102 protein-coding genes and 3 pseudogenes (1 of these 105 running past the window's edge) are annotated in these 115,343 nt (G+C 70.6%); 41 read left to right on the top strand and 64 right to left on the bottom strand.

Features of this window, described 5'->3' with window-relative positions; genetic code table 11:
• On the top strand, positions 1-17 hold the 3' portion of the coding sequence (locus ON30_RS41115; protein ID WP_245554082.1) for a PDZ domain-containing protein. The gene continues 118 nt to the left of window position 1, outside the view; 17 of the gene's 135 nt are visible here — the last part of the coding sequence; the start codon falls outside the window, past its left edge; the stop codon is at positions 15-17.
• Here ON30_RS41115 and ON30_RS36925 read toward each other — a convergent pair.
• Positions 11-157, bottom strand: a complete 147-nt coding sequence (locus ON30_RS36925) for a hypothetical protein (RefSeq protein ID WP_063719892.1) — start codon at positions 155-157, stop codon at positions 11-13. The genes ON30_RS41115 and ON30_RS36925 overlap by 7 nt on opposite strands.
• Before the next feature lie 168 nt (positions 158-325).
• The gene (locus ON30_RS16460) at positions 326-874 is read right to left on the bottom strand and encodes a DUF8020 domain-containing protein (RefSeq protein ID WP_040708132.1); all 549 of its coding nucleotides are present in this window, start codon (positions 872-874) and stop codon (positions 326-328) included.
• Positions 875-1,142: 268 nt separating this feature from the next.
• Here ON30_RS16460 and ON30_RS16455 point away from each other — a divergent pair, with 268 nt between their 5' ends.
• Positions 1,143-1,664, top strand: coding sequence for a hypothetical protein (locus tag ON30_RS16455; protein ID WP_040708130.1), 522 nt, complete (start codon positions 1,143-1,145; stop codon positions 1,662-1,664).
• A gap of 57 nt (positions 1,665-1,721) precedes the next feature.
• On the opposite strand, the pseudogene ON30_RS16450 reads toward ON30_RS16455, so the two are convergent.
• A pseudogene (locus tag ON30_RS16450) lies at positions 1,722-3,556 on the bottom strand (TerD family protein).
• A 330-nt stretch (positions 3,557-3,886) separates the two neighbouring features.
• Positions 3,887-4,576 (bottom strand): TVP38/TMEM64 family protein, encoded by a 690-nt coding sequence (locus ON30_RS16445; RefSeq protein ID WP_063719891.1) that lies wholly within the window; start codon positions 4,574-4,576, stop codon positions 3,887-3,889.
• Positions 4,577-4,753: 177 nt separating this feature from the next.
• On the opposite strand from ON30_RS16445, the gene ON30_RS16440 reads away from it, so the two are divergent.
• The 3 genes from ON30_RS16440 to meaB are packed head-to-tail and all read left to right on the top strand — an operon-like array spanning position 4,754 to position 9,902.
• Positions 4,754-6,613: a methylmalonyl-CoA mutase family protein gene (locus tag ON30_RS16440; RefSeq protein WP_083911441.1), complete on the top strand. Its 1,860-nt coding sequence runs from the start codon at positions 4,754-4,756 to the stop codon at positions 6,611-6,613.
• Positions 6,613-8,865: a methylmalonyl-CoA mutase gene (gene scpA, locus ON30_RS16435; RefSeq protein WP_040708126.1), complete on the top strand. Its 2,253-nt coding sequence runs from the start codon at positions 6,613-6,615 to the stop codon at positions 8,863-8,865. The genes ON30_RS16440 and scpA overlap by 1 nt, the downstream gene beginning before the upstream one ends.
• The gene (meaB, locus tag ON30_RS16430) at positions 8,862-9,902 is read left to right on the top strand and encodes a methylmalonyl Co-A mutase-associated GTPase MeaB (RefSeq protein WP_040708124.1); all 1,041 of its coding nucleotides are present in this window, start codon (positions 8,862-8,864) and stop codon (positions 9,900-9,902) included. The genes scpA and meaB overlap by 4 nt, the downstream gene beginning before the upstream one ends.
• Positions 9,903-9,916: 14 nt before the next feature.
• Here the strand turns inward: meaB and ON30_RS16425 are convergent, their stop codons facing one another.
• The 3 genes from ON30_RS16425 to ON30_RS16415 form a co-directional block, all read right to left on the bottom strand.
• On the bottom strand, positions 9,917-10,861 hold the full coding sequence (locus ON30_RS16425; RefSeq protein ID WP_051029434.1) for an MBL fold metallo-hydrolase: 945 nt from the start codon (positions 10,859-10,861) through the stop codon (positions 9,917-9,919).
• Between the two features lie 69 nt (positions 10,862-10,930).
• Complete coding sequence (locus tag ON30_RS16420; protein ID WP_083911440.1) at positions 10,931-11,536, bottom strand: DUF3558 domain-containing protein; 606 nt, start codon at positions 11,534-11,536, stop codon at positions 10,931-10,933.
• Complete coding sequence (locus ON30_RS16415) at positions 11,533-11,922, bottom strand: hypothetical protein (RefSeq protein WP_040708121.1); 390 nt, start codon at positions 11,920-11,922, stop codon at positions 11,533-11,535. The genes ON30_RS16420 and ON30_RS16415 overlap by 4 nt, the downstream gene beginning before the upstream one ends.
• A 352-nt stretch (positions 11,923-12,274) precedes the next feature.
• Here ON30_RS16415 and ON30_RS16410 point away from each other — a divergent pair, with 352 nt between their 5' ends.
• Together ON30_RS16410 and ON30_RS16405 are read left to right on the top strand one after the other, a co-directional pair.
• A complete protein-coding gene (locus ON30_RS16410; protein ID WP_040708120.1) occupies positions 12,275-12,868 on the top strand; it encodes a hypothetical protein in 594 nt (197 codons plus the stop codon).
• A gap of 81 nt (positions 12,869-12,949) precedes the next feature.
• A complete protein-coding gene (locus ON30_RS16405; protein ID WP_040708118.1) occupies positions 12,950-13,555 on the top strand; it encodes a dihydrofolate reductase family protein in 606 nt (201 codons plus the stop codon).
• A 151-nt stretch (positions 13,556-13,706) separates the two neighbouring features.
• Here the strand turns inward: ON30_RS16405 and ON30_RS37550 are convergent, their stop codons facing one another.
• From ON30_RS37550 to ON30_RS16360, 9 genes are all read right to left on the bottom strand, one after another.
• Positions 13,707-14,531, bottom strand: coding sequence for an Rcat domain-containing protein (locus tag ON30_RS37550; RefSeq protein WP_051029433.1), 825 nt, complete (start codon positions 14,529-14,531; stop codon positions 13,707-13,709).
• A 57-nt stretch (positions 14,532-14,588) separates the two neighbouring features.
• On the bottom strand, positions 14,589-16,691 hold the full coding sequence (locus tag ON30_RS16395; RefSeq protein WP_040708116.1) for an MMPL family transporter: 2,103 nt from the start codon (positions 16,689-16,691) through the stop codon (positions 14,589-14,591).
• Positions 16,688-17,878, bottom strand: coding sequence for a hypothetical protein (locus ON30_RS16390; protein ID WP_040708114.1), 1,191 nt, complete (start codon positions 17,876-17,878; stop codon positions 16,688-16,690). Before ON30_RS16390 ends, ON30_RS16395 begins: the two co-directional genes overlap by 4 nt.
• Positions 17,875-18,915 carry an NAD-dependent epimerase/dehydratase family protein gene (locus ON30_RS16385; protein ID WP_051029432.1) on the bottom strand — a complete coding sequence of 347 codons (1,041 nt, stop codon included), beginning with the start codon at positions 18,913-18,915 and terminating at the stop codon, positions 17,875-17,877. Before ON30_RS16385 ends, ON30_RS16390 begins: the two co-directional genes overlap by 4 nt.
• Complete coding sequence (locus ON30_RS16380) at positions 18,912-19,166, bottom strand: hypothetical protein (RefSeq protein ID WP_040708179.1); 255 nt, start codon at positions 19,164-19,166, stop codon at positions 18,912-18,914. The genes ON30_RS16385 and ON30_RS16380 overlap by 4 nt, the downstream gene beginning before the upstream one ends.
• Positions 19,163-20,839 (bottom strand): fatty acid CoA ligase family protein, encoded by a 1,677-nt coding sequence (locus tag ON30_RS16375; protein WP_051029430.1) that lies wholly within the window; start codon positions 20,837-20,839, stop codon positions 19,163-19,165. Before ON30_RS16375 ends, ON30_RS16380 begins: the two co-directional genes overlap by 4 nt.
• Positions 20,836-21,738 carry a hypothetical protein gene (locus ON30_RS16370; protein WP_040708113.1) on the bottom strand — a complete coding sequence of 301 codons (903 nt, stop codon included), beginning with the start codon at positions 21,736-21,738 and terminating at the stop codon, positions 20,836-20,838. Before ON30_RS16370 ends, ON30_RS16375 begins: the two co-directional genes overlap by 4 nt.
• An 11-nt stretch (positions 21,739-21,749) precedes the next feature.
• A complete protein-coding gene (locus ON30_RS16365) occupies positions 21,750-22,799 on the bottom strand; it encodes a 3-oxoacyl-ACP synthase III family protein (RefSeq protein WP_040708112.1) in 1,050 nt (349 codons plus the stop codon).
• Positions 22,800-23,230: 431 nt separating this feature from the next.
• On the bottom strand, positions 23,231-23,902 hold the full coding sequence (locus tag ON30_RS16360; protein WP_040708111.1) for a TetR/AcrR family transcriptional regulator: 672 nt from the start codon (positions 23,900-23,902) through the stop codon (positions 23,231-23,233).
• A gap of 111 nt (positions 23,903-24,013) precedes the next feature.
• Here ON30_RS16360 and ON30_RS16355 point away from each other — a divergent pair, with 111 nt between their 5' ends.
• The 4 genes from ON30_RS16355 to ON30_RS16340 are packed head-to-tail and all read left to right on the top strand — an operon-like array spanning position 24,014 to position 28,367.
• Positions 24,014-24,889, top strand: a complete 876-nt coding sequence (locus tag ON30_RS16355) for a metal-dependent hydrolase (RefSeq protein ID WP_040708110.1) — start codon at positions 24,014-24,016, stop codon at positions 24,887-24,889.
• 47 nt (positions 24,890-24,936) lie between these two features.
• Positions 24,937-25,947: a PDR/VanB family oxidoreductase gene (locus ON30_RS16350; RefSeq protein WP_083911444.1), complete on the top strand. Its 1,011-nt coding sequence runs from the start codon at positions 24,937-24,939 to the stop codon at positions 25,945-25,947.
• A 15-nt stretch (positions 25,948-25,962) separates the two neighbouring features.
• The gene (locus ON30_RS16345; protein ID WP_040708106.1) at positions 25,963-27,447 is read left to right on the top strand and encodes a flavin-containing monooxygenase; all 1,485 of its coding nucleotides are present in this window, start codon (positions 25,963-25,965) and stop codon (positions 27,445-27,447) included.
• Positions 27,444-28,367 (top strand): short-chain dehydrogenase/reductase, encoded by a 924-nt coding sequence (locus ON30_RS16340; RefSeq protein WP_083911439.1) that lies wholly within the window; start codon positions 27,444-27,446, stop codon positions 28,365-28,367. Before ON30_RS16345 ends, ON30_RS16340 begins: the two co-directional genes overlap by 4 nt.
• Before the next feature lie 9 nt (positions 28,368-28,376).
• Here the strand turns inward: ON30_RS16340 and ON30_RS16335 are convergent, their stop codons facing one another.
• Positions 28,377-29,075, bottom strand: a complete 699-nt coding sequence (locus tag ON30_RS16335; protein ID WP_040708104.1) for a TetR/AcrR family transcriptional regulator — start codon at positions 29,073-29,075, stop codon at positions 28,377-28,379.
• Between the two features lie 147 nt (positions 29,076-29,222).
• Here ON30_RS16335 and ON30_RS16330 point away from each other — a divergent pair, with 147 nt between their 5' ends.
• From ON30_RS16330 to ON30_RS16320, 4 genes are all read left to right on the top strand, one after another.
• The gene (locus ON30_RS16330; RefSeq protein WP_040708103.1) at positions 29,223-30,797 is read left to right on the top strand and encodes a succinic semialdehyde dehydrogenase; all 1,575 of its coding nucleotides are present in this window, start codon (positions 29,223-29,225) and stop codon (positions 30,795-30,797) included.
• Positions 30,798-30,810: 13 nt separating this feature from the next.
• Positions 30,811-31,641, top strand: coding sequence for an SDR family NAD(P)-dependent oxidoreductase (locus ON30_RS16325; protein ID WP_040708101.1), 831 nt, complete (start codon positions 30,811-30,813; stop codon positions 31,639-31,641).
• 113 nt (positions 31,642-31,754) lie between these two features.
• Positions 31,755-32,021 carry a hypothetical protein gene (locus tag ON30_RS39215; protein WP_169334921.1) on the top strand — a complete coding sequence of 89 codons (267 nt, stop codon included), beginning with the start codon at positions 31,755-31,757 and terminating at the stop codon, positions 32,019-32,021.
• Positions 31,963-32,274, top strand: a complete 312-nt coding sequence (locus tag ON30_RS16320; protein ID WP_040708099.1) for a hypothetical protein — start codon at positions 31,963-31,965, stop codon at positions 32,272-32,274. Before ON30_RS39215 ends, ON30_RS16320 begins: the two co-directional genes overlap by 59 nt.
• Before the next feature lie 17 nt (positions 32,275-32,291).
• Here the strand turns inward: ON30_RS16320 and ON30_RS16315 are convergent, their stop codons facing one another.
• Together ON30_RS16315 and ON30_RS16310 are read right to left on the bottom strand one after the other, a co-directional pair.
• Entirely contained in the window at positions 32,292-33,125 is an 834-nt protein-coding gene (locus ON30_RS16315; protein ID WP_245554081.1) for a putative protein N(5)-glutamine methyltransferase, read from the bottom strand.
• Between the two features lie 189 nt (positions 33,126-33,314).
• Positions 33,315-34,187, bottom strand: a complete 873-nt coding sequence (locus ON30_RS16310) for a YdcF family protein (protein WP_040708094.1) — start codon at positions 34,185-34,187, stop codon at positions 33,315-33,317.
• 172 nt (positions 34,188-34,359) lie between these two features.
• Between ON30_RS16310 and ON30_RS16305 the strand changes: the two genes are divergently transcribed.
• Positions 34,360-35,211, top strand: a complete 852-nt coding sequence (locus ON30_RS16305) for a bifunctional 5,10-methylenetetrahydrofolate dehydrogenase/5,10-methenyltetrahydrofolate cyclohydrolase (RefSeq protein WP_040708092.1) — start codon at positions 34,360-34,362, stop codon at positions 35,209-35,211.
• A gap of 4 nt (positions 35,212-35,215) precedes the next feature.
• Here ON30_RS16305 and ON30_RS36175 read toward each other — a convergent pair whose 3' ends face one another.
• Positions 35,216-35,953: a DUF8176 domain-containing protein gene (locus ON30_RS36175; protein ID WP_051029429.1), complete on the bottom strand. Its 738-nt coding sequence runs from the start codon at positions 35,951-35,953 to the stop codon at positions 35,216-35,218.
• A gap of 259 nt (positions 35,954-36,212) precedes the next feature.
• Here ON30_RS36175 and ON30_RS16295 point away from each other — a divergent pair, with 259 nt between their 5' ends.
• Positions 36,213-37,967, top strand: coding sequence for an ABC transporter ATP-binding protein (locus ON30_RS16295; RefSeq protein WP_040708090.1), 1,755 nt, complete (start codon positions 36,213-36,215; stop codon positions 37,965-37,967).
• A gap of 64 nt (positions 37,968-38,031) precedes the next feature.
• On the opposite strand, the gene ON30_RS16290 is transcribed toward ON30_RS16295, so the two are convergent.
• Positions 38,032-38,793, bottom strand: coding sequence for a L,D-transpeptidase (locus ON30_RS16290; protein WP_040708089.1), 762 nt, complete (start codon positions 38,791-38,793; stop codon positions 38,032-38,034).
• Between the two features lie 189 nt (positions 38,794-38,982).
• Positions 38,983-39,654, bottom strand: a complete 672-nt coding sequence (locus tag ON30_RS16285; protein ID WP_051029428.1) for a cyclodeaminase/cyclohydrolase family protein — start codon at positions 39,652-39,654, stop codon at positions 38,983-38,985.
• A 141-nt stretch (positions 39,655-39,795) separates the two neighbouring features.
• Here ON30_RS16285 and ON30_RS16280 point away from each other — a divergent pair, with 141 nt between their 5' ends.
• On the top strand, positions 39,796-40,833 hold the full coding sequence (locus tag ON30_RS16280) for an LLM class F420-dependent oxidoreductase (protein WP_040708088.1): 1,038 nt from the start codon (positions 39,796-39,798) through the stop codon (positions 40,831-40,833).
• Positions 40,834-40,899: 66 nt separating this feature from the next.
• Here ON30_RS16280 and ON30_RS16275 read toward each other — a convergent pair whose 3' ends face one another.
• From ON30_RS16275 to ON30_RS16265, 3 genes are all read right to left on the bottom strand, one after another.
• Positions 40,900-41,235 carry an STAS domain-containing protein gene (locus ON30_RS16275; RefSeq protein WP_051029427.1) on the bottom strand — a complete coding sequence of 112 codons (336 nt, stop codon included), beginning with the start codon at positions 41,233-41,235 and terminating at the stop codon, positions 40,900-40,902.
• Between the two features lie 222 nt (positions 41,236-41,457).
• A complete protein-coding gene (bfr, locus tag ON30_RS16270) occupies positions 41,458-41,937 on the bottom strand; it encodes a bacterioferritin (RefSeq protein ID WP_040708085.1) in 480 nt (159 codons plus the stop codon).
• Positions 41,938-42,019: 82 nt separating this feature from the next.
• Entirely contained in the window at positions 42,020-42,211 is a 192-nt protein-coding gene (locus ON30_RS16265; protein ID WP_040708084.1) for a (2Fe-2S)-binding protein, read from the bottom strand.
• A 296-nt stretch (positions 42,212-42,507) separates the two neighbouring features.
• On the opposite strand from ON30_RS16265, the gene ON30_RS16260 reads away from it, so the two are divergent.
• A complete protein-coding gene (locus ON30_RS16260) occupies positions 42,508-43,431 on the top strand; it encodes a DUF1206 domain-containing protein (RefSeq protein ID WP_083911443.1) in 924 nt (307 codons plus the stop codon).
• Here the strand turns inward: ON30_RS16260 and ON30_RS16255 are convergent.
• The 17 genes from ON30_RS16255 to ON30_RS16175 form a co-directional block, all read right to left on the bottom strand.
• Entirely contained in the window at positions 43,428-44,084 is a 657-nt protein-coding gene (locus ON30_RS16255; RefSeq protein ID WP_040708083.1) for a class I SAM-dependent methyltransferase, read from the bottom strand. The genes ON30_RS16260 and ON30_RS16255 overlap by 4 nt on opposite strands.
• A 33-nt stretch (positions 44,085-44,117) precedes the next feature.
• Positions 44,118-45,257 (bottom strand): glycosyltransferase, encoded by a 1,140-nt coding sequence (locus tag ON30_RS16250; RefSeq protein ID WP_040708082.1) that lies wholly within the window; start codon positions 45,255-45,257, stop codon positions 44,118-44,120.
• On the bottom strand, positions 45,254-46,597 hold the full coding sequence (locus tag ON30_RS16245) for a glutamate-1-semialdehyde 2,1-aminomutase (RefSeq protein WP_040708081.1): 1,344 nt from the start codon (positions 46,595-46,597) through the stop codon (positions 45,254-45,256). The genes ON30_RS16250 and ON30_RS16245 overlap by 4 nt, the downstream gene beginning before the upstream one ends.
• A gap of 16 nt (positions 46,598-46,613) precedes the next feature.
• Positions 46,614-47,192: a YdcF family protein gene (locus ON30_RS16240; protein WP_169334920.1), complete on the bottom strand. Its 579-nt coding sequence runs from the start codon at positions 47,190-47,192 to the stop codon at positions 46,614-46,616.
• Positions 47,189-48,547, bottom strand: a complete 1,359-nt coding sequence (locus tag ON30_RS16235) for a glycosyl hydrolase family 28-related protein (RefSeq protein ID WP_040708079.1) — start codon at positions 48,545-48,547, stop codon at positions 47,189-47,191. The genes ON30_RS16240 and ON30_RS16235 overlap by 4 nt, the downstream gene beginning before the upstream one ends.
• A 25-nt stretch (positions 48,548-48,572) precedes the next feature.
• Positions 48,573-50,090 (bottom strand): hypothetical protein, encoded by a 1,518-nt coding sequence (locus tag ON30_RS36170; RefSeq protein ID WP_051029426.1) that lies wholly within the window; start codon positions 50,088-50,090, stop codon positions 48,573-48,575.
• Complete coding sequence (locus ON30_RS16225) at positions 50,090-51,466, bottom strand: hypothetical protein (protein ID WP_040708077.1); 1,377 nt, start codon at positions 51,464-51,466, stop codon at positions 50,090-50,092. Before ON30_RS16225 ends, ON30_RS36170 begins: the two co-directional genes overlap by 1 nt.
• A 15-nt stretch (positions 51,467-51,481) precedes the next feature.
• Entirely contained in the window at positions 51,482-52,486 is a 1,005-nt protein-coding gene (locus tag ON30_RS16220) for a CgeB family protein (RefSeq protein ID WP_040708074.1), read from the bottom strand.
• Complete coding sequence (locus tag ON30_RS16215; protein WP_083911442.1) at positions 52,483-53,781, bottom strand: lipopolysaccharide biosynthesis protein; 1,299 nt, start codon at positions 53,779-53,781, stop codon at positions 52,483-52,485. Before ON30_RS16215 ends, ON30_RS16220 begins: the two co-directional genes overlap by 4 nt.
• 167 nt (positions 53,782-53,948) lie before the next feature.
• Positions 53,949-55,106 (bottom strand): glycosyltransferase family 4 protein, encoded by a 1,158-nt coding sequence (locus tag ON30_RS16210; protein WP_040708072.1) that lies wholly within the window; start codon positions 55,104-55,106, stop codon positions 53,949-53,951.
• A complete protein-coding gene (locus tag ON30_RS16205; protein ID WP_040708166.1) occupies positions 55,103-56,152 on the bottom strand; it encodes a glycosyltransferase family 4 protein in 1,050 nt (349 codons plus the stop codon). The genes ON30_RS16210 and ON30_RS16205 overlap by 4 nt, the downstream gene beginning before the upstream one ends.
• A 29-nt stretch (positions 56,153-56,181) precedes the next feature.
• Positions 56,182-57,012 (bottom strand): glycosyltransferase family 2 protein, encoded by an 831-nt coding sequence (locus ON30_RS16200; protein WP_040708070.1) that lies wholly within the window; start codon positions 57,010-57,012, stop codon positions 56,182-56,184.
• Between the two features lie 368 nt (positions 57,013-57,380).
• Positions 57,381-58,514 (bottom strand): class I SAM-dependent methyltransferase, encoded by a 1,134-nt coding sequence (locus ON30_RS16195; RefSeq protein WP_040708164.1) that lies wholly within the window; start codon positions 58,512-58,514, stop codon positions 57,381-57,383.
• 1 nt (position 58,515) lies between these two features.
• Positions 58,516-59,553 (bottom strand): NAD-dependent epimerase/dehydratase family protein, encoded by a 1,038-nt coding sequence (locus tag ON30_RS16190; protein ID WP_040708068.1) that lies wholly within the window; start codon positions 59,551-59,553, stop codon positions 58,516-58,518.
• A 3-nt stretch (positions 59,554-59,556) separates the two neighbouring features.
• Entirely contained in the window at positions 59,557-60,216 is a 660-nt protein-coding gene (locus ON30_RS16185) for a PIG-L deacetylase family protein (RefSeq protein WP_040708163.1), read from the bottom strand.
• Positions 60,213-60,995: a glycosyltransferase family protein gene (locus ON30_RS16180; RefSeq protein ID WP_040708066.1), complete on the bottom strand. Its 783-nt coding sequence runs from the start codon at positions 60,993-60,995 to the stop codon at positions 60,213-60,215. Before ON30_RS16180 ends, ON30_RS16185 begins: the two co-directional genes overlap by 4 nt.
• Entirely contained in the window at positions 60,992-62,254 is a 1,263-nt protein-coding gene (locus ON30_RS16175) for a class I SAM-dependent methyltransferase (protein WP_040708064.1), read from the bottom strand. Before ON30_RS16175 ends, ON30_RS16180 begins: the two co-directional genes overlap by 4 nt.
• Positions 62,255-62,684: 430 nt before the next feature.
• Here ON30_RS16175 and ON30_RS16170 point away from each other — a divergent pair, with 430 nt between their 5' ends.
• Entirely contained in the window at positions 62,685-64,190 is a 1,506-nt protein-coding gene (locus ON30_RS16170; RefSeq protein ID WP_040708063.1) for a sugar transferase, read from the top strand.
• Positions 64,191-64,268: 78 nt separating this feature from the next.
• Here the strand turns inward: ON30_RS16170 and ON30_RS16165 are convergent, their stop codons facing one another.
• The gene (locus ON30_RS16165; RefSeq protein WP_051029439.1) at positions 64,269-65,603 is read right to left on the bottom strand and encodes a lipase family protein; all 1,335 of its coding nucleotides are present in this window, start codon (positions 65,601-65,603) and stop codon (positions 64,269-64,271) included.
• 205 nt (positions 65,604-65,808) lie between these two features.
• Between ON30_RS16165 and ON30_RS40630 the strand changes: the two genes are divergently transcribed.
• A complete protein-coding gene (locus ON30_RS40630) occupies positions 65,809-67,836 on the top strand; it encodes a serine/threonine-protein kinase (RefSeq protein ID WP_245554079.1) in 2,028 nt (675 codons plus the stop codon).
• 16 nt (positions 67,837-67,852) lie between these two features.
• Entirely contained in the window at positions 67,853-69,517 is a 1,665-nt protein-coding gene (locus ON30_RS16155; protein WP_040708062.1) for a serine/threonine-protein kinase, read from the top strand.
• Positions 69,518-69,707: 190 nt separating this feature from the next.
• Here the strand turns inward: ON30_RS16155 and ON30_RS16150 are convergent, their stop codons facing one another.
• Both ON30_RS16150 and ON30_RS16145 read right to left on the bottom strand, forming a co-directional pair.
• Positions 69,708-71,603 (bottom strand): hypothetical protein, encoded by a 1,896-nt coding sequence (locus ON30_RS16150; protein ID WP_051029425.1) that lies wholly within the window; start codon positions 71,601-71,603, stop codon positions 69,708-69,710.
• Between the two features lie 151 nt (positions 71,604-71,754).
• Positions 71,755-72,147: a DUF4870 domain-containing protein gene (locus ON30_RS16145; RefSeq protein WP_040708060.1), complete on the bottom strand. Its 393-nt coding sequence runs from the start codon at positions 72,145-72,147 to the stop codon at positions 71,755-71,757.
• Positions 72,148-72,315: 168 nt separating this feature from the next.
• On the opposite strand from ON30_RS16145, the pseudogene ON30_RS38490 reads away from it, so the two are divergent.
• Both ON30_RS38490 and ON30_RS16135 read left to right on the top strand, forming a co-directional pair.
• Positions 72,316-73,008 (top strand): annotated as a pseudogene (locus tag ON30_RS38490) (DUF6884 domain-containing protein); the annotation flags it as partial.
• A 114-nt stretch (positions 73,009-73,122) separates the two neighbouring features.
• Positions 73,123-73,557, top strand: a complete 435-nt coding sequence (locus ON30_RS16135; RefSeq protein ID WP_373282558.1) for a GIY-YIG nuclease family protein — start codon at positions 73,123-73,125, stop codon at positions 73,555-73,557.
• A gap of 22 nt (positions 73,558-73,579) precedes the next feature.
• Here the strand turns inward: ON30_RS16135 and ON30_RS16130 are convergent, their stop codons facing one another.
• On the bottom strand, positions 73,580-74,212 hold the full coding sequence (locus ON30_RS16130; RefSeq protein WP_040708056.1) for a helix-turn-helix domain-containing protein: 633 nt from the start codon (positions 74,210-74,212) through the stop codon (positions 73,580-73,582).
• 95 nt (positions 74,213-74,307) lie between these two features.
• Between ON30_RS16130 and ON30_RS16125 the strand changes: the two genes are divergently transcribed.
• Positions 74,308-75,150, top strand: a complete 843-nt coding sequence (locus ON30_RS16125; protein ID WP_051029423.1) for an oxidoreductase — start codon at positions 74,308-74,310, stop codon at positions 75,148-75,150.
• Between the two features lie 38 nt (positions 75,151-75,188).
• Here the strand turns inward: ON30_RS16125 and ON30_RS16120 are convergent, their stop codons facing one another.
• Entirely contained in the window at positions 75,189-75,698 is a 510-nt protein-coding gene (locus tag ON30_RS16120) for a TetR/AcrR family transcriptional regulator (RefSeq protein WP_051029422.1), read from the bottom strand.
• Between ON30_RS16120 and ON30_RS16115 the strand changes: the two genes are divergently transcribed.
• Entirely contained in the window at positions 75,697-76,038 is a 342-nt protein-coding gene (locus ON30_RS16115; protein WP_040708153.1) for a cupin domain-containing protein, read from the top strand. The two genes, ON30_RS16120 and ON30_RS16115, sit on opposite strands and share 2 nt — an antisense overlap.
• A gap of 90 nt (positions 76,039-76,128) precedes the next feature.
• On the opposite strand, the gene ON30_RS16110 is transcribed toward ON30_RS16115, so the two are convergent.
• The 7 genes from ON30_RS16110 to mftR form a co-directional block, all read right to left on the bottom strand.
• Entirely contained in the window at positions 76,129-77,127 is a 999-nt protein-coding gene (locus tag ON30_RS16110) for an SGNH/GDSL hydrolase family protein (protein ID WP_051029421.1), read from the bottom strand.
• A gap of 146 nt (positions 77,128-77,273) precedes the next feature.
• Positions 77,274-79,535 (bottom strand): SpoIIE family protein phosphatase, encoded by a 2,262-nt coding sequence (locus ON30_RS16105; RefSeq protein ID WP_040708054.1) that lies wholly within the window; start codon positions 79,533-79,535, stop codon positions 77,274-77,276.
• Entirely contained in the window at positions 79,532-80,167 is a 636-nt protein-coding gene (locus ON30_RS16100; protein ID WP_040708053.1) for a SpoIIE family protein phosphatase, read from the bottom strand. Before ON30_RS16100 ends, ON30_RS16105 begins: the two co-directional genes overlap by 4 nt.
• The gene (locus ON30_RS16095; protein ID WP_040708151.1) at positions 80,160-80,558 is read right to left on the bottom strand and encodes an ATP-binding protein; all 399 of its coding nucleotides are present in this window, start codon (positions 80,556-80,558) and stop codon (positions 80,160-80,162) included. The genes ON30_RS16100 and ON30_RS16095 overlap by 8 nt, the downstream gene beginning before the upstream one ends.
• A 4-nt stretch (positions 80,559-80,562) precedes the next feature.
• Positions 80,563-80,952, bottom strand: a complete 390-nt coding sequence (locus tag ON30_RS16090) for an STAS domain-containing protein (RefSeq protein ID WP_040708051.1) — start codon at positions 80,950-80,952, stop codon at positions 80,563-80,565.
• Between the two features lie 11 nt (positions 80,953-80,963).
• Positions 80,964-81,869 carry an STAS domain-containing protein gene (locus ON30_RS16085; protein ID WP_040708050.1) on the bottom strand — a complete coding sequence of 302 codons (906 nt, stop codon included), beginning with the start codon at positions 81,867-81,869 and terminating at the stop codon, positions 80,964-80,966.
• 128 nt (positions 81,870-81,997) lie between these two features.
• Positions 81,998-82,591: a mycofactocin system transcriptional regulator MftR gene (mftR, locus tag ON30_RS16080; protein WP_040708049.1), complete on the bottom strand. Its 594-nt coding sequence runs from the start codon at positions 82,589-82,591 to the stop codon at positions 81,998-82,000.
• 63 nt (positions 82,592-82,654) lie between these two features.
• Here mftR and mftE point away from each other — a divergent pair, with 63 nt between their 5' ends.
• Positions 82,655-83,359: a mycofactocin biosynthesis peptidyl-dipeptidase MftE gene (gene mftE, locus ON30_RS16075; protein WP_040708048.1), complete on the top strand. Its 705-nt coding sequence runs from the start codon at positions 82,655-82,657 to the stop codon at positions 83,357-83,359.
• Positions 83,356-84,555 (top strand): pre-mycofactocin synthase MftD, encoded by a 1,200-nt coding sequence (gene mftD, locus ON30_RS16070; RefSeq protein WP_040708150.1) that lies wholly within the window; start codon positions 83,356-83,358, stop codon positions 84,553-84,555. The genes mftE and mftD overlap by 4 nt, the downstream gene beginning before the upstream one ends.
• Before the next feature lie 10 nt (positions 84,556-84,565).
• Here mftD and ON30_RS16065 read toward each other — a convergent pair whose 3' ends face one another.
• Positions 84,566-85,036 carry a MarR family winged helix-turn-helix transcriptional regulator gene (locus ON30_RS16065; RefSeq protein WP_040708047.1) on the bottom strand — a complete coding sequence of 157 codons (471 nt, stop codon included), beginning with the start codon at positions 85,034-85,036 and terminating at the stop codon, positions 84,566-84,568.
• Positions 85,037-85,290: 254 nt separating this feature from the next.
• On the opposite strand from ON30_RS16065, the gene ON30_RS16060 reads away from it, so the two are divergent.
• The gene (locus tag ON30_RS16060; protein ID WP_040708045.1) at positions 85,291-86,967 is read left to right on the top strand and encodes a fumarate hydratase; all 1,677 of its coding nucleotides are present in this window, start codon (positions 85,291-85,293) and stop codon (positions 86,965-86,967) included.
• Positions 86,968-87,003: 36 nt separating this feature from the next.
• Complete coding sequence (locus ON30_RS16055) at positions 87,004-87,516, top strand: M15 family metallopeptidase (RefSeq protein ID WP_083911438.1); 513 nt, start codon at positions 87,004-87,006, stop codon at positions 87,514-87,516.
• 40 nt (positions 87,517-87,556) lie between these two features.
• Here the strand turns inward: ON30_RS16055 and ON30_RS16050 are convergent, their stop codons facing one another.
• From ON30_RS16050 to ON30_RS16020, 7 genes are all read right to left on the bottom strand, one after another.
• Positions 87,557-89,302 carry an ABC-three component system protein gene (locus ON30_RS16050; protein ID WP_040708043.1) on the bottom strand — a complete coding sequence of 582 codons (1,746 nt, stop codon included), beginning with the start codon at positions 89,300-89,302 and terminating at the stop codon, positions 87,557-87,559.
• Positions 89,289-89,543 (bottom strand): ABC-three component system middle component 6, encoded by a 255-nt coding sequence (locus ON30_RS16045; RefSeq protein WP_051029420.1) that lies wholly within the window; start codon positions 89,541-89,543, stop codon positions 89,289-89,291. The genes ON30_RS16050 and ON30_RS16045 overlap by 14 nt, the downstream gene beginning before the upstream one ends.
• Positions 89,527-90,489, bottom strand: a complete 963-nt coding sequence (locus tag ON30_RS16040) for an ABC-three component system protein (RefSeq protein WP_157183753.1) — start codon at positions 90,487-90,489, stop codon at positions 89,527-89,529. The genes ON30_RS16045 and ON30_RS16040 overlap by 17 nt, the downstream gene beginning before the upstream one ends.
• A 396-nt stretch (positions 90,490-90,885) precedes the next feature.
• Positions 90,886-95,088, bottom strand: a complete 4,203-nt coding sequence (locus ON30_RS16035) for a TIGR02680 family protein (RefSeq protein ID WP_040708039.1) — start codon at positions 95,086-95,088, stop codon at positions 90,886-90,888.
• Entirely contained in the window at positions 95,085-96,440 is a 1,356-nt protein-coding gene (locus ON30_RS16030; RefSeq protein ID WP_040708146.1) for a TIGR02678 family protein, read from the bottom strand. Before ON30_RS16030 ends, ON30_RS16035 begins: the two co-directional genes overlap by 4 nt.
• Positions 96,440-98,050 (bottom strand): TIGR02677 family protein, encoded by a 1,611-nt coding sequence (locus ON30_RS16025; RefSeq protein ID WP_051029437.1) that lies wholly within the window; start codon positions 98,048-98,050, stop codon positions 96,440-96,442. The genes ON30_RS16030 and ON30_RS16025 overlap by 1 nt, the downstream gene beginning before the upstream one ends.
• Positions 98,051-98,259: 209 nt before the next feature.
• Positions 98,260-99,399 (bottom strand): NsdA family TPR-like regulatory protein, encoded by a 1,140-nt coding sequence (locus tag ON30_RS16020; RefSeq protein ID WP_040708143.1) that lies wholly within the window; start codon positions 99,397-99,399, stop codon positions 98,260-98,262.
• A gap of 268 nt (positions 99,400-99,667) precedes the next feature.
• On the opposite strand from ON30_RS16020, the gene ON30_RS16015 reads away from it, so the two are divergent.
• Complete coding sequence (locus ON30_RS16015) at positions 99,668-100,012, top strand: hypothetical protein (protein WP_245554078.1); 345 nt, start codon at positions 99,668-99,670, stop codon at positions 100,010-100,012.
• Between the two features lie 47 nt (positions 100,013-100,059).
• Here the strand turns inward: ON30_RS16015 and ON30_RS16010 are convergent, their stop codons facing one another.
• A complete protein-coding gene (locus ON30_RS16010; protein ID WP_040708033.1) occupies positions 100,060-100,944 on the bottom strand; it encodes a PAC2 family protein in 885 nt (294 codons plus the stop codon).
• A gap of 193 nt (positions 100,945-101,137) precedes the next feature.
• On the opposite strand from ON30_RS16010, the gene metH reads away from it, so the two are divergent.
• The 9 genes and pseudogenes from metH to ON30_RS15965 form a co-directional block, all read left to right on the top strand.
• The gene (metH, locus tag ON30_RS16005) at positions 101,138-104,734 is read left to right on the top strand and encodes a methionine synthase (RefSeq protein WP_040708031.1); all 3,597 of its coding nucleotides are present in this window, start codon (positions 101,138-101,140) and stop codon (positions 104,732-104,734) included.
• Between the two features lie 452 nt (positions 104,735-105,186).
• Positions 105,187-106,857: a serine/threonine-protein kinase gene (locus ON30_RS16000; RefSeq protein WP_040708029.1), complete on the top strand. Its 1,671-nt coding sequence runs from the start codon at positions 105,187-105,189 to the stop codon at positions 106,855-106,857.
• 264 nt (positions 106,858-107,121) lie between these two features.
• On the top strand, positions 107,122-107,793 hold the full coding sequence (locus ON30_RS15995; RefSeq protein WP_040708027.1) for an HAD family hydrolase: 672 nt from the start codon (positions 107,122-107,124) through the stop codon (positions 107,791-107,793).
• A 236-nt stretch (positions 107,794-108,029) separates the two neighbouring features.
• Positions 108,030-108,890: a HalD/BesD family halogenase gene (locus ON30_RS15990; RefSeq protein WP_040708025.1), complete on the top strand. Its 861-nt coding sequence runs from the start codon at positions 108,030-108,032 to the stop codon at positions 108,888-108,890.
• A gap of 34 nt (positions 108,891-108,924) precedes the next feature.
• On the top strand, positions 108,925-109,731 hold the full coding sequence (locus tag ON30_RS15985) for a class I SAM-dependent methyltransferase (protein ID WP_063719890.1): 807 nt from the start codon (positions 108,925-108,927) through the stop codon (positions 109,729-109,731).
• 134 nt (positions 109,732-109,865) lie between these two features.
• Positions 109,866-111,680: a choline/carnitine O-acyltransferase gene (locus tag ON30_RS15980; protein ID WP_040708022.1), complete on the top strand. Its 1,815-nt coding sequence runs from the start codon at positions 109,866-109,868 to the stop codon at positions 111,678-111,680.
• Between the two features lie 100 nt (positions 111,681-111,780).
• Positions 111,781-112,044: a phosphoribosyl-ATP diphosphatase gene (locus ON30_RS15975; protein ID WP_040708141.1), complete on the top strand. Its 264-nt coding sequence runs from the start codon at positions 111,781-111,783 to the stop codon at positions 112,042-112,044.
• Positions 112,045-112,101: 57 nt separating this feature from the next.
• Positions 112,102-112,953, top strand: coding sequence for an ATP phosphoribosyltransferase (hisG, locus tag ON30_RS15970; protein ID WP_040708020.1), 852 nt, complete (start codon positions 112,102-112,104; stop codon positions 112,951-112,953).
• 121 nt (positions 112,954-113,074) lie between these two features.
• A pseudogene (locus ON30_RS15965) lies at positions 113,075-113,533 on the top strand (putative sulfate exporter family transporter); the annotation flags it as partial.
• A gap of 1 nt (position 113,534) precedes the next feature.
• Here the strand turns inward: ON30_RS15965 and ON30_RS15960 are convergent.
• Positions 113,535-114,434, bottom strand: coding sequence for a RecB family exonuclease (locus ON30_RS15960; protein WP_040708019.1), 900 nt, complete (start codon positions 114,432-114,434; stop codon positions 113,535-113,537).
• A gap of 110 nt (positions 114,435-114,544) precedes the next feature.
• Between ON30_RS15960 and ON30_RS15955 the strand changes: the two genes are divergently transcribed.
• Positions 114,545-115,343: tRNA (adenine-N1)-methyltransferase (locus ON30_RS15955; protein WP_040708139.1), on the top strand; the 799-nt coding region annotated here is incomplete at its 3' end.

Below are 115,343 nucleotides of genomic sequence, written 5' to 3'. Positions count from 1 at the left end.
GCGATGAAGCTCAGTAGGCGATGAAGAGGATCTCTTCGCGGCTGTAGTCGTGGCCGGGGTGCTTCTCGGCGAGGTGGGCCTGGGTCTTGGCGACCAGGTCGTCCTCGTCCACGCCGACGATGGATTCGCCGCAGGGGCAGTTGAGGTTGCGCTTCACGTGCTGTCCTTCCTCCGGATTCGACGGCCCGCGCGTGCGGATGCCCGCGGCGACGCGGGCTGGGCTGACACGAGCGAGCGCTTGGTCATCGTAGCCGGCCGGGGCGAGCGGACGGAAGGGCCGCCCGGGGTCGCCGGTGCGCGGCGGGCGCGCACCGGCGACGCGCGGTCACGGCGTGGAGTAGCCGATCAGCGCTCCGATGCCCGCCCCGATCGGGACGGTGACCAGCGCGCCGACGCCGCCGAGGAAGAACCCGATGACCGCGCCGATGCCCGCGCCGATCACCGCGCCCACGCCCGCGTTGTACTGCTTGCGGGCCAAGGTGTCGGCGGCCTCGTCGATCGCCTGCGCGGTCTGGGCGGCCTCGGCGTGCGGACGCAGCGTCAGCGTGCGGCCGTCCGCGTCGATGCCGGGGGTGAGCGCGATCGTCGTGCCCGCGGCCTGCAGGCCCAGCGGCACGGTGGCGACCACGGCGCCCGCGGCGTCGGTGAGGGTCACCGACCGACTGTCGGCGGCCGGCAGGAACCGTCCCGACTCGACGGTGGCGGTGATTCCCCGGCCGTCGGCGGTGGGCGCGGCGACGTAGCTGACGCCGCGATCGACCCCGCGCACGGCGAATTCCGACGATGGAACAGGTTGTGCCGCGGCCACGCCCGCGGTGACGCCGGTCGCGGCGACCGCGAGTAGAGCAGTGGCGGCGAACTTCTTCACTGTCATTGTCTTTCCCCACTTTTCCGTCGGCGCCGACGCGCCGACACATCCCCTCGATGCCGGATCTCGGCACGACCATTCTCGCCCAGTCCCGCTCGGGCGCGTGAGTTTTCGCGTCAGCGGAGATGTTTTCGAGAGGAAACACACAATCCGGGTTCACGGGCAACCCGCCGGGAATGGCACGCCGAGGTTGGGGCGCAGTCGGATTCGCGGGCGCGTACCGTGCAGGTGAACCGGCACCGGTTCGGCTCAACACCAGGAAGGGAACACGGGGATGTCGGACGCATCGGTCGAGGTGCTGCTGGACGACTTCGAGAGCAAGAACAACTGGGATCTCGCCGGTCCGGGCGCGGACCGCACGCATATCACCACTTTCGTGGAGGGGGCTCCCAGCAAGAATCCGGGCAAGTACGCCGACGGTGCGGCGGGCGCCGACCACCGCGCCGTGGCCCTGCTGGTCCGCGCGGCCGCCGAGGGCCTCGACATCGAGCTCACGCCCAAGCCCGGTAAGAGTTTCGAGATCCCGGGCCTGCTGGGCGGGCTGAACCTGTGGATCCGCTCGCCGCACGCCGCGCTGCACGTCTACGCCCGCGTCGGCACCGCCGAGGACCCGGCCGAAGTGCTGCTGGGCCGGGTGTCCGCGGGCGCGGAATGGCAGCGCGCCGAGCACGTGCTCACCGCGCCGCTCACCGACGCCGCCGTGCTCGGTCTGCGGCTGCGCCTCACCGAGATCGTCAAGCGCAGCGGCGAGGTCATGATCCTGCTCGACGACCTCACCGCCAGCGCGGCCCGCTGATCCGCCGCACCCCGGCATCGCCGACGGCTCGGGCGGTGCGGGCGGTGCGGGCGGGCCTCATCCCGCCGCGCCGCCCGCGGCATCGGGTGCGGGCGCGTCGGACTGCTTCGGCGCGGCGGGCACCCACCCGCGCAGCGGTTGCACCACCGAACCGTAGAACGCGTCCACCGCGGCGGTCACCGTCGTGATGAAACTCGCGGCGGTGCCGGATCGCCTGCCGCCCATCGTGAAAGCCTGTTCCAGCCCGAAAGTCGCCAGTGGTCCGGAGCGTCCCTCGGTCAGCGTCTTCGGATTCGTCCGCACCGTGCTGAGCAGTTCGCAGGTGACCCCGCCGCGTTCGGCGAAACTCGCCTCGACCTGGACCTCGCCCGGCGCGTCGGCCAGTTGGCGCACCAGCCACGAGACCCGACGACCGGGGGTGCCCTCGTCGGGGGCGTCCAGCGCGATCCGGCAGCGGATCCGATTGGTCCGCACATCCGCGACCACCACCAGGTCGCCGGCGGTGTCGGGGATGCGCAGCACCGCCTCGAACACGCCGTCGGCGGCCAGTCGGTCGGCGACGGCGGCGTTGCGGGCGGCCGGGTCGGACTGGTGCCTGCGCGGCAGCACGTGTTTGACGGTGACGCCGAGTTCGGCGGTCAGTCGCAGCGCCAGGTGCCGCGACAGCGACACCCACCGTTCGGCGACCGCCGCGCCCTTCTGGTCGCCCGCGCGCAGGGTACCCGCCGTGATCGCCTCCCGGACCGCGACCCAGTGCCTGCCCATGTCCACGAATTCGGTGACCCCCGAGCGTGGATGTTCCAGGTAGCGCAGGAATTCCCCGGTCAGCCACGTTTGCAGGTCGTCTTCGATGCCGCCGTGCGCGAGCAGCATCCTGACCTCGTGGGCGACCTCCGCCCAGGACAGGTGCCGCAGTGCCACTTTGGCGAGTTTGCGGCGGTCGACCTCGACCGGCAGTTCGCCCGCACCCGCGGGAACGTCGTTGGTCAGGCTGATGACGGCGTCGTACTTCTTGCGACGGGCCACGTCGAGGTAGCTCTCCAATTGTTCGCGCCGCAGTTTTCCGGTGCCGGTCTTGACCTCGAGCAGGCCGGTCCACACCCGCCCGCCCCGCACGACCTTGAGCACCGCGTCCGGGATGACCGTGGAATCCCCGCGCTCGTAGCGCACCTCCACGTATCCCTCGAACGCGCCCGCGGGCGCGCCCATCCGCGCGCACAGCGCCCGCGCCAACGGCCGCACCGCCTGCATGGTGGCGATCAACGCCGAGGTGGCGCGCTGTTCCTGCTCCTCGCCCGCCCCGACCCCGAACACCGAGAACAGTCGCGCGGGCTGCCAGGTGTCGACCTCGGCGAGTTCGAACTTGATCGGCTTGGGTTTGCGGGCCACCCGCTTGGCGGTGCGAACTCCCGAACGCCGGCCGACTTCTCCCGCGCGCCTGGTGGCGGGCTTCGCCGATAGATCTCGCCGAAGACGAAGGCCGATTCGACGGTGGCGTCGGCGGTGACGTACTCGGCCAGCAGATAGCCCGCCGAATCCACCACGCGGAAGGCGAGTTTGCCGAGGTCGCCGAAGGTGCCGGTGGCGACGCTGCCCGCCAGCGCGATCGTCTCCACGCCCGCGGGGACCGTCGTCAGGTCGATCGCGATGCGGGCCTGCGCGCCGTCCTCGGTGGTGGAACGGCCGAGAAAGCGCACCGAGCCGTCGGCCGATTCGGGCTGGTTGTAGAACACGAAATCGGCGTCGGAGCCGACCTTTCCGCCGGCGCCGAGCAGCAGCGCGGACGCGTCGACCTCGATATCGGATTCGGTCCATCCGAGCACCACGTCGATTCCGGTCGCCTCCTCCGGGAGCGGTGCGTTCTGGCCTTTGGACAGCATCGGAGTCGTCACGATCATCCCCATCTGAATTCGACACGCGCGGTAAGTGAATTCCGAGCGGCGGGTCGGGTTCCGATCCGCGTTCGGCGGCACCGCATTTCGGCGGCGCAGTGATAGTCGGGCCGGTCCGTGTGGCTGTTACATCACATTTCGGGCACGTGCGAACGGGTGGACCCGCCGCGACGGAGAGGTGGTCGCGGCGCGAATCCGCCGGGGGTTTTCGGGGGCGTGCCCGCGCTGTCCGGAAAACGAAACTCGCGACGATTCGGCGGCGCGTTTCGTGGTGAATGCCGAGTTCGCGCGGAATTGTCCAGACAAAATTATCCGACCGGTTGGTTCAATTCAACGCGCGGATTCCGCGACCGTTTTCCTCGCGTCGAGTGCGGGCAGCGGCGGCGGATTCCACCGCGCGTCGACCAGTAGCCCGAGCAGGCCGACCGCGATACAGATCCCCGAGACGACGAGCATGGCGGGATGGGTCCCGCCGGTGAGCGCGTCGGCGAGGATCACGGTGGCCACGGTGCCCGGCAGTGATCCCACCAGCGAGGCGATCAGATACGGCCAGAAACGGACCGAGGACAGCCCGCAGCAGTAGTTGACGATCGAGAACGGCGCGAACGAGATCAGTCGCAGCGAGCCCACGGCCAACCATCCCCGTCGTTCCAGGCGCGCGTCGATCGCGCGGACGGCGGGGTGGGTCAGGCGGGAGGCGACCTGGTCGCGGTCCAGCGCCCGCACCAGCAGCAGGGCCAGTGCGGCCGCCACGGTGGTGGCCCCTAGCGCGATCGCGCTGCCCAGGTACGAGCCGAACAGAATGCCGCAACTGATCGTGAGGACCGTGCGCGGGATCGGCGCGGTCGCGGCCAGGGCGTAGATCACGAAGAAGACCGGCGGCAACCAAGGGCCCGCCGACCCGGCCCAGTCCTGGATACGCTGCGGGGTGGGCAGCGGGGCCGGCATCGCGACGACGAAGACGACGCCGAGGCCGAACAGCAGCGCGACGATACGCCGGTTGCGCGAGAGCCAGGTCACCCGCGACAGGTTACCGGTTGGTAGTGGCGGTCAGCGTCAACCGTCAGGCGTGATGGCGCTAGCATCAGTGGAAACGAGGCGAATGCTCGTTAACCGAAGTGCTCGCTGAGCTGGGCGAATGCTGGTGTTGCGAGAGTGCACCAGCGGTGTGCCCGGCTCGAGTGGAGAGGGAAAGCAGTGCCGATTGCTTCAGATCCGGCCGCGACGCCGGTGCCTGAGTACGCCGCTTGGCGTAAGGGAGTGGCCGGCGTGCTGGCGAAGACCCGTCGGGTCGATATCGCGGAATTGCCGGAGGAACCCGAGCACCTGCTCGCGGAGACCACCTACGACGGACTCACCGTCGCCCCCCTGTACACCCGACGCGACGAGTTGCCCGAGCAGCCGCTGCCCGGTGCGTTCCCGTTCGTGCGCGGCCGCGACGCCCTGCGCGACGTGCACCAGGGGTGGTACGTGACCGCTCCGGTCACCGCCGCCGACGGCGCCGCCGCCAACCGCGAGATCCTGGCGGGTCTCGAGGTCGGTCACAGCGCTGTGTGGCTGGACGCGGGCGAGCGCGGAGTTCCGGTGGACCAGGTGCCCGCCGCCGTGGCCGGCCTGCTGTTCGAGCTGGCCCCGCTGACGCTGCGGGCGGGCGCACAGGTCACCGCGGCCGCAGGCCACCTCTACACCGCGCTGGACGACTACCGGACCCCGGATCGCTCGGCCGTCGTGGTCGCCCTCGGCGCCGCCCCGCTGACCAGCCGCTTCGCCGGCGTCGCCGATGTCGAGCTGTCCGAAGCCCTCGCCCTCGCCCGCGCCGCGATCGCGCGCCCGGAGACGGTCCGCGCCCTGACCGTCGACGGCACCGCCTTCCACGACGCGGGTGCCTCCGACGCCCAGGAACTGGGCGCGGCCGTCGCCGCCGGACTCGAATACCTGCGCGCGCTGACCGCCGACGGCGTCGACATCGCCGACGCGCTCGGGCAACTCGCCTTCCGCTTCGCCGCCACCGACGACCAGTTCGCCACCATCGCCAAGTTCCGCGCGGCCCGGCAGTTGTGGGCGCGGGTCGCCCAGGTCTGCGGCGCCCCCGACTTCGGCGGCGCGCCCCAGCACGCGGTCACCTCCGCGGCGATGATGACCCAGCGCGATCCGTGGGTGAACATGCTGCGCACCACGCTGGCCGCCTTCGGCGCGGGCGTCGGCGGCGCGGACACCGTCACCGTGCTGCCCTTCGACGCCGCGCTGCCCCCGGGCGAGCTGGGCGTGTCGAAGTCCTTCGCCGACCGCATGGCCCGCAACACCCAGTTGCTGCTGCTCGAGGAGTCGCACCTGGGTCACGTGCGCGATCCCGGCGCCGGTTCCTGGTACGTCGAGGAGCTGACTTCGGCGCTGGCGGGCGCGGCGTGGACGTTCATGCGTGAGATCGAGGCCGCGGGCGGCTACCTGGCCGCGCTGGAATCCGGAGCGCTGGCCGAGAAGATCGAGGCCACCCGGACCGCGCGCGACGCCGACGTGGCGCACCGCCGTTTCGCGGTGACCGGTGTCAACGAATTCCCGAATCTGGCCGAGAAGCCGCTCTCGGAGCAGGCGCGGGCCGCGGGTCTGGCCGCCCGCTACGGCGCGTCCTTCGAGAGCCTGCGTGACCGCTCCGACGCCCACTTGGCCGCGCACGGGTCGCGTCCCAAGGCGCTGCTGGTGCCGCTGGGCACCGTCGCCGAGCACAACGTGCGCGTCACGTTCATCGCCAACCTGCTCGCCTCGGGCGGCATCGAATCGGTCAACCCCGGTCCGCTCGCGGTGGACGGAATCGCCGCGGCCGCGAAACAAGCGGGCGCGTCGATCGCGGTGCTGTGCGGCGCGGACAAGCGCTACGCCACCGAAGCGGGCCCCGCCGCCGAGGCCCTGCGCGCGGCGGGCGTGACGACGGTACTGCTGGCCGGGGCCGCCAAGGCCGTCGCCGAGCTGAGTGAGACCCAGCGCCCGGACGGATTCCTGGCCGCGAAGATCGACGCGGTCGCGGCGCTGTCCGACCTGCTGGAGAAGGTGGGAGCCTGATGACCACACGCGAAGTCGACCACGTGATCGGCAGTTTCGCCGATGTGCCGCTGCACGAGCGCGCCCCCGAGGCCGCCGACGTGGACGCCGGGCAGAAAGAGCGCTTCGTCGCCGAGGCGGCCGCCGCCACGAACTACGCGCCCGAACAACTGATCTGGTCGACCCCGGAGGGCATCGACGTGCCGCCGGTGTTCACCAAGGCCGACCGCGACGCGGTGGTCGAGCAGGGCTACCCGCTCGACAGCGTGCCCGGCGTCGCGCCGTTCCTGCGCGGCCCGTACCCGACGATGTACGTCAATCAGCCGTGGACCATCCGCCAGTACGCGGGCTTCTCCACGGCGGCCGACTCCAACGCCTTCTACCGCCGCAACCTCCAGGCGGGCCAGAAGGGCCTGTCGGTGGCCTTCGACCTGGCCACCCACCGCGGCTACGACTCCGACCACCCGCGCGTGCAGGGCGATGTCGGCATGGCGGGCGTGGCGATCGACTCGATCCTGGACATGCGCCAGCTCTTCGATCACATTCCGCTGGACCAGGTCTCGGTGTCGATGACGATGAACGGCGCGGTGCTGCCGATCCTCGCCCTCTACGTGGTGGCCGCCGAGGAACAGGGCGTCACCCCCGAACAGTTGGCCGGAACCATTCAGAACGACATTCTGAAAGAGTTCATGGTCCGCAACACCTACATCTACCCGCCCAAGCCGTCCATGCGGATCATCTCCGACATCTTCGCCTACACCAGCGCGAAGATGCCGAAGTTCAACTCGATCTCGATCTCGGGCTACCACATCCAGGAAGCGGGCGCGACCGCCGATCTTGAGTTGGCCTACACCCTGGCCGACGGTGTCGAGTACATCCGCGCGGGCATCGACGCCGGCATGGAGGTCGACAAGTTCGCGCCGCGGCTGTCGTTCTTCTGGGCGATCGGCATGAACTTCTTCATGGAGGTCGCCAAACTGCGGGCCGGGCGCCTGCTCTGGAGCGAACTGGTCGCGAAGTTCAACCCGAAGAGCGCGAAATCGCTGTCGCTGCGCACCCATTCGCAGACCTCGGGCTGGTCGCTGACCGCGCAGGACGCCTACAACAACGTGGCGCGCACCTGCATCGAGGCGATGGCCGCGACCCAGGGGCACACCCAGTCGCTGCACACCAACGCCCTGGACGAGGCGCTGGCGCTGCCCACCGACTTCTCGGCCCGCATCGCCCGCAACACCCAGCTGCTCATCCAGCAGGAGTCCAACACCACCCGCCCGATCGACCCGTGGGGCGGTTCCTACTACGTCGAGTGGCTGACCCACCAGCTGGCCGACCGGGCCCGCGCGCACATCGCCGAGGTCGAGGCACACGGTGGCATGGCCCAGGCCATCGGCGAAGGCATCCCGAAGCTGCGCATCGAGGAGGCCGCGGCCCGCACCCAGGCGCGCATCGACACCGGCCAGCAGCCGGTGATCGGCGTCAACAAGTACCAGGTCGAAGAGGACCAGCAGGTCGAGGTTCTCAAGGTCGAGAACTCGCGGGTGCGCGCCGAGCAGATCGACAAACTGCGCAGGCTGCGTGAGGAACGCGACGCCGACGCCGTCGAGCGCGCGCTGAACGAACTGACCCGCGCCGCCGCCTCGTCCGAAGGCGGCATGGAGAACAACCTGCTGGCCCTGGCCATCGACGCCGCGCGCGCCAAAGCCACGGTCGGCGAGATCTCCGACGCCCTCGAGAAGGTCTACGGCAGGCATCAGGCCGAGATCCGTACCCTCTCGGGTGTGTACCGGGACGAGGCAGGAAAGGTCACCAACATCACCGCCGCGAGTGGACTGGTCGAGGAATTCGCCGAGGCCGAAGGACGTCGTCCGCGCATCCTGGTCGCCAAGATGGGTCAGGACGGCCACGACCGCGGCCAGAAGGTGATCGCCACGGCCTTCGCCGACCTCGGCTTCGACGTCGACGTGGGCCCGCTGTTCCAGACCCCCGAAGAGGTGGCGCGGCAGGCGGCCGACAACGACGTGCACGTCGTCGGCGTGTCCTCGCTGGCGGCCGGCCACCTCACGCTGGTGCCCGCCCTGCGGCAGGCACTGGCCGATGTCGGTCGCCCCGACATCATGGTCATCGTCGGCGGCGTCATCCCGCCCGGTGACTTCGAGGAGCTCTACCAGGCGGGCGCGGCCGCGATCTTCCCGCCCGGCACCGTGATCGCCGACGCGGCGATCGACCTGCTGAAGAAGCTGGGGGCCGCCCTCGGCCACGGCGCGGGCGAATGACCGAGGCAGGGTCGGCCACTGGACCCGGAGTGGCCACACGCCGCGGCATCGATGTCGACGCACTCGCCGAGTCGGTCCGGTCCGGTGACCGGGCCGCCTTGGCGCGCGCGATCACCCTGGTCGAATCCACCCGCGCCGACCACCGGGACCTCGCCCAGCGACTGCTGCTGGAACTGACACCGCAGGAAGGGGATTCGGCCACGGCCGCGGTCTCCAACCGGGTCGGCATCACGGGTGTGCCCGGCGTCGGCAAGTCGACCTTCATCGACGCGCTGGGCATGTCGCTGATCGGCAAGGGGCACCGGGTCGCGGTGCTGGCGGTGGACCCGTCCTCCACCCGCACGGGCGGTTCCATCCTCGGCGACAAGACCCGTATGGCGCGGTTGTCGCTGGAACGCGACGCCTTCATCCGCCCCTCGCCCACCGCGGGCACGCTCGGCGGCGTCGCGAAGGCGACCCGCGAGACCATCGTGCTGTTGGAGGCGGCGGGCTACGACGTGATCCTGGTGGAGACCGTCGGTGTCGGCCAGTCCGAGGTGACGGTCGCCAACATGGTCGACGTGTTCTGCTTCCTCACCCTGGCCCGTACCGGTGACCAGTTGCAGGGCATCAAGAAGGGCGTGCTGGAACTGGCCGATCTGGTCGCGGTCAACAAGGCCGACGGCAAGCACGAGATCGAGGCCAAGGCCGCCGCCCGCGAACTCGCGGGCGCGCTGCGCCTGATCCACCCGCACGACGCGCTGTGGCGGCCGCCGGTGCTGACCATGAGCGGCCTGGAAGGGCTCGGTCTGGACAAGTTCTGGGACACCGTCCTGGAACACCGGCGGGTGCTCACCGACGCGGGGGAGTTCGACGAGAAGCGCCGCCGTCAGCAGGTCGACTGGACCTGGACGATGGTCAACGACCAATTGCTGCGCAGACTGGCGCAGAATCCGGCCGTCAAGGCCCTGCGCGGCGAGGTCGAGCAGCAGGTCCGCGCGGGCACGCTGACCGCCGCGCTGGCCGCCGAACAGATCCTGAACGCCTTCGACGCCTGAGCCGCCCGGCCCCGTCAGGCGGGGTCGGGCAGCGCGCGGATCGCGTCGTGATCGTGGGTCGCGACGATGCGCACGGTGTGCCGCGCCAAGTGCAGGCGGTGCAGCGTCAGGAAGGTCAGGTCGCGGTCCACGTCGACCAGATCGCCCGGGAAACTCGACTTCTGCCGGACTTTGTCGATCTGTACGTGATGCCAGGCGGCGTCGCCGGCCAGCAGCACCCATCCGTGCCCGGTGTGCGCGAGCACGCCGACGCTGCCCGGCGTGTGACCGGCCAGATCGACCAGCACCACCGACCCGTCGCCGAACAAATCGTGGCTGCGGGTGAAGGTGAGCACCGGGGGGCCGTCCAGGTCGTAGTGGGTGATCGGCCGGTCGCGCAGCGCTTCTCGGACACCGCCCACGGGCGCCGTCGCGCCCGCGGAGATCCACCGGTGTTCGACGCGGTGCAGGCGCACCGGCAGATCGGGCAGATCCAGCAGACCGCACACGTGATCCCAGTGCGCGTGGGTGGGCAGCGCGAAATCCACGGTGGGCGCGTCGGGGAGTTCGCGCAACGCGGTGACCGTGGCGACGGTGTCGCGCGGCGGACGCACGGCCGCGCGCAGAAAGCCCGGAAGTTGGGACAGCGCGCGCCGTTCCACGTCCCGACAGACGGCCGGGTCGACCAGGATGCTCGCGTCGGGATGCCGGATCACGAACGAGGTCAGCACGCTCGGCACGCGGCGCGGTCGCCACACGCCTTCGGCGACGCCCGTGGTGGGGACCAGGCGCGGCACCTGCGGCAGGGCGCGCACATCGACCGTCGCGCGCGGTGTGGGAAGCCCGGCATCGGTCACCGTGCGCAGGAATCGCTCGTCCACCGGACGGGGACGCACCAGACCGCGGACCATGCCGCCCGCGGCGCGGCAGCAGTCGAGCAGACTCGGACGGGCGACCGGATCGGACGCGGGCTCGGGCATCTCGGCAGTATCTCCCGTTCGTGGTTCGCTGTGCCGGTACAGGTTTCGTGGACGTCGGGACCGGGCGACTCAGCTCCCGGCGGGCAACAGTCCGGCCACCGCGTCGGCGATCTCCGCGGCGCTGTCGCACGGTGACAGGTTGCGCGGATGCGCGCCGCGCGGGTCGTCCACGAGGATGTAGAGGGAACCGGCGGATGTCTCGATGTTGACCGTGCACCCGCCCGGGGTCTCCGGCCGTGCCTCGTAGCGCAGGGCGCGGCGTCCGCCGAAGCTCGCCTCCGTCGCGGTGGGGAAGCTCCGGCGTACCTGGTCCAGGGTGGTGTCGGTGGTCTGCACCAGGAAGGTGTAGCGCGCCCTGGTCAGATAGGCGCAGCCGCGCCAGGTGTGGCCGCCCGCCGTCGACTGTTTGCGTTCGGGAGCGCGCGCGTCCCACTGGTGCTCGGCCAGGAAGCCCTCGGTCAGCGCGACGCACGGATCGAATTCGCCGCCCGCCTCGGCCCGCGGGGGAGTGCTCGCCGCCGCGCCCGACGTCGTGGGCGTCGCACTCGCGGTCGTGGGCGTCGGTGTCGTCGCGTCTTCCCCGCAGGCCCCGAGCAGGACCGCCGCCGCGACCACGCCCACCGCGAGGAGCCCGCGCGCCGGACGCCGTGCCGGAACCCCTTGCCGTGCGGTCATATCCTGATCTCGCGCAACCGCCGGGCGAAATCCTCGTCGACGCGCGCGTAGGTCTCGCGCAGGGTGGTGAACAAGGTCTGCAACTCGGTGGCGACCGCGATGAAATCGGCGAGGGTGTCATAGGCGTTGTCGGGTCCGCCGAACGCCTTCTCGCGGAACAAGTTCACCAATTCGACCGCCGAGGTCAGGCGCGGATCGTCCTCGCCGAGGCCCCACCCCTGTTTCTCGCCGAGCGCGCGGGCGTCGAGCATCGCCACCGTCAGATCGTCCACGAACCGCTGACACGCGGCATCCAGATCGAGGAAGACCCGCGGTTCCATCCGCACGGTCAGCGCCCCCGACCCGGCCTGCGCCACATACGCCCCGAACGGGCTCTCCACGGCCATCCCTGTCGCCCCTTCCTCCGCTCGCACCTGTTCTGTGAGACGCACGGGCGCGCACGACGGTTCCATCGAAACACACCCGTGTCCGGAAAAGTCGGGCGATGCGGCGAGCGGTCGCGTCCGGTTGCGGCGGCAAGCGCGACCAGTACGTGGCCCCGCCCGCCGACGCCCGATCGAAGCCACCGTCTGACCCACCCACCGGAGGTCGGAACCGCTGCCACCCGCGGTTCCAACCTCGACCCTTTCGAATCACCCGGGTGCGCGGGGCCGTTCCGGTTCGCGGCCCCGCATCGGTCTACCGGACTGCCGAAAGCGCGCTGAGCAGATACCGTCGGCCGGGTGGCAGGATGCCGGGGTGGGTGATTTCTTCGAGCGGATCGTCGATGTCGAGGTGGACGCGGCCGAGGCGGGTGCGCTCGCCGAGCGCGTGGTGGAGTGGATGGTGTCGCGGGGGTGGTTGCTGCGCGAGACCTCGGGGGAGGCCATGTACAGCCTGCACGTCGAGCGAGGGTATGTGCCGGGGCCGGAATGGTCGCGGATCGCCGGGGACTGGGGTGCGGACTGGATTCCCGGGCCGGTCGCCGTCACCGTCGGTCGCCACGCCCACCATCCCGGTCAGGGCGACACCGAACCCGCCTCCGCGAACTGCCCGCGTTGCGGGAAGACCGCCGTCATCATCGACTACCCGCGGCGGTGGGAAGCCGATCCGGTTGTGTGGCAGCCGTTCTCGAACGCCATCGAGACCTGGGAACGCACAGGTGAGGGGCCGGTGGTCTGCCCCGCCTGCACCGCACCGAGCCCCGTCACGGCTTGGCGCTTCGCCGACGATTTCGCCCTGGGCGCGCTCGCGTTCGACTTCTGGGGCTGGCCACCCCTCACCGCCGATTTCCTGACCGAACTCACCGCCTGCCTCGGCCACCGAACCCGCCACCACACCGGCAAATTCTGAGACGATGCGTGCGGGCTCGGCCGATGAGTTCGGGGGCTCCGGGGGGTCATAGTTCTCGACACCCTAGGAAAGGACAGCGTCATGGCGGAGCTTCTGGTCGACTTCATCACCTCCCTCGACGGGTACGCCTCGGGCGAGGGATGGCCCGGGTTCTGGGGCCTCGAGGGGCCGGAGTACCTCGCGTGGCTCGGCGAGCAGCCGCAGGCCACGTATCTGATGGGGGCGAACACCTATCGCCTGATGTCGGGCTTCGCGGCCGGTCAGGTGCCCGATGGCCAGGACGAGTTCCGGCCGGAGGAGGAGGCGTCGGTCGACGAGCTCACCAAAGCGTCGAAGGTGGTGTTCTCCTCCTCACTGGAGGAGCCGCTGACCTGGGCCAACGCCACACTCGTCCGCGACGACGCCGTCGAGGCGGTCCGCGCCATGAAGGCGAGCGGTTCGGGGCTGCTCACCACGATCGGCAGCCTGAGCCTGTCCCGGTCCCTGCTGCGCGCCGGACTGGTCGACCGATTCCGGGTCGTGATGTTCCCGGTCATCACCGGCGCCACGGGCTCGGAACGCATCTACGACGGCTATCCGGACCTCGCCCTCGAGATGATCGAGCACCGCACCTTCGACGGCCGCATCCAGTTGGTCGAGTACAAGCCCCGCGTCCTCGAGCACCCGCCGCTCGGCGCTCCCGCGTGAGGTCGTCGGGCCACCGGCCGGCATTCGGGTACGCGCGGTGACCGGCCGGTCGCGAGACATGTCGTCGCCGCTGGGATCACCATGCTCAGCGTCGTTCCGGATCAGGCGCAGAATCCGGCTGGTGCCGGGACCGTAGCGGCGGTGGATGGTGCTAGTCCTCGGGAACCATCTGGATGGCGATGCCGCCGAAGTACGCCTCCTCCATGGTGGCGGGCCTGCCGCCGATGAGGCAGGCCCCGGTCCGGGTGACTTCGACGCACTCCTCTGAGGCGGGGTCGACCGTGTCGGCGTAATAGGCGATGAACCCGCCGCTCATATGGGTGTTGAACCCTTTCACGGGACGACCCGTGCGGTCGGTGGTGCGGGTCCGGCAGTCGGCGCAGACCGCGCGCGGGTAGCGGGGTTCGTAGTGTGCGGGGCTGCCGCAGCGCGGGCAGGGGCGGGTGTAGCGGCGGCCTGCGGTCGGACCTTCCAGCAAGTGGTCGTGGCGGGCGAACAGCGAACGCGCGGGGACGGTTCGGTCGCGGTGGCCGCGCAAGGTGAGCAGCGCGTAGTCGGCGTAATCGGCGGCGGCGTCGTCGAGCGCGGCGCGACCCGGCGCTTCGGCCACGCTGGTGAGGCCGGCGTCGTAGGCGTCCGCGGCGACGCGCAGAGCGGGCGAGAGTGCGCTGTCCGGGATGGTCCGATTCGCGTGCGCCGCTTCGGCCAAGTGGGCGGCGATCACCGCGTCCAGTGTGCGTCCGCTCCCGGACAGCAGTCCGCTGCCGTAGCCCTCCGTGGAGATCAGCACGTAGCCGTCGATGTCGCCGTCGCTGGTGGCGATGGTCTGGCGGAAGGCGAAACCTTTTCCGTGTTCGGCGTTCTCGAGTCCAGGATGCGGATACGGGACGAGGGTTTCGGGGTCGCCGGCCACCGCGTGCGCCATGAGCAACGCTTCGGCACGGGTCGTCGGCGGGGCCCACTCCGGACGGTTCATGCCCGCCAGCCTACGATTCCGCGCCGCCGCGTGACGAAATCTGCCGGCCCCGCGAAGTCATCGCTCGACGGCCGCCGGGATGCTCGGCTGCGGTCGGCGGAAGAACTTCGGGGACCACCAGTTGGCGGGGCCCATGAGTTGCACCAGGGCGGGGACCAGCAGCATGCGCACGAGTGTGGCGTCGATCAGCAGGGCGATGATCATGCCGAGGCCCAGGAAGCGCATCGGGGTCAGCGGGGACAGGGTGAACGCGCCGGTGACCAGGATCAGCAGTACCGCGGCGGCGGTGATGACGCGGGCGGTGCGGACGGTGCCGTCGCGGACGGCGGCGGCGGTGTCGGCCCCCTGGGCTTGGGCTTCGACCATGCGGGAGAGCAGGAAGACCTCGTAGTCGGTGGACAGGCCGAACACGACGGCGACGATCAGGACCAGCATGCCCGCCGCGATCGGCCCGGGTTCCACGCCGAGCGGTCCGGCCAGGTGACCGTCGGAGAAGATCCAGGTCAGGACGCCGAAGGTGGCGGCGAGGCTGAGGAAGGCCATGGCCACCGCCTTGACCGGCAGCAGGAGTGACCCGAAGGCCGTCCACAGCAGGATCAGGGTCGCCCCGACCATGACCAGGATCATCCAGGGCATGCCGCGCACGATGGAGTCGACGCTGTCCAGGGTGGCGGCGGTGTCGCCGCCGACGCGCAGGGTGGTGTCGGGCGGTGGTGTGAGGGAACGGATCTCGCGGACCGCCGTGGTGGCCGCTTCGCCGCGGTCGGTGGCGTCGAGCGTGGCGTGCAGGACGACGAGATCGTCCACGCGCCCGATCTGGGTCACCCGGTGCACCCCCGGCACGGCTTCGATCGCGTCGGTGACCTGGTCGACCGCCGCGGCCTGCGGCACTGCCCCCTCGACGCCGCCCAGCACGGTGGTGATGCCGCTGCCCGCCGCCGGGAAGTCCGCGGTGAGTTGTTCGACGGTCTGGCGCATGGTGTTGTCGGCGGGCAGCGCGCGGTGGTCGATGTCGCCGAGTCGGATGCCCAGCAGGGGGCTCGCCAGGGCGAGCAGTACCGCGCCGACCGCTACCGTGACGGCTCCCGGTCGGGTGAGCACCGCGTCCACGACCCGGCCCCAGAACCGTTCGGTGCGGGCTTTCGCGCCGCCGCGCCCGATGCGCGGGCCGAACAGGGCGAGCAGCGCGGGCAGGACGGTCAGCGACAGCAGCGCGGCCAGGGCGACCGCCGCGATCGCGCCGAAGCCCAGCGAGCGCAGCACCGCCTGCGGGAAGACGAAGGTGCCCGCGAAGGCGCAGATCAGCAGCAGCGCCGAGAAGCCGACGGTGCGGCCCGCGGTGGCGAGGGTGCGTTCGACGGCCGCGGCCACGTCCGCGCCGGGCGTGTATTCCTCGCGGAAGCGGGTGACCAGGAACAGCCCGTAGTCGATGGCCATGCCGAGTCCGAGCAGTGAGGCGATGTTGACCGCGAAGGTGCTGACCTGGGTGAGTTCGGTGAGCAGTCGCAGCGCGCCGAGTGCGCCGAGGACCGCGAGCGCGCCGACCGCCACCGGCAGTCCGGCCGCCGCGACCCCGCCGAAGATCAGCACGAGCACGAGCAGCGTCAAGGGCAGCGAGATCGATTCGGCGCGGATCAGGTCGTGTTGGGATTGTCGGGTGATCTCGGTGGAGATCGCGCCGTAGCCGGAGAAGCGCGTGTCGAGGCCGGGAACCCGCAGGGCGGCTTCGAGTTCGGGAAAGGCGGCGATGCGCTGATCTTCCTCGCCCGCCGCGAACACCACCGCGACCGCCTGCCTGCCGTCGGCGGAACGCAGCGACGGGGCGAGCAACGGTCCGCTGTGCCAATAGGTTTCGACGGGACGCGCCAACAGGTCGGGGTCGATGCCGTCGACCGCCCTACGCACCTCGGGACCGATGTCGTCGAGGGTGCGTCCTTCGGGCACGGTGTAGAGCGCGATGACATCGGGGGTGCGGGGCCCGAAACGCTCCTGCACCAGGCGATCCACCCGCGCGGACTCGCTGTGCGGGTCGGTGAAGCCCGCCGCGCTGACCCGCTCGGCGACGTCCGCGCCGAACAGGCCGAGCGCCACCATCAGCGCGACCACGACGACCAGGATCGTGCGCGGCCGCGCGAGCACCACGCGGGCCAGGATTCTCACGACGCCAGGTCCGCGCCGCGTCCGGCGACCCGCTCGAACATCGTGGCGATGTCGTCGAGCAGGGCTTCGAGCCGTTCTTCGACGCCCGCGCCGCCGCGCGCCGAGACGGTGAGATCGGTGTTGCCGCCGGATTCCATGATCCCGAACAGCAGGGGCATGGCGACGCTGTGCTGCGGCAGCACGTAGACGGCGGTGGGCCGGAATCCGGGGACGGCGAGTTCGGCGAGGTCGAAGCGACCCATGTGAGAGACGGTGGCCGAGGCCAGATTCCGGCCGAAGCGCACGCCGAGTCCGTTGAGGGCGCGCAGCAGCAGGCCGGTGGCGGGCTCGGGGACGTCGGTGAGCCGGGCGGCGGCCATCTGGTTCAGTTCGCGCCGTTCCCGCAGTCCGGCCTTGATCTGGTCCTTGACCTCGACCCAGTCCTGACCGGGGGCGATGTCCAGGAACAGTGGCAGGGCGAGGTTGGCGGTCGAGCGCAGGTCCGGGTCGTGGCGGCGCAGATCGACCGGCATCATGATCCGCGAGACACCGCGGGTGCGCCCGGCCAGCAGCGCGGCGACCCGCGCGACCGGTGCGTTCACCCGGACCGGAATCGAGCGGCGCCGCAACAGGTGTCGCGGCAGATCGGGATGCTGCCGGCCGGACGGGACGGCGGCGCGGAAGCGGGGGATCATCAGCGCCGGGAGTCCGGGCGCGCCGACACGGCGGACCAGTTGGGCGTCCGCGATCGGATCGGCGTGACCGATCGGCGCTTCCCCGCGCAGCGCGCGCAGGATCTCGCGCAGCCACAGCACCATCCCCATGCCGTCCATGACGCCGTGGAAGACGCGCAGTACCAAGGTGACCGGGTCGCCGTCGAGGACCAGCACCTCGGTGGTGGCTTCGGGTGAGGCGGCGATCGGCGCGGTGAGGATCGGATCGGCTTCCAGCGCGTGGCCCGGCGTGTGGCGCACCACCCGCACGTCCGGGGCGATCCCGCTGTCCACCCAGGTCGAGCCGGAGCGGACCAAGCGCGCGCCGGGGCAGGCCGCCGACGCGACCGCGACGGCCTCGCGCAACCGCCGCACATCGAGGTCGCCGACGCCGGGGACGACCAACTGCATGAGGAACGGCGGCGCGAGCCCGCGCATCGGGAAATACATGCGTTCGGTGGGGGACAGCGGTCGGCGGAACTCGGTGTCGCTCATCGCAGATCCTTGGTCAGTTCCGTCACGCCGCCCTCGGCCGCGAGCCAGTTCAGGAAGCTCGCGAGCCCTTCGGCGCGGGTCACGATCGGCCGGTAGCCGAGATCGCGCGCGGCGGCGGAGGTGTCGTAGGTGGCGCTGCGGGTCATCAGCGCGACCGCGTAGCGCGACAGCGGCGGCGACCAGCGGGTCGCGATCGCCGGTACCCGCCACAGGGTTTCGATGACCGCGACGACGGCGGCCAGCACGCGCGGATCGGGACGCCGGGTGGGACGCGGATAGCCGAGCAGGTCGGCGACCTCGCCGAGGAACCCCCACACGTCGGTGCGTTCGGCGTCGGCGAGGAAGTACGCCTTCCCGCCCACCGCGGGCGCGTCCAGGGCGCGCACGCAGGCGTCGACCACGTTGTCCACGTGGCACAGCGACGCGTGGACGGTCCGCCCGTAGGACAGGTCGGGCAGGTCGCCGGTGGCGGTGCGGTCGAGCAGACGCACGATCGGCCCCGACCGGTCGCCCGCGCCCCAGATCGCGCGCGGGCGCAGCGCGCAGGTGGTGAACTCGGCGGAGTTCGCGGCCAGCACGGCCCGTTCGGCGGCGGCCTTGGTCTCGGAGTACAGGTTGAGGTAGCGGCGCGGGTAGGGCAGTGATTCGTCCACGTCGAGCAGGTCGCCGCCGTCGCGTTCCATCAGCGCGCTGGGACTGGAGACGAATACGAACCGTCGCGCGCCGTGGGCGCGGGCCGAGGTGACCAGATCGACGGTGGCCCCGACGTTCTCGCGCTGGAACTGCGCGCGGGTGCCGCGCTCGTCGACCCGCGCGGCCGAATGCACGACCGCGTCCATTCCCCGGGTCGCCTCGGCCAGCGACGCCGGATCGGTCAGGTCGCCGAGGACCGGTCGCACCTCGCGCACCGAGCCGAGGTCGGCGAGGTTGCTGCCGCGGCGCACGAGGATCGACACGTCGTGTTCGCCGTCGGCCACCAACTTGCGCGTCAGCGCGCCGCCGAGGAATCCGGACGCGCCCGTCACCAGGACCTTCATCGCTTCGCCTCCGTCGTCTTCCAGTAGGTCAGTCCGAAGATCTGGGTGAGCGCGGCGGTCTCGAGCGGCGAGCGTCCGGCGCCGTGCGCGGCCCGCAGCGCCGCCGGGATCTGCGCGGCGTGCACGACGACGCTGAGGAACAGGTCGATCCACCACAGCGCCCGCCACATCCCGCGCGAGCGCGCGGCGACCAGCAGGTACAGCCAGCCGAGGACGGGGATCGCCCGCAGCGCGAGCACCCGCGGGCTCACCGCGCGCCGCCGTCCACGCGGGAACCGGCCCATTTCGCCAGCTGTTCGCGGCCGATCTTGGCGTTGTGCCGGATGTCGACCGGGAAGCCGGGGTGGACGAGGAAGTCCGCGATGTCCTCGGTCAGCGCGAATTGCGCGGCCCTGGCGCGCAGGCGCGGCAGGACGGTGTCGGCCTCGGCTGTCTCGGCGAGTTCGACGCACAGCACCGGGCGCTGCGCGTCGGGGACGCCGACGCCGACCAGCGCGGTGCGCGCGACGCCCTCGACCGGGGCGAAGATCTGCTCGACCTGCACCGTGAACAGCGGACCCGCCGCCGTGCGCACGCGCTGACTCTTGCGCCCGCAGAACCAGATCCGCTCGTGCTCGTCGATCCAGGCCAGATCGCCGGTGCGGTGCCAGATCACCTCGTCCTCGACGATCTTGCCGACGACGTTGGCGCGCTCGGGCCAGTAGTAGCGGGTGCTGACGTTGGGCCCGGCGACGACGAGTTCGCCGATGCCCGCGGTGGTGTCGAGTTCACCCGCGCGGCGCTGCGCGTCGGCCCAGGTGGGCAACGGCTCATCGGTGATGGCGACCAGTCGCGCCCGGATCCGGTCGGCCGGTCGCCCGATGCAGGTGCCCTCGCCGCGGTGCGCGCGCTCGACCAGTCCGTCGGCCAGTTCCCGTGATTCGATCATCGACAGCGGCAGCGCCTCGGTGGAGCCGTACCCCGCGTAGACCCGCACGTCCTCGGTGAGCTGTTCGCGCAGTCCGGTGATGCACCAGTCGGGGACGGGCGCGCCGCCGGAGAAGACGCTGCGCACGGTCTTCAGGTCGTCGGGGCGTTCGCGCAGGCGGCGCAGCAGCGGGATCAGCACGGCGGGCGAGGCGAACAGGGTGCGCACCCCGAAGCGGCCGATGGCGTCCACGACGTGGTCGGGGTCGGTGGCCCCTACCTTGCTCGGCACCAGCGGCGGCAGCACGCAGCGCGAGCCGAGCAGCAGATCGAGAACGCCGACCAGCGGCAGCGTGATCAGCGAGGTGTCCGGCGGTTGGTGCTCGCGCGCGGTGTCGACCTGTTCGACCATCGCGGCGAGGTTGCCGTGGGTGAGTTCGACCGCTTTGGCCGGACCGGTGCTGCCGGTGGTGAAGCCGATGACCAGCACGTCCTCGTCCGCGCCGACCGCCCGTTCGGGCAGCGCGGCGGCGGGGGTGCGACCCCACGCGGCGAGTCGGTCGCCGCCCCAGAACCAGCGCCTGCCGACGGTGACGGTGGTGCGCACCGAGCCGAATCCGCGGCGCACCAGCACGCGCAGCGCGTGCGCCTGCGGGATGCCGATGAACGCCTCGGCCCGCACCGCGCGCAGGCAGCGCACCATCTTGCGCACCCCCATGCCCGGATCGATGACGACCGGTACCGCGCCGATCTTCACCAGCCCGAACAGCAGGGCGTAGAGCTCGGGGCCGGGCAGCACCAACAAGATCGTGCGGGTTCCCGACCCCACGCCCGAGGCCAACAGCCGTTCGGCGATCGCGTCGGACCAGGCGTCGAGTTCCCGATAACTGACGTGCCGGTAGACCGGCAGCCCGTCGGGGCCCGTCCCGACCGGGTGGATGACCGCTTCCCGGTCCGGGTCCGCGGCGACCGCGTCGCGGAACCGATCCAAGGCCTTCCAGTAGGTGGCGGCGGTCACGAACCGGTCCCCGCCGGGAGGCGGTACAGCGCGGCGGCCGCGGTGGGTCCGGCGCCCGCCGCGACGAACAGGATCGCTTCCCGCCCGGTCAGGGCGTCCTCGACGACGGCGCGGTGGTAGGCCAGCGGCAACGCCGCGGTGTGCGGGTCGCCCTCGGCCGAATCGTGGGCGCGCACCGCGTCCTGGTCGATGCCCAGCGCGTCGGCCAGCAGTTTCGGGAACTGCGGGGTCGGGGTGGAGGCGATCACCGCGAGCCCGGTGACGTCGTCGACCTCGGCCAGCGCCGAGCGCGCCGCCTCGACCGCCACCGCGAGCAGGCGCTGCTCGAAATCGGGGTCGCGGACCACGGTCATGATCCCGCGACCGCGCGCGCCCATCGTCGCGGTGTCGACGTAGGCCTCGACGGCCGGGGTTCCGGTGGCGGCGGCGTGGTGCACCCGGCCGAAACCCTCGCCGTCCGGGGCGTCGGCGAGCAGCAGGGCAGCGCCGACGGTGGCGTAGGGGAATTCCTCGGTGGCCACGGAGGTGGTCAGCGACGGGTGGGTGTCGCCCGCCACGACCAGGACGTGCTCGGCGCTGCCGGTGGCCAGGATCGAGCCCGCGACGCGGACCGCGTCCAGCACCCCGACCGCGCCGTTCATGAGGTCGAAGGAGAAGGTGCGCGGATCGTCGGCGGCGTATTCGAGCCCGATGCCCGCCGCCTTCTGGATCAGCGCGGCGACGGCGGGTTCGACGGTGTTGGAGTCGCGGAAGATGCCGGTGTTGATCAGCACCCCGACCTGGTCGGCGCGAATACCGGCCCGCTCCAGCGCCTTACGGGCGGCGCGGCCGCTGTTCTCGACGATGCTGTTGGTGTCGCTCGCGCGACTGATGCCGGTGGCGATGATACGGACGCCCATGATGCGGACCCCTAGACTTTCAGCGAGGAGATGGTGGTCGAGACGAACCCGGTGACGATGCCCGAGGCGGCGGGGATCATCAGCAATTTCGATCCCGCGGGCAGGCTCTGCTGACTCAACTGGTCGTGCAGCACGATGAAATGCGAAGTGGTCGAGGTGTTCCCGTACTTGTCGATGACGCGCAGGTCCGGCGGCATCGGTGCCTTGAACTCGCGTTCGCAGATCGCGTTCATCCACGGGATCGCGGCCGCGCCGAACTGGTGGTGGATGACGTAGTCGAATGCCTCGTCGGCGAATTCGCGCCCGCGCGCGGCCAGGTAGGAGCGTTGGGCATTGGTGCCGAGCAGGAAGCGGTCCTCGTTGTGCATACGGCGGTTGTCGGTGTAGAGGGCGACACCGTTGGATTTGCCGCTGGGCATGCCCAGACACAGGTTGGAGTACTCCGAGGCGGTCATCAGTTCGATGTAGTGGATCTTGTCGGCGTCGTCCACGGCTTCGTCGAGGATGACCGCGGCGGCCGAATCGCCCACCGACAGCGAGGCGAACTGCAGGTCGTACTTCTCCGAGATCTCCGCGACGGCGGTGTCGGCGATGGGCGTGATGGCCTCGCCGCTGACGACCATGCCGTTGCGGACCGCGCCGGAGCGGATCATCCGGTCCAGAAGGTAGGTGCCGGTGAGCATTCCGGCGCAGGCGTTGGAGACGTCGAAGGAGATCGCCACGGGCGCGCCGAGTTCACGGGCCAGCGAGCCCGCGAAGGAGGGTTCCATGTACATGCGGGTGGCGTGGCGGCTGCGGGTGATCGAGGTGGAGATGATCACGTCGAGATCCGCTGCGGCATATCGTGATCGCGACAGGCAGTCCTGGGCGGCCTTGAGCGCGAGGGCGTAGGAGTCCTCGTAGTTGTCGGGGCTGGTGTCGTGGACCCGGCGTTCGCGTACGCCGGTGATCTTCTCCAGGTCGAAGGAGGGGGCCTGGGACAGCCGGGACAGCAGTTCCCGGGTGGTCAGGACCGTCGAGGGGAGGTAGGCACCGATGGATTCGAATCGAGAATGCGACACGAGCGCTCCTGGAGATCGCTGTCGGGACACGGTTCCGGGATCTGCGCTGATCGTCGGCGGGGCAGGACGTTACCCGAGAGTAACTACGAATGCGCAAGCTCGCGCGGCGGCGCTCGGAGCGTCGCGCGCGACTTGTCAAGGTTGGCGGCTCGTGAAGTCTCACGAACTTGTGACCGGCCGGCAATGGGAGGTGGTAGACCTCGAGAAGGGGGTGTCCGCAGCGACTTTCGCCGGCTCGTCGGCGAGTTGCGGCGTGGGCGATCGGCAATCTGGTTACCGATCGGCTAGCTGCATTGGCGCACAAGCCTTCTCGGGGAACGATGAGACCGTAGACGGATCTACTGTGAGGGACTTCACGTAACGGCGGTCGACTGCGGACCGTCTGGTTTCAGATTGTGAGACGTCCCAACGCCCCCGTGCGGGACGTCCCGCTAGGAGGTCTCCGACTCGGCGGGCGTCGAGCGCACCAGCGAGATGCCGACCAGTAGCCGGGTCGCGTGCTCGTCGAAGCGATCCCGCGGCACCGCGATCGAGCCCTCCAGCCACGGCCGGTACAAGTAGGCCAGCGTGCCGAAGATGGCGTTGGCGTTGAGGGTGCTGTCGAGCTGGTCGGGAGCCGGATCGCGGTAGTCGCCCGCGCCGATCGTCAACGCGATGGGGGCGGTGAACAATTCGATGAGCTCGTCGGCGTGCGCGGTGAGCGCGGGGGTGGCCTGGGATTCGACGAACATGATCCGGCCGCGGCGACGGTCCTCGGTGAGGTAGTCGGTGAAGGCCGACACGCAGTGACGGAACATGGCGTCGCGGTCGATCGGCGCGGTGGTCAGCGCGTCGAGCAGGCGATCGCGCGCGGCCAGCACCACCGTCTCGAGGACGGTGGTCAGCAGCGCGTCGAGGTTGGTGAAGCTCTCGTAGAAGTAGCGCTCGGTCAACTGCGCCTGACGGCAGATCCCGCGCATGGAGATCTCGGCCGCGCCCACGGTGCCCATCAGTTCGACCCCCGCGTTGATCAACTGTTCGCGGCGGGCGGTGATCCGCTCGGCGGGGGCCAGTCCGCGCCAGCGGCGCATACCGGGGGGAGTCGGTTCCGAATCGGCGACCATGCCCCGATCCTCTCATATCGAGAAGTTGACATCACGTGATGTTGACAGCACTTGATTTCAGTTTTACATTTCTGGGGTCCGGTTTCAGCGACGAGACGTGAGGACCACGAGATGGGTTCTGCCCCGTATGCCGATGAGGCACACGCCATCCATGCCCGCGATGTCGAGTTCGACTTCGATTCGGTGCCCATGCACTACATCCCGGGTGAGGTCATGGCGACCCACATCATCAATGTGATGCACCTGGTGCTGCCCGAAGGCGAACGCGCGATGGCGCAGGCGCTGTCGGAGGCGCTGCCCCTGATCGATGACGAACGGCTGGCCGAGGAGGTCCGCGGCTTCATCGGCCAGGAATCCATGCACGCCAGTTCGCACGAGAAGGCGCGACAGCAGCTCGAGAAGATCGGGCTCGAGGTCGGCCCGATGGTCGAGCTGATGTCCTGGATGGTCGACCGCCTGCTCGGCGACCACGGCCTGACCGGGCGCGCCAAGCACGCCTGGCTGTGCGAGCGCCTGGCCCTGTTCGCGGGCATGGAGCACTACACCGCCGTCATCGGCGAGTGGCTGCTCACCAACGACAAGCTCGAGGAAGCCGGAATGCACCCGGCGATGCTCGACCTGATCCGCTGGCACGGCGCCGAAGAGGTCGAGCACCGCAGTGTGGTCTACGACGCCTACATGTACGTCGACGGCAGTTATGCCCGTAAGGCCAGGCACGCCCTGCTCGCCTCGACCGGCCTGCTCGCGCTGTTCGTGGCCTCCAGCGGCTACCTGTTCGCCCGCGACCCCGAGCCCGCCAAAGGCCGCTGGTGGCCGTTGCAGCTGGCCAGTGCCTCGCTGCGCGGCGTCGTGCCGAGCTGGACCACCTTCTTCACCGAGATCCCGCGCTACCTGCGCCCCGGCTTCCACCCCTCCCAATTGGGGCCGATGGACAACGCGCTGCGCTACCTGGCGCAGTCGCCGGCCGCCCGCGGGAGCCAGTCGTGACCGAGGGCTACCGCCCGCACGCCGGCGTGCGCCTGATCGCCTCGGCGATGGACGCCTACAAGCTGGTCTTCGTGCAGACCGCCGCGGCCCGGGTGCTCTCGCGCCCGCGGCCGGTCCGGCGCAGCGGCTTCGACCGCACGGTGGTGATCGACCGGATCGAGCGCGAAGCCGAGGACGTGCTGAGCCTGACCCTGCGCGACCCGGCCCGCGACCTGCTGCCGGTCTGGACGCCCGGCGCGCATCTGGACGTCTTCCTGCCCTCGGGCAAGCAGCGGCAGTACTCGCTCAACGGCGATCCGGCCGACCGCGCGAGCTACCGGATCTCGGTGCGCCGCATCGAGGAGGGCGGCGGCGGTTCCCGCGAGGTGCACGACACCCTGCGCGTCGGCGACCGACTCCGCATTCGCGGCCCCCGCAATGCCTTTCCCTACATCACCGCCGCGTCCTACGTCTTCGTCGCGGGCGGCATCGGGATCACCCCGATCCTGCCCATGGTCGCCGAAGCGGCCCGCGCGGGCATCCCGTGGCGACTGGTCTACCTCGGCCGGTCCCGCGCGAGCATGCCGTTCCTGGCGGAATTGGAACGCCTGCCCGGCGGCGACCTGGTGGTCCGACCCGACGACGAATTCGGCCTCGCCGAACCCGCCGACCTCATCGACCGGGTGACCCCCGACGCCGCGGTCTACGTCTGCGGACCGCCGTCGATGATGGACGCCGCCTGGCTGCGACTGCGCGCCCTGAATCCCTCGGTCGCGCTCTACACCGAACGCTTCTCCCCGCTGCCGGTGCGCGACGGCGTCGAATTCGACGTGACCCTGCGCCGCACCGGCCGCACCGTGCGGGTCGGGGCGGACGAGACGGCCCTGGCGGCCATCCGCCGCGTCGTGCCCTCGGTGACCTACTCCTGCCGGCAGGGTTTCTGCGGCTCCTGCAAGGTCGCCGTCCTGGACGGGACGGTCGAGCACCGCGACCGGCTGCTGAGCGCGGCCGAGCGCGCGGACTCGATGCTGACCTGCGTATCCCGTTCGCGCGGTGGCGAACTCACGCTCGATCTGTAAAGGACTGGCTGACCCATGGCCGTTGACATTCCCGCCCACGTGTCCGTCGCCGTCATCGGCGCGGGGATCGCGGGCATCGGTCTCGCGGTGAAACTGCGCGAGGCGGGCATCGAGGACTTCCTGATCCTGGAACGCGCCGAGGACCTCGGCGGCACCTGGCTGGCGAACACCTATCCCGGCGCGGCCTGCGACGTCCCCTCGCACCTGTACTCCTATTCCTTCGCGCCCAACCCGAACTGGTCGCGCACCTACGGCACCCAACCCGAGATCCTGGCCTACCTGCGGCGCGTGGTCGCCGACCACGGCGTGCGCGGGCACATGCGCTTCGGCGCGGACCTGATCGAGGCGCACTGGGACGAGGACGCGAACCGCTGGCGGCTGCGCACGGGCGCGGGGGAGTTGACCGCCGACGTGCTGATCTCGGCCGTGGGTCCGTTCAGCGAGGCGCAGATCCCGGCGCTGCCCGGTCGGGAGAAGTTCGCGGGCGTCCAATTCCATTCGCTGCACTGGGATCACGACCACGACCTGACCGACCGCCGGGTGGCCGTCATCGGCACCGGGGCCTCTGCGGTGCAGTTCATCCCGGAGATCGCCCCGAAGGTCCGCACGCTGACGGTGTTCCAGCGTTCGGCCCCCTGGATCGTCTCGCGCCTGGACCGCACGACGACCGGCGTCGAACGCGCGATGCTGCGCCGGATGCCGGTGCTCGGCAAGGCCATTCGCGGCGCGGTCTACGCGGGAATCGAGGGCTTCGGCCTGGTCGGCTTCGTGGACAAGCGTTTCCGCCACCCCTTCGAGACGCTGTCGAAACTGCAACTGCTGCGCCAGGTCCGCGACCCCGAACTGCGCCGCAAACTCACCCCCGACTATGTCATCGGCTGCAAGCGCGCCATCTTCTCCGACGCCTACTTCCCGGCGTTGACCCGCCCCAACGTCGAGGTGGTCACCGCGGGGATCAAGGAGATCCGCGCGCACTCGATCGTGACCGCCGACGGCGTCGAACATCCCGTCGACACCCTGATCTGGGGAACCGGATTCGGCGTGCCCGCCGGTGTTTTCGAGCGCGTCCACGGCGCGGACGGCCGGTCCATCGCCGACCACTACCGTGAGCGGCCCAGCAGCTACCTCGGCGCGGCGGTGGCGGGCTTCCCGAACTTCTTCTGCACGCTGGGCCCGTTCGGCGCGGCGGGCAACCAGTCCGCGATCTTCATGATCGAGGCGCAGGTCCAGTACATCGTGGACGCGCTGAAGACGTTGCGCGAGCGCGGCGTGGCGCGCGTGGAGGTCAAGGACGAGGTGCAGGCGGCGTTCCTGGACGAAGTAGCCGAACGCAGTCGCGAGACGGCGTGGTTGACCGGCGGGTGCCGCAGCTACTACCAGACCGCCGACGGCCACAACGCCGGGCTGTACCCGAACTGGAGTTTCGAGTACCGCAACCGCACCCGCCGTTTCGACGCCGAATCCTACGAACTCGACACCTGCGAAGCGAGCCTGCGATGAACCTGGCCGACCTGCTCCCGTTGCGTCGCCTGCTGGCCGCGGCGCCCGCCCTGTCCCAGGGCGCGGGCGCCCTCGACCCGCGCGGCAAGGTCGTGCTGATCACCGGCGCGGCCACCGGGATCGGCCGGGCGCTGGCCGAGGACCTGATCGCGCGCGGTGCGTCGGTGGCGATCCTGGACATCGACGGCGCGGCCGCCGATGCCGCGGCGAAGGCGCTGGGCGACAACGCTTTCGCCCGCACCGCCGACGTGGCCGACCGGGCCGCCATGCGCGCCGCGGTCGAGGCGGTGCACGAGCGGTTCGGCCGCTTGGACGTGGTCGTCGCCAACGCGGGCGTGGTGCCGGAACCGGCCACCATCGCCACCATGGACCCGGCCGAATTCGATCGGGTGGTCGGCATCAACCTGGTCGGGGTGTTCAACACCGTGCATCCCGCGCTGCCGCACGTCATCGACGCGGGTGGGCACGTCGTGGTGGTGTCCTCGGCGGCGGCCTTCGCCCCCGGCATGGCCGGTTCGCCGTATATGACCACCAAGGCCGCCGTCGAGCAGTTCGGCCGCGCGCTGCGCGTCGAACTGGCCGCGGTCGGCGCCACCGCCGGGGTCGCCTACTTCGGCATCGTGGAGACCGCGATGACCCACGGCACCCTCGACGGCGACGAATTGGGCCGCGCGGTGGGCGAACTGCTGCCGTGGCCGCTCAACCGCCGCATCACCGCGGCCGAGGCGGCGACCTCGGTGGTCGAGGGCATCCTGCGTCGCGCGCCGCGCACCATCGCGCCCGCGCAGTGGGAGCCCTACGCGCTGTTCCGCGGCGCGATCAACGTCGTGCTGGACGACCGATTGACCCGCGATCCGCGCGTGCGCGAGTTGATCCACCGGGTCGAGGAGCGGGTGCGGGCCCGCCGGGCCGCTTCCTGAGCCCGCGTCTCACGGCTCGGCAAACAACCCGGGCAGCGTGAGCGCGTATTCGACGTCGGCCCGGGTGCCCAGGGTGGTCAACAGCACCCGGATCATGGTCAGCCGGGCCGCGGCGACCGTCTCCGGATCGGGTTGCGCCCCCGCGCCCGCCTCGGCGGAGATGCGATAGACCACGTACTCGCACACGTGCAGCGCCGCGTTCAGGTCCAGGGGACTGGGCACCGGCCTGCCGAGATCGGTGAAGGCCGTGCGGACCGCCGCGCGAATGTCGGCGAAGGCGAGTTCCCGGTAGTGCGAGACCGGGGAGGCCGGGTCGTGCAGTTCGGCGAACAGCGGGCGCAGCATCGGCCCGTGTCCGCGCGCCCAGTCCAGGTAGGCGTCGATCAGGCCGATGCCGAGTTCCACCGGTTGATCGGTGCCCGACAGCGCGCCGACGATCCCGCCGACCAGGCCCGCGTTGGACGCGGTGAGCAGGACGTGCAGCGGTTCCAGCGCGTTGGCGAAGTAGCGGTAGAAGGTGGGCCGCGCCAGACCGGCCTGTTCGATGATCTGGGCGACGCTGAGTCCGCGCGAGCCCCCGCGGGTGAACACCTCGGCGGTGGCGGCCACGATCCGGGCCCTGACCTCGTCGGCCTGCTCCCGTGTCTGCGGCGGCCTGCCGCGCCGCGCGGTGGCGGTGTCGGCGGCCGCTGAGCCCTCGATCGACATGGTGATCCCTCACATCGGCGGCCTGGCGGAACTGTGTCGGACACCGGAGAGCTTGACACGATCTCCGGCGACGGTATTAATCTAACACTAGTGTTCATTTAATAGCTGGGACCGTCCGCAGCACCCCGTCACCAGAGAGGTCGACCCATGACGACCACCGCACGGCAGGCCGCCGAACCCACCGCGCTGCCCTCGGCGCTGGTGGGACAACTGCTCGCGCACGCCGTCGCGGGCGGCGCGCCCTCGGTCGAGATCCACGCGCCCGCCACCGGCGCGAAGCTCGCCGACCTGCCCCAGTCCTCCACCGACGACATCGAACGCGCCTTCGCCACCGCGCGCGCCGCCCAGCGCGACTGGGCCCGCACGCCCGTGCGCGAGCGCGTCGCCGTTCTGCGCCGCCTGCACGACATCGTGCTCGCCGAACAGTCGACCATCCTCGACATCGTCCAGCTCGAGACCGGCAAATCGCGCGCGCACGCCTTCGACGAGGTCGGCGATGTCGCGGTCAACGCCCGCTACTACGCCTCGGTCGCCGCGCGCCTGCTGGCCGACCGCAAGCCGCGCGGCGTGCTGCCCGTGCTCACCAAGGTCGACGTGCGCCACCGCCCCAAGGGCGTCGTCGCGGTCATCTCGCCGTGGAACTATCCGCTCGCGCTCGCCGTCTCCGACGCCCTGCCCGCCCTGGTCGCCGGCAACGCGGTCGTCGCGCGACCGGACAACCAGACCGCGCTGACCGCGCTGTGGGCCATCGACGCCGCCGAACGCGCCGGACTGCCGCGCGGGCTGTGGCAGGCCGTGCTCGGGCGCGGATCGGTCATCGGCGGTGAGGTCATCGGCCGCGCCGACTACGTCGACTACACCGGTTCGAGCGCCACCGGACGCACCATCGCCCAGCAGGCCGGACAGCGCCTGATCGGCTACTCGCTCGAACTCGGCGGCAAGAACCCGCTGCTGGTGCTCGCCGACGCCGACGTCTCGCGCGCCGCCAGGATCGCGGTGCGCGCCTGCTTCGCCTCCGCCGGTCAGCTGTGCGAATCCATCGAACGCATCTACGTCCACCAGGACGTCCACGACCGCTTCGTCGCCGAATTCGTCGACCGGGTGCGCGCGCTGCGCCTCGGCAGCGGCTTGGACTACGACACCGACATCGGCTCGCTGACCTTCCCGCGCCAACTCGACACCGTCACCGAGCACGTGGACGACGCGGTCGCCAAGGGCGCCACCGTCCTCGCGGGCGGCAAGGCGCGCCCCGACCTGGGCCCGTACTTCTACGAGCCCACCGTGCTCGCCGACGTCGGCCCCGGCATGACGGTCTACCGCGAGGAGACCTTCGGCCCCGTCGTCTCGATCTACCGGGTCGGCAGCGACGACGAAGCCGTCGACGCCGCCAACGACACCGCCTACGGCCTCAACGCCAGCGTGTGGACCAAGGACACCGCCCGCGGCCGCGAGATCGCCGCGCGCATCGACGCGGGCTCGGTCAACGTCAACGAAGGGTTCATCGCGGCATGGGGCAGCGCCGACGCGCCCTCGGGCGGGCTCGGGATCTCCGGCACCGGCCGCAGGCACGGTCCCGAGGGGCTGCTCAAGTACGTCGACACCCAGACCATCGCGACCCAGCGGGTCCTGCCCATCGCGCCGCTGCCGGGCATGTCGGAACACCTGTGGGCCAAGACCATGACGCTGTACTTCGGCGTCATGAAGACGCTGCGGCAGAAGTGAGGAACGGACTCCGATGAAGCTCGAAACGGTCGCGGACAAGAAGGTGCTGGTCACCGGCGCGGCGATGGGACTGGGCAAGCTGTTCGCCGAACGCGCCGTGCGCGAGGGCGCCGCCGATGTCGTGCTGTGGGACATCGACGAAGCCCGGGTCAAGGAGACCGCCGCCGAACTGGCCGCGCTCGGCGGCCGGGTGCACCACCACGTGGTCGACGTGGCCGACCGCGACGCCATCGCGACGGCCGCCGCGGCGGTGCGCGAGCAGGTCGGCGACATCGACATCCTGGTCAACAACGCGGGCATCGTGCGCGGCAACAGCTACTTCTGGGAGACCACCGACCCCGCCGACATCGACAAGACCATGGCGATCAACTCCCTGGCCCCGATGCACATCACGCGGGAATTCCTGCCCGCGATGGTGCGCGGCAACGGCCAGGCGCGCGTGCTCACCATCGCCTCCTCGGCCGGGCTGGTGTCCAACCCGCGCATGAGCGTCTACGCGGCCTCGAAATGGGCGGCGCTGGGCTGGTCGGATTCGGTGCGCATCGAACTGGAACAGGCGGGCCACCAGCACGTCAAGGTGACCACGGTGTGCCCGACCTACATCGACACCGGCATGTTCGACGGCGCGAAAGGCTTCTGGTTCACCCCGATCCTGCGCCAGGACGCCGTGGTCGACACCTCCTGGAAGCAGATGAAGGCCGGCACACCGCTGGTCGTGCTGCCCTGGACCTCGCGCCTGAACAAGGCGCTCTCGGGCATCCTGCCGATCAAGGCGCGCGACCTGTTCCTCAACACCGTGGGCGTCTACCACTCGATGGACGCGTTCACCGGACGCGCCGAGTAATACCCCTGGGTACGGCGGTAATACCTTGGTATTATCGACACACAATGCAATACGAGTGGTGGTTCGGAGCCGGTGAACATCTCCGGCGGGCCGGGATCGAGTCATGGGAGGTCATGGAGGTCCTGTACTCGCCGCAACGCTGGCCACGGCCCGCCCGCACCCCCGAAGGACTCCCGGTCCTGACGGTGTGGGGGCGGACCGAGCAGGGGCGTCCGGTGGTCGTGCTGCTGCGGCAGCCCGCCCAGGGGGCGTGGGAGATCGTCATGGCGGCCCCGATGCGACCGCACCAGGTGCACGAGTACGAAGCATGGGAGGTCAGCGATGAAGGATCGACGCCCGAGCGAGGATCCGGGAGCATTCCTGGACTCGCTGACCTATGACGACACGGCCCCCACACCGGTCCTGCCCCCGACCAGTGCCGAACTCGAACAGGCCATGTCGGTGGTGCGCTCGCTGAAGATGTCCCCGGAACTGGACCGGCGGGTCAAGGAGACCGCCGCCGTCCACGGCGTCACCCAATCCATGCTGATCCGCCAATACATCGAAATGGGCCTGGCCGCCGAACAACCCGAACGCATGATCCCGCTCTCCGACGCCATCCGCGTCCTGTCCAACCTCCGCCCCTCCGCCTGAGAATCGGCCGCGAGCCCTCAGCCCGCCCCGTCGTCTCGGCGACCGAGGACCGCTGTCGCGTCGTGGTTCGCGGACGTGGCGATTCGCGCGGTGAGCCCGTGGCCGGCGAGGAGGGTGGCGGCGGAATCGGCTTGGGTCCGGCTCTCCTCGACCAGGAGCAGGCCGGCGGGAGCCAGCCAGGTCGGGGCGCTCGCCGCCACCCGGCGCAGGACGTCGAGGCCGTCGGGGCCGCCGTCGAGGGCGCGGCGGGGTTCGTGGTCGCGGGCTTCCGGCGGCATGCGGGCGATCATCGCGGTCGGGACGTACGGGGTGTTGCACAGCAGGACATCGATCCGGCCGCGCAGGACGGCGGGCAGCGGGGCGAACAGATCGCCTTCGAGGACGGTCGCGTCGAAGTCCGCGAGATTGGCGCGCGCGCAGGCCACCGACGCGGCATCGATGTCGGCCGCCCACACCTCCACCGCCACGCCCGCGCGGGTCAGCCGGGTGGCCAGCGCGGCGCCCAACGCGCCCGACCCGCAGCACAGGTCCAGGATCGTCGCGCGGTCGATCTCGCGGGTGAGCACAGCTTCGGCGGCCGAGGCGACCAGCCACACGCTGCGCTGCCGTGGCACGAACACGCCGGGCGCGACACCGATCCGCAGGCCGTCGAATTCCGCCCAGCCCACCAGATGTTCCAGCGGTTCGCCCGCGATCCGCCGCGTCACCAGTGCTTCCAAGCGAGGGGCATCGCCCGCGGACTCGATCAGCAGCGTCGCTTCGTCCTCGGCGAAGACACAGCCCGCCCCGCGTAGGCGCGCGGTGATCTCCGCGTGCGACGCGTTCACCTCGGCCGACCGGTCCCTGTCCACCGCGTCATCCTGCCCGCCCGCCGTCAGGCCCGCCAGGACATTTCGCGCGCCGCCCGCACCACCCGCGCCTACGAGGGAAGCGCAGGGGCCGCATCGTATGAGGGTGAGGCCGCTGTTCGGGCGATGTCCGCTGTTGGGGAATGACGCCGCCCGCCCCGAGGTTCGGGACGGGCGGGATCGGGGTGCGGGTCAGCGGGAGGTGGCGAGTTGGAAGGTGCGGGTGGCGTCGAGGTAGATGCCGCGCTGGTTGGGCCGCGAGGGCGGGGGCAGGTAGGAGACGAGCTGATCCATCGAGGTGGTCGCGCCGACGACGTTGGTGCCCGCGACGATGAAATCGGCCACCGCGCGGCGGATGTGGTTCGGGGAGGTGACCACCACCGCGCTGTTCGCGCCCAGGTCGCGCAGGAGCCTGGTGCTGAACAGGGCGTTCTGCACGGTCGACCCCGAGCGGGTCTCGGTGTACACGCGGTTGCCCGGCAGCCCGTGCCCGACCAGCCAGTTCCGCATGGCCTCGGCCTCGGTGATGCCGTTCTGCGGCGCGCCGCCGGTCACGATGACGGGGGACATGGGGGAGGCGACCGCTTGGATCCAGGCGGCCGTGAGCCTGTTGACCAGTTCGGGGCGCAGCGAGCCGTCCGGGAGCAGACCGTAGCCGAGCACCACGATCCCGGTCTGCGGACCCACCAGCGCGGGCAGCGGATTGGGCAGGGTGCCGACCGCGGCGGCGATGGCGCGCAGCACGTTGTCGGTGCCCGCGGCCATGCCGGGGTCGACGGCGTTGAGCCTGCCCATCGCGTCGGCGAGGGCGGGCAGGTCGTTGGCGAAATGCGACCAGATCGCCTGCAGGGACAGCGCCTCCACGTCGGCGGGGTCGGCGCCGATCAGCGCGCGCAGGTCGGCGCGTCCCGCGGCGTCGTCGCCGTCGGTGAAATTGCGCTGCGCGGAGTTGTAGAGCGCGTCGGTCTCGGGGCCCGCGTGGGCGGGCGTTCCGGCGACGCCGGTGAGGGCGAAGGCCGCGCACGACGCCGCGACCAGGGATTTCCAGTGCCTCGAGATCTTCACTACAGTTGACACCTTTCCACGTGCGAAACGGGTTTCGGCGAGTCAGTCGGCAGTGGCCGGGGGCAAACCGTCCTCACGATACGACCGGCGACCGGGTTCGCCGCGCAATTGCGCGGGGCTCGCGGAGGTGGTGTCGCGGGCGGGTCCGCGTCCCCCGATAGGGTGGGACCCCGTGGATACCGTTTCGCTGACCGGCAAGGAACTCGCCGCCGCCCTCAACGCCGACACCAAGGAGCGCGCCGCCGCGCTCACCGCGAGCGGTCCCGCGCCGCGCCTGGCCCTCGTCGTCGCCAACGACGACCCCGCCAGCGCCTGGTACGTCAACTCCCTGCGCAAAGCCGCCGAGCGGCTCGGAATCGCCTGCGACCGCATCGATCTGGGGGCCGAGGCGAGCGCGGCCGCGATCCGCGAGGAACTGACCGCGCGCGGCGGGGACGACGCCGTCGACGCGATCATGCTCCAGACGCCGCTGCCCGCCGGGGTCACCCTCGACGACGTGTCCTCGGCCATCGCCGCCCACAAGGACGTCGACGGTGTCGCTCCGCTGTCGCTGGGGCTGCTCGCGGCCGGGCTGGACGGATTCGTCCCGGCCACCTCCGAGGCGGTCGTGGAACTGCTCAAGCACCACGGGATCCCGCTGGCGGGCAAGCATGTCGCGGTGGTGGGGCGCTCCAATGTCGTCGGCAAGCCGCTGGCCCAGTTGCTGCTTGCCGAGAACGCGACGGTGACGATCGCGCATTCGCGCACCACCGACCTACCCGCCGTCACCTCGGCCGCCGATGTCGTGGTGGCGGCGGCCGGGCGCATCGGCCTGGTGACCGGCGCGCACGTCCGCGAGGGCGCGGTCGTGGTGGACGTGGGCACCAACGAGGCGGCCGACGGGAGCATCGTCGGCGACGTCGAGGCGGAGTCGGTGCGCGGCAAGGCCGCCGCGCTGAGTCCGGTGCCCGGCGGCGTCGGACCGGTGACCACGGCCCTGCTGATGCGCCACGTGGTCGTGGCGGCGGAGAAGGCGCGCGGCTGAGCCGCTAGGGCGCGGGCGCGATCCCGGTGATCAGCGTCCGGTCGCCCACCCGCGCGGTGCTCACGGCCTGGGTGTTGTAGGTGAACGCCGCGGTGCCCGGCCGGTATTCGGTGACCGTCACCAGGTATTGGCCCGTCACCGCGCCGGGCGTCATGCTCACGCAGTGCGTGGTGCCGGCCGGGATGGTGTCGATGCCCTGCTGGATGGCGGGCGCGGCCGACACCGCGGCCTGGTCGGAGACGGCCGTGCGGGCCAGCGTGCCCGACCGCGCGACGTAGTAGGCGTACTGGAAGGCGAAGATGGCGGCCGGGCCGGAGTCCAGGTTGCCGGCACCGTTGCCCTGGATGCGGTCGCCGACGCGTTCGGCCGGACAGCGGGCGGGGACCGGGTTGCCCGCGGCGGAGGCGGGCACGATGACGATCTCGGTCGGCGTGGCGGAGGCCACCGACTGCGGCGCGGGACCGCCGCGGAACTGGAGCAACGCCACCGCGAGCAGGACGGCGGCGGCGACCGACCCGGCCAGCGGGACCAGCCAGCGGGGCGCGCCGCGGCGGCGGCCGGATCGATCGATCAGGCGGGAGAAGGCGTCCGGTTCGCCCAGCGGCGTGGGATCGGGTGCGGGTCGCGGATCGGGTGCGGGATCGAAGCGCGGTAGGTGCAGGGGTTCGGTGGGCGCGTCGTCCATCCAGCGCGCCCAGCCCTCGGCCCGCCCCGGCCGCACGCCCATGTCGGGTCGATCCATTGCCCCGCCTCCATCAGGTCGCACCGTGAAGTTCGTTCCCACACGCTGTATGCCGCCCCCGGAACGATACTGCCAGTGTGCTTTCCCCGACATACCTCATCCGCGCGTGCGGTGAGCGGCGTATCGAAACCGTTCTGTCGCAGCCGATTCTATCCGGGGTTCGCGCGCGGCGTCGGGAACGTCCGCCCGGGTGCGCGCGGAAGTAGGCCGCGGATGGGTGATACTCGGTGTCACCGGCTGATTTCGGAAGGAGGCCCCCGTGCCCGGACCTCGCCTGCGCCGGATCTTCCGGTTGTTCGGCCCCTACCGTGGTCGGCTGGCGACGGTGCTGGCCCTGGTCGGGCTGTCCTCGCTGGTCGCGCTGGTCTCGCCGTTCCTGTTGCGCGCGATCCTCGACGACGCGCTGCCGCACGGCCGCACCGGCCTGCTGACGCTGCTGGCCGCGGGCATGGTCGCCGTCGCCGCGCTGACCAGCGTCTTCTCGGTGCTGCAGACCTATATCTCGACCGCGGTCGGGCAGGAGGTCATGCACGATCTGCGCGCGGCGGTCTACGCGGGCCTGCAGCGGATGCCGCTGTCGTTCTTCACCGCCACCCGCACCGGCGAGGTGCAGTCGCGCATCGCCAACGACATCGGCGGGATGCAGTCGACGGTGACCTCCACCGCCACCTCCCTGGTCGCGAACTTCACCACCGTGCTCGCCTCGGTGGTGGCGATGATCGCGCTGGACTGGCGGTTGACGCTGGTCTCGCTGGCGATGCTGCCGCTGTTCGTGTGGATCAGCCGCCGGGTCGGCGACGAACGCCGACGCATCACCGGGGAGCGCCAGCGCAAATTGGCCGCGATGTCGGCGCAGGTCGAGGAGTCGCTGTCGGTGAGCGGGGTGCTGCTGGGACGCACCATGGGCCGTGCGCCCGCCCTGGTCGAGAACTTCGCGCGCGAATCGCGCGGCCTGGTCGATCTGGAGATCCGGGCCAACATGGCGGGTCGCTGGCGGCAGTCGACCATCCAGATCGTGCTGGCCGCGATGCCCGCGGTGATCTACTGGGTGGCCGGGCTGACGATGACGGCAGGGACGCCGCTGGTCACCCTCGGCACCCTGGTCGCCTTCACCACCCTGCAAGCCGGCCTGCTGCGGCCGACGGTGATGTTGCTCGGCACGGGCGTCGCGCTGCAGAGTTCGCTGGCCCTGTTCGACCGCATCTTCGAGTATCTCGACCTCGAACCCGACATCCGGGAGGCCGCGGAGCCGACGCCGCTGCCGCGACCGCGCGGTGAGGTGCGGTTCGAAGGGGTCTGCTTCGCCTACGAACCGGGCGGGCGGGCCGTCCTGGACGACATCGACCTGACCGTCGCGGCGGGCAGCAGTCTGGCCGTGGTGGGGGAGACCGGGTCGGGCAAGACCACCCTGGGTTATCTGGTCGCCCGCCTCTACGATGTCGACCGCGGGCGCGTCACGATCGACGGCGTGGACGTGCGGGCGGTGTCGTTCGCGGATCTGGCCGCCGCGGTCGGCGTGGTCGCCCAGGAGACCTACCTGTTCCACGCCTCGGTCGCCGAGAATCTGCGCTTCGCGCGACCGGAGGCCACCGACGCCGATCTCGAGGCCGCCGCGCGCGCGGCGCGCATCCACGATCACATCGCCTCGCTGCCCCGCGGCTACGACACCGTCGTGGGCGAACGCGGCTACCGGTTCTCCGGCGGTGAGAAGCAGCGCTTGGCGGTGGCGCGCACGATCCTGCGCGATCCGCCGGTGCTGCTGCTGGACGAGGCCACCAGCGCGTTGGACACCCGCACCGAACGCGAGGTGCAGGCCGCGCTCGACGCGCTCTCGCGCGGGCGCACCACGATCACCATCGCGCACCGCCTCTCGACGGTCCGCGACGCGGATCAGATCGTGGTCCTCGACAAGGGCGCGATCATCGAGCGCGGCACGCACGCGGAGTTGCTGCGCGAAGGCGGTCGCTACGCCGAACTGCTCGCGCGCGACGAGACGACGCTGACCGTCGCCTGAGCGAACGAGGCGGCGGCGCAACCGGAATCGGCGCATCCGCGGATGCGCCGGTCCCGGAACGCGGTCACCAGTGGATGGTCACCGGGTCGCCGACGCTCGCGTTGGAGTAGTACCAGGCGGCGTCGTCGGGGGCCAGGTTGATGCACCCGTGGCTGACGTTGGCATAACCCTGCGAATCCACCGACCAGGGTGCGGAGTGCACGAAAACGCCGCCCCAGGTGAGCCTTTCGGCGTATTCACCCTGGATGTAGTAGCCCTCGGAGGAATTGCGCGGGATGCCGATGGTGCTCGAGTCGAACACCACCGAACGGAACTTCTCCAGGATCGGGAAGGTGCCGGTCGGGGTCTCCCAACCCGGTTTGCCGAACGACGCGGGCATCACCCACACCACCTGGCCGCCGACACTGACGGTGAAGGTGTGCGCGGACATGTCGCCCTCGGCGACGACGCCCGCGTTGGTGACGAATTCGGTGCGCGCCGTGCCGTACCGTACCGAGACGGTGGCGTTGGCGGGCAGGAAATCCTTTGGCGTCCAGGATAATTCGGTGTCGCCGGCACCCCACGAATAGGTGCCGGTGAGCGGTTGCGTCGAACGGATGTCGAGGTTGCTCTCGGCGCGGGCCTTGTCGGCGACGGGAGCGGCGAAACGGACTGTCACGGGATGTGCGATGCCCACCAAACGATCAGGCCCCGGCGTGATGGCCGTGACCTTGTCGAGGGTGGGTGTTCCGATCATGGTCGCTGCCGCCGCACCGGACCCGAACACGGCCATCGTGATGGCCACGAACGCGAGGAACAGATGGCGTAGGGCGCCCCTCATTGGCATCCACCCCTTTCGAGATGGTGTGGTACGCGGAAATCCAGACTACGCCTTCATGATCAACCCAGTCGAGCCGAACGGGGCAGACCTGTTTCAGATGTGACGGATGAGTTCGAGGGGAATCCGAGGACGCCGATCCGCGCCGCGCTCAGCGGGAATCGGACGCTGAAACGGCGGCGGACAGCACCGGACGACTCAGGCGCGCACCGAGCGCAGCACCTCGCCGTAGAGCGCCTCGGCGCGTGCCGCGATTCCCTCCACGCGCACCAGCGCGGGGGCGAAGCGGTCGCCGTCCTCGGGAGCCAGCGAGACCAGGTTGATCTCGATGTTGAGCCGGGAACTGGTCGCGGCGGCGCGGGCGGCGTCGGCGGCGGCCCCGATGTCGGTGACGACGTTCGGGTTGCCGATCGGCAGCAGTTCGGCGGCCAGCGACAGCACCTCGTCGGCCTCGTCCACCACGGCGGCGGGCACCCGGGCCGCCTCGATCAGCGCGACCGTGATCGCGGCCTTGCGCGCCGCGGTCTCCTCGTCGGTGGCCTTGGGCAGCTTGTAGGCGGCGCCGACGGCGGTGAACGCGGCGGCGTCGGCGTCGACCAAGGCCAGCGAGCGGGCCCTGGCGGCGTCGGCGGCGTCGATGATCCGCTCGACGACGGTGCGGTGCTCGGCGTCCTTGGCCCGGGTCGTGTAGCGGGCGACCATCGCGACCAGCGCGGCGCCCTGCGCGGCGTGCAGCGCGGCGACGGCCCCGCCGCCGGGGGCGGGCGCCTTCGCGGCCAGCTCCGCGAGGTACTGCCCGATCCCGGTCGCGCCGAACGAGGCGGTTTCCGGTGCCGTGGTTTCCTGGCCTGCGGTGCTTGGCTGCGACACGGGGCTGGGGGCCTTTCGCTCGGTGAGACGGTCGGTGATCGACGTTTCACGCTACTCCGCGCTCACCGGTGGCCGGTGCGCGAGGCGGGCTCGGGTCGTGCCGGTGCGACGGCGCGTCGCGCCCGGGGATATGTTGAGCTCATGCGGATCGGACTGAGCATCAACTATTCGGGGGGCTTCAAGGAGGCCGCCGCCGAGGTCGCCGACCTCGAGCGCGCCGGCCTCGACGTCGTCTTCGTCCCCGAGGCGTACTCCTTCGACGCGGTCAGCGCCTTGGGCTACCTGGCCGCCAAGACCGATCGGCTGCAACTGGCCTCCGGCATCCTCCAGCTCTACACCCGGACCCCCAGCCTGACCGCGATGACGGCGGCGGGCCTGGATTTCGTGTCCGACGGCCGCTACATCCTCGGGCTCGGCGCCTCCGGACCGCAGGTGATCGAGGGCTTCCACGGCGTCCCCTACGACGCGCCGATCGGCCGCACCCGGGAACTGGTGGAGATCTGCCGCAAGGTCTGGCGGCGCGAGAAGCTCGAATACCAGGGCAAGTACTACACCATCCCGCTGCCCGAGGGCTCCGGCACCGGACTGGGCAAGCCGCTCAAGCTGATCAATCATCCGGTGCGCGAGCGCATCCCGGTGCTGCTGGCGGCGCTGGGCCCCAAGAACGTGCAGTTGACCGCCGAGATCGCCGAGGGCTGGCAGCCGATCTTCTTCCTGCCCGAGAAGGCCAAGGACGTGTGGGGCGAATCGCTGGACGCCGGTCTGGCCAAGCGTGATCCGGCGCTGGGCACGCTCGACATCTACGCCGGTCCGGCGCTGGCGATCGGCGAGAACGTCACGCCGCTGCTGGAATTCGTCAAACCCGCGCTGGCGCTCTACATCGGCGGCATGGGCGCGAAGTCGAAGAACTTCTATCACACCCTGGCCACCCGTTACGGCTACGGCGCCGCCGCCGACCGCATCCAGGAGCTGTACCTGGCGGGCAAGAAGGAGGAGGCCGCCAAGGCGGTCCCCGACGAGTTGGTGCGTGACGTCTCGCTGGTCGGTCCGCGCGGGTTCGTCGCCGAGCGGGTCGCGGCCTTCCGCGAGGCCGGGGTCACCGTGCTCAACGTGACGCCGTTGGCGGGCACGCCGGGCGAGCGGGTCAAGCTGATCGAGGAACTGCGCGAACTGGTCTGATCCGGGCGCGAATGGACGAGGCCGGGCCCCGACGGGGGCCCGGCCTCGACTCGTTCGGGGGCTCGCTCAGCCGCGCAGGCCCTCCAGCGCCGCTTCCAGCGTGGAGTACAGCGCGAAGACCTGGTCCAGGCTGGTCATCTTGAGCTGGCGACTGGTGGCGGGTCCGTCGGCGACGACCGCGATGGTGGTCGCCTCACCCGCGCGCTGATGCGCGGCCACCAGGGCGGCCATCCCGGCCGAGGCGAGGAAACCGACCCCGGACAGGTCGATGATCAGGGCGGCGGGTTTGTCGCCGAGGATGCCCTCGATCGCCGACTCCAGCGCCGGCGCGGTCGCCAGGTCGACCTCGCCGGACACCGTCAGCACGGTCGCGCCGTCGTGGGTGGTGACGGTGGTGCTCATCGTGTCCGCGAGGGGATACGCGTCTCCGGAAGTATTGGTCACGCTTTTCACAGCACACGAACTCGGGCGAATTCGCAACTCCGAGTCGCGCACGTGGGCGAACCCGCCGGACCGCCGGGGTGTGCACAGCGGGGGCGGCGGGGTAGGGGTGGTCGGCCGACGTGCGAGAACCCGCGACGGGGGCTGTTCCGTCACGGGACGGCGGCGACCGACCACCGTCGGTCAGTCTTCGTGCGCCTCGGTGTAACGCTGCAGGTAGAGTGCCTCGCCGAGCTTCTCGACCAGGTCGAGTTCGGTCTCGAGGTAGTCGACGTGCTTCTCCTCGTCCTCGAGGATGACCTCGAAGATGCGCGCGGAGGTGACGTCGCCGCGCGAGCGCATGAGGTCGATGCCGCCGCGCAGACGTTCCACGGCCTCGAGTTCGATCGCCAGATCGGCTCGCAGCTGTTCGGGCACGCTCTGTCCGATGCGCAGCGGGTTGAGCTTCTGGTAGTTCGGGAGCCCCTCGAGGAACAGGATCCGATCGGTGAGGATCTCCGCGTGCTTCATCTCGTCGATGGATTCGTGACGGGTGTACCGAGCCAGCTTGGGGAAGCCCCAGTTCTCCTGCATCTTGGCGTGCAGGAAGTACTGGTTGATCGCCGTGAGTTCGGCCGTCAGCTGCTCGTTGAGCAGCGTGATGATGTCCTGGTCGCCTTCCATGTGAGTGATGGTGGCACAGATCAGGCCCGGTCGTGCATAGACGACCGGGTGTGTCGGGTCTGGCAGCCGGGTGTGTCGCGTGTCAGGCGGCGGGCGTGGCGAGCGCCGACGCGAGCCTGGCGGTGCCGATGACCTCGGCCAATCGCGATGTACAGCTGCCGCAGCCGGGTTTCCAGCCGCAGGCGTTCTTCACTTGTCGGACGGTGCACGCGCCCGCTGCCACGCAGTCGTGGATGTCTCCTTCGGAGACCGCGTTGCAGATACAGACGTACATGACACCCTCGTCGGCAGGATCGTTGTTCGGGGCGTGAGGCTGATCCTCACCGAAGGTTAGCCTCCACTCGAGAGGTAAGCCTCCCCTAATGTATAGCAGCCGGACCCGCGAAACGGAATCCCCCGCCGCTCGCGATCTGGTGTCGGATCCGCCACCTCGTATTCCCGCTTCGGCGTGTCGCAATGGGACGCGCCGCGACACGCCGGTGAGTAACAGCCCTTGACGCCCCGGAATGCGATTCAAGCGTGTCGAACGGGCGCGCCAGGGCATTACCGGCCGTGAAGAAGGAGGCACCCATGAGCATCTTGCGCAACGACAGATATCGGCGATCGGCCCCGTACAGTCGGCGGAGTCGATGGGGCGGTTCGGGCGGACGTACCCGCCGCGGCTGGGGCAGGCGCGCCAGCGACTACCGTCGACGCCGGTCCACCACCTCGAGCGGCGTCGAGACCGCCGCCCGGTTCGGATTCCTGGCCCGCGGCGTCGCATTCGGCGTCCTCGGCATCCTGGCCTTCATGCTGGCGATCGGCACCGCGGAACACGAACCCGACCCGGGCGGCGCGATGGCCGCCGTGGCGAGCAAGCCGCTGGGCTACCTGCTGCTGTGGATCCTGGTGTTCGGCTTCGCCGCGCTGGCGATCTGGCGGGCGGTGCAGGTCGCCAACGCGCGCCGGACCTACTCCGGCGCGCACCGCCTCTACGCGATCGTCTCGGGCGTCGTCTACGCCCTCGCCTTCCTGGCGACCCTGCGCTACGTCTGGAACGGTCGCACCCCCGCGCCCAGCGACGCCGTCGCCCGCGACCTGTCCACGCGCATCCTGAGCTGGGACGGCGGTCAGGTCGTCCTGCTGGTGCTCGGCATCGGCATCCTGGTCTTCGGGATCTGGCAGACCCTGCGCGGTCTGCGCGCCGACTTCGTCGACGACCTGCGCATGGGCTGGATGACCCACGGCGCGCGCAGCGCGGTGATCTGGCTGGGCCGCTTCGGCTACGCCGCGCGCGGCGTGATCGTCGTCGCGATCGGGTTCGCGGCCATGGTGGCGGCGCTGAACTACGACGCCGCCGAGGCCAAGGGCATCGACGCGGTCCTGCGCGATTTCGCCGACAACCCCTTCGGCCCGTGGCTGCTCATGCTGGTGGCGCTGGGCCTGATCGCCTTCGGCGCGCTGTCCTTCCTCGAGGCCAAGCACCGCCGGACCTACGGCGGCGTCCCGGTCTAGGACGCGACTCGACGCACCCGCGCCGACCAGGCGGCGGTGTCGACCGGCTCCCCGGACGGGAGCTGATCGGCATCGCCGTCTTCGTCGTTCAGGCCGCGGCCGCGATAGGTGGACAGCGTCAGGTCCTCGATCGCCCAGTCCGGTCCGGTGAAGGAGTCGCGGATGATCGAGGCCGGGATGCGGGGTCCGCGCCCCGGTTGGGTGTCGGACAGGGCGAGCACCAGCACCACCCCGCCCGGCACGACCAGGCGGGCCAGCCCGCGCACGTAGTCGGCGCGCTGCTCGGGTTCCGTGCCGAAGACGTGGAACAGGGCGCTGTCCAGGACGGTGTCGAAGTCGCCGGGGAGCGGTGTCGCCGGGTCGGCGAGCGCGAGCATGTCGACCTCGGCGAATTTCGCGTCCACGCCCTTGGCGGCGGCGTTGGCCCGCGCCACCGCCAAGGCGCTCGGGGAGAAGTCGACGCCGAGCACGTCGTAGCCCAGCGCGGTCAGCGCGATGGTGTGCTCGCCCGCCCCGGTGCCGGGATCGAGGACGCGGCCGCCGATGAACCCGGCGCGTTCCATGGCCAGCACGGCGGGCTGGGGTTCACCGATCACCCAGGGCGCGGTGTCGTCGTCGTAGACGGAGTTCCAGGTCTGCGGGTCGCGTGTCATGACTCCAGTGTCGGACCTCGAGTTCACTCGAGGTCAAGGGCGCGCGTCGGCCCGCGCGGAGTCGAGCACGCCCGCCACGACTCCGGCCATCCTGGCGCGGAACATCTCCGGGCCGAAACTCTCCGCGTGCGCGCGGATCGCGGCGGTGTCGTAGACCGTGCCGTCGTTCGCCAGGGCCTCGGCGAAGCCCTCGACCACCGCGTCGTCGGAACCGAACGGAACACGCACCCCGCTGACCCCGGGGACGACGGTGTCCAGCGCACCGCCCACCCCGACCGCGAACACCGGTGCGCCGCAGGCCATGGCCTCCACCGGCACGATCCCGAAATCCTCGACGCCCGGCATGAGCAGCGCCCGGCAGCGCCGGTACATGTCGACCAGCACGTGATCGGGCGCGGCGCCCAGGAAGGTGGTCTCCGGGCCCGCCATCGCCTCCAACTGGCGGCGGAACCGACCGTCGCCGACCACCACCAACCGGCAGCCCGCGCGGCGGGCGATCCGGATCGCCAGATCGGGGCGCTTGTAGGGGACCAAGCGGCCGGCGAAGAGCAGGAAGTCCTCGCGCGGGATCGCCGGATCGGGGGCGAAGCGGTCCAGGCGCACCGGCGGATGCACCACCGTCGAGTCCAGACCCCACCACTGGCGCACCCGGTCGGCGACCGCGCCGGAATTGGCGACCACCGCCGTCAGCCGCGGCGCGGCGGCCAGTTCGGCCCGTTTGGCCAGCGCGCCGAGCGCGGTCAGGGCGACGCGGCCCGCGAAACCGCCCGCTTCCCGCGCACGGAAGGCGGGCTCCCAGGCCCACCGGGCCGGGCTGTGCACGTAGGCCACGACCGGCGCGTCGGTCGCGAAGGCGGCCTGCACCGCGAACGCGTGATGGCTGAGCACGACCGCGTCGTAGTCGCGCAGGGGCAGACCGCGCAGCGCGCGGGGGACCAGCGGCAGCAGCGGCGCGTGCGAGCGCCGACCGGTGGCGGCGTAGGCGCGCGAGAGCCAGGTGTCGTTAATGGTGTCCCACGGCGGGTGGGCGATCGCCGGGGCGCTGCCGGGGTCGACGATCGGCGCGAACACCGCCGAACCCGGCCAGGTGCGGGCGAATTCACCCACCACCGCCTCCGAGCCGCCGTATTCGGTGAACCGTTCGTGGACCAACGCGATCCGCGGTTCGCTCATCGCACCACTCCTTCCAGGTGACGCGGCGCGGCGTGGCGACGCACGGCCGGGGCGACGGGACGGCCGCCGAGGTAGGGGAGCGCCGAGCCGTGCTCGAGCGCCTCGCGGTAGCGCCGCGCGGCCGCGCGGCAGGCGGCCACCGTGTGGTCGACGTCGGCGTCGGTGTGCGCGGCGGAGGTGACGAAGGACTGGCCCAGGACCCCGCGCGCGAGCAGTTCGCGCAGGAACAGCGTCCGGTACTCCTGCGACGGCGCGCCCGCCGGATCGAGGGTCTGGAAGATCAGGCACGACGAACGCCCCGCGATCCGCAGGTGCTCACCGATGCCGAGTTCGGCGGTGACCGCCTCGAAGCCCGCGCGCAGTCGGTCGCCCGCGCGTTCCATCCGGCCGATCGGGTCGGTGCCCGCGTAGGCGCGCACGACGGCGCGGAAGGCCGCCAGCGCACCGGTTTCCGGTCCGTGGGTGGTCGAGAGCAGGAAGACCCGGTCCCGGTCGGTGCGCAGCCCGCCCAGTTCCATGTACTCGCGGCGGCCCGCCAGCGCGGACAGCGGGAATCCGTTGCCCATCGCCTTGCCCCAGCACGACAGATCCGGCGCGACGCCGTAGACCTGCTGCGCCCCGCCCGCCGACCAGCGGAACCCGGTGATGATCTCGTCGAAGACCAGCAGCGCGCCGTAGCGGTCGCACAGCGCGCGCACACCGGGCAGATAGCCGGGCAGCGGTTCGTGCAGGGCGGTGGCCGCCTCCATGATCACGCACGCGATGTCGCCGCTCGCGAGCACCGCTTCCAGTGCGGGCAGGTCGTTGTAGGGGAAGCGCGTGGTCGCGGGCTTCGGGATGCCCGCGTCCATCTCGGTGGCGCCGATGAACCAGTCGTCGACGGAGAAGAACGGCTGTTCGCAGGCGGCGACCGTGCCGCGGCCGGTGACCGCGCGCGCCAACCGCACCGCCGCCGTGGTGACGTCGGAGCCGTTCTTGGCGAATTTCACCATGTCCGCGGCGGGGACCAGGGCCAGGAAGTCCTCGGCCGCCAGCAGTTCCAGTTCGGTGGGCCGGGAGAAGTTGACCCCGTCGGCGATGGCGGCGGCCACCGCGTCCACCACCGGGCGGTAGCCGTGGCCGAGAGTGACCGAGCGCAGACCCATGCCGTACTCGACGTATTCGTTGCCGTCGCGGTCCACGACGCGGCAGCCGTTGCCGCGCACCAGGATCGGCGCGAAATCCTCCGGGTACTGGTCGTCGCCGCGCGCGTAGGTGTGCGCGCCGCCCGGCACCAGGTCGTGCAGGCGGGCGCGCGCCTCGTCGCTGCGGGCCGAAGGCGGTGTCGGTGTCGGGTTCATCGGTCTTCCTCCGGTTTCAGCAGCCGAATTCGGTGGCGGCCTTGACGTATCCGGCGCTCTGCCGCAGGTACATCCACGTCCAGAACAGCGGACCGGACGGGCTCGGACTGGCGACCATGGTCAGCTCGCCGTCGAAGCAGCGGCCCACGATGAAGCGGGCGCGCGAGACGTGCGGCGTGAAGGTCACCACGATGATGTGACGCCAGCCCTCGGCCGCCGCGCGTCGCCGGATCTCCTCGGCCTCGCCGCGCGTCGTCCACGGGTCGGGCTCGAAACACGAGACCCGGAACGGGAATTCGCCGCGGCAGTAGCGGTCCATGCGCGGGTCGTCGAGCCCGGTGGAGGCCGAGATCACCAGTTCCGGGGCGTATCCGCGCCGCGCCAGGTCCAAGCCCAGGTCGAAGCGTTCGTAGGCGGTGCCGCCGAGCACGACGATCGCGTCGGCGCGGCGCAGCGGGTCGACCTGCGGGTGCACGAACACCGGCAGGCCGGCCAGGCCGAGCGCGACAAGCAGCGCGAGGCAGACGGCGAGCAGCACCCGCCGCCGTCCACGTCGCCGCGGCTTGTCCGCCGTGCGCTCGGCCACCGTGCTCACCGGTTCGGTCTGTCTCGGCCGAGCGGCGCGGACCCGAGCTCACCGGTCGGTGACACCGTCACGCGCCAGTAGCCGCCTTCGACATCGCGCAGGATCAACCCGGCGTCGGGACGGTCGGAGACGTAGGCGCCGTCGGAGAGCACCGAGGCCACCACCGCGCCGTCGGCGGCTTTGGCGCGCAGGATCTCCACGTCGCCGGGCCGCGCCTCGGCGGTGGTCGTGCCGGTCAATGTCGGACGGTGCACGCGGCCGCGCCCGATGACCTGCCAGGCGGGCGGGAACATCCCGGGCGGCAGATCGTCGGCGAGCCCGGAGACCAGGTTCACCGCCGTGCCGTCCGGGCAGCCCGCCGGATCGATGCGCAATTCCACCGGCCGCGATCCGGGATCGGGGTCGAAGCCGATATTCGCCAGATACGGCTGACGGCAGTGGTTGAGTTCCACGCCCGCCGTGCGCGCGGCCACCTTGCAGTTGACCATGCCGAATTGCGCGGGACCGCCCTTGCCCGCCGCCCCGACGGTGACCGCGACCTCCGCGCCCTCGAACCAGACGTTGGTCAGCCACCAGTTGTTGGCCGCGCCGTCGATGAGGATGTGGCGGTCGGTGGTGCCCGGATCGGTGTCGGAGACGAATTCCATGTTGGTCAGCGACAATCCGGCGTTGTGGTCGTTGCCGGTGCCGAGCACGCCGATGCGGTTGCTGGTGAATTTCGAGGAGCTGACGTAGTTCTGGATGCACGAGGTCTCCAGGCCGACGCCGAAATTGTTGATGTCGCAGTCGATGAAGGTGGTGCCGCCGGTGTTCTCCTCGAGCACCACCCCGCGTTGGGCGGAGTAGCGCGGGTGGTTGTCGCTGAGGTGGTTGCCGCGGATCAGCACCGAATCGAAGCTGCACCGGAAGCATTCGGTGAGCTTGATCGCGGTCGAGCGCGGGCCGGTCAGGTAGAAACCGAGGCGGGAGAAGCGGACCCGCTGGCGGCGGCGCAGCGAGACCAACGTGGTGTCGGTGTCGCAGAAGACGGTGGTGGCGTCCGCGCCGTCACCGTAGACCACCGCGAAATCCGGCAGGTCCGGCCACGCGGTGACCTTGTAGTCACCGGCGGGCAGGTAGATCACCGGGGGAGTGCCGTCGGTGGCGCAGGCCGCCGCGATCGCCGCGGTGTCGTCGGCCTTGCCGTCGCCGACCGCGCCGAAATCCCGGACGTCGCGCACCGTGGACGGTCCGTCCCCGATCCGCGCGCCGCCGCCGTCACCGCGGGCGGGGCCGGGAGCCTCGGCCTGGTCGCAGGCGACCAGCGGCACCGCGGCCACCCCGAGTCCGGCCGCGAGCAGGTGACGTCGCCGTAGTCCGGTCATCGGGCCGTTCTCCGCGTCCGTTCCGTCATCGGCGCTCCCGCCCGGCCCGACTCCACCGCGACGGCGTCGACACGGTGACGAATCCCGCGGCTTTCGCGCCCGCGGCGGTCAACGCCGCCCACCCCTGCGCGACCCGGTCGGCGTTCGGTCCGGGCAGCGGCAGGACCGCGACCGTGGTGTCGCATTTGGCGGCCACGGCCAGCGCGTCGGTGCCCGACGCGGCGACCAGCACGCGGTCGTAGCGGGCGGCCGCCTCGGTGAGCAGCGCGTCGAAGCGGACCGAGGCCAGCAGGTCCGGGGTGCGGGCGTCGGCTTCGCCGAGCGGCAGCAGGGCGTAGCCGCGCTCGTCGGCGAGCACCGAATCCTCGAGCGGGGCATCGCCGCGCAGCACGGCCGCCAGTCCACCGGAGGACTTGGGCCGCTGCGGCACGGAGGACTGATTCGCCTGCGCCCCGGCGGATTTGGGGTGCGCACCGGGGGATTGGTTCGCCGCCGCGGCGGGGGTCTCGGGCGCGTGGTCCGGGATCTTGCGCAGGTCGAGCACGGTGGTGCGTTGAGCGGCGTTCTCGTAGAGGCTCTCCGAGCCCGCGGCCTGCGCCGCGACGGCCGCATCGGGCATCCCGTTGCGCACCGGCCAATCGCCCTCGACCGCGGATTGCGGCGCGGCGACAGGCAGCGGCGCGACGATGGACGCGGCGGTCAGCGTCGGCGTCTCGGTGTCGACCACCAGCACCTTGCCGCCGGTCGCGGCGACGCTCTCGGCCAGTCCGGCGGCCAGTTCCGGCGCGCTGCCGCGCTCGAAGGCCGAGACCAGCACCGACTTCGCCTTGTGCGGCAGTCGGGTTCGCAGTGCCCGCAGATCGTCGAGCAGCGATTCCGACCCGGTGGTCAACGCGCCCAGCGGCGGCAGCAACCCGGAGACCTCGGACGCCTCGCGCACCCGGCGGTCCAGGCGCTCCCAGATCGCCGCGGCGGCCGCGCCCAGCAGCAGACCCGCGACCAGACCCAGCGCCAACGTCTTGGTGTCGGCGGGACCACTGGCCACGGTGGGCCGTTCGGCGCGGTCGACCACCGCGACCCGGGCGGCGGGCGCGGCGGTGCGCTCGATGGTCTCCAACTCGTCCACCAGCGCGCGGAACTGGGACACCACCTCGTCGGTGAGCAGACGCGCGCGCTCGGGCTGGGCATCGGTGACCGTCACCCGCAGCAGGGTGGTCGCGGGCGGGGAGTCGGCGCTGATCTCGGCGCGCAACTCCTCGCGCGACATCCGCAGCGCGAGTTGGCCGATGACCCGGTCCACCACCGTGTCGCTGGCCACCAGTTCCAGGTAGGAGCGCACCCGCTGCTGGGCGGCCAGACCGCCCTGGTAGGAGTCGGCGACCGAGGTGCCCGTCGCCATCGACACGTACATCGTGCTGGTCGCGCTGTAGGTCGTCGTCGCCGACTGGATCTGGAATCCCGCCACCGCCACGCCCAGGATCAGCCCGGCCGGCAAGGCGGGCCAGCGTCGGCGCGCGATGCGCAGATAGTCGACAAGTCCCATCATTGATTTCCTCTGCTTCCCACGACCGCCGGCGCCGGTGGCCCGGCCGTGGTCGTCGTCTTCTCCCGATAGCGCCGCCACTGCACGACCACCAGATTGGTGAGCCACGCGAGGACGACGACCTGCAAGTATTTGCCCAATGTCTCGGCGCTGCCGAGCATGCCGCGCTCGAACACCACGGGCACCTCGATCAGCGCGACGCCGAACATGACCGCCGTCAGATGCCGCGAGTACAGCGCCCGCGACCAGCCGACCAGGACGACGGCGGTGAACGCGACCCCGACGACGATCCCCGTGTGGCCGGCGACGACATAGCCTTCGTTGATGTTGCCCTCGGCCAGCGACACCGAGATCTGGCTCATGTCCACCGACGCGCCGCGCACTTCGTTCGCCCACGCGGTGCCCGAGTGCAGTTTCTCCTCCGCCAGCAGTTGACTGGGGATCATGCTGCGGGCGAGGTGACCGGCCACCTCGCCGGGCGAGAGCCACGACGAGGGACCGGTGTAGTACGCGTCGGTGGCGGCCTCGAGCAGGTCGAAGCGGCGCAGCAGACTCAGGAACGGCCGCACCGAATCCGGGTAGGCCGAGTCGATGACCGCCGACTGCGCCCGCAGGTACGGCGTGGACTTCAGCGACTGCAACCAGTCGAACGCGGCCACGCCCGCGACCGAGACCGCGCCGATGCCCGCCAGTTTCGCCCGCGACCACCCGGTCAGCGCGAAGCGCACCGCGATGGCCAGCGCCGCGCCGAGCACCGGGGTCTTGGACTGGATCGCGGTGGTCCACCACAGTTCGCCGAGCAGCACCGCCCCGAGCAGCACTGCCGTGGTGCGCGCCTCGGCGCGCAGGAACACGATCGCGCCGACCGCGCCGAGGGTGGCGGGCATGGTCAGCAGACTCAGGATCGGCGAGGCGCTCTCCACCTCGCCCGCCGCGCCCGCCGCGCCCACGGCCACCGAGGCCAGCCGGGCCAGCGTGCCGAGCACGTAGAGCACCCCGAGGGTCCACAACAGGTCGGGATCACCGGCCAGCGCGGCGAATCGCGGCGCGGGACGTGTGCGCGCCCACAGCACGTAGACCAGCATCAGCGCCGCGTAGACCGTCAGTCCGAAGGCGACCGGACGCAGCACCTCGCCGATCGCCACGTCGTAGCCGAGGTCGGCCAACCGGGGGTCGGCCACGTTGTCGCCGAAGCGTGGTTCCGGGTGCACCGACAGCAGCACCACCGGGCGGGCCACGTAGGACATCGCCCAGTACAGGGCTTGGGCGATCAGCAGGACCCGCAGCACGCCGGAGATCAGCGTCGCGGCGATCACCATCGTGGTCAGCGCCGCGAGGATGACCAGCAGTTCGGGTCCGAGGACGGGAGAACTCACCGGCGCACCACCGGGTCAGCCGAGCGCATGCAGGATCTCCCCGGCTCGGTCGAGATAGCTGTGCCCGCCCTCGACGATCCGGCGGTGACCGGCAGCGGCCACCTTGGCGACCTGGTCCGGGTAGCGGGTGCAGCGGTCCAGGATCTCGTCGAGTTCGTCGCGGCTGGAGAACAGGTACGCCTCGGAGCCGTCGTCGAGCAGTTCGGCGTGCTCGTCGGTGCGTTCGCCGACGAACAACCCGCCCGCCGCGGGCACCTCGAAGGTGCGGCAGGTGTGGGTGTCGCGGTTGTCGGAGTTGAGCAGCACCAGGTTCGCGGTCACCGCGGCCACCGTGATCGAGAAGTCCTCGCCGTAGACCGGCCCGGCGACCTCGGCGCGACTGGTGCGCAGCCTGCGCACCCGCCGCCAACCGGGGCCGGACACCAGCAGTTGCGAACCGTAGGTGCGCGCCAGCGAGACCATGCCGTCGAGCCGGTCCGGGCGGCACGCGCCGATGAAGCCGACCAGGAACTGGCGGGTGGTGCGGCGCGCGCACGGGTGGTGCCAGGCCGGGTCGTAGGCGCTGCGCACGAACAGCGTCCGCTGCGCGCCCCGCTCGAGCAGTTCGGGCACGTTGTGGCGTTTGGTGGTGACCACCAGATCCCATGCGGACTCGTGGGCGAGGTAGTCGGCGGTGGTGTTGTCCGGGTTCGCCACGTCGTCCGGGCTGTAGTGCACGTGCAGCGCCGCCGGGATGTCGAGCAGGCGGCGCTGGTCCAGGTACACCGATTTGAAGCCGAACACCAGGTCCGGGCGCAGTTCCGCGGCCGCGCGCTCGATGCGGGTGTGCACGTGCTCGATGCTCCACGGGGCGCGCCGCTCATGGGATTTGGCGTAGAACCACGACGGCGACAGGCGCGCGGGCAGGGTCGCCGGGGTCGAATCGATCACGATCACCTCGTGCCCGAGTCCGCGGAATCCTTCGGCGAGAGAGCGGGCATTGCTGCCGAGCCAGTCGTCGCCGACGAAGAGGATCTTCATCGTTGCTCACTTTCGAGCGCCGCCGCGGCGGCGCGCTCTCGCACGATCAACCCGCGCACCCGCGCGAGATACCAGACGGCCACCGCGATCTCGGCGGCGACGATGCCCCCGATCAGCGTCCACACCGAATGCGTCCGCAGTGCGAACAGCAGGGCGACCGCGGCCACGGAGGTGCCGGTCACCGCGCCGATCAGCACGCCGACGGTGTCCTGGCGCACGGGCAGGATCGCGGTGGTGACGAAGGAGGTCACCGTGGTGGCGGGCAGGATCAGCGCCTCGAGGCGCAGCACGTCGACCGCGCCGCGGAACTCCTCGCCGAAGACGAACACGATCACTGTCGGCGCGGCCAGCCACAGCGCGGCGCAGGCCACCGCCGCCGCCGCCACGCAGACCGCCAGCGCGCGCAGCGCGTCCGGCCAGAACCGTTCGTCGCCGCCGCGCCGCGCCATCCGGGGCAGCAGCGCGAAACCGATGGGGTCGAGCATGGATTGGACCGCGCGCACCAGGCGGTCGGAGGCGGAGTACAGGCCCAGCGACACCGCGTCGAGCACCGAGCCGTACACCGTCGCCGAACCCTGGCCGTAGCTGGTCACCATGAGACGCCCGGTGACCACCGGCGCGGCCACCTTCAGCAACGTGCCGATCTCGCGCGGCGGCGCGGGCCGCCCGAATCCGCGCCAACTGTCCCACCAGGTCAGCGCGACGCTCACCGCGGCCGAGGCGAGCAGACACAGCAGCGCCATCGAGGCCGTCGGCCAGCGCGGCAGCAGCACCAGCAGCAGTGCGAGGTACACCAGTCGGGCCACGCCCTGATACACGGTGGACGCGCCGAAACGGCCCTGCCCGATCAGTACCCAGTCCTCCGACATCGACCAGAAGCCGCCGACGAACAGGCCCAACAGGATCATGTGCACGTGTTCGGGCGCGCGCAGCGCGATCCCGACCGCCAGCGCCAGGGTGAGCAGGCCGAGGATGCCCGCGCGGATCGCCAGATAGGTGCCGCGCGTGCGGTTGACCTGGTCGCGCGAGGTCTCGGCCTCCTGCACCCGCGCGGCCAGGAACGAGGTGATGCCGAGGTCGACGAGCAGCGAGCCGAGGAAGTAGGAGGACATGCCGATGGCCAGCAGACCCAGGCCCGAGGCGCCGAGCACGCGGGCGATGATCGGCAGCGTGGCGACCGTGACCAGGTACTGGCCGTACTTGCCGAAGCTGACGTAGGCGATGTCGCGGAAGACGCCGAACAGTTCGCGGGCGCGCGAGGACGGTCCCGCCGTGGCGTCGGCCGCCTCGAGCATCGAGACGGTGATGACCGGCAGTTTGACCGTCGGCATGTCGGCGACCACCGACCGGACGGGCAGGACCTCGGTCGGCGGATCGTATTCCGGTACGCGCAGGCCGTCGAGGGGGACCGGATAGTAGCGGGGGATGATCCGGATCGGGACGGTGCGGTCGGCGAAGCGGGTCATCGCGACACCGCCGTGCGTCCGCGCGCGCACACCGTCGCGAGCAGCGCGCCCACGGTCTCGGCGGTGGCCTCGATCCCGAAGTCCGCGGCGCGTTCCCGGGCGCGCGCGCCCAGTCGCGTCCGCAGGTCGGGGTCGGCGACGAGTCGGTCCAACACTGCGGTCAGCGCGGCGGGATCACCGGGGGCGACCAGGACGCCGTCGACGTCGCCGCGCACGATCTCGGTCGGCCCGCCCGCGTCGGCGGCGACCACGGCGCAGCCCGCCCGCATCGCCTCCACCACCACCTGACCGAACGGTTCGGTGGTGATCGAGCAGTGCACGGCGATGTCGGCGTCGGCGAAATACGGCGTGGGATCCTCGACGTGGCCGGTGAATTCGACGGCCACCCCGAGGTCCGCGGCCAGCCGTTGCACCTCGGCGCGGTAGTCCTGCTCCCCGAAGAAGCTGCCGCCGACCAAGGTCAGCGCGGCGGGCCGCGCGCGCATCGCGGCGACCGCGCGCACCAGCACGTCCTGGCCCTTCCACGGGGTGAGCCTGCCGACCATCACGATCCGCACGCCCTCGGCGGGGCGCTGCGGCGACCGGGGGAGCCTCGGCGCGGGCTCCAGCCCCGGATACGCGATCGCGGCGGCCCGCCCGCGGGTGCGCAGCGTGTCCAGCGTCGCCCGACTGTTGGCCACGACCCCCCGCGCCACCACCCAGCCCAGCGTCCGCAGCACGAAAGCCAGCACCGCGCCGAAATAGTCGGCGGCGACCCGGTCGTGCACCTGCCACACCAGCGGCACCCGGGCGCGCCGCGCCGCGATCGCGCCCATGAGCAGCGCCTTGGTGCTCTGCGCCACGACGACGTCCGCGCCTGCCTCGCGCACCGCGCCGCCCAGTCGCAGGCCCAGTCGCGCCAATTCCAGCGCGCCGCCGAGCAGGCGCAGCGGACCGGAGCCCGCGATGCTCAGCGAGCCGCTCTCGAAATCGTTGCGCCACACCGTCACCGGGATGTCGCGGGCGCGCAGCAGCGCCACCAGCGGTCCGTCCTCGGTCACCAGCATCGACGGGCGCACCCGCGCGCCGCGGTCGAGCGCGGTGAGCAGGCGCAGCGTCGCCAACTCGGCCCCCGACGGCGCGGCGGTGTGGGTGAGGAAGACCGCGGTGATCACGCGACCAACTCCCGGTACAAGGCGAGGTGCCGGTCCGCGGCCACCGACCAGGAGAAGGTCTGCGCGTGCGCGCGGCAGCGCTCCCGATCGGGCAGCGCGCCGTGCAACGCCGCCGCCAGTCGCGCCGCCAGCGCCTCGACGTCACCGGAGGCGACGATGAGCGACGGGTCCAGGCCGCGCACCGAATCCGGCAGTCCGCCGCAGTCGGTCACGATCGGCGCGCGCCCGGAGGCCAGCGACTCCAGCGCGATCAGGCCGAAACCCTCGAGCGCCAGCGACGGCACGACCGTGCACGTCGAGCGCGCGTACAGTTCCGCCAACCGCTCGTCGCTGGTGTGCCCCTCGAACACCACACTGTCGCCCAGGCAGGCCGCCTGTTCGCGCAGTGCCGCTTCCGCGCTGCCGGTGCCGACCACGACTAGACGGGCCTCGGGATGTTCGGCGCGCACCGCCGGCCACGCGCGCAACAGCACGTCGATTCCCATGCGCTGTTCGAGCCTGCGCACGCACAGCACCGTCGGACCCGGTACGGCCTCGCGGGGTTCGCGCGGACGGAAACGGTCCAGGTCGACGCCGGGCGGAATTACCGCCACCGACTCCGAGCGCACCTTGTAGCGGGTCACCAGCAGATCGCGGAAATGCTCCGACAGCACCACGAATCGCCGCGCGCCGCTCGCGCGCAGGCGTTCCACCGCGAACTTCGCGCGCACCGCAAGCGGATGCTCGCCCGCGAGCGCGCTCTCGGCCGCCCACGGACCGTGGAAATGCACCACCAGCGACCCGCCCGCGCTCGGCGGGGGACCGTAGAGCGCGAAGTGCCGGTCCAGGATCCGCGGACCCGCCGCGTCGCGATCCCGGTAGGCCGTGCGGGCGCGACGCCACGTCGACCCGCCGGTCGGCCCCCAGGAACGTCCGCCCTCGGGCGCGTCGCCGAACGCCGCCGCCGACACCGTGACCTCGGGATGCGCCGCGAGGGCGGCGTGCAGGTCGGTGAAGTACCGGTTCAGCCCACCGGGGGCCGAACCGAACCACTCCGACCCGGTCATGTGCACCCGCAGCGGGGTCGACGGTCCGGTCATCGTCTCAGTCGCGTTCGCAACAGCGAGCCGGCGCGCACCCGGAGGCGGTGCAGCGCCGTGCGCGCCAACCGCAGATCGCCCACGGCCAGATCGAACGGGGACAGCAGGCGCGGGCAGTCCCGGGCCAGTCGGTGGTGGAAGCGCAGCATCTCGGTGAGTTTGCTGACCGAGGAGGTCTGGCTGCACAGGTTGAACGTGGAATCCCGCCAGGCGGCGGCGACTTCGGTGTGCCCGAAGAACAGGCCGAACTGGCCGACGCGGGCGAACAGGTCGACATCCATCGGGAAGACCAGATCCCCGCGCAGTCCGCCGACCCGGTCGAAATGCTCGCGGCGGAACATGGCCGCGGCGGTCGGCCCGAAATCGGCCGGGCCGCGCCGCACGATGGTGCGCGCCAGCGACCGCGGGCTGTGGACCCCGCGCAACCCGGGCAGGCCCAGGCCGGTCTCGAGCAGTTCGCCGCGTTCGTCGATGACCTGGAAGCGCGAGGAGCTGATCGCGAAGGCCGGGTCGTCCATGACCTCGAGTTGGGCGGCCACCGAGCCCGGCAGCAGGATGTCGTCGGCGCACACCACTTTCACCAGGTCGCCGGTCGAGAGCCGGATCGCCTTGTTCCAGTTGTCGCCGATCGGCAGGGTGGTCTCGTTGCGCTCGACGCGGACGCGCGGGTCGTCGAAGGACGCGGCGATCTCGCCGGTCGCGTCGGTGCTGGCGTTGTCCAGCACCAGCAGCTCGAAATCGACGTCCTGGTCGAGGATCGACCGCAGTGTGTCTTCCAGGGTGCGTCCGGCCTCGTAGGCGGGAACACATACCGAAAGGGTGCCCACATTCCCTCCTTCACCGGGATGAGCGTGCGTTCAGCAACATGTTGGCAATACGACGTGAATGATTCGGAAACAGACGGGGGCGAAAGGTCGTGCGGTCAGACCCTTTCGCGCGAAGGCGCGGAGATCTCGTCGGCTCGCGAGCGGAATCGCCTGTGACAGCCGGAAACGGTGTGTCGTGCGCGCGGCGGACGAGCGTGGCTCGATGCGGTGCCGTGTTCTCTCATACGTGCCCTCGTTGCGTGGAACTCTGGAAATTCCGAACGAGGAATCAGCAGAGCAATGAAAAAGCTATCTCGATTCGCCTGCGGTGGGAACCCCGTCGCACCGCACGTGGGCGACCTCACACCGGCATCGCCCCAGTTCACCGCCTATCGGGTCGCCCGCACCTCCGCGATCGCCGGAGGGGTGTCCAGCAGCCACCGACCGGCCAGTTCGGGGTACGCGGCCTCGACCTCGGCGCGCAGGTCGGGCACCGTCAGCAGCACCCGGTCCGGTTGCGCGGCCACCAGATCCGCGGGCGAGATGATCGGCACGTCGGTGCCGGGCATCCGCCTGCCCTGTTTGGCGGGGGAGGCGTCGGCGACCCCGTGCAGCAGTCCGCGGTGCACGCCCGCGCGGTGCAACAGCGCCACCGCCCGCGAGGCGGCACCGTAGGCGAACACCCGGCTACCTTCGGCGGCCGCGTCTTCCAGCACCTCGCGCAAGTTCTGCGCGTGCCGGTCCGCGGCCCGCTGGAGATCGCCCAGCGCCGCCGGGTCCTCGAGACCCGCCTCGCGGTCGTACACCCGCGCCACCCGCGGATCGGTCCCCCCGCGGTCGACGGCGGCGGTCGGTCGTTCGGCCGCGATCAGCACCGTGCCGCCGTAGAGGTCGAAATCCCACGCGGTGCGCACCGCCAAGCCCGCGCCGCGCAGCATGCCCGCCAGCGCGGACAGCGTGTAGTACGCGAAGTGTCCGTGCCGCAACGCATTCCACTGCCCCCCTGCCACGATCGTGTGCAGCGAATGGTACTGCACCAGCAGCAACCCGCCGGGCGCGGTGGCCGCGGCCCGCTCGACCACCGCCGCGTACTGATCGGGTTCGTGCATCAGCCCGAAACTGTCCAGGACCACCTCGGCCTGCCCGGTGACCGGCGTGAAGCCGCGCCTGGCCAGCAGATCCAGCCAGCTACCGCCGTGCGGACTGCCGAACTCGCGCACCGTGCGCCCGCGCAGAAGCCCCGCCCGCGCCACCCGGTCGACCGCGTCGGCGGCCTGCTCGCGCAGCGCCAGCGGCTCGATCCCGCGCGGTTCGGCGGTGTCGGTGTCGTCGGGACCGAGTTGGGCCAACCCGCATCCGCGACAACTGCGCATCGTCAGCGAGTGGGCCGCCTCCGCCGCGCGCACCGGTTGCCCGGCGGGCGGGAAGTGATCGGCCGCGGGCATCCGGCCCAGATCCAGCACCGTCACCAGATCCCGCCCCCGACAGGAACGGCACCTCGTGGCGAACCGATCACCGACCATCTCACCCACCGACCGTCACCGGTTCCACGCGACGCAGATCGGCGTCGACCACACCGCGCTCACCGAGCGCGCGCAGGCGTGCCAACCGCACGAAACGGTGCGCGAAATCCTCGGCCGTCAGGCCGCGGTCGCGATACTCGGCGTACAACTCCGCCGCGCCCCGCGCCACCGTCCAGTTCGCCTCGAAGCCGAGATCGCGGCGGGCGGCCGAGAAATCGACGCGGTAGGAGCGCGGATCGGCCCCCGACTCCCCGGTGATCTCCACCCGCGACCCGGGCACCACCTCGGCCACCGCCCGCGCGATCTGCGCCACGGTGACGTTGTTCGTCTCGGTCCCGATGTTGTAGGCGCGGCAGTGGATCGCCTCGACGGGCACCTCCAGGCAGACCGCGAAAGCGCGCGCGATGTCCTCGGCGTGCACCAGCGGACGCCACGGCGTGCCGTCGGAGAGCACCTTGACCACGCCGCCGAGCACCGCGTGCCCCACCAGGTTGTTCAGCACGATGTCCGCGCGCAGGCGCGGTGAGAACCCGAAGGCGGTGGCGTTGCGCAGGAACACCGGGTGGAACTCGTCGTCGGCCAGCGCCGTCAGGTCGTCCTCGACGCGCACCTTGCTCTGGGCGTAGGGCGTCAACGGGTTCAGCGGCGCGGATTCGTCGACCAGGCCGCTGCCCGCCGCGCCGTAGACCGAACACGTCGAGGCGTAGAGGAACCGCCGCACGCCCGCCCGCTTGGCCGAGCGCGCCAAGCGCACCGAGGCGTGGTGGTTGATGTCGTGGGTGATCTGCGGGACCAGCGCCCCCAGCGGATCGTTCGACAGCGCCGCCAGGTGCACGACCGCGTCGAAACCCGCCAGGTGTTCGGTCTCGACCTCGCGCAGGTCCAGCGCCAGACCCGGCGGGTCCTGCGGCGCCGCGCCCAGCACGCAGTCGGCGAAATAGCCGATGTCGAGTCCGGTCACCTCGTGCCCGCAGGCGCGCAGCACCGGCGTCATGACGGTGCCGAGGTAGCCGAGATGGCCGGTGACGAGTACACGCATGTTTCACACCCCTCCGGTATTTCCGAAATCCATGACCGCTTTGTCGAGCACGAACCCTTCCGCGTACGCGGCGTGGCACTGCACACCGCGAATGCGGGCCAGGCCCAGGAACGCCTCGTCGTCGAACCAGTCGCGCTGGGTCTGCGACGGGTAGCACTGCCGCAGCAGCGCCGCCTTCTCCCGCACGAGCTCGGGTGAAACCGGATGCAGCACATCAGGTCTCGGCGTGTCGGTCTCCCACTTCAATATCTCATAACCCAGGATCAGGTGATCGCGGAACTCCGTCGGGACCAGTTCGGCCAGCATCCGGTGGTCCTGGTGGGCGTCGTGCCGCTGCGGCGCGAACACCACCTGGGGTTCGACGCCGCGCCGGAACCGCGCCAGCGCGTCCTTGACCCGCGACCAGTGCGCGGGCGCGCGACCGTCGGGCACGTCGAGCACGGTCAGTTCCAGATCCGCGTTCGCGCAGAACGCTTCGAGCGCTTTGCGCTCCTCGGCGGCGCGGGGCGTGCCCGCACCCGAGAGCACCAGGGCGCGCACCCGCAACTCCGGGTGGGCGCGGGTCAGGGTGAGCAAGGTCGCGCCCATGCCGATCGCGATGTCGTCGCAGTGCGCGCCGAGAATCGCGATCTCGCCGAGCCGACCGGGGGAAAGGCCGATCACGACGTCGGTCGCTCCCACACCATCCACGGCCGCTCGCCCCGGTGGTAGGCGGCCTCGAGTTCGGCCCTTTCCTTGAACGTGTCGGCCGGCTTCCAGAACCCGAAGTGCTGGTAGCCGAGCAGACGTCCCTGGGAAGCCAGCGCGCCGCAGGCGTCCTCGACCAGGTCGCCGCCGGGCGGCAGGTGGTCGAAGATCTCCTGGGTGAGCACGAAATAGCCGCCGTTCTCCCAGATCGGCAGTTGCGCGACGGGCGTGATCTCCTTGATCTCGCCGCCGGGCGTCATCTCGACGCAGTGGAACGAGGACTGCGGCGGCACCACCATCATCGAGGCGGCGGCGCCGGAGGTGCGCAACCGGTCGATCATGGCGTCCAGCGGCGCGTCGGTCAGCACGTCGGAGTAGTTGGCCAGGAACACCTCGTCCTGACCCAGGTGCGGGCGCACCCGGCGCAGGCGTTCGCCGATGGCCGATTCGAGTCCGGTGTCGACGAAAGTGATGGTCCAGTCCGCGATATCGGAACCGAGCAGTTCCACTTTTCCGTCGCGGATCACGAAATCGTTGGACATCGTCTCCTGATAGCTCAGGAAATAGTCCTTGATGTGATGGGCCCCGTAGCCCAGGCACAGGATGAACTCCCGGTGGCCGAAATGCGCGTAGTAGCGCATGACATGCCAGATCAGCGGGCGCGGGCCCACCATCTGCATCGGTTTGGGGAGTACGTCGGTATCGCTGTGACGCATACGCATTCCGTATCCGCCGCAGAACAGCACGACCTTCATACCGGCACGACCTCCACGCCCTCGGAGCCGACCGCGTTCGGGTCGACCACCCGCACGGTGGGCATCGGATAGACCAGCAGTCCGCCCCACTCGCCGATGTGGCGCAGTTGGGCGGTGATCTCGGTTTCCAGATTCCACGGCAGCACTACCACGACATCGGGCCGGTCGGCGTCGATGCGTTCGGGGGCGTGGATGGGGATCCGGGTGCCCGGGGTGAAACGGCCGTGCTTGTAGGGATTGCGGTCGACGGTGTACTCGAGCAGATCCGGTCGGATGCCGCAGTAGTTCAACAGGGTGTTGCCCTTGCCCGGCGCGCCGTAGCCGACCACGCGCTTGCCCTGCGCGCGGCAGTCGAGCAGGAAACGCAGCAGGTCGTGGCGCACGGCCTCGGCCCGCCTGCGCAGCGGCGCGTACCCCCGCACCTCGTGCAGGCCCTCGGCGGCCTCGCGGGCCAGCAGGTCGCGCACCCGCTCGGTGGGTTCGGCCACCGCGCTCGGGCGCGCCCAGATCCGCAGCGAGCCGCCGTGGGTCGGCAGTTCGTCCACGTCGGCCACCGCGAGGTCGGCGGTCGCCAGCGCTCGCTGGGCGGCGGCGAGGGTGTAGTACTGGAAATGCTCGTGGTAGATGGTGTCGAACTGGCCGTGGCGCACCAGGTTCGACGCATGGTGCACCTCGAGGGAGATCCAGCCGTCCTCGGCGACGAGGGTGCGCAGCGACCGGGTGAAACCGAGCAGATCCGGAATGTGCGCGTAGACGTTGTTGGCGACCACCAGATCGGCCGGGCCGTGTTCGGCGCGCACCGCGGCGGCGGTCCGCTCGTCCAGGAACGCCGTCAAGGTCGGCACGCCCGCCTCGCGCGCGGCCGCGCCCACGTTGACCGACGGTTCGATGCCCAGGCACCGGATGCCCGCCTCGACGACTCCGCGCAGCAGATAGCCGTCGTTGCTGGCCGCTTCGACCACGAACGACTCCGCGTCCAGACCCAGTCGCCGCACCGCGCCGTCGACGAAATCGCGCGCGTGGCGGACCCAGGAGTCGGAATAGGAGGAGAAATAGGCGTACTCGGTGAAAGTCTCCTCGGGCGTGATCAACGCCGGGATCTGGAGCAGCAGGCAGTCCTGGCACACCCGCAGGTGCAGCGGGTAGGTCGGCTCGGGAAGGTCGAGTTCGTCCGCGGACAGGAACTTCTCACAGGGGGGTGTGGCTCCCAGATCCAGCACGCTCGACAGCCGGACCGAGTCACACAGACGACAACGCACGCGGGCTCCACTCGGAAATACATATTCTGATATCGGCGGCGCCCCGCAGCCGAGAAGCGGACTTCTCTGCCGATGACGGAAAAATTATCATCCGTGCGCCGGAATAGCGAGTCCGGGGGGCCGGAATTGTGCGATGCAATAGTGAACAGCACGTTTTCAGTTACCGTACTCACCGGTACCCATCGGTCGGTCACGCGGCGGTTCCGCGGGTGATATCGCCGCCGTACCTCGATACGCGGGCCGGATCGGATGTGACCTGGCTCGCAACACTTGTGCGGGACCGGGTGCGGGAGCAATACTTTCGCAACAGATCGACCCGGCTTCGAATCGTCTCGTGCACCGTCGCCGGACGCGCTGCCCGGACAGTGCTCGCGACGGGGTGCGAGCACCGATCGAATACGACGGTTCAATCTTCAAGCAGGTACTTTTCATGGCTCTCCCCCTCACGGCCCCCGGCACCGCCGTCGACCTCCGCCTGCACATGTCCACGCACGGTGATCGTGACGCCTGGCGAACTGGTTACATCCGCCGTCTGGCCGTCACCGACACCGCCGTCGTCGCCGTCGCGGCCGCCGCCGCCCAACTGTGCACCCTCGACATCGCCGCCGACTCCGCGCTGCGCTGGGACCCGGTGTTCGACCCGGCCACCACGCTGCTCTCGCTCGGCGTGATCGCGGGCTGGTCGATCCTGCTGGGCTGGAACGACTCCCGCTCCGCCCGCATCGTCGGCGCGGGCAGCGCCGAATACCGCCGACTCCTCTCGGCCAGCCTGCACCTGTTCGGCCTGATCGCCATCGTGTCGCTGGTCGGACGCGTCGAGATCACCCACGACAGCCTCGCGCTGACCCTCCCGCTCGGCCTGGCCGGTCTGGCCCTGTCGCGGGCGTTGTGGCGCTCGCACGCGGGCCGCCACCGCGCTCTCGGCCGCTACCGACACTCGGTGCTGGTCGTCGGCGGGGCCGACGCGGCGCGCGGCGTCGCCGCCGCCTTCTCGCGCAACCACCTGCACGGCTACCACGTCGTCGGCGTGTGCACCGCGGGCGGACCCGACCGGCCCGGCCAGACGCTGCGGGTCGGCGGACGCGACATCCCCGTGGCGGGCGACGACCGCTCGGTGGTCCGCGCCGCCCGCGCCACCGGCGCCGACACCGTCGTCGTGATCGCCACCGACCGCCTCGGCCCGCCCGACATCCGCAAACTGGCGTGGGATCTGGACACCTTCGGCGCGGAACTGATCGTCGCGCCCGGCGTCATGGACATCTCCGGCACCAGGATGTCGAGTCAGGTGCTGGCCGGAATGCCGATGCTGCACATCGAGAAACCGCGCTACGACCGCGCCCTGTCGCTGGGCAAGGCCGCCTTCGACCTGTGCTTCGCCGCGTTGGCGCTGACCCTGATCGCCCCCGCGCTGCTGGTCATCGCGCTGGCCGTGAAACTCACCAGCACCGGACCCGTGTTCTACCTGTCCGAGCGAATCGGCATGGACGGCAAGCCGTTCCGGATGATCAAGTTCCGCAGCATGTACCTCAACGCCGACCGGCACGTCAGCGCGCTGATCGCGGGCAACGGCGGCAACCCGCTGTTCTTCAAGCTGAAGAACGATCCGCGGGTCACACCCGTCGGGCGGTTCCTGCGCAAGTACAGCCTCGACGAACTGCCGCAGTTCCTCAACGTGCTGCTGCGCGATATGAGCGTGGTCGGTCCGCGCCCGCAGGTGCGCCGCGAAGTGCACTCCTACGACGGCGTCACCCGGCGTCGGCTGCTCGTTCGCCCCGGCATCACCGGGCTGTGGCAGGTCAGCGGACGCTCGGATCTGCCGCCCGCCGAATCCGTCGAACTCGACCTCTCCTACGTCGAGAACTGGTCGATGCTGCTGGACCTGCGCATCATCGCCAAGACCCTGCGCGCCGTCGCCGAAGGGGAGGGCGCGTACTGAATCGCGCCCTCGCGCAAGCGAAGACCCCGACCCGCGCCGTTGCGAATCGGGGCCTTCTCATTCACCGGCCTCGCGGAGTCAGTCCAGCGAGCATCCGGAGACCGGCTTGTCGGCGAGGCGGTCGAGCAAGTAGCCCACCGCGCTGTCCGGGCCGAACCCGTCGATGATCTCCGGACCGAAATGGTTCGGAATGGTGGTGCCGGGCAGGATCGGCGGCAGGTCGTTGGTGCGGAAGCTGACCGTCGCGCCGAGTCCGCACCAGTCCTGGGCGAGTTGACGCGCCTGCACGTAGGGCACGGTGTCGTCGTTGCGGCCGCTGGTGATGAACACCGGCGCGGCGGGACGCAGCGTGCCGATCCGCTGTTCGGCCAGCACCGGTCCCGCCTCCGGGATGCCGCGCAGATGGAACGACAGCGACTGGCCGTCGACGGTCATCGTGCTGGTCTCCAGGAATGGATGCCGCATGATGACGTCGCCGATGCACTCGTTGCTCAGCGTCTTCAACATCTCGCGCCCGGTGGGGTTGATGAGCTGATCGAACGGGCGGAACAACTCCGGGTAGCGATCCAGCAGGCCGTTGATCGCGAAACCGATCGCGCCGCTGATGAGCGCGCCGTCGATCTGACCGAGGATGGCCGCCAGGTCCGCGGTCGGGCCGCCCGCCCAGGTGCCCTTGAGATTGAGCTCGGGCGCGTAGTCGGGCTGCAACTCGGTGGCCGCCGCGACGGCGCCGCCGCCCTGGGAGTAACCCCAGAACGCCACCGGGGTGTCCGCGCCGACACCGGCGAGGCGGTGCGCCGCCCGCGCGCCGTCGAGCACCGCGTTCGCCGACTCCACGCGGTTGACGTAGGTGTGGATGCCCGGCGTGCCGAGGCCGATGTAGTCGGTGACCAGCACCCGCGCGCCCAGCGCGCTCCACACCGCCGCCGAAGGCGCTTCCTGATTCGCCGACAGTGACAGGTCGGGGGTGACGGTCACGCCGGTCGAGAACGCGACCGACATCGCGCACTGGTCGCCCTGGCCGGCGGTGCCGGGGCCGATCACGATGGTCGGGCGCGGACCCGCGCCCAGCCACGGACCCTTGGCGTCGATGAAGGTGCCGCTGACCGCGACGGGGGAGCCGTCCATCTTGTGCGAGACGTACATGATCCGCTGCGCCTGAGTGGGCCAGCCGTCGGCCTTCGGCACCGTGGCGAAGATCGACATCGGCTCGGTCTTGAGGATCGCGCCGGGATCGTTCGGAATGCTCGCGGGCGGTGTGTAGAACGCGCTCACCGGCGAGGCCGCGGCCTGCTGCGTGTCGATACCCACCCCGGCGACGGCCGTCGCGCAGGCCACCGCCACGGCGGCGGCGACGCGCCCCGCCTTCGGCAGCGCGCCCGTGCGGGTCCGACGCCCTAGTTGTCGTTGCATCGATAGTTCTCCGTAACTCCACCCGGCGTCGTCGCCGGAGTGCTCCAGGTCGCAGCGCGGACCGGACATGAGACCCGTCACAACCGCGCTGCCTACCGAACAGTAACACGGTTATTTCCGGCCCTTCCCCGCCTTCCCGGTGAACCCGACCCACCGGTATGCCCTCGGCTGGGTAGGCTGGCTGGCCGAGGGAGGAACAGCAGCCGTGTCGCTACGTCCGGGTGAGGTCTTCGCCGGCTACCGGATCGTGCGTCGAATCGGTTCCGGCGGAATGGGTGCGGTCTACCTGGCCGCACACCCGCGGCTACCGCGCCGCGACGCGCTGAAGATCCTCGACAGCGCGCTGGCCGCGGACGAGGAGTTCCGCGCCCGCTTCCGCCGCGAAGCCGAACTCGCCGCCCGCCTCGAACACCCCAACGTCGTCGCCATCTACGACCGCGGCGTCGAGAACGACGTGCTCTGGATCGCCATGCGCTACGTCGACGGCGTCGACGTAGCCGAACTGATCCGCCGCGGACCCGCCACCCTGCCGCCCGCCCGCACCGTGCGGATCCTCGCCGACGCCGCGCGCGGACTCGACGCCGCCCACCGCGGCGGACTGCTGCACCGCGACGTCAAACCCGCCAACATCCTCGTCTCGGCCGCCGACGACGGCGCCGACGTCGTCCGCATCACCGACTTCGGCATCGCCCGGTCCCTCGACGCCGCCGACACCACCCTCACCGCAGGCGGCGCGTTCCCCGCCAGCTTCGCCTACGCGGCCCCCGAGCAACTCACCGGCGCACCCCTCGACCACCGCGTAGACGTCTACGCCCTCGGCTGCACCCTCTACCAGATGCTCACCGGCACGGTCCCTTTCGGCCGCCGCGCCCCCGGCGCGATCATCCACGCCCACCTCTACGAACCCCCGCCCCGCCCGACCGCCGCCGTCCCCGGCCTGCCCGCCGCGTTGGACGAGGTGGTCGCCCGAGCCATGGCCAAGAATCCCGACCACCGCTACGCCTCGTGCGGCGAACTCGCGGCCGCCGCCCTGCGCGCGGTGGAGTCGAGCGGCCCCGGGGCGGGGTTTCTCGCGTGGCCGGACGCCGACGCGGCGGACCGATCCGAACCGAGGGCGGGTTTCGGCCAGGCGCTCGAACAGGGGCGTGACGCCTCGGTGTCCGGCGCGTCGGATTCGGGACAGGTCCCGCCGAATCGGTCCGGGGCCGTGCCGATGTCGTCGGCTACGCCCTCGAATCCGGGGCCTGCCGGGTCGAGTGGGCACGTTCCCGCGCCGCGCGGGTCGACACCGGGGCACATCGCCCCGAACCCGTGGGCGGGAGAGTCGTCCGGGCCGGGGTTCGCGAGGCCCGACCCGGGCATGCCCGCGACCGGACCGGTTTCGTCGGGTACAGCGTCCGAGGCGTCGTGGGGCGGGGGAGGGTCCTCGGGACAGGGACCGGTGACCGGGCCGTCGTGGGGTGTGCTGCCGGGCGGTGTGCAGTCCGGGCCGCCGTGGGTCGGGGGAGCGGTTTCGGGGCAAGGCCCGGTGACCGGGCCTTCGTGGGCCGGGTCCTCGGACGGAATGCCGTCGGGTCCGCGCGTCGGATCCGGTGCGGGCGCTACTGCCGGGCAAGGACTCTCGGCTTCGCGGATCGCGCTGCTCGCCGGTGCGGTGGTGCTGATCGTCGCCGCTGTCACGACCGTCGTGACGCTGCGGGTGGTGCGCGACGACGATCCCGTCGCACTCCCGACCACGACGACCGCCCCCACCGGAACCACGCGTCCGTCCGCGACCGCGACCACCGCCGCGCCGACCACGACCGTGTCCGCTGCCGCCGCGTGGGGCCCCGCCGCCTACATCGTGGACGCGTTCCCGGGATTGCTCCCGGCCGATCCGGCGGCCGCGGGCTACCAGGGGATGCGATGTGCGCTCAATGACGACCAGGGGGCCTGGCTGCACTGCCCGAGCGCGGACGACGACGGCATCAGCGTGAACATCCGCTGCGATCCGTCGCGACGTCCGGTCACCTACCGGCGCGACGTCACCGGCTACGCGAACGTGCGCGAAGAACGCTGGACCCGCCCCACCGGCACCGGCAGCGTGCGCTGGGCCAGCGACAGCATCGCCGGTTTCGGCCTGCTCGACGTCGCCTTCGACGACCCGGCCCGCAGTTTCTGCACCGTGGGGGCCTCCGGCGGGCGCGGCGGGCAGGATGTGTTCGACAGTTGGTGGGTCGGCGCGCCGATCTGACGGTGACGGGACGGATATGGCGCTGGACAACGGAACCCTGTTCGCGGGCTATCGCATCGAACGCAGGCTCGGCGCGGGCGGGATGGGCGTGGTCTACCTGGCGCGGCATCCGCGGCTGCCGAGGTCGGTGGCGCTGAAGGTCCTCGACAGCGGGGCCGGGGCCGACCCGGAGTTCCGCGCGCGCTTCGAGCGCGAAGCCGAACTGGCCGTCCGACTCGACCATCCCAACGTCGTGGAGATCTACGACCGCGGCGACGAGGACGGCACGCTGTGGATCGCCATGCGCTACGTCGCGGGCTCCGATGTCGCCCACCTGCTCGCCGAACACGGACCGCTGCCGCCGCGCCGCGCGCTGACCATCCTCTCGCGCGCCGCCGACGGCCTCGACGCCGCGCACCGCCGCGGCCTGCTGCACCGCGACGTCAAACCCGCCAACCTCCTGGTCGGCGCCGACGCCGACGGCGAGGACCAGGTCTTCGTCACCGATTTCGGCATCGCCCGCGGCGCCGACGACGGCACCGCCCTGACCGCCTCCGGTTCCATCGTCGCCACCCTCGGCTACGCCGCCCCCGAACAGATCCGCGGCGAGGACGTCGACCATCGCGCCGACGTCTACGCCCTCGGCATCACCCTGTTCCAGATGCTCACCGGCACCCTCCCTTTCGTCGGCCCGACCCCCGCCGCCGTCCTGCACGCCCACCTCGCCGAACCCCCGCCTCGCGCCACCACCCGCAACCCCGCGCTCCCGCCCGCCGTCGACCAGGTCCTCGCGATCGCCCTCGCCAAATACCCGGACCAGCGCTACGACTCCTGCCGCGCGCTCGCGACCGCCGCCGCCGAAGCCTTGTCGCCGTCCGCTCCGCGCCACGTGGCCGGCCCGGGTCTCCCCGTACATCGATCCACCGAACCGTCGGACGCGCAATCGCCGCCACCCGGCACCTCCTCGAACAGCCCGACGCGTCCGGGCGAAACCTCCGGCCCCGCCGCGCTGATTCCTGGTCTCGGACCGGTTGCCTCCGAACGCTCGGCGCGCGGAGCCGAATCCCGGTCGGCGGGCATGCGCCTGCCCTGGATAGCCGCGGCCGCCGCGATCCTGACGGTCCTGTGCCTGGGCGCGGCGATCGCGGTGGTCCGCCCGGAGATCATCACCGGCAGCGGCATTCCCGTCGCGGAGCCGTCGACCTCCACCGCCCCGACCACGTCCGCGAGCACCACGACCGCCCCGCCGACCACGACCACCCCGACGGTGACGGCGTGGGGTCGCGCCAACGACCTCGTCGCCCTGTTCCCGGCCCTGCTGCCCGCGACCCCGACCGACACCGGCTACCAGGGCGCGCGCTGCACCGACCTGAACGTGCTGAACAACGGCGGAGCGCCCGCCCTGGAATGCACGCAGGACAACGGAATCCACTACTACGTATGGTCCTTCCGCCGCGACGACCCGCGCCGCGATCAGACCTTCACCACCAACATCGACAACGACACCACCCGGCAGAGCACCTGGACCCGCCCGTCCGGTTCGGGTTCGGTGCGGTGGAGCTACTACCCGGGCGCGAACACCGGACTGCTCACCGTCCGCTTCGACGATCCGGCCCGCGCCTGGGTCGTCCTGGACGTCGGCTGGGACCACCACAGCGGCCAAGACCTGCTCGACCAGTGGTGGACCACCGCCCCGCTGTGAGTGCTCGTCCAACGCATGGGCCCCTACGGCTGCCCGCCCTCTTCCCCGCGCCTCCGGCACCGGCTTCGCCGCCTACTTCCCGGTTTCCCCGACCGCACTCTCGCCGCCGACCCCGCCGGGGCCACCTTCAGAACATCGCGGTGAACTCCGAGGCATAGGGACCGGTGGCGCAGGCCCTCCGCGCTGCCGCTCATGATGCTGATTCCCAAGCCTCGGCGAACATTTCGTGCAAAGGGATGGGCGGGAGCAGACGCAGGTAGGGGCCGATGATCTCCTTGTCGCGCACGGTGGCGCGGTAGCGGGCGAGTTTGGCGGTTTCCAGGGGCAGGTGCGCGGTGTCCACCTTGTGTGTCCAGTCGCCGGGGAGGAAGACGGACCGTCCGGCGCGGGGGCGGCGGCCGGGTTCGACGAGGCGGCGCAGCAGCAGGTCGGTTTCGGCGTCCTTGTGCCGGGCCGATTTCCAGCCGTTCCAGAGACGGATGTTCCGGTCGGTGGGGCGGGCGAGGGTGAGCAGTTGCAGGTAGAGGGTGGCGGCGTCGGAGGCGATACCGAGGGTCGCGCCGACCTGTTCGACCAGGTCCGGGGCGCTGCGGCGCGGGTCGGCCTCGTAGCCGCCGGAGGCGACGGGGGTGGCGTCCGCGCGGTCGACCACGCGGGCCAAGCCGTCGACCAGGACGTGTTCGCAGCGCACGGCGTGGGCGAGCGCGTCCATGCCGTGCTCGCCGCACAGTCGCACGGTGTGTTCGACCAGCGCGGTGTCGGCCAAGCCCGCGGTGCGCAAGTAGGGGTATTGGTAATTCTGGCTCGCGTCCACGACGAGCAGACCGTTGTCGTGGACCGGCCGATCGGAGGTGAACCGGGGATGGGTGCGTGGGCCGAAGACGGCGGCGTCCACGCGCAGCAGGCCCAGTGCCGCGAGCAGGTCCGGGGTCGACAGACGGGCGCGCAACGCGGCGTAGGTCTCGGCGGCTCGCGCGGCGAGCGTTTCACCGACCGGACGTTCGGTCAGGGCCCAGGCGAGTGCCGTGGCGAGTCCTCGATACAGGTTGCGCCGTCCGTAGAGCACCTCCCCGCTGCCCCGGGCGGTGGCCGAGACCCTGTCCCACTCGTACCGCAGGTCGTGGGTGACGATTTCGGTGGTCAGGGTCGACGTCGTCGGCTCGAGCAATGCGACGGCGACGGTCTCGGGCAGTCCGGTGGCCTTTTCCAGCGCGACGGCTGTCTCCTCCGGCACCGGCGTACGATGTCCCACCAGGTCGTTCCAGACGATCGCGACCCGTTCGGCCGCGGCGATATCGGCGTCCTCGGCCCACAATTCGGCGGGATCGTCGGGGACGCCACCTGCGAGCAACGTGAGGCGACCGGCGGATTGCAGTCGATCGCCGAGTCGGCCGAATTCGCCGACCGCGCGTTCGGTCATCCCGTACGGCGCCGCCCGCAGCGCTTTCTTCGCCGACGGCGACATCACCTCGAAGTAGGGGAATGCCTCAAGGACCAGCCGCGCCACCGCATGACGGACTCCGGTGCGTGTGGAGAACACCGTGATCGCGCGATCCGACACCGTCAACGGGCCGAATTCGTCCAGTAGGTCGGCGAATCGGAGCAGCCGGGCCGAATCGTCGCGGGTGACGACGACCGAACGCACCTCCCGGGCTTCGGCGGGCACCGCGATCGCCGCGTTGTGCAGGTACCGCTTCCCCGCCACATTCAGAATGCGCGGGTCGCGTTCCAGCGGATAGCGGGTTCCAGTGCGCCATGTGCCCGGCCGGGCCAAGCGCTGCCCGGCCCACGCGCGCAGCAGGGCCAGCAGTGCGCGACGGTGCTGGTCGGATGTGCGGGCGGCGGCCGCGCGCCAGATCACCGCGTCGATGTGACCGAGCAGCGGCGTCCAGTCGGCCGGATGACCCGCCGGTCGTGCGACCCGCGCCAGTTCGCCGGGATCGCCCGCGAAGAACAGATCGCTGCCCGCCACCGACAGCAGAGTGGCGGGGGTAGGGGAGAACTGGTGTTCCGGCGCGAACGGCAGCAATCCGTCCAGCGCGGGACGCAGCACGGTATCGGGAATATTCGGCACGTCGACGGACACCTCCCGATTATGTCGGCGGCCTCCGACAGCCCTCACTTCTCCCGTCCCACCAGAAGACCGGCGGCCCGAGATGATCTCGGGCCGCCGGTCTCGGATGTCCTTTGTCCGGGCGGGATTCGTCGGCTGCTCCGATCACGGAGAACGATCGTCGCTACTTGATCGCGGCGGCCAGTTTTTCGGCGTAGGGGGTGGTGAGTTTGCCGACGAGGGGGAGTTCGGCGCGGTGTCCGCCGGTTTTGTTGGCTTGGAGCATGGCCGTGATCCAGACGGCGAGGGCGAGCAGGCCGAGGGCGAGTCCGGCGAGGCTGAAGACGATGCCGAGAGCGCCGAGGAGTGAGCCGAGGACCGACAGGGCGATGTTGAGGACGGTGACCGCGCCGAAGAAGACGGTGGATTGGGCGGCGTGGTGTTTGATGTCGGGGTCGTTCTTGGCGATGTAGAGGAAGACGATGCCGGTGAGCCAGCCGAGGGCGTAGGAGAGGATGGCGCTGGTCTTCTTGTCGGGGCCGGTGGACTGCGGGGCGGGGTGCGGAGAAGTTGTCATGAGGTAAGTAGAGGCCGAACCGGCCACCTACCGATCCCAGGATTCCCGCGAACCGCAGGTCGGCGTTCGCGGGTCGCGCCGAGATCCTGCGCGGGCCGCTCTCTGTGGTCGGATCCGGCGATTTCGTGGATCCAGTGGAATTATCGGACCCGCGCGGTATCAAGGGCTATGCGCTTCACGTTGGACGGCGAGCCCTTCGAGCTGAGTCCCGAACTCGTCCTCGCCCGGCTCGAAGACGCTGCCCCCGAGAGCATTCGGGACCATTGGGTCGACATCGACGGTACGAGATGGCCCGTCAAGCAGGTGATCTCACTGGCGACCGGAGTGGTGAACCGGCAGCGTTTCCAGTCCTCGTCCGCGCGCCGATGGTTGGTGGGCCTGGGTTTCACGGTCGGAAGGGAGCGAGCAGGCTCGACTTCTCCGGTCACGCCCTCCAGGCCGGTTCTCGACCTTCCGGCGCGCCCGCACGCCGTGTTGATCGGTTGCGTGAAGAGCAAACTGGATCACGCGGCCGCCGCGAAGGATCTCTACACCTCCGGCTATTTCGCGAAGATGCGCCACTACGCGGAGGCGTCGGGTCTGCCGTGGTTCATCCTCTCGGCCGAACACGGCCTGCTCCGGCCCGGCGATCGGCTCGAGCCCTACGAACGCTATCTGCCGAAGACGACCCGCGAGTACCGCCTCGACTGGGGGTGACGGGTCGCGACACAACTCGAATCGGCGCTCGGTCCGCTCGCCGGTCTGACCTTCGAGGTGCACGCCGGGGCGGCATACGTCGAATCCCTCGCACCGCAACTGGATACCGCCGGAGCCCGGGTCGTCGACAAGCTGCACGGGCTCTCGATCGGCCACCGCCTCGCGTGGTACAAGCAGCGCGAGACGGAACCGGTGGCGGCCCGGCTGCGCGCGGGCGACCGGGCGTTGTCGCTGGACGACGTCCTGGCCTCGGCCGGTGCGGGCCTGCGTTCGCCGGGGATGTACAGCTGGTGGGTCGACGACGCGGGCGCCGCGGACCTCAGCGCGGGGCTCGGGCACGTCCTCGCCCCGGGACTCGTCTACGCCGGACTCGCCGGCGCGACCCGTAAAGGCGGCAGAGCGTCCTCGAACACGCTGTGGGGTCGCATCGCGACCATGCATCTCGGGAACAAGTACGAGTTCTCGACTCTGCGTCGCACGCTCGGTTCGATACTGGCGCACGCGAACGATCAGCCGAGCATCGAGGAAGCGCGACTCACGGCCTGGATGCGCGCGCACCTGCGCGTCGTCCTGATCCCGGTGGCGGACGCCGACACCCTCGACGCGCTCGAGACCGAGATTCTGCGCGAGCTGGACCCACCGTTGAACCTCGCCAAGGTCGACCGCACACCGCTTCGGCAGCGCGTCTCCGCGCTCCGGAAGCAGTACTCGTGAGCCCCCTGACGCGGCGGCGGCCTCAGATCAAGCCGAGTTCCTGCGCGCGGGCTCCGGCTTGGAAGCGGGAGTTCGCGCCGAGGGCGGTCATCAGTTCGGCGACGCGGCGGCGGTAGGTGCGGACCGAGAGGTCCAGGGTGCGGGCGGCGGCCTCGTCGGTGGCTCCGGTGTTGAGGCAGTCGAGGATCTGCGGGGCGAGTCGGCGCAGTTCGGCGGCGTCGCGGTCGTAGATCGCGAAGTCGGTGCCCGCCCGCCAGGTGGCCTCGAACAGCGACAGCACGCCGTGCACGATCTCGGGCACGGTGATGACGCTGTAGCTGCGTTCGCCGTGGGAGGTGTCACCGGCGAGGATGACCACCTTGCGGTCCAGGACGATGGTCTCGTTGATGTCGTCGTCGCTGACCCGCACGCCCGCCCCGCGCTCGACCATCGTGTGCAGGTGCTGCGCCAGCGAGGGGTCCAGCAGGGCGGAGGGCCGGTAGAGCTTGCGCAGCGCGACCCCGGGGCGCAGCCGGTCGTGACGGGCGTTGTTCCAGGTCACCAGGTCTTTGGCGGCGCAATCGAGGCTGGTGGTGGTGCGCTCGAACAGGTGGGAGGTGCTCTCGAACAGCTCGCGCGCCCCGCGCACGATCGTGACCTGCTGTGTCTGGACCATACGTCGAGTCTCGCGAGCGGCCCGGCGGCCGTCAACGCCTGGCAACATGTTGCCAACTCCAGCGCGCGGGAGGCGGGAAAGGCCAGGCTGAGGACATGACGGAGACGATTTCGGCCCGCGCGGCGGGTCAAGGACAGCTGGGACCGCTGCGGGTGAACCGGATGGGTTTCGGCGCCATGAAACTCACCGGGTGGCCCGCCGGGAAGCAACCGACCCGCGAGACCGCGCTGGCGCTGCTGCGCCGGGCGGTGGAACTGGGCGTGAACCACATCGACACCTCGCACTTCTACGACCGCGACGGCCTCAACGCCAACGACCTGATCCGCGAGGCCCTGCACCCCTACCCCGACGACCTCGTGCTGGTCACCAAATTCGCCGCGATCGAGCCGGGACTCACCCCCGACGGTCTGCGCAAGAGCGTGGAGGCGAACCTGCGCACCCTCGGCGTCGACCGACTCGACGTGGTGAACCTGCGCGTCGGCGACAACCTCGCCCCGGCGGAAGGCTCCTTGGAAGCCCCGCTCACCGCCTTGGCGCGCTTGCGGGACGAGGGCCTGATCCGGCACCTGGGCATCTCCAACGTCACCCGCACCCAGTTCGACCAGGCCCGCGACCTCGCGCCTTTCGTCTGCGTGCAGAACGCCTACAACGTCGCGACCCGCGGTGACGACCCGATCATCGATGCCTGCGAACGAGCCGGGATCGCGTTCGTCCCGTTCTTCCCGGTCGGCGGATTCCAGCCGCTCACCGCCGAACACCTGGCGACCGTCGCGGCCCGCCACGACGCGTCCATCCAGCAGGTGGCGTTGGCCTGGCTGCTGGCCCGGTCGCCGTCGATCCTGCTCATCCCCGGCACCTCCGACCCCGCCCACCTGGACCAGAACATCGCCGCGGCGAGCCTGGAACTCACCGACGAGGACCTCGCACTGATCGGCTGAACCGCCTCGGTATTCCGGCCGTGGTTCGTGCTGTCGTATCAGCGGGGCGAGTCGCCGTGCGAGTCCGGTGCGGCCAGCGCATAGGCGAGGATGGCTTGTGCTGTGCGGCAGAGGGTTTCGATGGATTCGGCGGCGGGCAGCCGAGCCACGTCGGTCAGCCATATGAAGGATTCGATCCCGGTCGCGGACCGGATGTCGATGGCCAGACGGCGAATGTCCACGTGGGGGTGGGTGTCGCGCAGCGGGGTCAGCGCTTGTTCGATCCAGTCGATGGCGCGTCCTCGGCGCAGCGGGGTCGGGGCGGCGGGATCGGGTTCCAGCGACAGGCGCAGTGAGGTGCGCAGTTCGGGTTCCCATTCGGTGGTGATGCGGACGCATTCCCGCATGACCACCTCGAGACGTTCGAACGGATCGGTCGGGGCGGGTTCGGTGAGCAGCGACGGCTCATCGATCTCGGGATGGACGGCAGCCAGCAGGGCTCGCTGATTCGGGAAATAGCGATAGGCCGTCGTCCTGGAGATGGATGCCGCCTCGCTGGAGGCAGCCATGTGCATCGATCCCATCGCCGTCAACCCCGACCTCTACCGCGTGATCTTCGAGAACGACCGCGTCCGCGTGCTCGAGTACCGGGACAAACCCGGCGACCGCACCCTTCCGCACACCCATCCCGACAGCGTCCTCTACCCGCTGGCCTCGTTCCGTCGTCGTATCTCCTCCGGCGGGCAGCAGGTCGAGGTCGAATTGACCGCCGGACAGATCCGGTGGGTCTCGGCCCAGGAACACGCGGGCGAGAACATCGGCGACACCGACTCGCACGCCCTGTTCATCGAACTCAAGGAACCGTCCCCGACCCCCGCTCCGTCCGCGCTCGGGCCGAGCGGGAACTGAGGCGACCAGAAGCGTTCGGCGTCGAGAATGCTTCGGCGGCAGTGACGTTCCCGAATCCCCACCGTCGAGGAAGGTAACCGAACGGCGAGGTTACCGGTGACTTCCACTGCGGGCGTGCCCGATACGCGCTCGGCTCGGTCCGCTGAGGTGGGAATCGGTCGGTCTGATTCGACGCGAACCCGTGCACGTCGACGGTTTGTCAGCCGTTGAGGACTTCGAGGACTCGCGAGGCTTGGTGGTTGGCGCCGAGTTGGTTGGGGTGGAACGGCAACGCGGGCCGGGGGGATCGCTGGTGTAGGGGATCAGACCTTCGACCCAGCGGATGCCGGGTGGGCGGCAGGCGTCGTGGCCTTCGCTGGTGGTGTAGGTGTCGACGAATTCGACGTCGGTGGCGGTGGCGACGCGGCGGAGCATGGCGTCTAGTTCGGCGAGTTTGTCGGCGAGCCAGTCGGTGTCGACGGGGGAGATGGGGATGGTGGGCCAGCAGCCGCCGTCAGGGGCCACGCCGTCGAGGTAGTTGAGCAGGAGGATGCGGGCGGCGGGGGAGCGTTGGCGGATGCCCGCGATGGTGGCGGCGACGTGGGGTTCGGCGGCGGCGATGTTCTGGGACATGCGGTCGACGCCGTCGACGATCCAGGTCTGTTGGCAGGGGGAGACGGCGGGGTCGGGTGTGAGGCAGCCGCGGACGGCGGCGGCGAGTCCGACGTCGTTGCCGCCGATGAGCAGGGTGACCAGGTCGGTGGTGGGGGTGAGGCGGTCGAATTGGGGTGTGTTCGCGCCGGGCCACAGGTCGCGCCCGACCGGTTGGTCCTCGGTCATGTCGGCGGTGGTGGCGCCGGCGCACGCGGCGTCGCGAAAAGTGGTGACGCCCAACGCCGCCGCGACCTGGCGCGAATAGTTGTCGTAGCGCTGCACGCAGCCGAGGGGCACGAATTCGGCGGTGAGCAGCGCCGGGTTCAGGGTGGCGTCGGCGGCCCAGGAATCGCCCAGCGCGACGTATTCGTCGTAGGGCGGGTCGGCGGCGGCGGGCCCGGCGAGCACTCCGGCGACGGTGGCGCACAGCGCGGCCAGGACGAGGACACTTCTCATGAACGCCTCCGGAGATCGGGCCCCGCGCGGGCGGGAGTGGGCGTGCGAGCGAGCCGCCTCGAACCTAGCAGTCGCCGGGCGAACTCCCCGCGAATCGCGGGCGTGAGGCGTGCCGCGGGGCACGACGGCGGTGGTCGGGCCGCGTGTCAGGACAGGCGGCGGTGGGTTCCGCGCAACGGGTTGGCGACCGGTGATTTGATGGCGGGCAGCGTGATCGACATCCGCACCCGGGTGCCCGTGTCGGTGTGTTCGATCTCGAGTTCCTCGGTGAGCGCGCGCATCATGTCGATGCCGCGCCCGCGGTGGCCGGGGTCGGCCGAGCGCGGTTTCCAGGCTCCCGTGTCGGTGACGACGATCTCGACGGTCTGGGTGCCGCACGTGGCGGTCAGGTCGACGGCGGGTTCGTCGCCCGACCCGTCGAGGTAGGCGTGCTCGATGCTGTTGCTGCACGCCTCGTTCGCCGCGGCCACCAGATCCGAGGCGAGGTCGTGGGGGACCGCCGCCGCCGCGAACCACGCCTTGAGCGCGCGGCGCAGCCCCGCGAGCCGGTCGGCCAGCGCGGGCACGCTCAGGTGCAAGGGGGCGGGCGGCTGACGGTAGACGACCATGGCGACGTCGTCGTCGTAACCGGCGGCGGGCCGCAGGCGCGAGAGCACGGCGTCGGCGACCTCGCGGGGCAGTTTGCCCGAGGTCTCGGCCAGCGTGGCGGCGATCTTGTCGAAACCGTCGTCGATGTCGATGCCGCGCTGTTCGACCAACCCGTCGGTGAACAGCACCATGGTCGCGCCGGGGGACAGGGTGGCACTCGCCTCGGGGCGTTCGAGTTCGAAAGTGGCCAGCGGCACCGACCGTCCGTCTTCGAGCAGGCGGCCCTTCTCGCCGACGTCGGCGACGATCGCGGGCATGTGGCCCGCGCTGCTGTAGCGGAGCAGGCCGCGGACCGGGTCGAGGACCGCGGCGAAGACCGTCGTGCACATCGCGCCCGGGATGCGTCCGGCGACCGCGTCGAGTTCGGACAGCAGTTGGGCGGGACCGGTGTGCCGCAGCAGCAGGGCGCGCGCGGCCGTGCGCAATTGGCCCATGACGACGGCGGCGGACAGACCGCGGCCCACGCAGTCGCCGACGACGACGCCGATGGTGCCGTCCTTGAGCGGCACCACGTCGTACCAGTCGCCGCCGATCTCGAGCGGCGGCAGCGCGGGTTCGTAGTGCACGGAGAAGCGCGGCGGCAGTTCGATCGGCCCGAGCATGGCGCGTTGCAGGGTCAGCGACGTCGAGCGCGCCTGGTCGAAGTTGCGCGCCCGCTGCACCGCGAGGCTGAGGTGACCGATCAGCAGCGAGAACATCGTCCAGTCGGCGGCGGTGATCGCGCGGGGTGCGGCGAAGCGCAACCACAGGGCGGTGTCGCCGGTCTCGCCGAGCGGTGCGACGATGCCCTCCGAACTCTCCGCGCCTTCCGGCAGCGCGGCCAGACTGCGCGGCGGACGGCGGCGCGCCCGTTCGAGCAACGCCATCGCCTCCGGTTCCAGGACCGGGCTCTCGGTGTTGCTGACCCCGGGGGCGACCGTGCCGGACATGTAGATCTCGGGGGAGCCGTGGCCGTTGGGCCACACCGCGACGACCGCGGACGCCGCGCCGACGGTGCGGCGCAACTCGTCCAGTCCGACCGAGAGCACCTCGACCACGCTGGTGGAGGTGCCGACGGCGGTGGCCAGTCGCGAGGCGGCCTGGTCACGGGCCTGGGCGTCGTGTTCGGCGGTGACGTCGCGGATGGTGCCGACGAAGATCCGCTCGTTGTTCTCCGGTTCGATCAGCGTGCTGGTGCTGACCGCCAGCCACAGCGCGCGGCCGTCGCGATGCCGGATGGGGATCACGAAACGCGAAGCCTCGGTGCCCAGATCGGGATAGCGCGGCCCCGAGGCCATCGACCACGGGTGCGGCAACGGGTAGGGGACCTCGGCCGCGCCGTAGCCGGTGAGCGCGCCGAAGGCGGAGTTGACCTCGATGATGGCGCCGTGGGCGTCGGCGACGAAGAAGCCGTCCTGCAACGATTCCACCAGGGCGGTGCGGAAGGCGTCGCGTTGGTCGAGATCGTCGGCGCGGGAACGCTGTTGCTCGTAGCGGCGGGTGCCGTCGAGATAGCCGCGGGTGGCGATGTCGAGGGCGGCCAGGGTCTGCAACAGGAATTCCAGCGCGCTCTCGGCCAGGCGCGGGTCGTTGCCCGCCGCGGCCTCGGCGCCGACCAGTCGGAAGTGGTGTTCGGTCAGGTCCAGCAGGCTGATGTCCTCGACCAGGGCGCGCCTGCCCAGTTCGTAACCCTCGGACAGGGTGTCGTGGGTCGGCGCCTCGAGGTGACCGCGCAGCGCGGTCGTGTAGGCGTCGAGGAAAGCGGCGAGAACCGTTGTCACAGCACCCCGTTCGAGGTACTGCCGCGGTGGCGGGCCGCGAGCACCAGCGCGTCGTCGGTGTCCTTGGCGAAGCGGGCCAGGATGTCGGCGGTGATGTCGGCGGTGGATTTGGACAGGTCGATGCTCTCGGCGGATTCGGCGACGATGCCGTCGGTGGACATCAGCAGCAGATCGCCGGGCCGCACGTGCACCGTCTGCGGTTGCAGGTTCGCGGGCAGTCGGTAGCCGACGATGCCGCCGGTGAGCAGGACCGTCGCGCGGATGCTGAGCCCGGCGGGGCCGACGCTGAGCACCCGCGACTCGACGTTGCCGACCCCGAGCCAACTGATCGCGTCGCCGATCCCGAACTGCGCCAACGAGACCGCCGCGCCGCGGGTGTCGGCCATGGCCCGGTGGCACAGCACCATCAGCACGTCCAGCGGTTCGGCCCGGTTCTCCGAGAGCACCTGCGCGGCGCGGTCGGCCGCGTCGGCCGCCGCCGCACCGTGACCGAGACCGTCGAGGACCGCGAACAGCACACCGCCGCCGCCCGCGTCGAGCACCACGCAGCGATCACCGGAAATGTGTTGCCCCGGAAGCGCGCGACCGGCCACCGCCCACTCGATCCGGCCGATGAACCCGTCTTCATGCACCGTTGGGCACCCACTTCCACATTTCCACCAAGGTGCCGCGACCGGGCGCGGATTCGACGATGAGGCGGTCCATGAGCCGCTGCGCCCCGGGCAGGCCGAGACCGAGCCCGCGGCCGGTGGAGTAGCCGTCGTCGAGCGCGCGGGCGATGTCGCGGATGCCGGGCCCTTGGTCCTGGGCCTGCACCACCAGCGCCCGCCGTCCTTCGCGGTCACCGACCAGCAACCGGATCTCCCCGCTGCCCGCGTAACTGGTGATGTTGCGGGCGATCTCGGAGATCGCCGTGGAGATCATGGTCCGGTCGGTGAGGGAGAAGCCGAGTTCCGCTGCCAACTCCCGTCCGGCTTGACGCGCGGTCACGATGTCCTCGGACACCACCACCGCGATCACCATGCTCTCAGCGGCCACTGTCACGACCGTCTCGCTGGCGACGTCCGGAGGCCTTGCGATCCAGCCACGCGAGTCCCTCTTCCAGGTCGAGGGCGGTGTGCATGTCCTCGAATGTCAAGCCCAGTTGCACCATGGCGAAGGCGACTTCGGGCTGTAGACCGACGATCACGGTCTCCGCCCCGCGCAACTGGGTCATGTGCGCGATGGTGCGCAGCGAACGAGCGGCGAACGAGTCCATCACGTCGATCGCGGTGACGTCGACGATGATGCCGTGCGCCCGGTATCTGCTGACCTGGGTCATCAGATCGTCTTGCAGGCGCTCGGTATCGGCGTCGGTCAGCGCGGACTGCACCGAGGCGATGAGATACGTGCCCTGTTTGAGGATGGGTACCGGCATGATCGGACCGATCAGCGCCCGTCGCGCTCGGCGAGCCGATCGGTCACGCGGGTGACCTCGTAGCCGAGCAGTCGCTCGGCCTCCTCGATACCGCCCTGGAGGTCGCCGACGGCGTTCATCTTCGACAGGTCCAGGCCGATGGTGACCAGGGTCAGCGCGATCTCCGAGGACAGGCCGGTGATGATGACGTTGGCGCCCATCAGGCCGGAGGCGTCGACCGTCTGCACGAGGTGGTTGGCCACGGTGGAGTCGATCTCGGGGACGCCGGTGATGTCGATGACGACGACCTTGGCGCGGTTGGCGCGGATCGCGCGCAGCAGCTGTTCGGTGAGCTGGCGGGCGCGCTGGCTGTCGAGCACGCCGATGATGGGGAGGATGAGCAGCTGTTCGCGCACCTGGAGCACCGGGGTGGACAGCTCGCGGATGGCTTCCTGCTGCTGGCGGATGACGCGTTCGCGTTCCTGCACGAAGGAGATGGCCACGGTGCTGGCGATGCGGTTGGCGGCCGGTTCGTAGGCGTCCAAGACGTGGTTGAGCAGCTCGAAGTTGGACTGGTACTTCTCGAACAGCGAGCGGGCCAGCACGTCGCGCAGCAGCAGCACGATGCCGAGGACCTCGTCGGTCTCGACGCCTCGCGGGATGATGCGTTCGGACAGGTCGCGGGCGTAGGCCTGCAGGGCCTCGACGCTACCGGTCTCGAGCACCTCGACGTAGTTGTCGTAGACCGAGGTGGCCTCGGAGAAGACTTCCTCCGGAGTCATCGCGGTGAGCAGCTGGGCATCGGTGATGCGACGTGCCCATTCCTCGCGCAGGGCGGTGCGATTCTGGCGCAGGTGCTCGACCAACTGCGGCAGCAGGTTGTCGACCGGTCCCGCGGCGAGCGAATCCGCCGAAAGGCTCATGGACACCTCGGACATGGAAATTCCAGCCCCTTTCGACGGGTATGTCGGGATCATCGTGCGTGTGGCTGCCTAGCCGCTACCGAGCCTAGTCATACCCCGCGTCGATTGGCCACGAAACCTGCGGGTAGCCAGGGCGGCGGGGTTCATTCGCGGAAGCCGCGTTCGAGCGCGGCCAGGGCGCGGTCGAGGTAGACGGTGAGGTCGGCGTCGGCGGCGGTGAGCCAGGCGTCGAAGGCGGCGCGGGCCGCGGCCAGGGTGGTGCGGCCGACCGCGAGCGGGATGAGCGCGTCCTCGGACTGGTCGAGGCGGCGCGCGGCGAAGGCGCTGACCGCGCGTTCCCACGCGTCGTAGTGCGCGCCCGCGGTGGCCGCGAGCGCGGGGACGGTGCTGATCAGGTGCATCCGGGTGCGCAGTTCGGGCACGTCCTCGGCGCGGTAGCGGTTGGCGTCGACCACGACCCGGCGCACGGCCGCCATCATGGGTTCCTCGGCGGTGACGGCGGCGAAAGCGGTGCGCAGGCCGCCGACTTCGTCGTCGAACTGCGACCACAGGACCTCGGCCTTGGTGGGGAAGTAGCGGAAGAAGGTCCGGCCGCTGACACCGGCCGCGGCGGCGATCTGTTCGACGGTGGTGTCGTCGAATCCCTGGGCGCTGAACAGGCGCATCGCGATGAGTTCGAGTTCGCGTTTGCTGGTGCCGCGCGGGCGGCCGCGGCCCGCCGGGCCCGATGTGGTCACCGCAGCAGTATGGCAGCGCGCGGACTCCTTGATTTTGTCAGTGACTGACGTTAATCTCGGCCCATGACAGTGGCGGATCTCACCTGGCCGGAGGTCGGCGCATACCGACCCCCGGATGTGATCCTCGTCGTCCCGCTCGGGGCTACCGAACAGCACGGGCCGCACCTGCCGCTGTCCACCGACACCGACCTGGCCCGGGCGCTGTGCGCGGGGCTGGCCGAACGCCGACCCGATGTCCTGGTCGCGCCCGCCGTCCCCTACGGCTCGAGCGGGGAGCACGACGGATTCCCCGGCACGCTGTCCATCGGCCAGGCCGCGCTGGAACTGCTGCTGGTCGAACTGTGCCGCTCGGCCACCGCGACCTACGGGCGGATCGTGCTGGTCAGCGCGCACGGCGGCAACGCCGAGCCGCTGCGCCGCGCCGAGGCCCTGCTGCGCTCGGAATCCCGCGACGTGCGCGCCTACCTGCCCCGCTACGGCGGCGACCCGCACGCGGGCCGCACCGAGACCTCCTTGATGCTCGCGCTGCGCCCCGACCTCGTGCGCGTCGACCGCGCCGAACCCGGCGACACCCGACCGCTCGCCGAAACCCTGCCCCTGCTGCGCGCGGGCGGGGTCCGCGCGGTCAGCGCCAACGGCGTCCTCGGCGATCCCACCGGCGCGCACGCCGCCGAGGGACGCGCCCTGCTCGACGCCTCGATCACCGACCTGTACGACACGACCCGGCTGTGGTGGCCGGTGGCCGCACCCGAAAGGATCCACCGATGAATCCCTGGTTCGAAACCGTCGCCGAGGCGCAGCGCCGCGCGAAGAAGCGCCTGCCCCGATCGGTCTACGGCGCGCTCATCGCCGGGTCCGAACGCGGCCAGACCATCGACGAGAACCAGGCCGCCTTCACCGAACTCGGCTTCGCGCCGCACTGCGCGGGCCCGATCGGCGACCGCGACCAGTCCACGACGCTGCTCGGCCAGTCGCTGTCGATGCCGGTGATGATCTCGCCCACCGGCGTGCAGGCCGTGCACCCCGACGGCGAGGTGGCCGTGGCCCGCGCTGCCGCCGCGCGCGGAATTCCCATGGGGCTCAGTTCCTTCGCCAGCAAACCCGTCGAGGAGGTGATCGCGGCCAACCCCGCCACCTTCTTCCAGCTGTACTGGTGCGGCGGCAAGGACGAGATCGTCGAACGCATGGCGCGGGCCAAGGCCGCGGGCGCGGTCGGGCTGATCCTCACCCTGGACTGGTCCTTCTCACACGGCCGCGACTGGGGCAGCCCCGTCATTCCCGAAAAGCTCGACCTGCGCACCATGCTGAAATTCGCGCCGCAGACCTTGGCGCGGCCGCGTTGGCTGGCCACCTACGCCCGCTCCGGCCACATCCCCGACCTGACCGCGCCGAACATGGCCGTCAACGGCGGCGCGGCCCCCGGGTTCTTCGGCGCCTACGGCGAATGGATGGGCACGCCCGCCCCCGACTGGGACGACGTGCGCTGGGTGGTCGAGCAATGGGGCGGCCCGGTCATGCTCAAGGGCGTCATCCGCGTCGACGACGCGCACCGGGCCGTGGACGCGGGCGTCGCGGCGATCTCGGTGTCCAACCACGGCGGCAACAACCTCGACGGCACCCCGGCCTCGATCCGGGCGCTGCCGGTCATCGCCGAGGCGGTCGGCTCGCAGATCGAGGTCGTGCTCGACGGCGGCGTGCGCCGTGGCAGCGATGTGGTCAAGGCGGTCGCGCTGGGCGCGCGGGCGGTGCTGATCGGCCGCGCCTACCTGTGGGGTCTGGCGGCCAACGGTCAGGCGGGCGTGGAGAACGTGCTCGACATCCTGCGCGGCGGCATCGATTCCGCGCTGCTGGGCTTGCGCAAGACCAGTGTGGCCGAGTTGGATCGCGGCGATCTGGTGGTGCCCGCGGGATTCGAGCGCGCGCTGGGCGTTCCGGCGCGCGCGGCGGTCGCCGAGGTGAGCTGAGCGGGTCGGGTCAGGATTCCCGCGCGGGTCTTCGATGGTGGGCCAGCAACGTGTCGTAGATGTCGGCGAGCGCGGTCAACTGGTCGCGGTCCAGGGCGTCGATCATGTGCCTGCGCACGCTGTGCACGTGCGCGGGCGCGGCCGTGCCCAGCGCCTCGATCCCGCGCGGGGTCAGGCGGGCGGCGGTGCGGCGCGCGTCGTCGGGAATCGGTTCGCGCGCGACCAGTCCGCGCTTCTCCATCCGGGTGATCTGATGGGAGAGCCGACTCTGCGACCACTCCAGCGACTCCGCCAATTCGGCGAAGGTCAACCGGGAATCGGGGGAGGTCGCCAGATTCGCCAGGACCGAGTACTCGACATAGGTGAGGTTGGAGTGGCGCGCCGAATCCCGGCCCACCGCGGCGGCGATCAGATCGCGCGTGCGCACGAATCCGAGCCACGCGCGCATTTCGACATCGTCCAGCCATTGTGGTTCGTTCACGACACCGCCTCGCTGTGCTCGGTCACGGCGGGCCCCTCCAAACTCGAATGCTCACAGATAAGTCCGGCCCGACCGGGCCGCGATGGTGCTGGAACGAGTGGTAGCACCGCCGGGGTTGAACGTGCAACCTTTGCGGTCGACCCGCGTGGGTAGGGTTGCCTAACCCATTCGGCCGCGGGACCGGTGGATAGGCTCGCTGTGCTCGAGCCCAGCCGAGCGACCGAGCCCCAGTTCCGCCCGAAGGAGAGCGATCCGTGACCGCGCCGGAATTCCGCTATTCAGATCTGCTGCCGATCGGCGCGGACGACACCCCCTACCGGTTGCTCACCACCGAGGGCGTGAGCACCTTCGAGGTCGACGGCCGGACCTTCCTCCGGGTCGATCCCGAGGCGCTGCGTCTGCTGACCGCCGAGGCGATGCACGACATCAGCCACTACCTGCGGCCCGCGCACCTCTCCCAATTGCGCCGGATCATCGACGATCCCGAATCCTCGGGCAACGACCGGTTCGTGGCGCTGGACCTGCTCAAGAACGTCAACATCTCCGCGGGCGGCATCCTGCCGATGTGCCAGGACACCGGCACCGCGATCGTCATGGGCAAGAAGTCCGAGGGGGTGCTGACCGGCGCGGACGACGCCGAATGGATCAGCCGCGGCGTATTCGACGCGTACACGAAATTGAATCTGCGCTATTCCCAGCTCGCGCCCCTCACGATGTGGGACGAGAAGAACACCGGCACCAACCTGCCCGCGCAGATCGAGTTGTATTCCACCCCGGGTGATCCCGCGCATCCGGCCTACAAATTCCTGTTCATGGCCAAGGGCGGCGGTTCGGCGAACAAATCGTTCCTGTACCAGGAGACCAAGGCGGTGTTGAATCCGACCCGCATGCTGGAATTCCTGGACGAGAAGATCCGCTCGCTGGGCACCGCGGCCTGCCCGCCGTACCACCTGGCCGTCGTGATCGGCGGAACCAGCGCCGAATTCGCGCTCAAGACCGCGAAATACGCCTCGGCGCACTATCTGGACACTCTGCCGACCGAGGGGTCGATGACGGCGCACGCCTTCCGCGACCTCGAACTCGAGCAGCAGGTGTTCGAGCTGACCCAGTCCTTCGGAATCGGCGCGCAGTTCGGCGGCAAGTACTTCTGCCACGACGTGCGCGTGGTGCGCCTGCCCCGGCACGGCGCGAGTTGCCCGGTGGCGCTGGCGGTCTCGTGCTCGGCCGACCGGCAGGCGCTGGCCAAGATCACCGCCGAGGGCGTCTTCCTGGAACAGCTCGAACGCGAGCCCGCCCAGTACCTGCCCGAGCAGACCGACGCGATCCTGGGCGGCGACGTCGTGCGCGTCGACCTGAACCGTCCGATGGACGAGATCCGCGCCGAACTGAGCAGGTACCCGGTCAAGACGCGGCTGTCGCTGTCGGGTCCGCTGGTGGTGGCCCGCGACATCGCGCACGCCAAGATCAAGGAGCGCCTCGACGCGGGCGAATCGATGCCGCAGTACCTGCGCGACATGGCCGTCTACTACGCCGGACCGGCCAAGACCCCCGACGGCTACGCCTCGGGCTCCTTCGGGCCGACCACGGCGGGCCGGATGGACTCCTACGTCGACCAGTTCCAGGCCGCGGGCGGCTCGTTCGTCATGCTGGCCAAGGGCAACCGCTCGGCCCAGGTGACCAAGGCGTGCAAGGAGCACGGCGGTTTCTACCTCGGGTCCATCGGCGGCCCGGCGGCGCGCTTGGCCCTGGACTGCATCAAGTCGGTCGAGGTCCTCGAGTACCCCGAACTGGGTATGGAGGCCGTGTGGAAGATCGAGGTCGAGGATTTCCCCGCCTTCATCGTCGTCGATGACAAGGGCAACGATTTCTTCGCCGAGACCCAGAAGCCGATCGCGCTACGGGTGCGTACCCGGAGCGCGGAACGCGTGTAGGACTACGCGGAGCGGGACAGCGTTAGGATTGCTGACATGTTGCTAGATGGTGTGCGGTTCCGTCGGCGGGTGGTATTGGGTCTGCTGACGGTCCTCACCCCCGCGGTCGTGGCCGCGACCGGGCCCACCGCCGCCGCCGAGGACCAACGCGAGGTACTGGCCCTCGCGACCGGCACCGACGGGCTCATCGCCCCGCTCGCCCTGGCCTACTCGCTGGCCGAGGACTCCGCCCACGCCCAGGGCGTCCCCCTCTACCTCAACTCCGGCTACCGCACCTGGGCCGAACAGCAACAACTCTGGGAAGACGGCATCGCCACCTACGGCAGCCCCGACGCCGCCCGCCGCTGGGTGCTGCCCCCCGAGGAATCCAGCCACGTCGCAGGCGAGGCGATCGACGTCGGCCCCGAGGCCGGCGCCCAATGGCTCGAAACCCACGGCAACCGCTGGGGCCTGTGCCGCACTTTCATCAACGAATGGTGGCACTTCCAGATAGCCACCGTCCCCGGCGGCGCCTGCCCACCCATGCTCCCCGACGCCAGCGAACGCTGACCGTTCTTGCCCTTGTGAAAAAGCGCATCGGGACGGTGAACTAATCGAAGCGGAAGCCGAACAGTCCGCCCGTCTCCGTTTCGTCGGTCAGTCGCTGGTCGATGACGTAGGGTTCGGCATCGAACGCTCCGTCACTCTGCGCTTCGACACTGTCGAGGAAATCGGAGTTCAAGGCGACGATGTACTGGAATCCGTATTCGTCGGCGAGCCGCGCTCCGATATTCAGGCAGGATGCCACCTGACGCGAATCGATCGCATCGAACAGATGGCTGTCGTGGACGAGGATTCGCGGTCCGCGTTCGGCCTTGATCGCGGCGAGTGTGCAGACGAGGTCGAGCATGAACGTCTCGACGCTGCGTACCCCGGAACTGGCATCCCCCGAGATCCGTGGCTCGACCTTGAGTATCCCCTTCGGGGATGGAGCGATGTACAGCGAAGCCTCGCGGTCGGAATAGATCTCCGTGCCCAGTTCATTGAACAGCGCTATCGATTCGTCCAGACGATCCGCGCGTTCCTGGGTTTCGGCGCGGACCGCTGCCACCAGTTCAGCGGTCTTGATCTTGATGGTGTCGTTGATCGAGCTCATCGTTCGAGCGGCGTCGAGACGGCGTTCGATGTCGGCGACGTCGGCTTCGAGCGCGGCGAGGTCGCGTTGCGCGGTGAGGAAGGTATCCAGCGCGACTGTCTCCCGGAGCAGCCCGATCACTCGGGCACGTCGCCGGTCGAGATCGAGACGCTCGCTGTCGATGGCTCGCAGGCGAGACCTTGCCGCCTCGAGTTCCTGCTGCAAGAACATGCGCCGGTTGCGTACGACCGATTCGTGGAATGCGGCGACCTCGGAGAAGCGATGTGTCACCGAGTGCGGGAGTACGAGGCCGATCTCGGTGTAGACCCTTTTCACTCGCTCGGTCAGCTCGCTGCTCGAGGTGACGGTCACCTCGTCGCGTAGGGTCCGTTCGAGTTCCCGTGTTCGGCGCTGCAACAGCAGGCCCTCGCTGTTGAGTTCCTCGATCTCGGCGGTGAGTGCGTCGGCTTCGCGCTGATGGTCACCGTACTGCTCGTCGACGCGGAAGCCGTGCAGGTGGTTTTGCATCCGGTCCCGGTGCCGCCGCGCGGCGGCAAGTCGGGCACGTAGGTCGGGTTCATCCAGGGACAGGTGACTGAAGGCGCCTTCTTTGACGGCTTTGCGAATGGCGCGGCCTTGTTTGTCGAGGCGATCGAGTTCGCCTGCCTTGCTCAGCGTCTGGGGCGACAGGCCGAGCATGAAGCCGAGTCGCACGCCCGATTCCCAGTCGGATTCGGCATGAAAGCCTTTGACCGGATTACCGAAAGCCGTGCGGATCAACTGTGCCCACAACTGACCGGTGGTCGGTCGGTCGGCGTCAGCGGGGATGTTGAACAAGAACTTGGCCTGCATGGCCTTCCAGTCGTCCACCTTGGTCTCGGAACTGTGCGCTACCGCCTCCCAGCCGTCAATCCGCACCCGATTGCCGGACTGGACGGCACGAGCAACCGTGGTCGACGGGGACTGTGGCTTTCCGGGAACAGGGAGCGCAAGGTGCGCCGTGAACACATGCTGCTCGAGATGTGGCGACTTGAATTCAAGTGGTAGGTCGCCGCCGACCAGGTAGCGCAGGATCTTCACGAAACTGGTCTTGCCGCTGCTGTTGCGGCTCTCGCCCTGGTCGGAGACCTCGGTGCGTTCGGCGACGAGAATATTGAGGCCCGGGCGAAAGGTCAGCGTTTTGAATCGCTCGTCCGAGCACGTCAGCTTACCGAGGAACATTTGCCCGCCGGAGGTAGCCGTCGGCCGCGGCATCGATGAGCCCCATCGCGAAGAGGGCGGCCAGTGACAGAGAGAACCAGTCGAATGTGATGCGTCCGGCGTTCGGCGAGGATCGTTGCCGTGCGCTGTAGCGGTCCCAGAGCGCCGAGACCGAGAGTGGATCGCTGAGTTCCTCCAGCAAGTCCGCGCCGATCGTGATCAAGGCTCGATCGGCCGATATCCCCTTAGTGGGCAACAGCACTGGGAACCTCCTCACCGGAAACCGGGAACGGGCTGGGCGGCTCCTCGAAGATATGGCATGAATCGAAGAAGTACGAGACTACGGCGTAGGCCGCGTTTGCCCGTGTCGCGTCCATGCGCACGTCCGATCCGGCCAGACCCACGTAGAGTCGTTCCAAGATCTCGGCCGGTCGCGTCGTCACAGCGCGGGCTCCCCGGTACAACGCTCGGAAGCGTTCGCCGTGGCTGTCCGCGAGAGCCGGATCGGAGGCACCCGCGTACCACTCGGAGATGCGAGGGGCCAGTAGGCGGCCGCTGTTGAATTCGACGCGACTGCTCTCGGGAAGCGCATTGAACTCCATCTTGTCCGGCGGGACCGGTCGGATCGTGTCCGCGACATACGTCGCCGAATCCACGGTGCCGAGTTTGTCGAGCAGCGGAATGAGATCGCGCAGTTCGACATTGGCCGCACCGGGCACCCCGGGAAACAGATCGTTCAGCACGTCAATGTCCAGCGTGCTCACCACGTCGGTCCACAGCTTGTCGGTGTCGAACAGGCGAATCCGTACCGGGCGGACGGGATGTGCCCCATGGGTCTGCTGGAGTTCGGTCAACACCTCGCCCGCCTTGGGGCCGTAGGGGGCGTTGGTCACGAACCGCCAGGTGTGGAATGTGCGCCATTCTCGGTGGGCCCGGTCGAAGTCGTCACGGATCTTCTTTGCGAGTTCCGTTTCGGCGTTACGGCCGGGGCGCTGGCCGTAACAGGCGTAGGCGATCGTGCCCGCTTCCGCCAGACCGTCGCACCCGCCATCGCCGAACGTCCCGGTGGGAGCGGGATTGATGAAATCGTCGTGGAACCGAGCCAGAACGCCGGTCACGTACTCCTCGTACGGAGTGCCCGATCGAAAGCATTCCTCCCGATGGCGAAATCGATACCAGTCGCGCCAATTCGCGGACGACAGCCCCATGCGACCCCCTGTGTCTCCCCGTGACAGTGTCTTCATCGTACCGGCGCATCGGCCGGCTTCAGTGGCAACGAGCATGAAACATGCTCTCGTGCCGATGTTCTGGTTGACGGTGTCGCATCGGCGATCGGCTGCCGTCGTCCACCTGTCGAGCCGAAGATACAGTGGCACAACGAGGTTCCGTGTGCCAACTACGCGTGCCGTACCTGCATGTCGGGCGAAGTCGGAGCGTCGTGTCCGCGACGTGATCCTAGTTGCTCGAAGCCAACGGCAACCGCAGGGGACTGTGCCGCGCCTTTGCCGACGAATCGTGGCATTTCGAGCTCGCCACAGCACCCGGGTCGGACGGTCCGCCGGCAGCGACGCGGAGGGGCGAGTGCAGTCTCCATGCCTGCCGCCTCACACCGGCTGACGTGCTGTTCCCGGCATGTCGTCGAGGGTGAGGCCGCCTTCGATGCCCGCGGGGACGCGGCGGCGGTCGGGGGAGCCGAGGGCGGTGGGGAGGTCGCCGCCGTCGTGTTCGGCCAGGAGTTCGCCGCTGTCCCAGACCAGTAGGGTGGCGCTGACGGTGTGTTCGGCGGCCGAGTGGGCCAGGTCGTAGTGGGCGCAGCCGGGGACGTGGGCGTAGGTGATCCACAGGTCGTAGCCGGTCATGAACAGGTCGAGGTCGAATTGCACGCTCAGACCGAGCAATTCGCTGCGACCGTTGTCGTCGACGCCGGCGAACGCCTCGTCCAGGGCCAGCAGGCGCGGGGCCTGGGGGTCGGCCGAATCCAGCATGACGTGCGCCGCGGCGAACAGCGGCAGGTGCAGGGAGACCGATTGTTCGCCGCCGGAGAGCGCGCTGTGGCGGGCCACGGTGAGCTTGTCCTCGCTGCCGTCGGCGCCGACCAGGGTGAAGGAGAACACCCGCCAACTGCGGTAATCCAGTGTCGCGCCGAGGATCTCGGGATAGGAGCGTTCGGGGTGCGCGGCCCGCGCGTTGCGGATCTCGGCGGCGAAGTGCGCGCGCACGGTCGCCAGGTCCTCGGCGCTCAGTGCCGCGGCGTCGCGTTCGAGCAGTCTGCTCACCGCCCGCGCGGCGTCGGAGAGCGCGTCGGCGGGCACCCAGTGCACCCCGATGGTGTTGCCCGAGGACATGCGACGCTTCTTCATCTCCGCGCCCATCCTGGCGATGAGATCGCGGGCGTCGCCGGTGCGTTCGTGGATCTGCTGGGCGAGTCCGGTGAGCAGGGCGTCCTCGAGGATGCGGCGTTCGGCGTCGGTGAGCAGCAGTTCCTGGTCCTGGCGGGCCCGGTCGAGACGACCCGCGAAATCGGCGAGCGCGGACAGTCCCTGCTCGTCCTGGACGTGCACGACGGTGAGGCCGTCGGCGGCGTCCCAGTGCAACCGGTAGTCGCGGCCCGAACCGGCCAGCGCGGCATCGAATTCCTGGAGCGCGGCGGTGACGGCGCTGCGGGTCGATTTGCGCGCCGCCTCACCCGCGCGCACCGAGGCGGTGGCGGCGGCCAACGCCTCGAACAGGTCGGCCACCTCCTCGGGCAGCACCCGGGGTTCGGATTCCGGTCCGGCCTGGGAGATCCGGTACAGCAACTGTTCCGGGGTCGACCAGGCCGCTTCGCTGCCGGGCCAGCGGCAGTGTTCGGGTGCGCCGAGCAGACGCAGCAGATCGGGACGGGCGTACGGGGCGAGGGCGCGCACTTCGGCGAGGACCTCGGTGAGCGCGGTCCCCAATGATTCGTGCGCGGTGCGGTAGGCGGCCTCGGCGTCGCCGACGGCTTCGATCGCGGCGTTGGCCGCTTTGCGCGCGGCCTTCTGTTCGGCCCTGGTGGCCTCGATCCGCTCGCGGGCGGCCTCGAGTTCGCGGTCGATGTCGGCCGCTCCCGCGCCCAGCGCCTCGCGCAGCGTCTCGAGTTTGCGGACCTGCTCCTGGTAGCCGGCCTGCGCGGATTCGGCCTCCTCGGCGAATGCCTCGGCCAGGTCGCGGGCCTCCTCGAAGCGGTCGGCGCCTTCGCGGTGCCGTTCGCGTTCGCGGTCGTGATCGGCGCGCGCCCGCAGCAGCGCGGACCCGGTGTTCTCGAAATGGCGGATGGCGGCGGCGAGGGCGTCGAGTTCGGCGGCGGTGCGCGGCGCGCGGTGTTCGGCGGCGACCGCGCGCACCTTCTTCTCTGCCGCCGCGGCCTCGGCCACCGCCTGGTCGAGGTCGCGTTCGGCCTGCGCGGCGCTCTCGGACCGGGACCGCAGCATTCCCGCCGCCTCGGCCACCGCCCGCGACGCCGCGCTCACGGCGGGTCGCGGCATCGCCTTGGCCGCGGCGGCCAGCGCGCGCAATTCCTCGGCGGCGGTGCGCTCCTCGGTCTCGGCGGCCTCGCGGTCGGATTCGACGGCGGCGAGTTCGGCGGTCAGCTCGTCCAGACGGTGCGCGCGACGGCGGGCGCGCGCGGTCGCGCCGATGAACTCGGCGTCGGCTTTGCCGTGCCTGCCGACCTGCACGCCCTGCCGGAACGCGCCGCCCGCGTCGACGGCCACGCCCGTGCCGGCGTGCGCGTCCTCGACCACCGCGATCGAGGCCAGAACCTCGGCGACGGCCGTGCTCGGCACGGTCAGGTCGGCCGCGTCCTGTTCCACCACGAGGACATCGGCGAGGGTCCGACCGGTCGGACGTTCGCCGACGGGCAGCGGCACCAGGAACCGATCGGACCGGAACTCGGGCAGCGACTCGGGTGCGCAGATCCAGGCGTCGAGCAGACCGGCCGCGTGCAGGGCCGCCTCGAGTCCGGCGGCGTCGGCGGGGGAGACGTCCTCGGCGAAACGCACCGACCGCCACAGCGGCGCGCCCGCCCGGCCGTCGCGGTCGTCGGTGCGCGACGGGTTCGGCGGGGGCGCGTCGGCGCGTTCGGCGGCGACCCGATCGTGTTCGGTCCGCAGGTCGGCGGCGCGCTGTTCGGCCGCCTCCGCGCGGGTGCGCGCATTCTGCCGTCGCGCGCGGATCGTGTCGAGCAGCGGTTCGGTGCGTTCGGCGAGGATTTCCGCGAGACCGACGGCCTCCGCCTGATCGGTCGCGCCCACGGCCGAGACGAGCGCGTCGCGCAAATCCGTCCCGAGCGCGGCGTACCGGTCGCGGTGGGCATCCCACCAGGTGCGCACCGCGCCCGCGGCGTCGGCGCGGGCCACCGCCACCGCCGCTTCCGCCGCGGCGACCTCGGCGGCGGCGGACTCCCGCGCTCCGGTCGCGCGTTCGGCGGCGCGTTCGGCGCGCGACCGTTCGGTCGTCGCGGTCTCCGACCCGGTCAGCACGCGCCGGGTCGCGCGCACGTCGGCGTCGCGTTCCTCCGCGCGCGCCCGCACCGCCGCGGTCAGCGCGTCGGGGCGGGGCTCGGCGGGGTCGGTCCAGGTGATGCCCGCTGCCTCGGCGGCGGCGCGCAGATCGTCCTCGGCGCGGGCCAGCGCGGCGGCGGCGTTGTCCACCGCGGTCGCGGCGCGTTCGGCCTCCTGGGCGCGCTGATCCAGCGTCTGGTTCGCCTTGAGCGCCTTGTCGCGGTGCACGCCGGCCGAGGTCTCCAGCCTGCGCACCGCGTCGGCGAGATCGTCGAGTTGCTGTTTGCCCTCGTAGGCGCTGGATCGCTGGAGCGTCTCGCGATCGGTCATGGCCTGTTCGTAGGCGCGGTCGGCGTCCTCGGCGCGCGCCTCGGCGGTCGTGCGCTCGGCGTCGCGACGCCGCCGCAGCGCGGTCGCGGCGAACAGGGCGGTGCTCGCGTGGGTGACCGCGTCCAGGCGCGCGCGCACCTGGTCCACGTCCGTGCGGGCCTGCACCGCGAGGTAGCGCCGGTAGACCTGCACGAACGAACTGGTCGCGGTGTCGGCCCGCACCAATCCCTCAAGGGTGCGCCCGACCTCCTCCATATCGCTGAACGAACGCGCCGCGTCCAGGATCAGTTGATCGTCCAGCGGGCGCAGGCCGTCGGTCAGCGCCTGGGACAGCCCGCGCGGGTCCAGGTTCTTGGCCAACTGCGGACGGCGCAGCGTCAGGATCAGGGTGATCAACTGGTCGTAGCGCTGCGCCCCCAACCCGAACATCCGCGCGTCGATGGCGGCGCGGTACTCGACCGGGCGGTCCACGATGGCGTCGGTGCCGATCTGCTCGGCCAACTGCTTGCGGGTCAGCGGCCGGTCGTCGGGGCCGATGAGCGAGAAGTCGACGCCCACCCGCCCGTCGGCGACGAAATACCAGCGGGTGACCTTGTCCGAGGACCGACTCGCGCGCATCCCGATCCCGACGGTGACCGTCTCCGGATCGTCCCACCGCCCGCGCGCGAACTCCATCCACACATACGAGTACGCCGAATCCTGCTTGCGGTAGAGCAGATTGGATTTCATGGTGCGTTCCTCGCCCGCGAACGGGTTGAGCCTGCGCGGCTCGATCCGACCGTCGAGCACGAACGGGAACAGCACCTCGAGCGCTTTGGTCTTGCCGGAACCGTTGGGCCCGCGCAGCACCAGGCGACCGTCGGCGAAACAGAACTCCTGGTCGCGGTAGTCCCACAGGTTGACGATGCCCGCGCGGGTCGGGACGAAGCGCACCCCGCCGTGGATGACAGTCATGCTCGGATCCCTTCGGTGTCGGCGGCGGTGACGAACAGTTCCTCGGCCCGGCGGGTGCGCACGGTCACCACCGCGCCCCGGTAGCGGGCCAGCGCCGGAAGTACCAGCAGCCCATCGGGACACGGGCGGATCAAGCGCAGTCGCCGCAGCAGCGCCAGTACTTCGGCGGTCAGTCCGGGCACGTCGGCCTGCCACTGCGCGGCGAAGGTGACGCCGTAGCGGTCGGTCAGCGCCCGCACCGTGGTGGCGACCCAGTCGGCGTCCAGGAAGGGGAGGTCGGGCGGGTCGTGCGCGGGGATCGGCTCCGTGTCCTCGAACGGCACCTCGTCGTCCTCGGCCAGCGCGTCGAACACCGTCGCCGCCGGGATGGCCGCGTCGAGTTCGGCGAGCAGATCGTCCTCGGCGTCGAGCACGTCGGGCCTGCGCGCGGGCGGATCGTCCAGATCCAGGACCCGATCGGCGATCTCGCCGACCAGCAGCAACGCCACCTGCGCGAGCGTCCCGGCGCCGGGGAACCGCACATCGGACAGACGGCCCGAGGAATCGATGAGCACGACCCCCTCGGCGCGGCGCTCGGCCGCCAACCCGGTCACCGCCTCGACCTCCGCGACCACCCGGTCCTGGGCCAGCAGCGTCCGCTCCGACGGCGACAGTTCCGCCGCGTACACGGCGGGCCGTTCGACCAGCGCCCGCCGCACCCGTCGCGCCGCCTCGGCGGACCGTTCGTCGTCGGCGTCCGCGAGCAGACCCCGCACACTGCGCAGGTGCTGCAACGCCAGCGGCGGACGGAACAGCGCGAACACCACCGGGCGGTCGATGTCGTAGAGCGCTTCGCCGACCTCGGGGTCGCCCGCCCACCCGGAGGCGTCGCCGTCGGCGAGGGTGAGCGCGCCGCGGGTGGCCAGCCAGCCGACCGCGTCCACGAACGCGTCGCGGTCGGCGGCCCGGTCCGGCGCGAGTTCGAGCCCGTCGACGCGCGCGGTGTAGTCGGCGACCTGTTCGGCCAGTTCCGAGAGGGTGATCTGATCGCCGGCGCGGCCCAGCGCGGCCAGCGCCAGCGCGAGATAGGCGTAGCGGCGGCGATCGAAGACGCGCTCGCCCGCCGTGCGCGCGGGCCGCCCCGGTTCCAGACGGTCCGCGACGGGGAACAACCGCGCGGTGGTCTCGGTGACCTCCAGGCGATAGCCGAACAACTCGGCCAGATCCTCGCGCAGTTCGGTGGCCCACCGCCGGATCAGCGGGAGCGCCATGCGATCGGGATAGGTCCTGGTGATCAGGTGGTTGGCCAGGATCACCCGGGCCGCGCGCTGGTAGTTGTCCAGCGCGAGGGGATCGATGCGACGCGCGTGGATCATCCGCGCCCGCCCGCCTTGCGGGGCCGGTGCGCCCGCACCGACAGGATGCGCCGATCCAGGTGCAGCAGACCGCGTTCGGTGCGCACCACCGTTGACCCGGGATGCGGCGACACCGTCAAGGTGACGCCGTTGTCCGAGCCGGTGGTGCCCTCGACCCGGCCGCTGACCGGCACCCACGCCGTCGAGGCCGCGTCCAGCAGTCGCAGCAGCACCTCGGTCTCGCGGGCGTCGAGTTCGCGGCCGTGCACGTCGGTCGCCGCCAGCGACCGCGCGGCCTCGGCGCGGGCGCGCTGTGCCGCCAACTGGGATTCGCGCAGTCTGCGCAGGCTCGCGTCGTTGCGCTGGATGCGCGCGGGCGCGCCCGCCGTCGGCGCGCGACCCGTCTCGGCCAGGGTGCGCGAGATCTCCAACGGCGGTGCGTCCCACCAGGACCGCGTCGGCGGGACGATATCGGCGTCGGGATGCTCCATCGCCAGATGGCGCGGCCTGCCCAGGCCGAACACCACCTCGAACAGAGCGTGGGCGCTGTCCGCGCTCGGCGTCGCGGTGAACCAGCCCGCCAGGTGCACCAGCGCCGATTCCCGGCTGACCCCGCCGCGTCGGGTCTCGGTCACCCGCCGCAGCAGCGACAGCACGGCCGCGATCGCGCTCATCGTCGCCTCGCGCAACCGGTCGGCCTCGGTCGACTCGCTCTCACCCGGCTTGCCGGAGTCCGGGGCGACGAACCAGGTCCGCAGACCGTGCCAGCGCGCGGCCCAGTCGGCGCGCCGCTGGGCGGCGGTGAGCAGCACCCGCTCGTCGCAGGAGGCCGCGCGCTCCACCAACTCCTCGACGCCGGTCGCTTCGATCTCGCCGATCACGTCGGCCAGGCGCGGGGCGAAACGGGCCAGGTCCATGCTGAATTCGCGCATGTGCGCCAGCAGCGCGTCCTTGTGGGCGAGGAAGGACTCCGGGGTGATCTCGGTGGTGCGCACCAGATCACCCAGGGACAGATAGAAATGCGCGGCGCGGGCCGCCATGTCGGTGAGCGCGGCGTCCAGACGGCGCAGCGTCCGGTACACCACTTCGGCGTCGCCGACCCGGTTCGCCTCGGCCAAGGTGCGCAGGTCCGCGAGCAGTTCCGGCAGCACGAGTCGGGACAGCGCCGCCTCGTCGAGTCGCGCGTCCAGTACGCCCGCGACCGCGCGGTACGCCTGGTAGCCGGCCTGGGAGAACTGGTAGACGTAGTGGCGGTTGCGGTATTCGGCCAGTGTCGCGGCCCTGGTGCCGTCGTAGCTGCGTTCCAGCACGCCCCAGCGGTGGAGTTGGTCGAGCAGCACCCGGATCTCGGCCGCGCCCAGCGCTTGCGCGACCGCCGCGAGGTCCGCGTCCGGTGTCGCGGCGCCGCCGGGGGCGGCCGCCGCGTCCGGCCCGCCCTCGCGTTCGCGCCGGATCCAGTCCGCGACATCGTCGGCGTGCAGCAGCACCACGTAGGCGGCCCGCGCGCTGTCGAAGGCCCGCAGCACCCACAGGTACTCGGCGCGCTTCTCGGCCGTGGCGAAGGAGAACAGCCGGAGGCGTTCGTCCCACACGGTCTCGGCGCTCGGCGGCGCGGCGGAGTCGGTCACCGACAACAGGGTAGTAGCGGGCTGGTCGCTGCCTTCACGAAGAACCCTTGTTCGGCGTGGCAGCGTCCGGTTTGCCGCTCTTGCCACCCGCTCGACACGCCGTGCCCGACGCGCCGACGACGCGCGGTGTGCGGCCGACACGACGGCGCCCGTCCCGGAAATGCTCTCCGGAACGGGCGCTTTCGCAAGTCTGACAGACCAGGTGGTCTCTATTCTGCGGCGACAGTCCGCAATCGGTCCAGATACTCCAGCGTGCGCGGATCGTCCGGGTACTGGTCCATCAGTTCGCGGGCGGCCTCGCCCGCGACCCACATCAGCGACGGCAGCGAGCGGCGGCGACCCGCCAAGGCCAGCGCGCCCTCGTGCACCGCGCGTTCGAGATCCTTGTCGCGCACCGCCACCACGGCCAGGGTGAGATGGGCCTCGGCGACCCGCATCGGGTTGCGGACACTGCCGTCGGCGCCGGTCGAGGTGCGAATCACCTCGCGCGCGAACGATTCCGCGCGGCGGTTGTCCCCGGCCACCCGGCAGCAGTCCATGGCGTAGAAATCGAACTTCTGCGGGTCGACCACGAAATGGTTGTCCAGATCGGTCGGATAGTCGAGTCGGTCCAGGATCGCGCGACCCTGGTCCAGAGCGGCCTGCGCCTGCACGGACTCGCCGAGTCGGGCGAACGCCTTGGCCCGCTGCGCGGCGAGTTGCACGCCCACGCCGAGATCGGCGCAGTCGGCGGGCGCGGTGTCGACGGCCTCGATGGCCCCGCGATAGTTGCCCTGGGTCAACGCGAACCAGGACGCCATCTCCGCGGCCCACCCGACGATCTCGGGATTGCCGGACTCGGTCCCCAGCGACCAGGCCGCCCGGCGGGTCGCCTCGGCCGAAGTGCGTCGCCCCAGGTCGTAGTCGACACAGCCGACCAGCAGCGCGACCCATCCGGCCAGCACGAGGATTTCGCGGTGCTGGGCCAGGGTGAGCCGACCGTCGAGCAGGGAGGTGATGCGACGCAACCAGGCCGTGCCCTCGGTGTGCAGGTCGTGCGGATCGGCGAAGGAGTATTCGCAGCACAGGCGTTCGGCGGTGATCCGGATGGCGTCCAGGGTGGACGCGGACACATCCGACATCCGCAGTCGGCCGATGAATTCGAGGGTGTCCATGCCGGTGGCCGACAGTAACTCGTCGTCCCGGTTCGGTCGCGCCTTCGGGAAGAAGGCCGCGGTGACGGTGTCGAAAGCCGCCGCGATGATCGGTGCGTAGAAGTCGTCCGGTCTCGACTCGCCGGACTCCCACCGACGCCAGTTACGTAGCAGCGTACTGTCGGTCGGCAGGTTGTGGGTGGACTTGGCGCGCATGACGCGCACCGCATCCGCTTGTGACCACCCCCTCGCATCGCGTTCGGAACGCATTCGGACTGCCCAGACGGGCCGATCGTCTCCTAGGGACACCCCGGTAGTATCGCACCAGTTAACCTCCGGCGGTCCTGGTAGGGCATACCGATGTCCGTGGGTTGACATCTGCATCCGCACTGTGTCTTCCGCGATCCTGAAGGCGGAAGCGGAGAATTTGCTAGACCGTAGTGCTCGACGAGGTGAACAGCGGCCCAATCCAATGGAGGTTCGGGTGGAAGCGTTGATCTATGGGTACGTGCGCGACGATCTGGCCGAGGACCGCGGCGCGGAATTCGAAGTCGCCATGAGCGCGTTGGCGCGCGAGATCGGGCTGTGCTTCGCCGCGACCTTCCACGAGTCACCGACGGCCGACGGCACCGCCTTCGCCGAACTGACCCGCGAGCTACGCCGGGCCGACGCCCACCACGTCGTGGTTCCCTCGCTGGAACATCTTGCCGGGCAGACCATCCCGCGCGAGATCCTGCTGGCCAAACTCGCCAAGGAGGCCGCGGCCCGGGTCTGGACCATCGAGTCGGTCACCGCCATGGCCGCGCTGCGTCCCACCGGCACCGCATGAGCGCGGGGCGGGTGCGCGCCTCGCGCACCCGCCCCGCACGAAGAACTTCAGAGCCCGAAACTGCCGGGACCGCGCCTGCGCAGGTACTTCTCGAACTCCGCGGCGATGGCGTCGCCGTCGATCTTGGCCATCGTGTCGTTGAGATCGATCGCCGCGTCGCCGCGCTCCTCGAGCGAGCGCACGTACTCGCTGATCTCCTCGTCGCCGACGGTCATCTCGTTGACGGCGGTCTCCCAGTCCTCGGCCTGCTTGGGCAACTCGCCCAGCGGCACCTCGATGTCGAGCACGTCCTCGACCCGGTGCAGCAGCGCGATGGTGGCCTTCGGGTTGGGCGGCTGGGACACGTAGTGCGGAACCGCGGCCCAGAACGACACCGCGGGCACCCCCGCCTTGACGCACTGGTCCTGCAGGACGCCGGTGATCCCGGTCGGGCCTTCGTAGCGGGTCTGCTCGAGGGCGAAACGTTCGGCGGCTTCCTTGCTGTAGGCCGATCCGGTGACCGGCACGGGCCGGGTGTGCGGGGTGTCGGCCAGCAGCGCGCCGAGGATCACCACGGTCTCCACGCCGAGTTGTTCGATGAATTCCAGCAGATCGGCGCAGAAGCTGCGCCAGCGCATATTCGGCTCGATGCCCCGCAGCAGGACCACGTCGCGCTCGCTGCCGGGCGGCGAGCACACCGACAGCATCGTCGAAGGCCACTGGATCTCCCTGGTCACGCCGTCGACCTGGCGCACCGTGGGACGGTTGACCTGGTAGTCGTAGTAGTCCTCGGAATCGAGTTCGGCTAGCGGTTCGGCGTCCCAGATCAGCTCCAGATGTTCGACGGCACCGCTGGCGGCATCACCGGCGTCGTTCCAGCCCTCGAAGGCCGCGACCAGCACCGGATCCCGCAACGTCGGCAGTTCCGAATCGGGGGTTTCACTGGGGTTCACCCGGTCAGCCTAATGTCTGCGCAGCATCGGTGTGCACGCGACGCGGAGCGTTTCCACGCACCGTCGGCCGGAAAATTTCCGGTCCGAAGCATCGGACGCGCCGTGTGCGGCGGGTGTTGCGCCGGACACATCGGGGGTCGGGCTTCGGGCACAGCCGTCCGGGATGTCGGTCGCGCCCACTACCCTTGTATCCATGTCTGTGTCCGACTCCGCCGCCTTCGACACCACGATCCTGGACACGCTCGCGCGTCGTGTCGTCATCGGGGACGGTGCGATGGGCACCATGTTGCAGGCCGCCGATCTCACCCTCGACGATTTCCGCGGGTTGGAGGGCTGCAACGAGATCCTCAACGACACACGTCCCGATGTCCTGCGCCACATCCACCGGGCCTACTTCGAGGCCGGGGCCGACGCCGTGGAGACCAACACCTTCGGCTGCAACCTGCCCAACCTGGCCGACTACGACATCGCCGACCGCATCCGCGACCTGTCCGAACGCGGCACCAGGCTGGCCCGCGAAGTGGCCGACGAGATGGGGCCCGGCGCCGACGGCGCCCCTCGCTACGTGCTCGGGTCGATGGGGCCGGGCACCAAATTGCCCACCCTCGGTCACGCCCCCTATACCGCGCTGCGCGACGCCTACACCGAGGCGGCGCTGGGCATGCTCGACGGCGGCGCCGACGCGATCCTGATCGAGACCTGCCAGGACCTGCTCCAGGTCAAGGCGGCGATCACCGGCAGCAGGCGGGCGATGGCCGACGCCGGCCGCCGCATCCCGATCATCACCCACGTCACCGTGGAGACCACCGGCACGATGCTGGTCGGCAGCGAGATCGGCGCGGCGCTGACCGCGCTCGAACCGCTGGGCATCGACATGATCGGCCTGAACTGCGCGACCGGCCCCGACGAGATGAGCGAACATCTGCGCCACCTGTCGCGGCACGCGCAGATCCCGGTGTCGGTGATGCCGAACGCGGGCCTTCCGGTGCTCGGCGCGAACGGCGCGGAGTACCCGCTCTCGCCGGAGGAACTGGCGCTGGCGCTGCGCGGCTTCGTCGCCGAATTCGGGTTGGCCCTGGTCGGCGGCTGCTGCGGCACCACACCCGAGCACATCCGCCAGGTCGCCGCGGCGGTGCGCGAGGTCGAGCCCACCCTGCCCGCGCCCGTCGAACGCCGTCACCCGGAGCACGAGCCGAGCGTGTCGAGCATGTACACGGCGGTGCCTTTCGAGCAGGACGCCTCGGTGCTGATGATCGGTGAGCGCACCAACGCCAACGGCTCCAAGGCCTTCCGCGAGGCGATGCTGGCCGAGGACTGGCAGAAATGCCTCGACATCGCCAAGGACCAGACCCGCGACGGCGCGCACATGCTCGACCTGTGCGTGGACTACGTGGGCCGCGACGGCACCGCCGACATGCGGGAACTGGCCTCGCGCCTGGCCACCGCCTCGACGCTGCCGATCATGCTCGACTCCACCGAGACCCCGGTGCTGCGCGCGGGCCTGGAACATCTGGGCGGACGCTGCGCGGTCAACTCGGTGAACTACGAGGACGGCGACGGCCCCGACTCGCGCTTCCAGCAGACCATGGCACTGGTCGCCGAACACGGCGCGGCGGTGGTCGCGCTGACCATCGACGAAGAGGGGCAGGCCCGCACCGCCGAGAAGAAGGTGGAGATCGCCGAACGGCTGATCGAGGACATCACCGGCAACTGGGGGGTGCTGGAGAGCGACATCATCATCGATACGCTCACCTTCACCCTGGGCACCGGCCAGGAGGAGTCGCGCCGCGACGGCATCGAGACGATCGAAGCCATCCGCGAACTCAAGCGCCGTCACCCGGCGGTGCAGACCACCCTGGGTCTGTCCAACATCTCCTTCGGTCTGAATCCGGCGGCACGCCAGGTGCTGAACTCGGTGTTCATGCACGAATGCGTGCAGGCGGGGCTGGATTCGGCGATCGTGCACGCCTCCAAGATCCTGCCGATGGCCCGCATCCCCGACGAACAGCGCGAGGTCGCGCTGGATCTGGTCTACGACCGCCGCGGCGAGGACTACGACCCGCTGCAGAAGCTGATGGGCCTGTTCGAGGGCGTCTCGGCGTCCTCCTCGCGGGCCTCGCGCGCCGAGGAGTTGGCCGCGCTGCCGCTGTTCGAGCGGTTGGAACGGCGCATCGTCGACGGCGAGAAGGCCGGGATGGACGCCGACCTGGACGCCGCGATGACGGAGGTCCCGCCGCTGCGCATCATCAACGAGACGCTGCTGTCCGGGATGAAGACGGTCGGCGAACTGTTCGGCTCCGGGCAGATGCAGTTGCCGTTCGTGTTGCAGTCGGCCGAGGTGATGAAGACCGCCGTGGCCTACCTGGAGCCGCACATGGAGGCCACCGACGATTCCGGCAAGGGCCGGATCGTGCTGGCCACCGTCAAGGGCGACGTGCACGACATCGGCAAGAACCTGGTCGACATCATCCTGTCCAACAACGGCTACGAGGTGGTCAACCTCGGTATCAAGCAGCCGATCGCGACCATCCTCGACGCCGCGGTGGACAAGAAGGCCGACGTCATCGGCATGTCCGGACTGCTGGTGAAGTCGACGGTGATCATGAAGGAGAACCTGGAGGAGCTCAACGCCAAGGGCGTGGCCGACCAGTTCCCGGTGCTGCTCGGCGGCGCGGCGCTGACCCGCGCCTACGTGGAGAACGACCTCACCGACGTCTACCTGGGCGATGTGCACTACGCGCGCGACGCCTTCGAGGGCCTGCGGTTGATGGACGAGATCATGACCGTCAAGCGCGGCGGCGGCCTCGACCCCGACAGCCCGCAGGCGGTGGCCGAACGGGAGAAGGCCGCCGAGCGCAAGGCCCGGCACGAACGGTCCAAGCGCATCGCCGAGAAGCGCAAGGCCGCCGAGGTGCCGGTGGAGGTGCCCGAGCGCTCCGACGTGGCCGCCGACCTGCCGGTCCCGGCGCCGCCGTTCTGGGGGACCAGGGTGATCAAGGGTCTCGCGGTTCAGGAGTACTCGGGTCTGCTCGACGAGCGCGCGCTGTTCCTGGGGCAGTGGGGGCTGCGCGGGCAGCGCGGCGGCGACGGCCCGAGCTACGAGGAACTCGTCGAGACGGAGGGCAGGCCGCGCCTGCGCTATTGGTTGGACAGGTTGGCGACCGAAGGCGTGTTGCAGCACGCCGCCGTGGTCTACGGGTACTTCCCGGCCGTGTCCGAAGGCGACGACGTCATCGTGCTGACCGAACCGCACGCCGACGCGCCGGAGCGCTACCGCTTCACCTTCCCGCGTCAGCAGCGCGACAGGTTCCTGTGCATCGCCGATTTCGTCCGCTCGCGCGCGCTGGCCCGCGAGACGGGGCAGGTGGATGTGCTGCCGTTCCAGCTGGTCACGATGGGGCAGCCGATCGCCGATTTCGCCAACGAACTGTTCGCGGGCGACAACTACCGCGACTACCTCGAGGTGCACGGCATCGGCGTGCAGTTGACCGAGGCGCTGGCCGAGTACTGGCACCGCCGCGTCCGCGAGGAACTGGTGCTCGAAGGTCACGCGGTCGCCGACTCCGATCCCAGCGACGTGCAGGACTACTTCAAGCTCGGCTATCGCGGCGCGCGCTACTCCTTCGGTTACGGCGCGTGCCCGGAGTTGGAGGACCGGGCCAAGCTGGTCGACCTGCTCGAGGCGGACCGGATCGGCGTGGTGCTCTCGGAGGAGTTGCAGTTGCATCCCGAGCAGTCCACCGACGCGTTCGTGCTGCTGCATCCGGAGGCCAAGTACTTCAACGCCTGAGGTGTTCGTCGGGTCCGAGCGTCGCTGTCCCGGCGCGGCACTCGGGCCGCTCGGCGTGGCGACATGCGGAGGGTGAGATCTTGTGACGGTGCTCACCAAGGCCGTGTCCGCCGATGTCCCCGGCCCGCGCGCGTCGACCGGGCGCACCCGTAAAGCGCTGGTGTCGAAGGGATATCGGCGCACGTCGCGGCAGTCGTGCGGCCGCGATGGCGCAGCGCGGCCGTCGGCTCCGACGCGCCGAGGAACTGACCGGCCGTGTCGTGGCTGGATGTCTGTCGGTCGGGTATGTCATTGTCGAATGCGTTGCAACTGCATCCGGAGCAGTCGGCGGATGCGAACGCTGAGCTGTTCGGGTGGCAAAGCACTACGGCGCGTAGGATTTTCGGTCACACCGTTCGGTCCGATCCGCGGTGGTGCTGGATGGCTCGGTGTCAGGTAGGAGGCACAACCACATGACGGCGGATCGGTTGATCGCTGGACGGTATCGGCTCGCGGACCCGATCGGCAGCGGTGCCATGGGGGTGGTCTGGCGGGGGACCGACGTCCGCCTGCGCCGCACCGTGGCCGTCAAACAGTTGTTGCTCGCGCCGAATCTCACCGGTTCGCAGGCGCTGGAGGCGAAACTGCGGGCGATGCGCGAGGGCCGGATCGCGGCCCGGTTGCACCATCCCAACGCCATCACCGTCTTCGACGTCGCCGAGGAGGACGGCCAGCCCTGGCTGGTGATGGAGTACATGGACGCGCCGAGTCTGGCGGCGCGCCTGTCGGGCAAGCGCACGCTGCCGCCGCTCGAGGTCGCCAAGATCGGCGCGCAGGCGGCGGCCGCGCTGTCGGCCGCGCACGCGGCGGGCATCATGCACCGCGACGTCAAACCGGCGAACCTGCTGGTCGCCGACGACGGCACGGTGAAGATCACCGATTTCGGCATCTCGCGCGCGGTCGGCGACGTGACGGTGACGGCCACCGGATTCCTCGCGGGCACCCCGGCCTATCTCGCGCCCGAGGTGGCGCGCGGGGAGAACCCGGAACCGGCCTCGGACGTGTTCGCGCTCGGGTCCACGCTCTACGCGGCCGTCGAGGGCGGCCCGCCCTTCGGCGAGGGCGACAATCCGCTGGCGGTACTGCACGCGGTGGCCCGCGGCGAGATCCCGCCCCCGCGGCACGCCGACACCCTCGGCCCGGTGCTGCTGCGCCTGCTCGCCGACACCGTCGACGCGCGGCCCACCATGCAGGAGGCCAGGGAGGCCCTGGAAGCGGTCGCCGCCGGTCGCGCACCCGCCTTGGCCGCCGCGCCGGTGACGACGAAGGTGATGCCCGCGCCGGGGTCGATCGCGGGCGCCACCACGGTGCTGCCGTCCACCGCGGCCGGCCGCGGCGCGGACGGTTCCGGCCCCACCGAGGTCGTTCCGTCGCCCGCCGCCGTCTCCGGCCGCGGCGCTGCTTCCGGTCCCGCCGCGTTCGCCGGCCCCGCGGCGGCCCCTGCCGGGCGAGCCGGGTCGACGCTGACCGGTCCGGGGGCGGGCGGCGGAGGCGGCGGTCTCGACCGGCGCGTGCTCGGCGCGGCGGCGGCCATCGTGTTGGTGCTGGCCTTGGTGGTCGGCGTGATCCTCACGGTGCAGAACCGCGACGGCGGCTCCGACGACACCGCCGCACCGCCCGGTGTGGACACCTCCGCGGAGGCCGCGCCGGGGCCGGGTGGGTCGATCATGGAGAACCCGCGCGCGAGCGCCACGACTCCCGCGCCGACGAGCAGCGCGCCGCCGACCACCACCGCGCCGCCGACCACGACGCCCCCGCCGACCACGCCCGCGGGTCCGCCCACCCCGGAGCGGGTGGCCGGCTTCATCCAGGGCTACTACGGGATGCTGCCGGGCAACATCAACGGCGCGTGGGAACAGCTCTCCCCGGCCTACCAGGCCCAGACCGGCGGATTCGCCGCCTACCGGTCCTGGTGGTCCACGATCCGCTCGGTGCGCGTCAACGGGATCACCCCGGCGGGCAACGACGCGGCCACGGCGTCGCTGACCTACGTGAAGGCCGACGGCAGCACCGCCACCGAGAACCGCTGGCTCCAGGTCGCCGCCGACGGCTCCCGCTTGGTCATCGCCGCCTCCAGCGCCTGAGCCCACCGAGCCGTCGTCGGACGGTGACAGCCTGCCGGGGTCGAGACTGCCGCGTCTGCCTGCCGGGTCGGGACGGCCCGACTGCCGCGTCTGCCTGCCGGGTCGGGTCGACGCCGCGTGACCTCGGCGATGACCGGGGAAGGGTGTCGGTGATCGGCCTCACTCGGCCGGTCCGGGGCGGGTGTTCGCGGTGGCGGTGTCGATAGCCTGGTGCGGGGCGATCATCCGACGGGGAGGTCACCGGAGCAGAGGAGACATCGGCACGTGAACGCGCCACTCGCCGCGGTCCTGTGGGACATGGACGGCACGTTGCTGGACTCGGAGAAGCTCTGGGATGTCGCGGTGCGCGAACTCGCGGTGGAGTTCGGCGGGGTGATGACCGACGCGATCCGGCATTCGCTGATCGGGGCGTCGGGGCCGAACGCGTTGCGCATCGTGTTCGCGGGGCTGGGCATCGACCCGACCGAGGACGATCTGCGCGCGGCGGGCCGGTTCCTCGAGCTTCGGGTGACGGAGTTGATGACGGGGCCGATCCCGTGGCGGCCAGGGGCCGAGGACGCGCTGGGCATGGTGCGCGCGGAGGGGCTGCCGAGCGCGCTGGTGACCAACACCAAGCGTTCGCTGACCGAGTTCGGCCTCGACACCTTGGGCCGCGATTTCTTCGACGTGTCGGTGTGCGGTGACGAGGTGCCCGAGGGCAAGCCGGAGCCCGACGTGTACTTGCGCGCGGCCGAACTGCTCGGGGTCGATCCGAAAGCGTGTGTGGCGATCGAGGATTCGCCGACGGGTGCGCTCGCGGCCCAGGCGGCGGGCTGCGCGGTGATCGTGGTGCCGTGTGAGATCGCGGTGCCCAGTGCCCCCGGGCGGGTGTTCCGCGACACGTTGGTCGGGCTGACCGGCTCGCATCTGCGCGAGGCGCTGCGGGACCGGCGGTGAGCACCGCGCGCGGACAGCGCCCGGGAACGGTCCGGCGGCCCGTCCGCCCACATCCGTTGTCCCGTAACGGTTCCGCGTCCGGCGCGCGGTCCGACACACCGGACACGCCCGACTGCGGCATACCGAGAGTTACTGTCCCGCAACGCTTGTGAGCAGGCAGGGAGGTGTGATTACAGTCACGGGCTATCTTTCCGAATCCCGGGCGTGTCGGTCGGTTTCTCGATCAGAATTACGCCATGGCAGTTACGGGCGTTCTCGACGAGATCGTAGACACCGCACGGTATCCGCTCGCCGACGCCGAGGGCGTCGAGCGGGCGGCGGTGGTCGAGCGGGCGCGAGCCGAATTGGCCGCGAGCGGATGCACCGTACTGCGTGAGTTCATCCGCCCCGCGCTGATCGAGACGCTGCGCGCCGAGGGGGAGCGGATGGCCCCGCACGCCTACTACGAGGTGCAGCGGGTCAACGCCTACAACATCCCGCTCGACACCGAACTGCCGGAGGATCATCCGGGCCGGATCGTGTTCGACCGCGGCAACGCTTTCGTGCCGCGCGACCGGATCCCCGCCGACGCGCTGATCCACCGCCTCTACACCAGCGGCGAGTTCCAGCGGTTCGTGGCCGACTGCTTCGGCTTGGCCGAACTCCACGAATTCGCCGACCCGCTGGCCGGACTGTGCCTGAACGTGGTCGCGCCGGGGATGTCGCATCCGTGGCATTTCGACACCAACGAATTCACCGTCAGCATGCTGACCCAGCCCGCGGGGGACGGCGGCGTGTTCGAGTACTGCCCGAACATCCGCTCGCCGCGCGCCGAGAATCTCGACGACGTGCGCGCGGTGCTGACCGGAGCGGGCGAGGGCCTGGTGCGCGGACTCGATCTGCGTCCGGGTGACCTGCAACTGTTCCAGGGGCGCTTCTCGCTGCATCGCGTCTCGCCGGTGTCGGGCCCCGACCAACGGCATTCGGCGATCTTCGCCTACACCGACCGGCCCGGTGTCATCGGCACCGTGGAACGGACCCGCCAACTGTTCGGTCGGGTCCTACCCGACCACTTGGCCGCGGCGGATGCCGTCCGCGGCGACCGGCTACTCGACTAGCCGATCCCGCGATCGATCGAGAGGAACGACAAGCGTGCCAGTGCCGTTGCATACGACCGGGAAAGCTTCCTTCGACCACATCTACGACCGACCGGATCCCCGCGAGTACTACGCCCGGATGTCCGAACTGGACTATCGGATCCCGGAACTGGCGAAGCCGTTCTTCGAGCAGCAGATCACCGAGTTGCGCGCCGCCGCGCCCGACCGCTCGCCGACCGTCCTGGACATCGGCTGTTCCTACGGGGTGAACACCGCGCTCTTACTCTCGGGCGTCGGCATCGACGCCCTGTCCGCGCACTACCGCGACGCGGGCGAGATCGACCGCGCCGCCCTGCTGGAGCGGGACCGGTCGCGACTGGCCCGCGGCGAGCGCTACGACGACGTCCGTTTCATCGGCGTGGACGCCTCCCGTCCGGCGCTGGACTACGCCGCGGCGGCCGGTTTCGTGCACGAGACCGTGCACGCCGACCTCGAGGCCACCGATCCCACCGACGAGCAGCGCGCCGTGCTGGCCACCGCCGATCTGGTGATCTCCACCGGGTGCATCGGCTACGTCACCGAGAAGACGTTGGTGCGCATCGCCACCGCCGACGCCGACCGCAGGCCCTGGATGGCCCATTTCGTGCTGCGCATGTTCGATTTCGACCCGATCGCCGAGGAATTGGCCGCGCTCGGCTACCGCACCGAGCGACTGCCCGGTCTGTACGAGCAGCGCCGCTTCGCCTCCGACTCCGAACGCGAGCAGGTGCTGAACACGCTGGCGGACAAGGGCGTCGACACCGCCGGACGCGAAGACTACGGGTGGCTCTACGCTGCCCTGTACGTGTCGCGACCCGCCTGAATCGCCGCGACACGCCTCCCGGCCCTTTCCAAACTTCGGCGCTACGCCGAGGATCAGTGGTGAGCCGGCGCGCCCGTGCGCGCCGGCCTCGCCGCAGTCTCTCCGAATCCACCCACGCACCCGAGGAATCCGACTTGAGCGACCGCACCTTCGCCGCCGAAGACCATCTGCCGCGGGTACCGCTGCCCACCTTGCAGGACACCGCCGCGCGGTTCCTGGAGTGGTCCGCGCCGTTGCTGACCGACGACGAACTCGCCACCACCAGGGCGGCCGTGGACGATCTGCTGCGCGCCGACGGTCCCGGCGCGACACTGCACGAGGCATTGCGCGAGTACGACGCGACGCCGGGCGTCGGCAGTTGGCTCGACCTGTTCTGGCCGTCGCGCTACCTGGGCAGGCGGGACCGGATCGCGCTGAACGCCAACTTCTTCTTCCTCTTCCGCGACGACACCGTGCTGGCCGCCTCGACGGGCGCGAGCCAGGTCGAGCGCGCGGCGGCGCTGATCGCGGCGGCCGTGGACTACAAGCTGGCCCTGGACGAGGAGGCCATCCCGCCGGTCACCCAGCGCGGTCAGCAGTTGTCGATGTGGCAGAACAAGTACCTGTTCTCCGAGACCCGCATCCCGGGCGCGGAACAGGACAGCGTGCGGGTGCCCTACAGCGAGGCCGAACCCGGCCCGTCGCAGGCCCGCCACATCGCCGTGTTCTACCGGGGCAACCTGTTCGCCGTCGACGTGATCGGCCCGGAGGGCGCGCCCTACACGCCCGAGGATCTCGCCGCGGGCCTGACGGCGGTCAAGCAGCGTGGCGAACAGCGGGTCGCGGCCGATTCCGCCGTCGGCCACCTGACCACCAAGGCGCGCGCCGACTGGGCGGCCGACCGGGCGGCGCTGCTGTCCGTGCCCGCCAACGTCACGGCGCTGGACACCCTGGAGACGGCGCTGTTCTGCGTCTGCCTCGAGGATTTCGCGCCGACCGACACCCAGCACGCCTGCGACCAGTTGCTGCACGGCGACAGCGGCAACCGCTGGTTCGACAAGTCGGTCTCGTTCCTGGTCTTCGAGGACGGCACCGCCGGCATCAACGTCGAGCACTGCGGCCTGGACGGCACCACCATCCTGTCGTTCGTGGACACCCTGCTCGAGACCACGGCGGCCGAACACGCCGCGCGCTCGGGCGCCCAGCAGCAGGGCGTGCCCGCGATCGCGCCGATCGAGTTCGTCCTCGACGACGCGCTGCGCTCGTCGATCGCGGCGGCGGGCGTCGACTTCGCGGCCTACGCGGCGGCCAACGCCACCGAGACGCTCTCGTTCCCGGATTTCGGCACCGCGCGGGCCAAGCAGCTCAAGATCTCGCCGGACGCCTTCGCGCAACTGGCCTACCAGGTGGCCCACCGGCGCACCAAGGGGCTCACCGGGGCGACCTACGAATCCATCGCCACCCGCCAGTACCGCAACGGCCGCACCGAGGCGATGCGGGTGGTGACGCCGCAGATGATCGCCTTCGTGGACGCGATGGTCGATCCCGAGGGCGACGACGCCACCCGACTGGCCGCCGCTCGCACCGCCGCGACCGTGCACGTCGAGCGGGCCAAGCAGTGCCAGGCCGGCGACGCGCCCGAGCAGCACCTGTGGGAGTTGCAGTGGATCCAGCGCCGTCGGGGCGCGGAACTGGGCGTCACCGAGCCGCTGCCGCTGTTCGACAGCCCCGGCTGGGTGATCATGCGCGACGACTACCTCTCGACCAGTTCGGCCCCGTCGGTCAACATCGAGTTCTTCGGTTTCGGCTCCACCAGCCCGACCTGCATCGGCATCGCCTACGTGCTGCTGCCGGACCGGTGGAACCTCTACCTGGCCACCCCGGAGCCGGTCGCGGACCAGATGCACGCCTTCGCCGGGCACCTGCGCACCGCCGTCGCCGAACTCGAGGCGCTGCTCGCCCAGGGCTGAGACGCACCGCACACCCCGTCCCGCACCACCCCGTCGGCCCGGACCGGCGGGGTGGTGCGGTGTGCGGGGAGTGTGCGGGGGTCTGAAAGAATGGTCCTCCGTGAAGAACTTCGAGTCCCTGTTCGCCGAGTTGCAGGACCGTGCCCTCACCCGTCCCGAGGGTTCGGGCACCGTGGCCGCGCTGGAGGCAGGCGTGCACACGCAGGGCAAGAAGGTGCTCGAGGAAGCCGGGGAAGTGTGGCTGGCCGCCGAGCACGAGAGCGACGAATCGCTGGCCGAGGAGATCTCCCAGTTGCTGTACTGGGTCCAGGTGCTGATGGTCGGCAGGGGACTGACCCTCGAGGACGTGTACCGACATCTGTGACGGCCCGCGGCCGACCGCCGATCCCACCCGTCGCCTCCTCCGAAAGGACCCATCCCCATGCTGCGCGTCGCAGTCCCCAACAAAGGCGCACTCTCCGAATCGGCCACCTCGATCCTCGTCGAGGCCGGATACCGCAAGCGCACCGATTCGCGCGACCTGACCGTCCTCGACCCGGCCAACCAGGTCGAATTCTTCTTCCTCCGCCCCAAGGACATCGCGATCTACGTCGGGTCCGGCGAACTCGACCTCGGGATCACCGGACGTGATCTGGCCCTGGACTCCGGCGCTCCGGTGCAGGAGCGCATCGCCCTCGGCTTCGGGCGGTCCACGTTCCGCTACGCGGGCCCGGCGGGCCGGGAGTGGAAGGTCGAGGACCTCTACGACAAGCGCATCGCCACCTCCTACCCGAACCTGGTGCTCACCGATCTGGCGCGGCGCGGCATCCAGGCCGAGGTGATCCGTCTCGACGGCGCGGTGGAGATCTCCATCCAACTCGGCGTGGCCGACGCCATCGCCGACGTGGTCGGCTCCGGGCGCACCCTGCGTCAGCACAACCTGGTCGCCTTCGGGGAGAGCCTGTGCGATTCGGAGGGCGTGCTGATCGAGGCGGTCGGCGCCGACCGCGACGATCGCGCCCGCAACCAGTTGGTCGCGCGCATCCAGGGCGTGGTCTTCGCCCAGCAGTACCTGATGCTGGACTACGACTGCCCGAAGGATCTGCTCGAGCAGGCGGTGCGCATCACCCCGGGCCTGGAGTCGCCGACGGTGTCGCCGCTGGCCGACGAGACCTGGGTGGCCGTGCGCGCGCTGGTGCCGCGCAAGCAGGGCAACGAACTCATGGACCAGCTCGCCGAACTCGGCGCGAAGGCCATCCTGGCCACCGACATCCGGTCCTGCCGCGCGTTCTGACGGCCCGGCCGCAACTCTTGCGCCGATTGCCCCGCACCGCTGATTGATTCACGGTGAGGGCAATCGGTGCGGGTGCTCGCGCGCCGCCGATACGCTCCTGGCTGGCCGAGATCTTCGACCTGTCGCGGCCTCGGGCGCGATCGCGGGGGAGCAGGCGCTCCAGATCGCGACGATCGTCAAGACCACGCAGAACGCGTTGATCGGCCTGGTGGCGATCGCGCTGACCGCCTGGTTCACCTTGCGCGTGGAACGCACCCCGGACGCGCCGCGCCCCTCGGCGCGCCAATTCTGGGACCGCTTCCCGAAATTCGTGCTCGCGTTCATCGCCGCCTCCATCATCGGCACCCTGTATCTGCGATCGGTGGACAAGAAGACCGGCGCGGCGCACCTCGCGATCGTCACCGACCTGCGCACCTGGTTTCTGATCCTGGCCTTCGTCTCGATCGGGCTCGAATTCTCCGTGCGCGGACTGCGCGAAGCGGGGTGGCGGCCGATCGCGGTGTTCGGTTCGGCGGTGGTGGTCAACCTGCTCGTCGGGTTGGGGCTGTCGGTGCTGCTGTTCCGCGACTTCACGGTGTGAGTCAGTCCGCGACCGACTCGGCCAGCGTCTCGTCCGGCGATTCGGTGAGACCGTCGGTCGGGGGACCGGGGTACGGCGGCGGTGTGCCGCCGAACTCCGGGCACAGCGGTTTGTAGTCGCAGTAGGAGCACAGCCAGGTGCGCTGCGGCCGGAAATCGCCGGTGCGGGCCGCCTCCAGGATCGCCGCCCACAACGCGCTCAGCGTGCGCTCGAAACGCAGCAGTTCCTCCTCGTCGGGGGAGTAGGTGAGGATCTGCTCGTCGGCGAGGTAGAGCAGGCGCAGTTGGGCGGGCACGATGCCGCGCGTGCGCAGGACCACCAGCGCGTAGAACTTGAGTTGGAACAGCGCCTTGGTCTCCGAATTCGGGCCCGGCGCGCGCCCGGTCTTGTAGTCGACCACGCGCAGTTCCCCGGTGGGCGCGACATCGATGCGGTCGACGAAACCGCGCAACAGCACGCCGTCGGCCAGTTCCACCTCCACGCGCGCCTCCCGCGACTCGGGCTCGAAGCGTGTCGGGTCCTCCAGTCGGAAATAGCGGTCGACCAGCGCCGATACCTCGGACAGGAAACGCTGCCCACCGTCTTTGGCGACCAGTTCGCCGACTTCGGGGCGTTCGGTGAGGGTGCGGGTCCAGGCGGGCTCGACCAGATCCCGCGCGCGGTCAGGGGAACGCTGGGCGGCGGGCAGGCCGTAGAGATCCTCTAGCACGGCGTGCACCACCGTGCCGCGCACGGCGTGCACCGAGGGCGCCTCCGGGACCCGATCGATCGCGCGCAGCCGATATTTCAGCGGACACTGCTTGAAATCCATTGCCCGCGACGGGGACAGCGCGGGCCGTCGCCGTTGTCCGCCGGGGGTGTTCTCGGCATCGGCAGGGGGCGTGGACACGAGCGCTGACATACCTGGCAGGCTATCCGGCGGTACCGACACCGCGGCGCGACGGCGGTCGCCCCGTGCACGCGGGCGCTGACGAGCGCCGCGCACACAGCACGCGAGCGGAACGGAGATTCATGACGGCCAGAAGGACCGGGCCCTTCACCATCGGTGACCGGGTGCAACTGACCGATGCCAAGGGGCGGCTCTACACGGTCGTGCTGGAACCGGGCAAGGAGTTCCACACCCACCGCGGCGGGATCAAACACGACAGCCTGATCGGCGCGGACGAGGGCAGTGTGGTGAATTCCACGAACGGCACCCCGTATCTGGCGTTGCGGCCGCTGCTCATCGACTACGTGCTGTCGATGCCGCGCGGCGCGGCGGTGATCTACCCGAAGGACGCCGCGCAGATCGTGCACGAGGGCGACGTGTTCCCCGGCGCGCGGGTGCTCGAGGCGGGGGCGGGCTCGGGCGCGCTGACCTGTTCGCTGCTGCGGGCCGTCGGTCCCGAGGGCAAAGTGGTCTCCTACGAGATCCGTGAGGACCACGCCGAGCACGCGGTGCGCAACGTCGAGACCTTCTTCGGCGAGCGGCCCGCCAACTGGGAACTGACCGTCGGCGATGTGGCCGCCTACACGGGCGAGCCGGTGGACCGGGCGGTGCTGGACATGCTCGCGCCGTGGGACGCGCTGCCCACGGTGTCGAAGGCGCTGGTGCCGGGCGGTGTGCTGATCGTCTATGTGGCGACCGTCACGCAGTTGTCCAAAGTCGTCGAGGCGCTGCGCGAGCAGGAGTGCTGGACCGAACCCCGGTCCTGGGAGTCGATGGTGCGCGGCTGGCACGTGGTCGGCCTCGCGGTGCGCCCGGAACATCGGATGCAGGGCCACACGGCCTTCCTGGTGAGCGCGCGACGGCTGGCCGAGGGCACTGTCA

It is taken from the genome of Nocardia takedensis NBRC 100417, from assembly GCF_000308695.1.
In the GTDB taxonomy this organism is placed as follows: Bacteria; Actinomycetota; Actinomycetes; order Mycobacteriales; family Mycobacteriaceae; genus Nocardia; species Nocardia takedensis.
This window is presented reverse-complemented; position numbering and strand designations above follow the sequence as displayed.

Bases quoted from the DNA above. Each gene is read 5' to 3' on its own strand.
- ON30_RS16420 (WP_083911440.1), bottom strand. From the start codon at position 11,536: ATGACCGCACGGCAAGGGGTTCCGGCACGGCGTCCGGCGCGCGGGCTC.
- ON30_RS16360 (WP_040708111.1), bottom strand. From the start codon at position 23,902: ATGGTCGCCGATTCGGAACCGACTCCCCCCGGTATGCGCCGCTGGCGC.
- ON30_RS16195 (WP_040708164.1), bottom strand. From the start codon at position 58,514: ATGGTCGGTGATCGGTTCGCCACGAGGTGCCGTTCCTGTCGGGGGCGG.
- ON30_RS16455 (WP_040708130.1), top strand. From the start codon at position 1,143: ATGTCGGACGCATCGGTCGAGGTGCTGCTGGACGACTTCGAGAGCAAG.
- ON30_RS16090 (WP_040708051.1), bottom strand. From the start codon at position 80,952: ATGCCGGTACCCATCCTCAAACAGGGCACGTATCTCATCGCCTCGGTG.
- ON30_RS16235 (WP_040708079.1), bottom strand. From the start codon at position 48,547: ATGACCGGACTACGGCGACGTCACCTGCTCGCGGCCGGACTCGGGGTG.
- ON30_RS16425 (WP_051029434.1), bottom strand. From the start codon at position 10,861: ATGCCCGAGCCCGCGTCCGATCCGGTCGCCCGTCCGAGTCTGCTCGAC.
- mftD (WP_040708150.1), top strand. From the start codon at position 83,356: ATGAATCCCTGGTTCGAAACCGTCGCCGAGGCGCAGCGCCGCGCGAAG.
- ON30_RS16020 (WP_040708143.1), bottom strand. From the start codon at position 99,399: ATGCGCGCCAAGTCCACCCACAACCTGCCGACCGACAGTACGCTGCTA.
- ON30_RS16130 (WP_040708056.1), bottom strand. From the start codon at position 74,212: ATGGTCCAGACACAGCAGGTCACGATCGTGCGCGGGGCGCGCGAGCTG.
- ON30_RS16265 (WP_040708084.1), bottom strand. From the start codon at position 42,211: ATGTACGTCTGTATCTGCAACGCGGTCTCCGAAGGAGACATCCACGAC.
- ON30_RS15990 (WP_040708025.1), top strand. From the start codon at position 108,030: ATGGCAGTTACGGGCGTTCTCGACGAGATCGTAGACACCGCACGGTAT.
- ON30_RS16280 (WP_040708088.1), top strand. From the start codon at position 39,796: ATGCGGATCGGACTGAGCATCAACTATTCGGGGGGCTTCAAGGAGGCC.
- hisG (WP_040708020.1), top strand. From the start codon at position 112,102: ATGCTGCGCGTCGCAGTCCCCAACAAAGGCGCACTCTCCGAATCGGCC.
- ON30_RS16165 (WP_051029439.1), bottom strand. From the start codon at position 65,603: ATGCAACGACAACTAGGGCGTCGGACCCGCACGGGCGCGCTGCCGAAG.
- ON30_RS16095 (WP_040708151.1), bottom strand. From the start codon at position 80,558: ATGGTGATCGCGGTGGTGGTGTCCGAGGACATCGTGACCGCGCGTCAA.
- ON30_RS36170 (WP_051029426.1), bottom strand. From the start codon at position 50,090: ATGGGACTTGTCGACTATCTGCGCATCGCGCGCCGACGCTGGCCCGCC.
- ON30_RS16120 (WP_051029422.1), bottom strand. From the start codon at position 75,698: ATGGCTGCCTCCAGCGAGGCGGCATCCATCTCCAGGACGACGGCCTAT.
- ON30_RS16155 (WP_040708062.1), top strand. From the start codon at position 67,853: ATGGCGCTGGACAACGGAACCCTGTTCGCGGGCTATCGCATCGAACGC.
- ON30_RS16275 (WP_051029427.1), bottom strand. From the start codon at position 41,235: ATGAGCACCACCGTCACCACCCACGACGGCGCGACCGTGCTGACGGTG.
- ON30_RS16415 (WP_040708121.1), bottom strand. From the start codon at position 11,922: ATGGCCGTGGAGAGCCCGTTCGGGGCGTATGTGGCGCAGGCCGGGTCG.
- ON30_RS16330 (WP_040708103.1), top strand. From the start codon at position 29,223: ATGACGACCACCGCACGGCAGGCCGCCGAACCCACCGCGCTGCCCTCG.
- scpA (WP_040708126.1), top strand. From the start codon at position 6,613: ATGACCACACGCGAAGTCGACCACGTGATCGGCAGTTTCGCCGATGTG.
- ON30_RS16035 (WP_040708039.1), bottom strand. From the start codon at position 95,088: ATGACTGTCATCCACGGCGGGGTGCGCTTCGTCCCGACCCGCGCGGGC.
- ON30_RS16135 (WP_373282558.1), top strand. From the start codon at position 73,123: ATGTACAGCTGGTGGGTCGACGACGCGGGCGCCGCGGACCTCAGCGCG.
- metH (WP_040708031.1), top strand. From the start codon at position 101,138: ATGTCTGTGTCCGACTCCGCCGCCTTCGACACCACGATCCTGGACACG.
- ON30_RS16325 (WP_040708101.1), top strand. From the start codon at position 30,811: ATGAAGCTCGAAACGGTCGCGGACAAGAAGGTGCTGGTCACCGGCGCG.
- ON30_RS16260 (WP_083911443.1), top strand. From the start codon at position 42,508: ATGAGCATCTTGCGCAACGACAGATATCGGCGATCGGCCCCGTACAGT.
- mftE (WP_040708048.1), top strand. From the start codon at position 82,655: ATGACAGTGGCGGATCTCACCTGGCCGGAGGTCGGCGCATACCGACCC.
- ON30_RS16320 (WP_040708099.1), top strand. From the start codon at position 31,963: ATGAAGGATCGACGCCCGAGCGAGGATCCGGGAGCATTCCTGGACTCG.
- ON30_RS16390 (WP_040708114.1), bottom strand. From the start codon at position 17,878: ATGAGCGACACCGAGTTCCGCCGACCGCTGTCCCCCACCGAACGCATG.
- ON30_RS16255 (WP_040708083.1), bottom strand. From the start codon at position 44,084: ATGACACGCGACCCGCAGACCTGGAACTCCGTCTACGACGACGACACC.
- ON30_RS16250 (WP_040708082.1), bottom strand. From the start codon at position 45,257: ATGAGCGAACCGCGGATCGCGTTGGTCCACGAACGGTTCACCGAATAC.
- ON30_RS16350 (WP_083911444.1), top strand. From the start codon at position 24,937: ATGGACGCCTACAAGCTGGTCTTCGTGCAGACCGCCGCGGCCCGGGTG.
- ON30_RS15960 (WP_040708019.1), bottom strand. From the start codon at position 114,434: ATGTCAGCGCTCGTGTCCACGCCCCCTGCCGATGCCGAGAACACCCCC.
- ON30_RS36175 (WP_051029429.1), bottom strand. From the start codon at position 35,953: ATGGATCGACCCGACATGGGCGTGCGGCCGGGGCGGGCCGAGGGCTGG.
- ON30_RS16355 (WP_040708110.1), top strand. From the start codon at position 24,014: ATGGGTTCTGCCCCGTATGCCGATGAGGCACACGCCATCCATGCCCGC.
- ON30_RS16110 (WP_051029421.1), bottom strand. From the start codon at position 77,127: ATGAGAAGTGTCCTCGTCCTGGCCGCGCTGTGCGCCACCGTCGCCGGA.
- ON30_RS16085 (WP_040708050.1), bottom strand. From the start codon at position 81,869: ATGTCCGAGGTGTCCATGAGCCTTTCGGCGGATTCGCTCGCCGCGGGA.
- ON30_RS16000 (WP_040708029.1), top strand. From the start codon at position 105,187: ATGACGGCGGATCGGTTGATCGCTGGACGGTATCGGCTCGCGGACCCG.
- ON30_RS16040 (WP_157183753.1), bottom strand. From the start codon at position 90,489: ATGGGGCTGTCGTCCGCGAATTGGCGCGACTGGTATCGATTTCGCCAT.
- ON30_RS16385 (WP_051029432.1), bottom strand. From the start codon at position 18,915: ATGAAGGTCCTGGTGACGGGCGCGTCCGGATTCCTCGGCGGCGCGCTG.
- ON30_RS16340 (WP_083911439.1), top strand. From the start codon at position 27,444: ATGAACCTGGCCGACCTGCTCCCGTTGCGTCGCCTGCTGGCCGCGGCG.
- ON30_RS16170 (WP_040708063.1), top strand. From the start codon at position 62,685: ATGGCTCTCCCCCTCACGGCCCCCGGCACCGCCGTCGACCTCCGCCTG.
- ON30_RS16335 (WP_040708104.1), bottom strand. From the start codon at position 29,075: ATGTCGATCGAGGGCTCAGCGGCCGCCGACACCGCCACCGCGCGGCGC.
- ON30_RS16145 (WP_040708060.1), bottom strand. From the start codon at position 72,147: ATGACAACTTCTCCGCACCCCGCCCCGCAGTCCACCGGCCCCGACAAG.
- ON30_RS16460 (WP_040708132.1), bottom strand. From the start codon at position 874: ATGACAGTGAAGAAGTTCGCCGCCACTGCTCTACTCGCGGTCGCCGCG.
- bfr (WP_040708085.1), bottom strand. From the start codon at position 41,937: ATGGAAGGCGACCAGGACATCATCACGCTGCTCAACGAGCAGCTGACG.
- ON30_RS16050 (WP_040708043.1), bottom strand. From the start codon at position 89,302: ATGTTCCTCGGTAAGCTGACGTGCTCGGACGAGCGATTCAAAACGCTG.
- ON30_RS16370 (WP_040708113.1), bottom strand. From the start codon at position 21,738: ATGGGCGTCCGTATCATCGCCACCGGCATCAGTCGCGCGAGCGACACC.
- ON30_RS16125 (WP_051029423.1), top strand. From the start codon at position 74,308: ATGACGGAGACGATTTCGGCCCGCGCGGCGGGTCAAGGACAGCTGGGA.
- meaB (WP_040708124.1), top strand. From the start codon at position 8,862: ATGACCGAGGCAGGGTCGGCCACTGGACCCGGAGTGGCCACACGCCGC.
- ON30_RS16215 (WP_083911442.1), bottom strand. From the start codon at position 53,781: ATGCTCGAGGCGGCCGACGCCACGGCGGGACCGTCCTCGCGCGCCCGC.
- ON30_RS39215 (WP_169334921.1), top strand. From the start codon at position 31,755: ATGGAGGTCCTGTACTCGCCGCAACGCTGGCCACGGCCCGCCCGCACC.
- ON30_RS16220 (WP_040708074.1), bottom strand. From the start codon at position 52,486: ATGAAGATCCTCTTCGTCGGCGACGACTGGCTCGGCAGCAATGCCCGC.
- ON30_RS16205 (WP_040708166.1), bottom strand. From the start codon at position 56,152: ATGACCGGGTCGGAGTGGTTCGGTTCGGCCCCCGGTGGGCTGAACCGG.
- ON30_RS16180 (WP_040708066.1), bottom strand. From the start codon at position 60,995: ATGAAGGTCGTGCTGTTCTGCGGCGGATACGGAATGCGTATGCGTCAC.
- ON30_RS16190 (WP_040708068.1), bottom strand. From the start codon at position 59,553: ATGCGTGTACTCGTCACCGGCCATCTCGGCTACCTCGGCACCGTCATG.
- ON30_RS16405 (WP_040708118.1), top strand. From the start codon at position 12,950: ATGGCGGAGCTTCTGGTCGACTTCATCACCTCCCTCGACGGGTACGCC.
- ON30_RS37550 (WP_051029433.1), bottom strand. From the start codon at position 14,531: ATGAACCGTCCGGAGTGGGCCCCGCCGACGACCCGTGCCGAAGCGTTG.
- ON30_RS16245 (WP_040708081.1), bottom strand. From the start codon at position 46,597: ATGAACCCGACACCGACACCGCCTTCGGCCCGCAGCGACGAGGCGCGC.
- ON30_RS16345 (WP_040708106.1), top strand. From the start codon at position 25,963: ATGGCCGTTGACATTCCCGCCCACGTGTCCGTCGCCGTCATCGGCGCG.
- ON30_RS16055 (WP_083911438.1), top strand. From the start codon at position 87,004: ATGTTGCTAGATGGTGTGCGGTTCCGTCGGCGGGTGGTATTGGGTCTG.
- ON30_RS16115 (WP_040708153.1), top strand. From the start codon at position 75,697: ATGTGCATCGATCCCATCGCCGTCAACCCCGACCTCTACCGCGTGATC.
- ON30_RS16290 (WP_040708089.1), bottom strand. From the start codon at position 38,793: ATGCCAATGAGGGGCGCCCTACGCCATCTGTTCCTCGCGTTCGTGGCC.